This is a genomic window from Paenibacillus sp. FSL R10-2796 (genome assembly GCF_037965315.1).
GTDB lineage: Bacteria > Bacillota > Bacilli > Paenibacillales > Paenibacillaceae > Paenibacillus_AQ > Paenibacillus_AQ odorifer.
In genome coordinates this window covers 1-115343 of the sequence record NZ_CP150178.1, presented here as the reverse complement: position 1 = coordinate 115343, position 115343 = coordinate 1, and the positions used below count along the sequence as shown (strand labels likewise).

Sequence of the window (115343 nt, the reverse complement as noted above, 5' to 3'; positions counted from 1 at the left end):
GGCTTGCTCTTACTGCTAGTGTGCGGACTGACGGGTCTGTTCTGTCCCGGCCTGCCGGCACTTATAATACGGCAAATCTCACCACTACCTTCTACGCTCTTAAAAATGTGGGGAATCTCTGCACAATATCATCTATGGCGTAGCAAAGCATTTCCACAATAAATTAACCTTATTTGACATAATAAAAAGGTCCCAATTCCTGTATTCAGGAGCTGGGACTTTTTCTCATTACGGATAACTTAAGAGTATTTGCAAAATCATAAAAGCTCTGTTACAATAAGTCCTGTGCTATTAGTAACAATTTTGTAATCAATTGAAACGATTCCTACATAACTAAATGTATTTATCGTAAGTGTAACTGTCGAAACGTCATTCTCTTGGTGCTTAACACGCCTAATTCCTTTGCACCGGGAAGTGGGGGAACCATATTTTGGGTGAATTGATCTCGCTTTACAGGGATCATAGGGAATCTTCTACCGAACCCTTAAGCTAACCTCGCAGGCCTTGGAAGGAGTACATCTTTTGAAAAGACATAATTTAAGAAAAAAATGCGTCGCTGCGGCGCTAGGACTTGTAATGGCATTATCTATTGGTGGAGGAAGCGCCTTTGCCGACTCTAAGATGGACACTGTAATCTCAAAGACTATTGGAGTTGCCTATAAAACCGGAGGTACAAGCACTGCCGGATTTGATTGCTCTGGATTTACAAAATATGTATTCAAGAATGTGGGTCTTACTTTACCTCGTACATCAAAAGCTCAATATAGCGTTGGAACTGCTGTATCCAAAAGCAATCTGCGTTCTGGTGATCTAGTGTTCTTTAACACACTTGGCAATGGAGTATCCCATGTCGGCATTTATGTTGGAAACGGAAAATTCGCACAATCGTCCTCTTCGCGTGGAGTGACCATCACTTCACTCAGTCAGACCTACTGGGCCAATCGTTATGTTGGCGCTAAAAGAGTAATGAGTACTTCAGCTTATCAAGCTGTAGCCTTCGATTGAAACCTTCCTCACAACTATAACCTCATAATTACAACTATATGAACCTGAATCTGATTATTCCCGTAATCAAATTCGGGTTTTTCTTTTTTCCATAATATATTTTTACACTAATAGAGCCCAATTGAAACACGTTTATTTGATAAAAATTGCAATTATATTAAAAATTAGGTCATTATTAACGCTTACATATGCCTTTCTACCGTAAAAATGCCAATTTTTCTGCATTAATATGTTAAAAACGATTGCCAAGCGGCTTTCTGTTTGTTACAATTAGCGCAGTGAGATTTTAGTAACATTTTTGTAATCATTAAGTTGTTATTTACAAAGGTTTTGTCATGTATTGATTACAAGCTAATCCTAATCAACAGTATGAGCCGAGTTTCCTAACTATTAGGAAAACGGGGGAACCAACTTTGGGTGAATTGACCTCCATTATATAGAGGGGTCATAGGGGACCTTCAACCGAACCCTTAAGCTAACCTCGTAGGCATTTGGAAGGGGTATACACTTTTGAAGAAGAAGTTAGCAGCAGCAGTACTAAGCTTTTCCATCATCCTCACCATCGGAGCAGGAAGCGCTTTCGCAGATTCCAAAATGGATAAAGTGATTGACAAGGCCATCGGTACTAAATACGTATCCGGCGGTATATCCACTAACGGATTTGATTGCTCCGGATTTACAATGTATGTGTTTGATAAGATTGGCATTAACCTTCCACACCAATCAGGTTCCCAATATCAAATGGGCACAGCAATCTCCCGTGATGATATAAGAGCCGGAGATCTTGTATTCTTCAATACAAGTGGCAAAGGTGTCTCACATGTCGGCATTTATGTCGGTGAAGGTAAGTTCGCACACGCTTCTACCTCACGCGGTGTTACGATTAGCTCTCTGAGTGATAGCTACTACGTGAAACGCTACGTTGGTGCCAAGCGCATTATGAGCACAGACGCTTATCAATCGGTTGCTGCTGAATCGGAAGACAATGATGATGTGCAATAAGTAACGTACATAGGCTCTTTTCCAAGGTAACTCTTGGAGGAGAGCTTGTTTTTTTGTCTTATTACTTATTTACCCCTCTCATAATTTGTAAAACATTCCTCTCATATAAAGTTTCTGAGTCGAACCTCCCCCATTTTGTATATAATTAGTAATATAGCAATGTCCTCGTGAAAGGAGATCGTTGACTTTATGATAAATCCCTCGGTAACTTTTCATGTTGTTCCTATGGAGGCAATTCACGGAGAAGCTATTTGTAAGTGGAGCTATACGCCCCCATATAATATTTATGGCTGGATGCCGTGGGAGCAGATGCAGGCTCTTGGCATCGAGTTTGGTGATCCGCAGCTCCGGGAGGAACAATATATCTCCATATTAAATGAACAAGAGGTTTTGTGCGGATTCGCACAGTTGTTCCCGATGGAAGGAGTCGTCCGTTTAGGAGTTGGGATGCGCCCCGATCTATGCGGCCATGGTTTAGGCAAACTATTCGTAGATGCCATCGTCCAGACAGCCTTGAGTCGTTATCCTGATCGAGAGATAGATCTAGAAGTCCTGACCTGGAACCAACGCGCCATTCGAACTTATCAAAAATGTGGATTTACGATTACAGATACGTATGAACGCCGCACACCTACAGGAGACAAACCTTTTTATTGCATGGTCTATGACAAATGATATTAAATACCAGATATTTCATAAGAATGATTGTATTCTCGTTCATTTTTTTGTCACAAACCCTATGATAACGCTTCACCATAAGCTATAATGTAGGGAGCAGCTTACATAGAAGGGACGAATTGGGATGCAGAAATGGATCATGAGCGGTTTGTTTTTTGCCGCCTGTGCCTTTGCGGTAGTACTCATGTTTACACTTCCGGGTAAAGAAGAGGTAGCGGAAGAAAATAAGCCCACGATGCCGGTAGTTCAACTGGACGCAGCAAAGGCAGAAGCAACCGTGAAAGCCAGCTGTATCACCTGTCACGGCGATCAGCTTCAAGGTGGAGTTGGACCAAGTCTTCAGAATGAAGGCGGCCAGCATGACGCTGAGGAAATCTACAGCATCGTCACCAAAGGACGTGGTCAAATGCCTTCCTTTAAAGAGAAGCTAGCCCCTGAAGAGATCGCCAACGTCGCACTCTGGCTCTCAGAGAAAAAGTAACCCATCAAGCAACTAAAAACGCCCGTGTATGAGATAGGTGACTATCTATGCACGGGCGTTTATTTTATGATTTTGGCTAAACTAATGATTTTTTTCAAAGGCTTCATTAAATTCATGCGCCGCTCGAAGATCTAGAGCCGTAATCCCATCTTCTTCATTAGATTCAAGTCGCAGGGTAACTGTTTTATAATCAATCGTAATATGTGGATGATGATCGAAGGCTTCTGAAATCGTGGCTACTTCATCAACGAACGCAATGCCCTTCATATATTGGCTGAACATATATTTTCGCACCATAACATTATTATCCAGCTTCCATCCCTCCAGCTTGGTGATCTCCTCACGCAGTTCCTCTTCCGTAAATAACAATTCGTTTCCTCCCTTACAAAAAATTGCAGTAAAGTGCGCAGTTCCCTTTACATGACTTAGGCGTTAAACAAAACATCCCTTAGCTTCTGAGGTCCAAGGGATGTGCCAGGATAAAGGCGATATTTTCGATTTAATGTATTCACAAATCCCAGCGATTATAACTCGGCTTTATCAATTTTAACACGGGCTACTAACTACGGGCAAATTACGTCCAGACGTCTCCTCTGCCTAAATCAAAACCACTGAAGCCAAATCCTCTTCGCCAACTAAAATATTAATGCGATGCGTGTCCTTATCGTAAATAATTACGCCGCTCCCCACTTCAATCATAGGTTCATTACCCAGCGCGAAGAAAAGATCCTCAGCCAATGCTTCCCATACCTCCAGCTTTGATTCTTGGGGTAGTTCCTGCCACTCGTCCGGATCCATCTCAAAAAATAAATATCCATCGGAAATTCGTCCGACGGCTTCGGTCAAATCTGTTAGAATTTCACCGTAATCTCTACCATGCTTTACACCCACGTATATCACTCCGTTTTCTTCACAGATGAATAATTACTTACCTTATCCATTATAGCCGAAAAAATGACTTCACAAAAAACCGAATGATGTCGATAAATAAGAATATACGTTAATTCGGTTTCGCACAGAGTGCCCTGCCGCTGTTTCAAGGATGATATACGCGGCATTGTCGGAACACATCTTAAATCTCACGGACGAGGTGCAAAATGGAAATTTCAACAATAATTGGTTTAATTTTTGGTTTGGTTGCTGTAATCTGGGGCATGATCCTCAAGCACGCTCCACTTCATGCTTTGGCCACACCTGCTGCTTACGTTATTATCTTGGTGGGTACGGCAGCGTCTATTTTCATGGCCTTTCCTTTCAACGAGGTCAAAAAGATTCCAAGTCTGTTCAAAATGATTTTTATCAAAAAGAAATTAATCAGTAAACCCGAATTAATCACTATGTTCATGGAATGGGCTTCTATCACACGGCGTGAAGGTCTGTTGGCTCTAGAATCAAAGGTCGATGAAATAGAAGATAACTTCCTCAGGAATGGCATGCGGATGATCATTGATGGAAATGATCAGGATTTTGTCCGCGATGTCCTCATGGAGGATATCCACGCCACAGAGGATAGACATAAAGCAGGAGCGCTCATTTTCTCACAGGCAGGTATGTATGCTCCTACCCTTGGGGTGCTCGGGGCGGTTATCGGCCTCATCGCCGCTCTGGCTGATATGAGTGATATGAACAAATTGGCTGCGGCAATCGGGGCTGCCTTCATCGCCACTTTGCTTGGTATCTTTACAGGTTACGTATTATGGCATCCTATTGCTAATAAACTGAAACGTCTCTCCAAACAAGAAATCGAAGTTCGAATGATGATGGTCGAAGGTCTTTTGTCCATACAGTCCGGTGTATCTACTATTGCCATCAATCAGAAGCTTGCTGTATTCCTAACACCTTCGCAACGCGTTAAGTTAAATGAGAAGGACGGTGGATCAGGTGAGCAAAAAGACTAGACACGAAGAGCATGAAGAACATGCCGATGAATCGTGGCTGTTACCTTATTCCGACCTCATGACTCTTCTGGTGGCTCTGTTCATCGTTATGTATTCTATGAGCGCAACGGATGCCAAGAAATTTGAAGAGATGAGTCAAGCCTTCAGTTCCGCACTTAATGGCGGTACAGGTATTCTTGAAGAGCGGGCAGCAATGCCTAGTAAAACTCAAGAAGATCTGGGGAAAAATGATAAGATGGGTAGCTCTACCTCCAAGAAAGCTGAAGAAGCAGAAATGGCAAAGCTACGACAAAAGGAACAAGAGGATTTAGAGAAGCTTAAGAAACAATTCGATCAATATATTAAGAGCAACGGTCTAACTGATCTGCTCAGTACGAAGCTTAATCAATCTCAGCTAATGATTACGATCAGTGATAACGCATTGTTCGCCTCTGGCCAAGCCATTGTTAAGGATGATTCGCGGCAATTAGCTAAATCCATCTCAACGATGCTGCAGCAATTCCCGGATTATGATGTAGTAGTGCAAGGGCACACCGACGATATTCCAATTTCTAATAGCAACTATTCATCCAACTGGGATCTGAGTGCGGATCGGGCACTTCAGTTTATGAAGATTTTGCTGCAGAACACGAATCTAAATCCGCGCAAATTTAGTGCGATTGGATACGGCGAGTATCATCCTATTTCGGATAATGACACAGCTACCGGTCGAAGCAAGAATCGCCGGGTAGAGGTTTCCATTATTCGCAAATATCAAGAATCCAAAGAGTTTACAGGGATTGTTCCCTCTGCTGAATAAGTGATGTCGTAAGGTAATAAAAAGAGCTGTCCAAAGGTCTTAGACCCCGGACAGCTCTTTTTTGTTGCGAGTACTACATTCTATATGGACCTGTAACATTGTAATAACATTCCTACAGTAATTCGTAGTTCAGCGTAGCTCCAAGCTCTTTCTTCTCATCAGCAGACAGCTCCCGCCATTCTCCCGTTTGCAATGCCCCCAGGCGAATATTCATAATCCGAATGCGTTGCAGCTTTCGAACCTCATAGCCAAAAGCGCTGCACATACGACGAATCTGGCGATTTTTGCCCTCTGTCAAAATAATACGGAAGACACGCTCCGTAATACGCGTGACCTCACAGGGCAGCGTCTTCTCACCTAATATTTTCACACCGCTCGACATGCCGGTAATAAATGAAGGCGTAATGGGTCTGTCCACGGTAACCACATATTCTTTTTCATGCCGGCCTTCCGCCCGCAAAATTTTATTAACGATATCACCATCATTAGTAAGCAAGATTAATCCTTCCGAATCCTTATCGAGACGACCAATCGGGAATATACGCTCATGATGACCTACAAAATCGACAATATTCCCCTTGATATGCTGTTCTGTGGTTGATGTAATCCCAACCGGCTTGTTTAGAGCAATGTAGACCGTCTGGCTCGAGGTTTCAAGCGCTATACCATCTATTCGCACATCATCGCCCGGAACAGCCTGACTGCCCAGCACAGCAGGCTCTCCGTTGATCGTAACTCTGCCGGCATCCACAAGCTTGTCTGCTTCTCGGCGTGAACAGTACCCTGTCTCACTGATGAATTTATTAATTCTCACGTTGTTCTTCACTCCGTTCATCCTTAATGTTGAGCCAAGGTGTAACCCCTCCAGCTGCAGGCAGCTTAATCATAACGGTTGTCCCCCGGCCAACTTCACTTTGTATTTCCAAATGACCCTTATGAGCCTGAATAATACGCTGGCTAATCATTAACCCAAGACCAGTCCCCGATTCCTTATTCGTGAAGAACGGTTCACCCAGCTTAGGCAGCACGTCCTCTGGAATCCCTTCACCCTGATCTTTAATTACAATAAAGACGCAATCCACAGAGTTCCAAAGTTCCATCGAAATGACGCCACCCTCGGGCATAGCCTCAATTGCATTTTTAACAATATTAATAAATACCTGCTTCAGCTGGTTCTCTTCACAATGTACAGTAGCAGGTTGTTCAGAGAATTTCGTACTAAATTGAATATCATGTAGATGAGCCAGACTATCCAATAGAGAAACTACATCACCTAATATGTAGCGAAGATCTTTCTCCTGAAAATGAACGGCTTGTGGCTTAGCCAGAATTAAAAATTCACTGACGATAAGATTAATCCGCTCCAGCTCGGATAACATCAGCTCTATATGAAGCGGAACCAAGAGCTCCTTCTCCTGTTGAAGCTGTAGAAATCCTTTTAATGTGGTAAGAGGATTACGAATCTCATGAGCTACTCCTGCGGCCAATTGGCCGACTGTAGTTAGTTTCTCAGAGCGTCTAAGCAGCTCCTCCATTCGATTGCGTTCCGTCATATCACGAGAAACGTGAATAAAGGAATGGGGATAACCCTCTTCATCTCGAATTATCGAGGTACTAACGCTAACTTCAACTAATGATCCGTCCCGTTTAAGTCTCACTGTCTCGATCGGCGGCAGAACTGCACCATTTCTTAACGCGTCAAGCCGCTCTTCCTCTTGCTTAAGCGCTGTCGCGGGTACAAGATATGGCATATTGCCTATCACTTCTGTTGCACTCCATCCGTACAGCTCCTCAAAGGCTCTGTTAGTGCTAGTGATTCGTCCCTCCATATCCAACGTATGAATCGCATCCGACGTACCGTTAATTACGGATTCCAAATGCTCCTTAACCGCCCGGTTCTCTTCCAGCGTCTGCTTAAGACGATTGGTGCGTTGCATAAGATGAGAAGTCATAGCGTTAATCCGCAAGGCTAATTGACCTAGCTCATCACGAGAGGTTACGCTTAATGGAGGTTCGAACTTACCTCGCGCTACATCATTGACTTTAGCAAGTATAGCCTGAATTGGACGGGTAACAAAACCTGAAAGTATGTAACTACATAGCAAAAATAATGCCAGCAACAACAGAGACGTAGTCAAATAATTGGTTAATTGTTCATGAACTACGGATGAAATCACAGAATAATCCAAAACTACACCGATTACATAAGGTTCCATTTTAGCAGTCTGGATAGGAATGAAGCTTTTGAGTACTCTTTTCCCATGTACTCTCGTCTCCAGTGTAACTGGCTTCTGCTTCTGCTGAGCTAATAGAATGGCCGCTTTATCTTGCTCCACATTACCATAAGTATAGGTACCGAACTTAATTGGGCGGTTGCCAAGTTTCTTTTTAAATGCATCGCTTCCATCGCCCGCCATACTCGCTAAACCAAATGTTGTTGGATTAAATCCTGTAAGCTCTAAAATCCCAGGATTAACTTCTTTGGTTCGCTCTACAATTTGATCGGGATTGGTGATTTTGACATATTCACTAGCCGCAGTATTGAGAATAACAGGATTAATGATGTAGTTGCTTGCTTCATCATGATAATAACCCCACTTCTCAATGAAATCGGGATTGTAGGTTGAATATTCAAATGGGCCTGACCAAAAATGATCCAATGCCTGACCTTGCCCCACAGTGACTTCCTGATTATCAAATAACTCCAAAAGGGCAAGGTACCAGTACCCCCAACCTTGAGTGGACATTCCAATATCAATAGGATTTGATGCCCTTGTCACCACGATATCATTATCAGTCTTTACCAGAATTGAAATATTAGACACGCCCAACTTGGAAGTTAGAGCCTTTAGTTGAGCGTTGGTTATATTCTTATAATCCGGACCCAATTCCTTAGAGGCAAAAATGGCAGCCATTCTTAAGTTATGCGCAATTTGATATTCTACATAGTTAGAGCTATAGTTACTTTGTTCTACAGAAACAGCCATTTGCATAGCGGTGATCTGCATATTATTTACGTTTTCATTTCTTAGATTATTCTGAGCGGCATAAAGGTTAAATGTCAGGTTCAATGCTAAAATTAGCAGTACCGCTCCAAAAATAATAGCAGATAGTTTTGTCTTTATGGACAAACTGTTATTCACCTCTTATCCACTGGTAAATCCTTGCGGAGCCTATAATAAACATCATACCTTTTGCCCCCTCATTTGAAAAGGACATTTAAAACAAGCCTATTAATTCACGAAATATTGAAATTCAAAAGGTGTTTCTCTACAATATATAAGAAACCATCCACATCTTATGCACATATAAACAAATTATTAAAGTCCGATGTGTACAAAAATGTGTATAAGTAGGCTGTTATCCACAGAGTTATGCACATTTTGTTAAGAACGAATATTTGTTCGTTGTACAATGGTTACAGAAGAAGGGAAGATGATCTTGAATATTAAAGCCAATGAATCGCCAGAAGATATACAAGCGGTTCATGAATATTGGATGAGGCAGGCGATCGCAGAAGCACGTAAAGCTGAGGCATTAGGTGAGGTTCCTATTGGCGCTGTCATTGTTCGACATGGTGAAATTATAGGACGTGGATACAATTTACGAGAAACGACAATGGATTCGACAGCCCATGCAGAGATGGTAGCCATTCGCGAGGCCAGCAATGTCATGAATTCTTGGCGTCTGCTGGATTGCCAGCTGTACGTCACCCTAGAACCTTGTCCGATGTGTGCAGGAGCAATAGTGCAGTCCAGAGTGCCTCTCACGGTATATGGAACGCCTGACCCTAAAGCTGGATGTGCCGGGACCCTCATGAACTTGCTTGAAGAGCCGCGATTTAATCATAGAACTGAGGTAATACAGGATGTTTTACAAGAAGAATGTGCAGATCTACTCACCTCCTTCTTTCGCCGTTTACGTAAAAAGCCAATTAAACAAAAGGAGGACTCCTAAATGACCCTTACTCTATATCATACCTCTCAAGGGATCTATATTTCTCCACTTGAGCTTAAGGATGCACAGAGCCTGCTGGAGCTTCGTTTAAATAACCGGGTAACCCACGAACCGTTTGAGCCAAAACGTGATGAGCACTTCTTTACCCTGGAGAGTCAGCAACAGATCATCAATCAGCGTATTGAGGACGCCCTACAGGACAGAGCTTATATGTTCGGCATTTATCTGCTGGATGGACAGCTAATCGGTCAGATCACATTGTCCAACGTCTCACGAGGTGTAGCACAATATGCTGATTTAGGATATTTAATGGATCATCGGATGCAAGGACAAGGTTATATGACAGCAGCGGTCGGATTAGTCCTTGGCTATGCTTTCCGAGCCTTAGGTCTACATAGAGTTCAGGCAGCTATTTTATTGCATAATGAAGCTTCCCGAAGAGTCCTGGAGAAGAGTGGGTTTAAACCTGAAGGGGTTGCCCGTCAGTATCTTAAAATAAATGGACAGTGGCAGGATCACCAAACCTACGCAATCTTAACTGAAGATGTGCTGACAGAGGAACAGAAATAGGATTCTGCATTGTCGCAGGAATCAGTGCTACTTTTTTTCCTAAAAAAAGACCCGCATGGGCGTATAATATACGCCTCATGCGGGTCTTTATCTTGCGAACTGGGATTAATAAGTTCCCAAACCACCGAATTCTTCTCCAAGTTGATCCATTGTAATTACATCATCACCTTGAGGGATACCAATCTTGAATACCGGCTTTTCGTTGATCTTGCTGTATTGGCCCGTTCCATTTACTGAGAAGGCCACTTTTGTGCCATCTTCCGGATCATTTACTTTAACATCCATCAATAAATCCTGATACACAGCGTATCCGTCCTTATTGATCGCAGTATTATAGTGGAACTGGTTGATGGTAAGGTACTTATCAAGATCAGCTAAGCCCTTATCCAATTCAGTTCTAGCTTCACCTGATGTCAGTTCTTCTTTAGCCTTAGCTAGATCTGCATCTTTAATCTGCAGCATATCCTTGTATTCTTCCTTGCTTACGATATCAATGATTTTTGGCAGGGCATTATTCACCAAGATAGTGATTGCTTCTTTAACATTATCGTTAGTCACTTGGAACTGAACGACTTGTTTAGCTTCCACACCTTCTGGTAAATTAGCATCTTTGGGATCAATCTCGTTAAAATATTTTTCTTCGTCATATTCAGCTAGGACAGTGTCCACCACTTCATTAGACAGCTTCTGCATTTTTTGAGTATCCATCGTACTTGGGTTAAATTCTGCACCCTCCTGCTCTGCCAACGCCTTCAGATCAACCTCTACAAACTTATTGAGGATTGTCTCAGGAATCGGTACGAAAGGAATAGATGGAATCTTAACATACAACTTCTCAGCAGTCATTACCATAGGAACATTAAAGCTCATGCTCATATCGCCTTTCAGATTCAGAACCATAGTTAGTTCTGTCTGCATTGGCTCTGCTTGATATACCCCATCAATGGTAATATCAGCATTCTTAAGCATACTAAGTACCTGTGTAGTCATTGCAGCAGATTCAGCGTCAGAAGTCTCGATCGTAAGATCGTTGATCGTGAATTTACTCTTCATCTCATAAGATGACATTGTAGTCGCTTTAGTAGCGGCTGATTTTAAGGCCTCTTTTGGCGCCTCCTGTTTACTTGCACATCCCGGCAGAATTACTGCTGCTGTAAGCAGCAATGCAGCGGCCGACAAACCCCACTTTTTGTTCATTATTGTTCTCCTCTCCCATTGTAAAAGAAATCTCTCCCCCTCCTATGATAAACCATTTGTAAAAATCAAGAAACACTTCTTTAAAATTCTTAACGTTTTTATTTGTTAACCTTGTGGATTATGGTGGTCAACATGGTTCGCTTGTTTCACCTTTTTAGAACCTGAAAGCGGTTCTGGGCCTGATGGAGTATGGTCTTTTCTCCGCTCACCACTTGTTGGCTCTGCCCCAGGAACAGGGATACTTTTTGGTTTCGACATTTTCATTCCTCCTAAGGATTGGTCAAGTTCTGAAGAGCCTGAGCACATTCATGAATTTGCCGTGAGTATTGCTGTGCCAGCTGCTGTACGGCATCACTACGCTCATCAATATGGAGACCGCTCTGTTCCACATCCAGCAGATCCACTGCCACTTCTCTGCTATCTACATACTTGCAGCGAAAATCCAGCGAATAGCCTTGATGACCTGCCGCATTAAAATGAATCAGCAAGCTATTCGGATCCCCATTATCCGCCAGCACACTGAAACTATCCCCATCATCCATCAACGCCGGCAAGCGCTCCTGCCAGGCTGAGACAAGCTTATGCTGATCAACTTCTAATGATCTATCCATGATTATGATCATCCTCCTTCTCTAATACATTGCGGAGAAATGAAGCTTTTTATTCTCAATAGAACTGGGTCTACCAAACAAAACAAAAAACCGTCCCCCAGAGGGAACGGTTTCTATCTAATTATTCTTTAAATTCATAAAGGAATGGCGGAGAGGATGGGATTCGAACCCATGTGGGCTTGCACCCTAACGGTTTTCAAGACCGCCCCGTTATGACCGCTTCGGTACCTCTCCAAATGCATTTAAATTTCACATGCATTAGGATTGTACCATACAATGCAAAGAAAAAGCAACTATATCTTTAAATAGTTTTTGGTTGTATCGACTTTACATTGCGCATATAAGGTTGTAGGCATTCTGGAATCAGAACACTGCCATCCTCTTGCTGATAATTCTCAAGAATTGCAGCAACCGTACGTCCAACAGCCAAAGCAGAGCCGTTCAGCGTATGAACAAATTCAGGCTTCGATTTTGGATCCTTACGGAAACGAATATTTGCCCGGCGTGCTTGGAAGTCTTCTGTATTTGAGCAAGAGGAGATCTCACGGTACATCCCACTCTCAGGCAACCACACTTCCAAATCGTACGTCTTAGCCGATGTAAAGCCCATATCAGCCGTACATAACCCAAGTACACGATAAGGCAGTCCTAACAGCTGCAGCACACTTTCAGCGTCTGCTGTCATTTTTTCTAATTCCTCATAAGAGGATTCAGGGGTGGTGAGCTTCACCAACTCTACCTTGTTGAATTGATGCTGGCGAATCAAACCGCGAGTATCACGGCCCGCCGAGCCCGCCTCAGAACGGAAACAAGAGCTGTAAGCTACATGGTATTTAGGCAGGTCAGCTGCCGTCAAAATCTCTTCGCGATAGTAGTTCGTTACCGGTACTTCAGCTGTAGGAATCAAATAGTATTCGGTATCCCGCAGCTTGAACAGATCCTCTTCGAATTTAGGCAGTTGTCCTGTACCATACAAGCTGTCTTTGTTCACAATGTAAGGCGGCAGCATTTCCTCATAGTTATGCTCACCACTGTGAAGATCCATCATAAAGTTAATCAGCGCCCGTTCGAGACGTGCTCCGAGTCCTTTATAGAAAACAAACCGGGATCCTGTAACCTTTGCTGCAGCTTCAAAATCAATAATATCAAGCTGCTGCGCAAGCTCCCAATGTGATTTCGGAGTGAATCCGAACTCTTTGGGCTCCGACCAGCGGCGTAATTCAACGTTATCATCCTCAGACTTCCCTACTGGAACTGAATCATGAGGAATATTAGGGATATTCATAGTAAGATCAGCAATCTGAGCTTCCAGTTCACGTACTTCATCATCAAGCTCTTTAATTCGGTCAGATACTGTACGCATTTCTGTAATTAGATCATCTGCTGGTTCGCCGTTCTTTTTCTTTTTCGCTACTTCACCTGAAACTGTATTACGACGGTTCTTAAGACCTTCGGTTTCTTGCAGTAATTCACGTCGACGCAAATCAAGTTGTGGAAAATCAGCAATTAAGTCCAGTGATTTGCCCCGTTTTTCTAAAGCCTCTTCCACTCTTGCGTAATCACTACGTAGTATTTTCACATCTAACACAAAGTTTCCCTCCTGAAAACAGCCTAAACTCTTTCAAAATGCTGATTACAGCTTTGAAAGAGTCAGGATGTTCTTTATATGCGATTTTGTTGTTGGACTTCCCTATTCGCCTCTACCATATCGGCAAAATATTGGTGCAGTCTGAAATCATCGGTCAGTTCTGGATGAAAAGAAGACACCAGCAAGTTGCCTTCGCGCGCGGTTACAATCTCATCATTATAGACTGTAAGCACATCAACTCCCGGTCCTACCTCGTTGATAAGCGGTGCACGTATAAACACAGCACGAACCGGCTCATCAATGCCTTTAACCTCCAGATCACATTCAAAGCTTTCCCGTTGGCGGCCGAATGCATTCCGGGCTACGGTAATATCCATCAGCTCCAAATGCCCCGGTTCACCACCGGCAATTTTTTTGGCCAGCACGATCATACCCGCACATGTGCCAAAAATAGGCTTACCCTGATCAGAAAAATCACGGATGGCTTCTATGAAGCCATATTTCCGCATTAGCTTTCCAATCGTTGTACTTTCTCCGCCGGGGATAATCAGGCCTTCAACCTCTTCTAGCTGCTCCACACGCTTGATAGGCACGCCTTCTGCACCGGTCTTCTCTATACTAACAATATGCTCCGTAACAGCGCCTTGCAGCGCCAATACTCCTATCTTCATCCTACAACCTTCTCTCTATTAACGGCCACGCTCCGACATACGTTCAGCCGGGGTGAGAGTTGCAATATCAATCCCCTTCATTGGTGCACCAAGGTTCTTGGATACTTCAGCAATCAGTTTGTAATCAGTATAGTGTGTAGTGGCTTCAACAATCGCACGCGCAAATTTCTCAGGATTGTCCGATTTAAAAATACCCGAGCCTACGAATACACCATCAGCACCCAAATGCATCATAAGAGCAGCATCTGCAGGAGTAGCTACACCCCCAGCGGCAAAGTTAACAACCGGCAGTTTGCCAAGCTCATGTACTTCGAGCAACAGCTCGTAGGAAACTCCCAGGTTCTTTGCTTCATTATATAGCTCGTCCTTGGACAAATTCGTTACTTTACGGATTTGACTGTTGATAAAGCGCATGTGACGCACGGCCTCAACAATGTTGCCTGTTCCTGGTTCACCTTTTGTACGGATCATGGAGGCACCTTCGTTAATACGTCTCAGTGCTTCTCCCAGATCCTTCGCTCCACATACAAAAGGAACGGTGAACTCATGTTTATCAATATGGAATACTTCATCAGCAGGAGTAAGAACTTCACTCTCATCCAAGTAATCAACACCCAAAGATTCTAGAACTTTCGCTTCTACATAATGGCCGATACGAGCCTTAGCCATAACAGGGATACTTACCACCTTGAGAACCTCTTCTACAATTGTAGGATCGGCCATCCGTGCTACACCGCCAGCTGCACGAATGTCAGAAGGTACGCGTTCCAGAGCCATAACAGCAACTGCACCAGCAGCCTCAGCAATTTTTGCTTGCTCTGCATTCATGACGTCCATAATGACGCCGCCTTTTTGCATTTCTGCCATGCCTCTTTTAACTCGCGATGTACCTGTTTCCATGTCCTAACCCCCCGAATGATCTATCTTAATCTAACTTGTAATTTTACCCCAATGAAGGGAAATCTACAACCCATTTACTCGGATTTACTGCTGATTTCGACACCAAACTGCATTAGAACAAGTTCTTGATCCCTGAAAATAAATCACCGAAGAAATCGCCAATCGCTCTAAGGAACAACTTGAACCAGCCAGCCTTCTCAGCTTCCTCTACTGTGATCAGATTAACTGTTTTCTCCTGTGCTGCTTGCATGCCTTCAGCCTTGTAGGAATAGGTAACTTTACCTACTTTAGAGGATTGAGCTATAGGAGCAACCAAAGTTGCAGGGTCATTTGTTACAACAGTTGTAGTAACTTCAGGAGAAACCGTTCCCTTAGGAACAATGAAAGAAACTCCTTCATCAGTAACTATAGAAACATCTTTATTCTTTCCTTTCAGTACCGGAACTGTTTCCGTGCCAGCAATAACAGCCTTCGGAGCTACAACCTGTTTGATTTCAAAGTTGTTAAATCCGTAGTCGAGCACTTTTTTTGTTTCTGTGAATCGATGTGCCTCTGAGTTAGCACCCATAACAACACTGATTAGACGCATTCCATCACGCACAGCAGTACCGGTAAAGCAGTTACCTGCATTTGTGGTATGGCCAGTCTTCAGTCCATCTAGACCTGGATAAGCATATGCCTTAAAGTTGGGGATACTTTTGTTAGCTTCCAGCATCCAGTTGTAGTTAATGATCGGCGCTGTATCCCGATCACGGAATTTATAAGACTGAATCGTTGTAAATTCAGTGAAGTCCGGGTGGTCAGTAACTATAAATTTAGCAAGAGTAGCTGCATCTCTAGCTGACATTACAGTCTCTTTATCAAGATCAGGACGGAATTTCTTCGGCATGTCTGCCCGATCAAGTCCAGTTGAGTTAATAAAATAGGTATTTTTCATGCCCATCTTCTGTGCAGTCTGATTCATTAGTTCTACAAATTGTTCTTCTGAACCCGATACCAATTCTGCCAAAGCAACTGTGGCATCATTCGCCGATCCTACGGCCATCGCTATGTATAGCTCTTTAACCGTATGTTCATCTCCAGCTGCCAGAAAAATTCGTGATCCGACCTGTTTGGAAGCATTCTCTTGAATGATAACTTTCTGATCCCAAGAGATGTCTCCTTTTTTCACGGCATCAGATACAAGATATTCAGTCATCATCTTGGTCATACTCGCAGGTGGGAGTGGTGTATCTGGATTTAGAGCCATAAGTACTTGGCCTGTAGTTGGTTCTATTAGAATAGCAGAACTCAATTCCAAGTTAAGAGATTCCACAGAAGGGATCTTAACTGCGTTGGTCTTGGGTGCAGTTTCAGTAGTAGTTGCGGCACCCTCGGTTGTAGCCGGAGTTTTGCCCGCTTCAGCCAATGCTGGAATTACAGGGTTCATTAACATATTTAAAAGCAGACCTACAGTCGCTGTCTTAATTACAATTTGCTTACCATTAAATTTTCGTTTGTGCTTCAATGATTACGACTCTCCTTTAAATCTCATATCAATAGCTTGTTCTATTCTAACACAGGGGTACCCGCAAAAAAAGACAGACAGGACGAAATAGTCCTGTCTGTCCAAAAAATAATACGGTTAGTCCATTATACGGAATAGTTTGGTGCTTCTTTTGTAATTTGCACATCATGCGGGTGGCTTTCACGAAGTCCAGCACTTGTGATGCGAATGAAAGAAGTATCGTTACGCAGTTCTTCCAATGACTTCGTACCGCAATAGCCCATACCTGAGCGCAATCCGCCGATCAATTGATGAACAGTGTCAGAAAGAGGCCCTTTAAAAGCAATACGTCCCTCAATTCCTTCAGGAACGAGCTTTTTATCATCATCTTGGAAATAACGGTCTTTACTGCCTTGTTTCATGGCACTCATACTGCCCATACCACGATATACTTTAAATTTACGGCCTTGATAAAGCTCGGATTCCCCCGGGCTTTCTTCTGTACCTGCAAACATACTTCCCATCATTACAGCATGAGCACCAGCTGCGATAGCCTTAGTGATCTCCCCAGAATACTTAATACCGCCATCAGCGATAATAGGAATTCCGTACTCGCGAGCAACTGTCGCACAATCATAAATGGCTGTAACCTGAGGTACGCCGATACCAGCGATAACGCGTGTTGTACAGATCGATCCTGGTCCAATACCTACTTTAACTACAGATGCACCAGCTTCAATAAGTTCACGGGTTGCTTCGCCTGTAGCTACGTTACCAGCAACAATCGTAAGATCAGGATACAGCTCACGAATTTGGCGAACCGCTTCAATTATATTAATGTGGTGACCATGTGCAGAATCGACGACGATCAAGTCCACACCAGCTTTTACTAATGCTGCAGTACGTTCGAAGGTGTCTTTAGAGATACCAACAGCTGCTCCAACAAGTAGACGGCCATGTGCATCTTTGGCTCCGTTAGGGAATTGAATAGCTTTTTCAATATCCTTAATGGTGATGAGGCCCTTAAGAATATTATTCTCGTCCACAAGGGGAAGCTTCTCGATCTTATGACGTTGCAGGATACCTTCTGCTTCCTGAAGGGTTGTACCCACAGCAGCTGTTACAAGATTCTCATGTGTCATAACTTCTTTAATTTGAATATTGAAATCATGAATAAAGCGTAAGTCTCTATTAGTCAGAATACCGACAAGTTTATTGTCACTGTCTACAATCGGCACTCCGGAAATGCGATATTTACCCATTAAAAGCTCTGCATCAGATACCATGTGTTCTGCCGTAAGTGAGAATGGATTCGTAATAACTCCGCTCTCGGAACGCTTCACACGATCTACTTCTTCCGCTTGCTGCTCTACAGGCATATTCTTGTGTATAATCCCGATGCCACCCTCACGAGCAATTGCAATGGCCATGGCTGCTTCTGTGACTGTGTCCATACCTGCACTCATAAGTGGAATATTCAACTTCACATTCTTACTTAGAACTGTGGTCAAATCCACTTCTTTAGGCAGTACCTCAGATTTACGCGGAACCAGCAGCACATCATCAAAAGTTAGACCTTCTTTACCAAACTTATCTTTCCACACCTGGGTCATTCCTCCTCGGTTGTTTTAAATTATACCCGCCTACAAACTTTATGAAAGAAGAACCTTTGACTCCAGTCCATTCACGACAGACAATTCTGTACATCTGGGGGCTGAACAAGTGTAGATCTTCAATTAAGGTTTGAGATGCTTATCCAAAAATATATTATTGCCATCTTAGCAAAGGGCATTTGGACTGTCAAGAACATTACATCATCAGAGTAGGTATTCAAAAAACGGCCGCCGAGTAAGCGAATTATTGGACGTTAGTCCGTGCTGAGAGGACAATTTAGTGTGTTAAAAATTTACAGTTCGCCTCTGTTCACCTTTTAAACCACGCTTATCTCCATCTTAGTATCTCAAAATATAGCCCAATGAATTCTCTATTTACATAACAAAAAGACCACTGTCGATTACTCAACAGTGGTCTTGCGTGCTTGGCAACGTCCTACTCTCCCAGGACCCTTCGGTCCAAGTACCATCGGCGCTGGAGGGCTTAACGGTCGTGTTCGGGATGGGTACGCGTGGAACCCCTCCGCTATCGCCACCAAACATGCGTCTATGAAACAGACGCTGCCGCGTAAAATTCGGTTCATCACCAGAAGTGACAATGAATTTCTAAGCGTGTTACAGGCTTGATGCCTGAAAACTGAATCCGAAACGAATTTGCATTCTAAGTATAGGATAAGCCCTCGACCGATTAGTATTGGTCAGCTCCATGCATTGCTGCACTTCCACCTCCAACCTATCTACCTCGTCGTCTTCAAGGGGTCTTACTAATTGGGAAATCTCATCTTGAGGGGGGCTTCACGCTTAGATGCTTTCAGCGCTTATCCCGTCCGTACGTAGCTACCCAGCCATGCTCCTGGCGGAACAACTGGTGCACCAGCGGTACGTCCATCCCGGTCCTCTCGTACTAAGGACAGCTCCTCTCAAATTTCCTGCGCCCACGACAGATAGGGACCGAACTGTCTCACGACGTTCTGAACCCAGCTCGCGTACCGCTTTAATGGGCGAACAGCCCAACCCTTGGGACCTACTTCAGCCCCAGGATGCGATGAGCCGACATCGAGGTGCCAAACCTCCCCGTCGATGTGGACTCTTGGGGGAGATAAGCCTGTTATCCCCAGGGTAGCTTTTATCCGTTGAGCGATGGCCCTTCCATGCGGTACCACCGGATCACTAAGTCCGACTTTCGTCCCTGCTCGACTTGTAGGTCTCGCAGTCAAGCTCCCTTATGCCTTTGCACTCTGCGAATGATTTCCAACCATTCTGAGGGAACCTTGGAACGCCTCCGTTACTCTTTAGGAGGCGACCGCCCCAGTCAAACTGCCCGCCTGACACGGTCCCCGTACCCGGTAAGGGTACTAGGTTAGAACCTAGATACGATCAGGGTGGTATCCCAACGGCGCCTCCACCGAAGCTTGCGCTCCGATTTCTACGGCTCCCACCTATCCTGTACAGATCGTACCCAAATTCAATATCAAGCTGCAGTAAAGCTCCATGGGGTCTTTCCGTCTTGTCGCGGGTAACCTGCATCTTCACAGGTATTAAAATTTCACCGGATCTCTCGTTGAGACAGCGCCCAAGTCGTTACGCCATTCGTGCGGGTCAGAATTTACCTGACAAGGAATTTCGCTACCTTAGGACCGTTATAGTTACGGCCGCCGTTTACTGGGGCTTCGGTTCATAGCTTCGGGTTACCCCTAACCACTCCCCTTAACCTTCCAGCACCGGGCAGGCGTCAGCCCGTATACTTCGCCTTGCGGCTTCGCACAGACCTGTGTTTTTGCTAAACAGTCGCTTGGGCCTTTTCACTGCGGCCCCCTCGTGCTATTCACACTACCGGGGCACCCCTTCTCCCGAAGTTACGGGGTCATTTTGCCGAGTTCCTTAACGAGAGTTCTTCCGCGCGCCTTAGAATTCTCTTCTCGCCTACCTGTGTCGGTTTGCGGTACGGGCACCTTCTCCTGGCTAGAGGCTTTTCTTGGCAGTGTGAGATCATGACCTTCGCTACTACAATTTTCGCTCCCCATCACAGCCCAGCCTTAATGATGTGCGGATTTGCCTACACATCAGCCTCACTGCTTAGACGGACATCCATCAGTCCGCGTCACTACCCTCCTGCGTCACCCCATCGCTCATAGCGGATTACGGTGGTACAGTAATTTCAAACTGTTGTCCTTCGACTACGCCTTTCGGCCTCGCCTTAGGTCCCGACTTACCCTGAGCGGACGAGCCTTCCTCAGGAAACCTTGGGCTTTCGGCGGATCAGATTCTCACTGATCTTTTCGTTACTCATACCGGCATTCTCACTTGTGTAGTGTCCAGCGCTCTTTTCAGTACACCTTCAACCCCTACACAACGCTCCCCTACCCCAGATACATACGTATCTAGCCATAGCTTCGGTGGTGTGTTTAGCCCCGTTACATTTTCGGCGCAGAGTCACTCGACCAGTGAGCTATTACGCACTCTTTCAATGGTGGCTGCTTCTAAGCCAACATCCTGGTTGTCTGTGCAACTCCACATCCTTTCCCACTTAACACACACTTGGGGACCTTAGCTGATGGTCTGGGCTGTTTCCCTTTTGACAATGGATCTTAGCACTCACTGTCTGACTCCCGGCAATAAGTATATGGCATTCGGAGTTTGACTGAGCTTGGTAATCCTTGCGGACCCCGCACCCAATCAGTGCTCTACCTCCACTACTCTTATACCGAGGCTAGCCCTAAAGCTATTTCGGGGAGAACCAGCTATCTCCGAGTTCGATTGGAATTTCTCCGCTACCCCCACCTCATCCCCGCACTTTTCAACGTACGTGGGTTCGGGCCTCCAGTGCGTGTTACCGCACCTTCACCCTGGACAGGGGTAGATCACACGGTTTCGGGTCTACGTCCACATACTAATTCGCCCTATTCAGACTCGCTTTCGCTGCGGCTCCACCTTCTCGGCTTAACCTTGCATGTTAAACGTAACTCGCCGGTTCATTCTACAAAAGGCACGCCATCACCCATTAATAGGGCTCTGACTTTTTGTAAGCACACGGTTTCAGGTTCTATTTCACTCCCCTTCCGGGGTGCTTTTCACCTTTCCCTCACGGTACTGTTTCACTATCGGTCGCCAGGTAGTATTTAGCCTTAGCAGATGGTCCTGCTGGATTCATACGGGGTTTCACGTGCCCCGCACTACTCGGGATCCGTCTCGGAGAGAACACAGTTTAGGTTACAGGGCTTTTACCTCTATCGCGGGCCTTTCCAGACCTCTTCACCTACCATATTCCTTTGTAACTCCATGTGAGACGTCCCACAACCCCTAAGAGCAAGCTCTTAGGTTTAGGCTGTTCCGCGTTCGCTCGCCGCTACTGACGGAATCACTATTGTTTTCTCTTCCTCAGGGTACTTAGATGTTTCAGTTCCCCTGGTCTGCCTCTACATACCCTATGTATTCAGGTATGAGTAACTGCGAATTACCACAGCTGGGTTTCCCCATTCGGACACCCCCGGATCAAAGCTTGCTTACAGCTCCCCGAGGCAGTTTCGTTGTTCGCCACGTCCTTCGTCGGCTCCTGGCGCCTAGGCATCCTCCGTGTGCTCTTATTAGCTTAACCTTGATTCTTCCGCAGGAAAATATCATACGATGACATTCTCTTTGGAATCATCTCACTAATAACATTTACTTGTTTGCACAAGTTGCTAAAAGATGTTCTAAAACGCAAATTCGTTTCGGTATCCAGTTTTCAAGGATCAAGTCTTACTTGAGAGCTTAAACTCTCAAAACTGAGCAACGAGTGAGTAACAGGCCTAAACCTGAGTTTTGGAAGCTGAGCTTCCGATTTGAATGTCCTCATTGCAGAGAACGATTCTCCATAGAAAGGAGGTGATCCAGCCGCACCTTCCGATACGGCTACCTTGTTACGACTTCACCCCAATCATCTACCCCACCTTCGGCGGCTGGCTCCCTTGCGGGTTACCCCACCGACTTCGGGTGTTGTAAACTCTCGTGGTGTGACGGGCGGTGTGTACAAGACCCGGGAACGTATTCACCGCGGCATGCTGATCCGCGATTACTAGCAATTCCGACTTCATGCAGGCGAGTTGCAGCCTGCAATCCGAACTGAGACCGGCTTTGATGGGATTGGCTCCACCTCGCGGCTTCGCTTCCCGTTGTACCGGCCATTGTAGTACGTGTGTAGCCCAGGTCATAAGGGGCATGATGATTTGACGTCATCCCCACCTTCCTCCGGTTTGTCACCGGCAGTCACTCTAGAGTGCCCAACATTACTTGCTGGCAACTAAAGTTAAGGGTTGCGCTCGTTGCGGGACTTAACCCAACATCTCACGACACGAGCTGACGACAACCATGCACCACCTGTCTCCTCTGTCCCGAAGGCCGCTGCTATCTCTAGCAGATTCAGAGGGATGTCAAGACCTGGTAAGGTTCTTCGCGTTGCTTCGAATTAAACCACATACTCCACTGCTTGTGCGGGTCCCCGTCAATTCCTTTGAGTTTCAGTCTTGCGACCGTACTCCCCAGGCGGAGTGCTTACTGTGTTAACTTCGGCACCAAGGGTATCGAAACCCCTAACACCTAGCACTCATCGTTTACGGCGTGGACTACCAGGGTATCTAATCCTGTTTGCTCCCCACGCTTTCGCGCCTCAGCGTCAGTTACAGCCCAGAAAGTCGCCTTCGCCACTGGTGTTCCTCCACATATCTACGCATTTCACCGCTACACGTGGAATTCCACTTTCCTCTTCTGTACTCAAGCCACCCAGTTTCCAGTGCGACCTCAGGTTGAGCCCAAGGTTTAAACACCAGACTTAAATAGCCGCCTGCGCGCGCTTTACGCCCAATAATTCCGGACAACGCTTGCCCCCTACGTATTACCGCGGCTGCTGGCACGTAGTTAGCCGGGGCTTTCTTCTCAGGTACCGTCACTCCGGTAGCAGTTACTCTACCGGACGTTCTTCCCTGGCAACAGAGCTTTACGATCCGAAAACCTTCATCACTCACGCGGCGTTGCTCCGTCAGGCTTTCGCCCATTGCGGAAGATTCCCTACTGCTGCCTCCCGTAGGAGTCTGGGCCGTGTCTCAGTCCCAGTGTGGCCGTTCACCCTCTCAGGTCGGCTACGCATCGTCGCCTTGGTGGGCCGTTACCCCACCAACTAGCTAATGCGCCGCAGGCCCATCCCTCAGTGACAGATTGCTCCGTCTTTCATTCTTCTCTCAGGAGAAAAAAGAAATTATCCGGTATTAGCTACCGTTTCCGGTAGTTATCCCAGTCTGAAGGGCAGGTTGCCTACGTGTTACTCACCCGTCCGCCGCTAAGTTACTTTGAAAGCAAGCTTTCAAAGTAACTCCGCTCGACTTGCATGTATTAGGCACGCCGCCAGCGTTCGTCCTGAGCCAGGATCAAACTCTCCAATTAGTATTGAAAAGAGCGATATGCTCATTTTGAAACATCTGACGAGAAAATTAATTCTCTAATTTTGGATTTCACTTACGTGATTTCCTACTCACTCGTTGTTCAGTTTTCAAAGATCAAGTTCTCGTTGGCGCCGTTTAATGTCTCAGCAGCAACTCTTATACTATATCATGTTCGGCTATTTAATGTCAAGCTCTTTTTTCAACTTCTTTTTCGAGCTCGGCATGTGTACTTCTTGGCCGGACTTAGAATATATCATGTATGGAGATGCATTGCAAGAGTTTTTTTGAAACTAATATTAAATCTCTACATTCTATAGGAGCGATGAAGTGAAAGCACTGCTTCTAATCAACAGTAGCTGAGAGAACTGCCCTTAGACAGCTCCCTTAAGCCCTGTGTTCTATAGATACTATTCAGTACGGTTACGCATATGTGGAAACAGCAATACATCGCGAATCGATGCAGAATTGGTAAGCAGCATGATCAAACGGTCTACGCCGATTCCCAGTCCGCCAGTAGGCGGCATACCATATTCCAGGGCGCGGATGAAATCATCATCCATCTCATGAGCTTCGTCATTACCTTGCTCTTTCTCCTGGATCTGTGCCTCAAAGCGTTGACGTTGGTCAATCGGATCATTCAATTCACTAAATGCATTAGCGTGCTCACGACCCACAATAAACAGCTCAAAACGATCGGTAAAGCGTGGATCCTCATCGTTTTTCTTCGCAAGTGGTGAAATTTCAACAGGGTGTCCCATTACAAAGGTTGGCTGAATTAGAGTTTCCTCTACAAATTGCTCGAAGAAAGCGTTAAGGATATGACCGAACGTCATATGTTTCTCAACAGGCACACGATGTTCTTTTGCCAAAGCTTGTGCTTCGTCATCTGTCATGTGAACGCTGAAATCAACACCGGTTACTTCTTTAACAGCATCAACCATAGTTACACGACGCCATCCTGGAGACAGATTTACCTCTTTGCCTTGGTAATCCAGCAGTTGTGTACCTAATACCTCTTGGGCAATATGTGCAATCATATTCTCCGTGAGATTCATGATGTCCTTGTAGTCGGCATATGCTTCGTACAACTCAATCATAGTGAACTCTGGATTATGACGAGTCGACATTCCCTCGTTACGGTAGACACGGCCGATTTCATACACTTTTTCCAAACCACCAACGATAAGGCGTTTCAAGTGAAGCTCGATAGCAATCCGCATATACAGCTGCATTTCAAGTGTGTTGTGGTAAGTAATAAACGGACGCGCAGCTGCTCCGCCGGCGATCGTATGAAGTGTAGGTGTTTCAACTTCAAGATAACCAAGTGAATCCAAATAGCGACGCATCGATTGAATAATTCTTGAACGGGCAATAAAGGTCTGTTGAACTTCCGGATTAATAATCAAATCAACATAGCGCTGGCGATAACGCAGTTCTACATCTTTAAGACCATGATATTTTTCAGGAAGTGGCAGCAGGGACTTGGACAAGACTTCGAGATTATGCACTTTGATGGAGGTCTCGCCTGTTTTGGTTTTGAATACTGTTCCACGAACGCCGATAATATCTCCCAGATCGAGAACATTAAACGCCGTGTATTGAGTTTCAGGAATGCTGTCTTGACGAACATAAAGCTGAATTCTTCCGCTAAGGTCCTGGATATGCGCAAAGCTGGCTTTACCCATAACGCGTTTTGCCATAATACGCCCAGCAATGCTCACTTCAACAGAAAGCTCGTCCAATTCCTCTTTGGAAAGTCCATCATACTTAGCTACGATATCGCCAGCGTTAGCTGTGCGCTCGTATTTTTTGCCAAAAGGATCAATACCAAGTCCTCTTAGCTCGTCCAGTTTGGCACGGCGGATCTGCAAAAGCTCACTAAGTTCGTTCTCTGCATTGTCCACATTGTTCATTTCCTCGGTCATGCGATTCATCCCCTTATAACTCAGTAATATCATATACACAAGAAGAAACGGCTCCGTCTCCATAGTTAGAGGACAGTCCCGTTCCAGCTCAAAATATAAGCAGTTTGTTTTACCTATCGTTTCTGGATGATTTGAAAAAAGCTTCCCTAAGGAAGCTTTCCCAAACATGTTCCCTTATCTACCTATGTACAGTGAAATGACTAATACATATGGCAGCACATCTATTTACAGACATTAAGGTCTGTATATTACTTCATTCTGATATCGAGAATTTTATATTGAATAACTCCTGCAGGTGTAGAAACATCAACTACCGTACCTATTTTTTTTCCGATAATAGCTTTGCCTACCGGACTTTCGTTGGAAATCTTGTTATTCAGTGGATCAGATTCTGCTGTACCTACGATCGTATACTCCATAGTGTCCCCATATTCCAAATCCTCGACACTTACAGTAACACCAATACTTACTACGTCAGTAACGATCTCGTCGCTATTGATGATACGCGCGTTGCGAAGCATCTTCTCCAAAGTGAGAACGCGTCCTTCGATAAAAGCTTGCTCATTCTTCGCGTCTTCATACTCCGAGTTCTCACTGATATCTCCGTAGCCAATCGCTACCTTAATCCGTTCAGCAACCTCACGGCGTTTTACGGATTTGAGGGTCTCCAGCTCATCTTCCAGACGTTTTAGCCCGTCCGGCGTAAGGATGACTTCTTTATCGCTCATCTCAACCGATTCTCCTGTCGTATACAATTATTGAAAACACCATACTATATGCTAATCTAGAAGGATAAGAACCCTCCCTGCTGCATTGCTCTTACTGTAACGGCGATTTTATACTGTGAAATTATATTGGAACCGCTACAAAATGTCAATGACACCACATATAAAGTCAGATGTGTTCAAATATCAGCAGAAAAAAGGCGATTATACAGCAGAAGAAGACATTTCAATGCCCTTGCTCTCTTCTTCATGCTTTAATTGAACGACAAAATCATTCAATATCCTCACCATTCCATCGCGTTTTGTTTCTGTCATAAGGACATCCTTCACTCTAGCGGCAGCCTTCAAGCCTTTTAAATACCAAGCCATATGCTTACGCATCTCACGGACAGCTACAGCTTCTCCCTTAAGAGCTACCAGACGATCCATATGAAGAATAGCAACCTTAATCTTCTCATCCAAACCAGGTTCAGGCATAAGCTCGCCGGTGCTCAAATATTGAATGGTACGATACAACATCCAAGGATTACCGAGTGCTCCACGCCCGATCATTACACCATCGCAGCCAGTCTGATCCAACATAGCCCGAGCATCTTCAGGTGTATTAACATCCCCGTTGCCGATAACGGGAATTGAAACTGCTTCTTTTGCCATCTTGATATAGCTCCAGTCCGCATGGCCTGTGTAAAGCTGCTCGCGGGTACGACCGTGTACGCTGACAGCCTTACCCCCGGCACGTTCAACCGCACGCGCATTATCTTCGACAAAAATATGCTCGCTATCCCAGCCAATCCGCATTTTCACGGTTACCGGTTTATCGACAACATCGACAACCGCAGAGACCATTTCATAGATTTTGTCGGGATTCAAAAGCCAGCGGGCTCCCGCATCACATTTAGTCACTTTTGGCACTGGGCATCCCATATTGATATCGATAATATCAGCATTGGTTTCTTTATCAACGACTTTAGCTGCTTGCACCAGTGATGCTCTATCCCCGCCAAAAATCTGCAAACTAAGCGGTTTCTCCCGTTCATCTACAAACAACATTTCGCGAGTACGTGTATTTCCGTGAATAATGGCCTTATCGCTTACCATTTCCGCACAGACCAGACCTGTACCAAATTCCTTAGCGATCAGACGAAAAGCCGGATTGCACACGCCAGCCATAGGTGCCAGAACAACCTGATTTTTCATCTCAATATCGCCAATCTTCAGCATTCGTATCACTTCCTGCCTTTTAATTCTTGGAAATTATGAGTTGGGATCCACAAGCTCTTCTGTTGTAACCCCTAGAACATTCGCAATTTTATCTAAAATTTGATCTTCTAACCGTCTGTTACCCCTCTCGACTGCACCAAGCACAGCCAAGGAAATTCCGGCAAGATCCGCAAGATCCTGTTGAGTATACCCTTTTAGCTTACGGAATGCCCTGACCCTCCGTCCCAAACGCTTGTTGTCCACAACCGAATTCCTTCCTTCCCGTCTATGTCTTGAAGCGCTGCTGTAATCAGCTTGCGAAGTCCGGAAGATTGTTCATTCTGTGGAACGATGTCACTGAGCGGAAACAATACAAAAGCACGCTCTAACATGCGTGGATGCGGTAACGTTAAATGTGGTGTATCGAGCACCTGACCCTCAACCCACAACAAATCCAAATCTACCGTTCTCGGTCCATAGCGGATATCCCGGATACGACCCAACTGCGTTTCAATCCCCAACATCACTTCCAGCAAGGACTCGGGCGCAAGTGTCGTTCGCAAAGCTGCTGCCATATTGAGAAACTGCGGCTGATCTAAATAACCTACCGGCTCTGTCTCGTAAACTTTGGAGCAGCGGACCACCGATATTTCATCATGAGCGTCCAGTCTGTTCAAAGCCTCTGACAGTGTGCCCTCGCGGTCACCCAAATTAGCCCCTAAAGCAATATAAGCCTCTGATTCTTCAGAGGTGGAATGTATATTCATGGACCTTGTTCTCACTTTCTAGTTCTGCGCAGCTCTACAGTCACTCCCTGAAAATGAATGTCGAAAGGCGGATGAGGTTTAGTTACCTTAACCGTTACTGCATTGATAACAGTATAAGTGTCCAGTACGGAGGATGCAATATATTCTGCCAAAGCTTCAATCAACTTAAAAGACTTTATTTCGACAATATTTTTGACTAATTCATGAACTTCAGCATAATTCACAGTTTGATTCAAATCATCATTCAAGCCCGCACCCTGCAAATCAAGCTCAAGCTCTAAATCAATGTAAAAACGTTGTCCCAGCTTACGCTCTTCCTCAAATACACCGTGGTATCCGTAATATTCCATGCGATGCATTGTCATTTTATCCATGATTAATCCGCCCTTTTTCGTAAAATATAGCTATTCACGCACCACTGGAGGTGCAGCATACAACATCGCATCACACATCTTAACCGTTCGTTTAATTAGAGATACATCATGTACACGTACGATCTGGCAACCCTGAGCAATACCAAAAGCTACTGTAGCTGCAGTGCCTTCCACAACATCATCAGACGGCAAATCAAGTACCGTGCGGATGAATTTTTTGCGGGATGTCGCCAGTAACAACGGATAGCCTAACTCAGTCAACCCGTCTAAAAGCATCATTGCCTGCAGGTTTTCATTATAATCCTTAGCAAAGCCGATACCTGGATCCAATATGATATTGGCCGGCTTAACACCTGCGGCTAACGCAAGATCAATACTTTCCTTAAGATCAGCCGACATATCCGCACTCAGATTCGTATAATTACGGTCCTGCCGGTTATGCATCAAAATAATAGGACAGTCAGCAGCAGCGGCCACTGCCGCCATTTCCGGATCTTCCTTACAACCCCATATGTCATTAATGATATGAGCACCCGCAGCTAAAGCTTGGCGGGCTACCTCAGCTTTATAGGTATCGATGGATAACGGAAGATGAGGTGCCGCCTTATGAATACTCTCGATCACAGGCAATACACGGGCTAACTCCTCTTCAAGTCCCACCGGTTGATGACCAGGACGAGTAGATTCACCGCCGATATCAATAATATCAGCACCCTCTGCAGCCATACGCAGCGCATGCTCAACGGCTTTGTCCGGATGATCCCAAAGTCCTCCATCTGAAAAAGAATCAGGGGTAACATTAAGGATGCCCATAATCAATGTTCGATTTCCTAACTCCAAGTCTGTATTTCCACAACGGTATGTCCGCTTAAAGAGGACTGGTCTCATTTCGCAATCGCCGTCCTATCTCTATATAATGAAATCAAGCCAGCAGTAATTGTTCCACACTGGCCAGTACCTATAGTAAATCTTGCATCTCCGTGCCACACCCCGGTAACAGGAACAATTTCTTGTACGGAATTGGTAAGAAACACTTCATCAGCAGCTTTCAACTGCTCCCAGTGATATGTTCCTTCTTCAACACTAAGGCCTGCACTAAGAGCCAGCTCCAGCACCATTTCCCGGGTAATTCCCGGAAGAATGCCTGTGGTGAGATCTGGGGTATAGAGCCTGTTGTTTTTAATAAAAAAGATGTTGCTGACAATGCCCTCCGCAATAAATTCTTCTGCCGTCAGCATTAGTCCTTCAGCACCATTTTCCGCAGAAGCATACCCTCTAAGCTCACGCTTAGCCAGAATGTTATTCATATAATGCAGCGACTTGAATCGCACTGTTCCCTCAGGAGTATTACGGCGCAAGGACAACAGCTGCAGCTCTTTGCCTTCACTGTAAAGCTTATCTGGTACTTTCGGCAGCGCTTTGATGTACAACAAATGATTGGGCTTTTGATAATCACCAGCAGGTAATCCGAGAATATCCTCACCGGCTGTTACGGTATAGCGTATATAAGCTTCTTTTAATTCATTTTTGTCCATGACGCGCTTAATCCAGTCAAGTAGATGTGCCGCTTCTGCCTCAAATGGAATGCCCAGTTCCTTGCACCCCTCTGCCATACGCTTCAAATGACGCTCCAGCAAAAAGGGAACTCCCCCATAGGTCCGAAAGGTTTCGAACAAGCCAATGCCGTACAAAAAGCCGTGATCCAAGGCAGAAACCACGGCTTCTCGGGCGTCAATGACACCATTGTTGAATCCTATATATTTCATGCCGTTTCTCCGGCTCTCCGTTTCAAGAAATTACGCAGCATCGTATGACCATGATCCGTAATAATAGATTCCGGGTGGAACTGCACACCTTCAATAGGATATTCTTTATGGCGCAATGCCATAATCTCCCCCTCTTCAGTCTCAGCCGTAATCTCCAAGCAATCTGGGAGACTCTCCCGCTCTACAATCAGTGAATGATATCGGGTAGCTGTAAATGGAGACTCCAGACCTTCAAAAACTGAGGTCCCGTTATGGTAAATAGGCGATGTCTTCCCATGCATCAAACGCTCAGCACGGATGACATTGCCACCAAATGCTTGTCCAATCGCTTGATGTCCAAGGCATACGCCGAAGATCGGAATGATCCCCTTGAAATGATGCAACAATTCCAGACTAATTCCCGCTTCATTTGGTGTACATGGGCCTGGTGAAATCAGAATATGGTCAGGTGCCAGTTTTTCAATCTCTTCGATGGTAATTTCATCATTGCGGTGCACTTTAACCTCTTCCCCAAGCTCACCTAAATACTGTACGAGGTTATACGTAAAGGAATCATAATTATCGATGACCAAGATCACAGTGCTACTCCCCCTTCGGCTCCGCTGGTAGCTGGCAATTCCTGCTGCAGTTCACTACAGAGTACTGCCTTCACTACCGCTTTGGCTTTATTATGGCATTCACGGTATTCACGGTAGGGATCGGAATCGATCACTATGCCGGCACCTGTCTGAATATATCCGACCCCGTCTTTTACAGCCAGCGTTCTTATAATAATATTTAATTCCATATTGCCGTTATAGTCAATAAAACCCATCGAACCTGTATAGGGTCCACGTCGAACCGGCTCCAGTTCTTCGATAATCTCCATTGTCCTTACCTTGGGAGCCCCTGTGATGGTTCCCCCCGGGAATAAAGCTGCGATAACCGCATAAGCGTCTTTATCCGGCGCAATCTGGCCCTCTACCTGCGAAACGAGATGCATCACATGAGAGTAGCGCTCCACCGTCATCAGCTCCGGCACGCTGACGGAACCGTATGCAGCGACACGCCCGATGTCGTTGCGTTCCAGATCGACAAGCATGATATGCTCGGCGATCTCTTTTTCGCTCCCGCGAAGCTCCGCCTCCATGGCGGCATCCTCCGCGGGAGTGAGTCCCCGGCGCCGGGTGCCGGCGATGGGCCGGGCGCTCACTTTGTCCCCATGCAGCTTGACGAGCAGCTCCGGTGAAGCGCTAGACAGCGCGAAGCCGGGCGACCGCAAGAGCCCCATGTACGGGGACGGGTTGAGCTTGCGCAGCCACTCGTAAACATCCTCCGGCGAGGACTTCAGCTGCGCCTCCTGGCGCAGCGAGAGGTTCACTTGGAAGACATCGCCTTGGCGGATGTATTCCTGAACGTCCAGCACTGCCTGCTGAAACTTCTCAGGCGAGAAAGCCGAGGCCATGCCCGGCCACTCTCCTGATGAAACTGTAAGGGCCTCAATGCTGCCCACGGCCTCATCATCCAATCCTGCAGCTGAAGATATCAGCTGCCACTGCTCTACCATTTGTCCAGCCTGTTCTATACTGCCAAGATAGAGATTTTGCAGATCCTCCAGCCCACAGTCTGCTGGAACTGGAACGTGGACAGCACAATACAGCACATGCTCTTCGTGATCATAAATCCATATCTCGTCAAACCTCATAAAAAGATAATCAGGAAAACCAGGATCATCTTGGGCAAAAGAAGGCAACCGTTCCAAAGAACGAACCACATCATAACCAAGGAATCCAATACATCCACCAGAGAAAGGAGGAACATCTTCATCCTTTAACTTAGGCGACGTAAAATCCGACATCCATTGCTGCAGTAGCTCCAGCGGTTGTCCATGCAGTGTTGTTGCCTCAGGTGTCCTCTCCTCGTTCACTGATGCTGATTCCAAAGATTCAGTAGGGAAGCTAAATACTTCCGCGTTATCCTCCTTGCCTTTCAATATCGAAACAGGATTTAAGCCCAAGTACGTATAACGGCCACCCTTACCACTTTCTAAAACTACAGAATACTGGGAAGCTAACTCCCAGGCTTTCTCCCAGGACGCGGGTAATTCGTTGGTGCACCGGGGGGATTTTATAATCAAGGGAAACATGCTCCAGTCTTCAGCAGCCCATTGTTCCCACTCGTTCCAGGTTGTTATGATTTCCAAAGCCATCCTCCTAAAAGTTTTATGAAGCCATTACTTCGTAGACATCACTTCGCAATAAAACTCGCTTCGTAAGCATTTGCTTAGTTTTGTCCAATCGTCAGTAGTATATTGCCTGTCAGTATACTGTACTTAAGGCATTATTGAAAAGCCCTCAGCGATAGGAAATTATTATGATTTTTTCGTTTTCTGCAAAAACCAGAGCTTTTTTCAACAATAATAAAATTACCACGTCTAGCCTGCCATATATGCAAAGTACCAAATGCCTTTTAAATCAACGAAAAGAGTCTCCATCACCACCAAAAAAGTGGTATGAAGACTCTTATAGATTTACGTTATTGCAAACAATTACGCTTCGAAATTGTAAAGTGGTGTGCTCAGGTAACGTTCGCCGTTACTTGGGATAATGACTACTACTTTTTTGCCAGGGCCTAAATCTTTAGCTACTTTAAGAGCGGCAAATACAGCAGCACCTGAAGAAATACCAGACAAGACGCCTTCTTCTTTAGCTACACGACGTGCAGTTTCGAAAGCTTCATCATTCTCAACGTGGATGATTTCATCATAGATATCTTGGTTCAGAATCTCAGGGATGAAGTTAGCTCCGATACCCTGGATTTTGTGTGGACCTGGTTTGCCTCCAGCCAAGATTGGGGAAGCAGCAGGTTCTACAGCATAGATCTTAATATCAGGATATTGGCTTTTCAGCACTTCACCCGCACCAGTGATCGTTCCGCCTGTTCCGATACCTGCAATAAAAGCATCCAAAGGACCGCCGATGGATTCAATAGCGTCAATGATTTCAGGTCCAGTAGTCTCACGGTGAATCTTCACGTTCGCTTTATTCTTGAATTGCTCGGATGGGAAATAGCTTGGGTTTTCTTTCAGAATTTCGTCTGCTTTCTTAACCGCACCATTCATACCTTCCGATCCTGGGGTCAGCACCAATTCCGCTCCATATGCGCGAAGGAGATTACGGCGCTCCAAGCTCATTGTTTCCGGCATTACGATAACTGCTTTATAACCTTTAGCAGCAGCTACAAGTGCCAGGCCGATACCAGTGTTACCACTAGTAGCTTCTACAATCGTACCTCCCGGTTTCAGTAGACCTTCACGCTCAGCTTCTTCCACGATGCTGATTGCAATCCGGTCTTTTACGCTTGATCCCGGGTTCTGATATTCCAATTTCAAATAAATATCTGCGGAGCCTTCCTGTGCCAGACGATTCAAACGAACGAGCGGAGTACCTCCGATCAATTCTGTTACGTTGTTAACGACTTTAGCCATGAGCAAAAACCTCCTTAGAATGATAAATGCGATATAAGAACGTAAATTATGACTTTATGCTTCTGTGTATGGAGTTTAAATTGTTGACCACCGTCAGTTATTTCCGACTAAAACGGTAGGGTTTACGTTAATATCATATTATCAATCTTGCAGGCTGTTGTCAATATTTATTGATACCTCATATTTATTGCGTAAATCGCTTTCCACCTGCTGCAAGGGTGGGGCTTGCTCCAAAGCCAGCTCTTGACGTACAAGCGCCCGAATTTCTTTCTGATCCGGCATTTCTGGAGAGTGAATACTCTCCAAGCGGATAATGGCGAAGTCTTCTCCTGTCTCGATCGGACCGGCTATATCACCCACATCCAATCCAGCGGCAGTCTTTAACATTCCCTCTGGCCAAAAAGGGTCGTCTTCCTCTACTTTACCTAAGCTGCCTCCGTGCTGCCGACTCTCATCATCAATAGACACTTCCCTAGCCAAATCAGCGAAATCCTCACCCTGTTCCAAGCGATCCATTACCTGCTGGCCTTCCTCATAGGATGAGACCTTGATCATAGAAAGCTGCATTTCCTTTTTTGGAATGAAGCGCTCGGCATTTTGCTCTAAATAAGCATCTATATCGGCATCACTGATTGTAATGCCCACCGTGGCTATCGCTTGTAAGGACAGACGATAAGCTGTCTCTGCGAACACTTCCTGACGAGATAATCCGAGCTGAGATTGCATTTGAGCATAATATTGCGCTTCTGATTCGTACCCAACTATAGTGCGTGCCAGTTCCTGCTTAACCTCATCGTCTGTCACGGTAATTCCTAATGCCTTAGCTTCCATGTTCACGACAATATGGTTAAGCATACTGATTAACACTTCTTCTCCATGCTTTCTTTTGAGCTCATCCATCCACTGCTGATCCGTTATCGGTTGTCCGCCTGCAGTCGCTACATCCGGTGATTCATTGTCTGTTGTATCTCCTTTAAGAAGGGCCATGGCGCGTAAACTCCAGAATAATAGACCCCCGAGCATTAAAGTTGCAACAGCTAGAATAATAACCGTATTGCGAAGTGCACGTTCCTGTCTCGTCATCATCCCAATGCCCTACGAATTCGCTTGTTCTAAAATGACCTGTAAATCGTCCTTATTGAAAACATAAGCCTCATTGCAAAAATGGCATACGACTTCAGCCTGTTCATCTTCTGCAATTAATCTCTCCAGTTCATCCCGCCCTAAGCTAACCAATGTCTGCTCTACCCGCTCACGCGAACACTGACAAGCAAAGTTAATATCCAGTTCATCCATAACCACAGCATCCGGCAACAGGTAGCGCAGCATTTCTTCTGGCTCCAGCCCCTGATCGAGAAGCGCCGTTACTGAAGGCATTGCCCCTACAGCTTTTTCAATCTCTGTGATCTCCGCATCAGTCAGACCAGGAAGAAGCTGAACAATAAAGCCTCCAGCCACAATTACTGACTCATCGGTATCTACCAGTACACCTAGGCCAACCGCAGCTGGAGTTTGCTCAGAAACCGCAAAATAATAAGTAAAATCATCGCCAAGCTCCCCCGAGATAATAGGAATACTACCGCGGTATGGCTCTTTCATACCTAAATCTTTTATAACATCAATGAACCCTTCAGTTCCCACCGCTCCAGCTACATCCAGCTTCCCCATGCTATTGCTCGGTAAATGAATGTGAGGATTATGCACATAACCACGCACTTCTCCCAATGCATTGGATTCTGCAACGATTTGTCCGATCGGTCCATTCCCTTTAACCATAATACTCAGCTTCTCACTACCCTTGAGCATAGCGCCCATCATGGCTGCAGCGGTAACTGTACGTCCCATTGCGGCTGTAGCCGTTGGATACGTATCGTGTCTGCGTCTCAGTTCTTCAACCAATTCAGTTGTGCGGACAGCAAACGCTCTCACTTTACCATTAAGAGCCGTGCCGCGGATTAGTCGATCCTTCTTTTTTTCCATTGGGTGCATAGCCCTCCTATCTCTTCGCCTTTTAGGCTTCTTTATCTTTATTGGTTACGATCGTAAATAATTCTTAATCCTTCTAGCGTTAACATAGGATTTACTTCATCGATACAGTCCGTTTCACCCGCAATTAGCGAGGCGAGGCCTCCGGTCGAAATAACCTTCAGTTCGGGAGCGTTCATCTCGACTTTAATTCGTTTAACAATGCCCTCAACCTGACCCGCATAACCAAAAATAATCCCGGCCTGCATCGCGTGCACCGTATTACGTCCGATGACCTTTTTAGGCTTTTCCAATTCAATTCGCGGCAGCTTAGATGCCCGCTGGTATAATGCCTCTGTTGAAATGCCTAGGCCGGGGACAATCGCCCCACCAAGATAATTAGCACCTGCATCAATGCAATCAAAAGTCGTAGCCGTACCAAAATCAACAACGACAAGTGGACATTTGTATTGTTCAATCGCAGCAACTGCATTAACAATCCGGTCTGCGCCAATTTCACGCGGATTCTCATAACGTAAGTTAAGCCCCGTCTTAATCCCTGGTCCAACAATCAATGGGTCTTTCCCTATATATTTAATACACATATCCTCAATAGTCTTAACCAGTGGCGGAACAACCGAAGATATAATTACACCTTCAACGTCTTTGACAGATACACCTGACATGTGAAAAAGATTGTGTATCATTACTCCATATTCATCCACGGTCGATTGACGCGCAGTACTTAGCCGAAAATGATGCAGCAATTCGCGTTTTCTATATACACCGAGAACAATATTGGTATTACCGATATCGACAGCAAGCATCATGACAAAGACCCTTCCTTCTTGGCATTAAGGTCTAGACTGATATCCAGACTGGAGAAGGAGTACGTAAGGCGCCCGACAGAAATCACATCCACACCCGTTTCAGCAATCCCGCGTAAGGTTTCTAACGATACATTGCCAGAAGCCTCTGTCTTAACATGCGGAGCTTTCGATTTAATCCTAGCCACGGCTTGCTTCATCATATTGTTAGACATGTTATCGAGCATTATAATATCAGCACCTGCTGCCAGCGCCTCTTCGACTTGCTCTAAATTCTCGGTCTCCACTTCGATGCTCATCGTATGCGGGATGTTCTTCCGGGCACGACCTACAGCCTGCCGAATACCACCTGCGCCTTTGATATGATTATCCTTGATCATAACTGCATCATATAACCCAAAACGGTGATTAAAGCCTCCACCAATACGAACAGCATATTTCTCCAGCATCCGGTGACCTGGTGTTGTCTTACGTGTGTCCACTAGACGAGTTGGTAATCCCTCCAACACCTGCACGAAAGAAGCTGTACGTGATGCCACACCCGAAAGACGCTGCATCAAGTTAAGCGCAAGCCGCTCACCTGTTAGAATCGCATGTGTGCTGCCCTCAACCTCAATAATTACTGTCCCTTTAGTTACAGCTTGGCCTTCTTCGACAAGGGCTGTAAAACTAAGCGTCGGATCCACAATTTCAAAAACCAGCTCTGCAATTGGGATGCCACAAATTATCCCGTCTTCCTTGGCATGAATAATCCCTTTGGACTCATGGCCCACTGGAATCGTCATCTGCGTGGTTACATCTCCGGAACCAACATCTTCCCGCAACCAAGCCTTGATAGATTGTACTAGTTCTTCATTGTAACCATTAAACATCATCGCTTAATTCCTCCACTATTCCCAGTTCGCGAATTTGAAGCAGGTGCTTACGCCACTGATCATCATCCCGCTGCGGATAATCCTCACGGTAATGCGCCCCACGGCTCTCTTCCCGTGCCAGAGCAGACTCTGTCACAAGCAAACAGCAGGTCAGCATATTAGCAAATTCATATTCCTCACGTTTGGACAATGCTGATCCAAAGATTGGCAGCTGTCGTTTTAATTCATCTAGTCCTTTAAGTAACATCTCTTCGTTACGACGCAGTCCAGCATATCGAACCATAATCTTCTGTAGCTTCAAACGACGTTCCACAATGGCTTGAGTTGGCGAATCTACACGTCCCTCGTTACTGTTAACCGATAAAACATCACGGTCCAGCGGGGAAAGCTCATGAATCCGATCAATAATACGCTGTCCGAATACAATGGCCTCAGATAATGAATTACTAGCTAAACGGTTAGCGCCATGCAGGCCTGTGGAGGAAACCTCTCCGCAAGCAAACAGACGTGGGATGGTGCTCTCTCCATTCAGATCGGTCTTAATCCCCCCCATCATATAATGCGCAGCGGGAGCCACTGGGATCCAATCACTTGTAATATCCAGTCCATAGCCCATACATGTCTCATATATTGTGGGAAACCGATGCTTCACCATCTCTGGAGATTCATGTGTAATATCCAAATAAACGAACGTTGATTTAGTATGTTCCATTTCACTTACAATAGCTCGTGCTACAATATCCCGCGGAGCCAGCTCAAGCAGGTCATGATAACGTTCCATGAACCGTTCTCCATTAATATTGCGCAAGACTGCTCCTTCCCCACGCACAGCTTCGGAGATTAAAAATCTAGGAGCTCCCGGGTAACTAAGTGCTGTAGGATGAAATTGAATAAATTCCATATCTCGTATATGAGCCCCAGCGCGATAGGCGATTGCTACTCCATCTCCTGTAGCTACTTCTGGGTTGGTAGTGTATCGATATAATTGTCCTGCTCCACCAGAGCACAGAATGGTCGCATCCCCTTGCAGGAACAACCTTCCACCACCGGGCCGTTGCAATAATGCGCCTACACATTCTCCACCTTCAGTGATGAGATCGATAACATAATGATCATCCCAGACCTCAATATTCTCATGTTCGGCTACCTGTTCCGCCAATGCACGAACAATCTCATAACCTGTAGCATCCCCATTAGCATGCAAAATACGGCGGTGGCTGTGCGCACCTTCCTGAGTCAAAGCCAGTACCCCATCTTCCTTATCAAACAGAGTTCCTAAGCGAATTAACTCATGAACGCCTTCCGGCCCTTCATTAACAAGTGCATCGACAGCTGTTGAGGAGCAAAGACCTGCTCCGGCCATTAAGGTATCCTGCCGGTGGTAAGCAGGGGAATCATCCTCAGCTATAACAGCTGCGATCCCCCCCTGTGCATAGCGAGTATTACTTTCCATTACTGATTTCTTTGTGATCATTATGACACGCCGATCTTCACTGGCTTTAATAGCTGTGAATAACCCGGCAATCCCTGAACCAATAACAATACAATCTGTCTTTACCGTAGGAATATCCCGAAGATCAAAATCAACCAAATATTGTGGAATCATGACCGCTTTTCACCTGTTTCAACGAAAGAGTAGCGCATGCTACCGGACTTGTAGCATGCGCTCTAGGGATGTTCTGGCTTTGTCGGCGACAGCAGGCGGTACATAGATTTGTGGCTTCATCGTCTCCAGGCATTTCACCAGTTTTTTTAGATTATTAACTTTCATATTAGGACAAACAAGAAATTTGGTAGCAAAATGGAATTCTTTATCTGGACTATCCTTACGAAGCTGATATCCGGTACCATCTTCCGTTCCAACGATAAATTGCTTACGATCCGATTTCCGGCAATACTCCAGAATTGATGTAGTGCTGCCTACATAGTCACCCATGGCGACTACTTCAGGACGACACTCTGGATGAACTACAAATTCCGCATCTGGATATTTTGCTCTCATTTCTACTACATCTTTGACGGTCAACATGTCGTGAGTGTTGCAATAGCCTTCCCAAATAATCAGCTTCTTGCCCGTCTGATCTTGTACATATTGACCAAGATTCTTATCTGGGACCCAAATAATCTCTTCGGCGTCAAGGGATTCGATTACTTTCACAGCATTAGCAGAGGTACAACAAATATCGGTTTCTGCTTTAATCTCGGCGGACGAGTTGATATAAGTGACTACTTTAGCATTTGGATGTTGAGCTTTTAGCTTACGCAAACCGTCTACATTGACCATATCTGCCATTGGACAGCCTGCACGTTCATCAGGAATAAGGACGGTTTTGTTCGGGGCTAGAATTTTTGCACTTTCCCCCATGAAATGAACACCGCAGAATACAATAACTTCTGCATCTGTCTCTGCAGCCTTCTGAGCGAGTAAAAAAGAGTCGCCCCGGAAATCGGCAACCTCCTGAATTTCATCACGTTGATAATAATGAGCTAAAATGATTGCGTTTCGTTCCTTTTTAAGCTGTTCAAGACGTATACGAAGTTCTCGATTCTGTTCCTGCTTGCGCTCAAGCGCCAGAGCTTCCACCGATTGTTCTCCCCCTTAAATCCTCGCGGCTTTTCGCCGACATGATGTTATCAAATGGCATGCGCCATCATGGTGAAAAAATGAACATGCTGATATAAATAGTAAGTAATATTAATCACTAATGTACACAACGTTCCAGCCTCTGTCAATGTAACTGGACAGGCTTTAAGGCATAGAATCCCTTAAAAATTAAAATAAAAAATCCGGAGAACAGTTACGTTCTCCGGATAAATTTACATCATATGAATGGTGGACCCAATTAGGTAAGGCTAGTGCCCCCACCTTTGTTGTCATCACCGGAACCGTCATTACCCTCAGAATCAGGGTTATTCGGGATATCCTTCGACAGGTCAGGAAGTGTGGACTGTTCATCCTCAGGCTTGCCTTGAATGCGAACTCGCACATCACCGATATTGTCGATGACAGGCTCGCCAACTTCATGGGCAACACCTTCGCCACCCTCTGGTTTACCATCCTCGGAAAGGAATCCTTGTTCAATCAGTTGTGTGATCTGATCAAGCTCAAGTGTTTCTTTCTCAAGTAATGTATTGGCAATCAAGTGCATTTCTTTGGAGTGTTTGATCAACAGATCTTTACAACGTTCGTAACTCGAAGTAATAAAGTTCTGCATTTCCTGATCAATCTCATAAGCAATGGAGTCACTGTAATTCTGTTCATGCCCAATATCACGACCCAAGAATACTTGACCTTGAGAAGATCCGAACTGCATAGGTCCAAGCTTATCGCTCATACCATACTCCATAATCATGGCACGCACGATGCGCGTAGCCTGTTGGAAGTCACTGTATGCACCCGTACCGATCTCACCAATAAACAATTCTTCAGCAACACGTCCACCAAGTAATCCAGTAACCTTATCCAAAAGCTCCTGCTTGGTAACGATCATCCGATCTTCCTTCGGAAGCATAATAACATATCCGCCTGCACGTCCGCGTGGGATAATAGTAACTTTATGCACCATATCGGCGTGCTCAAGGAAGTAACCAGCAATAGTATGGCCTGCTTCATGATAAGCTACAATACGTTTCTCGCGGTCACTGATCACACGGCTGCGTTTCTCAGTACCTACGATAACACGGTCAATAGCTTCATCCACTTCAATCATGGAAATATCTTTACGGTTACGACGTGCAGCTAGCAAAGCTGCCTCATTCAGCAGATTCTCCAGATCAGCACCTGTGAATCCGGTTGTGCGTTTAGCAACAACATCCAGTCTTACATCTTTCGTAAGCGGTTTGTTACGAGCGTGAACCTTAAGTACAGCTTCACGGCCTTTCACATCAGGACGGTCAACCGTAATTTGACGGTCAAAACGTCCTGGACGAAGCAATGCCGGATCAAGTATATCAGCGCGGTTAGTCGCCGCTACAATAATAATGCCTTCGTTACCACCGAATCCATCCATCTCAACCAGCAATTGGTTAAGCGTCTGTTCACGCTCGTCATGTCCGCCACCAAGACCGGCACCACGCTGACGACCCACAGCATCAATTTCATCAATGAAGATAATACATGGAGCATTCTTCTTAGCATTCTCGAACAAATCACGTACCCGAGAAGCACCGACACCCACGAACATTTCCACAAAGTCAGAACCGGAAATACTAAAGAAAGGTACGCCAGCTTCACCTGCTACCGCACGGGCAAGCAATGTTTTACCTGTTCCCGGAGGACCTACAAGCAATACGCCCTTAGGAATACGTGCGCCGACAGCTGCAAATTTGCGTGGATCTTTTAGGAACTCAACGACTTCGACAAGCTCTTGCTTCTCTTCGTCCGCCCCTGCAACATCCTCAAAGCTGATTTTCTTCTTCTCTTCATTATATAACCTAGCCTTGCTCTTGCCGAAATTCATGACTTTACCGCCGCCACCTTGCGCCTGGTTAAACAGGAAGAAGAACAAGATGAACATAATTACCAGCGGGATAATTGAAGAAAGGAATGTCAGCCAAATGCTGGTACCTTCCATTTTCTTCTGAGTTAATTCAATCCCATTAACATCACTGGCTTGAATCAGTTCATTGATAGCGGCATCTGTAGGAGGAATATATGTGGAGAAGCTTTTCGATTTAGTATCGGCAGGCAGCTCTCTATACTCGCCTGTGACCAGAAAGGCATTACCCTCAAACTGAACCGTCAAATCCTTCACATTGTTGTTCTTGATCTCCTGCCGTAACTCGTCGTATCTAGGGAAATCGGCGGCTTCATTTCCATTGCTCACAAACTGGACAATACCCACCACGACTAAAAATAAAATCAAATAAAAACCAGAATTCCGGATGAACCGATTCATCCCCTACCTCCTCTCACAACACTCAAGTTATTGTACCATAGCCTCTTGGGACACCTCAAATAAAGGAAGTTGTGGGTATCCGATCCGTATGATCGAGGCAGTCCTTAGTTCAATTGGAATAAATCTCAGGTTTCAGTACTCCAACATATGGGAGGTTCCGATACCGCTCGGCATAATCCAATCCGTAGCCTACTACAAATTCGTCAGGTAACACGAAGCCTGTGTAGCTGGCTTCAAGATTAACAGTGCGGCCTGATGGTTTATCAAACAAGGTAACCACAGAGATAGTAGCAGCATTCCGGTTGCGGAGCAACTCAATTAAATAGCTGAGTGTAAGACCACTGTCAATAATATCTTCAACGATCAAGATATCGCGGCCTTCTACCGATACATCCAAATCCTTAATAATTTTGACTACTCCAGAGGACTTGGTGGATGCTCCATAGCTGGACACTGCCATGAAATCCATCTCAACAGGTACTGTAATGGCTTTAACCAAATCTGCCATAAATATAAACGCACCTTTTAGTACACAAATTACTAAAGGGGTACGACCTGCGTATTCTTCGCTCAGTGTTCGACCGAGCTCCTTAATTTTCTGCTGAAGTTCCTCTTCGGTGATCAATACTTCTTGAATATCGTTTTGCAACTTGCGAAACCTCCTAAGTTATACTATGAAAGACTTACTTCGACCATTACGTGACTTCGTGGTCATCCAGCTCTGCCAGAGACAATAGAAGTACGGAGGTCGTGTGCCGCCCTACTGCGGCATGCATCGAGCGTCTTACGCCCGGAATCCAGACGATATTGCCCAAACCATCACAAACGAGGGGAATCAATGACCGTTCGGAAGCAGGTATTTTATCATCAATATAAATATCTTTTACCTTTTTGCTTCCGTTTAATCCCATGATCCTTATGGTATCTCCAGGCAATCGGGATCGTATCGTCAGTGGAAAGACCAGTTCATCACGGTCAAACCAAGCCGACATCTTCCCATAATCCTCCCCCTGTACAAAAAAGTTTTCTCTCTCCAGTACCGCCATCGACATCACCTTACCTATTTCCTCCAATTTAAGCTCAGAGTCCGGTAAAAACAGACGATATGTATAGCTTGCCTGTGGCGTCGTGGGCTTGGACGAGAACAAGATACTATCATATTGCCGCACACAAGTCAGGCCTCCACCCAAATCCAAGCTCCAGGTGGTGGGATAGCTCTGCAGCGTTCCCCGACGTACAGCTTCAATCTTGGGGAAATCAAGGGCAGATAAATCCGCCGACAGATAATTTAATATTAGTTTAATCAAACGCCGTTGTAAAGCGGAGGGTATGGCAGCAAATGAAGCTCTGTTAAAGGTGTATTTCCCATCCCCTTCCGAAACTAGCTCTTCAAAGCATTTTGCCGCAGACGCTTCCATATACTCATCTTCAGCTCCCGCAATTTCCGCAAGCTGTACGAGGGATTGCCTCACTCTGCCATTATACTTTTCCAGAAAAGGAAGAACTTCCAAACGAATGGCATTCCGCTTATATTTCGTCAGCAGATTGGTGGCATCCTCAGCATAAGTGAAACCTTCATTTTGGCATAACCCTAAAAGTGCTGTTTTGTTAATACGTAGGAATGGGCGAATGAGTTCCACCTTTTTTTCTGTTCTTTTCCACTTGATACCCGACAGTCCAGATAAGCCACTTCCGCGTAATAGACGCATAATTACAGTTTCTGCCTGATCATCAGCATGATGAGCCAGAGCAACAGAACGCGCCCCATATCGGTGCGCCGTATCAATCAGAAATTCGTACCGCTTCTCACGTGCAGTACCCTCAGGACCAAGTCCACTCTCTTTAGCCAAGGAGGGAATATCGAATTCCGCAAACTCAAAGGGCAGTCCCAATTCTTCAGCCATACCACGTACGAGCTCTGCCTCTTCCTTCGACTCCGGCCTAAATCCATGATTCACATGAGCACATATTAAGGTAAGCGGTATAAATTTTAAAGATATTTCATGTAAAACATGCAAAAGAGCCACAGAATCCGGGCCGCCGGAAACTGCGACTACAATGGTGTCATGGGGCGCCCACAGCTCATGCTCGGCTGCTGACTCCAATACAGACTCCACCAGTCCATTCATTTGCTCCATATGCGCCCCCCTCTCTCTCCAACTATATGTATGAGTTCAAAAACGGAATACCCAATAAATCGTAAAGGCGAGCAAAAACAAAGACAATGCGAATGCATTTTTTAACCACCGAGGGGTGTCCATACTATCCGGGCGCTTTCTGCGCGAGTTATAAATATGGTTTCGCCAGACCTCAGTAGCATCCGCAGAGCCTGAGAACCCCCCTTTTAACGCCATACAAATCCAGGAGGATAGTTTCTTATTGGGTAAATTTCTAGCCAGCTTAAATAATTCGTCCACACTTCTCGTCTGCGGCAGCTGTAAGGCTGCCTTTTTGAGCCCTTCTTCATTGAGCAAACGAAGACACAGCACAGCAAATGCGAAAAGATCGTAACCCTCATCGCTGATTCGACTGCCCGCATTCCAGAAACCACGATCATGCCATTCGGTAAACTGCTTCACGCTACGACCAATAGGGCTTGTGCCCCCAAAGTCGATCAGTTCCACTTCACCGTATTTAGATACCATGACGTTCTCGGGCTTCAAATCACCGAACACAAATCCACATTCATGCAGTGTGCGCAGCTTTTCAAGCAGACCAAGACCTACCAGGCCTAACCAATCGGGACCGTTTTTCGATAAAAAATGATGCAGCGGTTTGCCTTCAACATACCTCATCACATAGAAGGGGATATTATCCCCATTCGCAAAATCATCCGCTTCCAAAAAATAAGAAGACAATGGATTCTCACGACGAGCCCGATGTTCATTCCGCTTTCGTCGCGATTGCAGCGAGGTCAGTACATTGATCTCCGATTGAAGTTCAAGTGTATCGTATCCGATTTTTAGCGCGTACCTTTCCCGTCTGCCTTCTCTTTGCACAAGATATACGGTTCCGTTCGCGCCCCTTCCCAGCATCCGCTCAACGACATAACGGTTACCCCGCCATTTGCCGTTAATTAAGGTACCAGTAGGATAGGACGGATTAGACGACATACCCACCAATCATCCCTTCTCTTTCGTCGTGGTCATCGCTTAGTCGGCGTCCACGATGTTCATCCAGTGTATCATAACGATAATGTTCAAGCACCTTGAAAATAGCTGGGCCAGTCGGTGTTGCGCCTCTCATGTGTAATTTAGAGAATAGCGTACGAATACCTGACATGTCATGCGTCCAATCCAGATCAAGCTTGGCATCTTCACTGCTGTTATTTCCGGGAAAATGAAACACAGCGATCTCACTCTTGCCTTCCCGTGCTTCTAAACTGAGTGCCAAATCGCGGATTGCATCTTCCACAGCACCCAGTTTAGGCTTCATACTGGCACTGGCATCGATAAGAAGTGCAATGCGCAGCGGCGTTGTTTCTGTCAGTTCATCTACAACTGTAACAACCTGTGAACGTTGAACAGGAGGCAGCTGATCCAGTGAGCCGTCGCCTAGTATCTTTTTTACCTCTTTATTAACCGCCTGCTGGATCGTCTGAACCACGGTCTTGCGTGTCATCATCTGAATCGTCTGCGCCAGTTGTGGTGTTCCGACTATTCGGCTAAGGCCTCCCCCGGCCTTGGCAATGTCAGCAATCTCCCGGCTGCCGATTTCACCGATCGTACCATAATCAACTACACCGACCACATTTACGGTGATTCCCTCCTGCAGGGCATGCGCCGCTGCCAACACCGGACTTTCTCCTACATTCGAACAACCGTCAGTAATGAGCATAATTTGCTTCATAACCCTCAACTCCCCCTTTGTTTGAACCTCTGTTTCTAGCATATCCAGAAATGAGAGATTTCAAACGGTCGATATTAAGTGGGGGAATTTCGATCAAATAGGGGGGGTAGTGAATAGTGGAACTGCGAGAAATGTTTGGGCTTTCGATCGCTGTTGTCCTCAGATTCCTTGATTAGAACCGCCTCACGCGGTTGGAATCCGAGGACAAAGGCGAACGCTCCGCTTCTACAGCTCCAAACTTTCTCTCCGTTCCATACCTTCACTAGTAAACAGTTTAGATCTACAGATTCCGCCCCAAGTCAACCGACCATTGAAACGAGAATAGTAGAGGCCGGCGAGTTACACATCACGGACTCGCCTCGACTGCCTCCATTAGCACGACGCCTTACGCGTGCTACAAACTCACAAGCAACACGACGCTTCGCGCGTGCCCCCAAGCAGCACGATATCTTGCACGTGCTTTAAACTATACAAGCAACACGGTGCTTCGCGCGTGCCCCCCCAAGCAGCACGATATCTTGCACGTGCCTTAAACTATACAAGCAATACGACGCTTCGCGCGTACCCAACATTAAAACCTACTAAACCTAAAATAACTAACTTACCGTACGCGGACGCTCCATACGGCCGATGCCCGGCATATGCAGGCTGGACCATTCCGGATGGAAATGATCAAGACGGCTGACGACAATAGTCATGTCATCAAGGATCTCATTGCCCTGATAACGGATCACTTTCTCCAACAGGCTGTCCGCTAAATCCTGAGGATCATCACCCTCAAGCTCTTGGATCATCCGTTTCATCCATATCTCCTTATTAACGGCATATCCAGGCGCATCATAAATACCATCAGTCATCATAATTAAAATATCGCCGGGGCGAAGCTGCATACTGATTAAATCCACATCAATATCTTTAATGATTCCTATCGGCAGATTGCTAGAGGTTATTGGAATGACCTCACTCCCCCTCCGGATGAAGCTTGGTGCTGAAGCAATCTTCATAAACGTTGTCTGCGCAGAATATTGATCGATTAAAGCCATGTCCACAGTAGCATAGAATTCATCAGGGGAGCGTAATAAAAGAATTGAGTTGACCGACTTTACAGCCAGCTTCTCATCCATTCCGGATTGCAGCAGCTTTTCTAACATGCCGAGTGCGGCACTGCTCTCCATCCTTGCCCGCTCACCATTCCCCATACCATCACTAATGGATACTGCAAAGGTGCCATTTCCAAGCTCTACGGTGCTGAAACTATCGCCAGATAGCATATCTCCACCTTTAGAAACAACTGCCACACCCGTGTTTACCTCAAAGGCTTTGGCTGAACCAAAGGTAACCATCGAGAGTCCTTCCCGGGGATGAACCGCCGTCTCACTCATGACAGCAATATTCTCATCCAGAATGTCGGAGAGGAGTGGGGCAATCATTTTACGGCATTCATCAAAACCGCGATTATAAGCGTGCACTACTTCTATTTCTACGCGTCCTGGGTCCAGACTTAAAATTTCAATGCCATGAATAGACAGTCCTAATTTCTCAAGAGCCTCGCGGATTTGCGCTTCCTGCCGATACATGGCCTGTCCTTCACGCTTAATTTCCTTGGCCAAGTCTTCCATAACCTGTGACACGCCTGACAGCTGCTCGGCAACAAATTGGCGACTATCGTATATTTGTCTTTTCCACCGCATATCATGTTGGTAGAGATCATATTGTCCCTTCATGACCTCAAGCACTTCTCCGGTTTTGCCACAAATACGGCTCCATTCCGGTGGCAGCTGAGCAGCCGTAATATCAGGGCATTCCTCAACAGTTGTCATCATATCTGTCATGTATCTATATGTCTGATAGAATTTTGCATCCCAGCAGTGGGTACGGCGAATGCATCCAGCACAGGCGCCTTCTGTGACCGTATTCATAAAATCTTCCATTTCACGATCCGATTTGCCCACTTCTCCGGCACGTGGAATCTGACCAAAGCTACTGGAGAGCTGTTGGAATACCTGTGAGAATTGAGTGACCCGTTCTGCAGTCAGATCCCTGACCCTGCGGGCATATTCATGTTGAGATCGGCTATGATCTGACGTGCCCGGTACATATTTTGCAATCGCCGATATCATCGCCTTAGGCGTTATTAGAAACAGCACTATTGCTGCGCAGGTCTCCCATGTTGAGGCCATCATATCACCCGGACCCGTAAAATAGACGGAAAGGATCGTTGATCCTAGCAACATGCCAATAGATACCGCACCCTTTCGCCCACCCTGCATCATTCCCGCTAGCATTCCGGAAAAAGCAAGCAGACTCATCTGATAGATAGCACTGATATCGGCCAGGCTGAGGATCAACCCCGTCACCACCCCAACAGCTGCACCGAGCGGAGCGCCCCCCGCCATGGCAAAGAGCAGAATTAAATAACGAGACAATATATGCTCTAATGACCAACCATTAAGGGTCCAGCCCACAAGGCCTGTCATTACGGAGGCTAACAGAATAATAAGGCATAAAACCTCCTCGTTCCTCAGCGATCTGCTCTTTTGTTTGTAAGTTAGTAGAGGAAGTGCCTGAATGAACACAAGGGTAAGAACAAACCCAAGTAAAGCATCCAGAGTTGTCATCATAAAGGGGTACCAGGAAAGAGACGGTCCGAGAACAATCTTGAACAGGCCAACCATAAACGAGGATACGAATACCATAAGGGGTGCATAAGACAAATCTATTCGTTCGAAACTTTCAAGCCCTCTATAAACAAGAAAAAATATAATTAGTTCAGCCGTAGTAACCAAGGCACCCGGAAACGGAGTGAAGAGACTTCCAGCTATAATAGCACCTGCTACAGGTAACATAGAGTCTCGACGCATAAACACAATGACGGCAAAATATGCGACAGCAAAAGGGGACAGCTCGTCCAGAATCATAGCTCTACCTAGCAGAAACCCCATAAAGCTTAACAGAAGCATCCACTTCTTCGCTGTAATAAGCTGAATATATCGCTGCTTCTGACCCCAAGCTATAATACGCGTGCCTAAGGCTTGTCTCTGCTTCTTATCTTCGCTTCCCACTCTTGTCCACTCTGGCAAATTCACCACATTGCTTTTACTCATTTCCCTACACCACCCGTTTAAGAATTTATGGTTCTCATTATATAGCGGGTCATTTGAGAAAGTTTGTCAGAAATGGAGGGACAGTCATAAGAAATTTCCGACAAAAAAGCCTTTGTTCATTATTCCTAAAAAAATAGATCGATCCCTTGCGGCGCAGTAGGTTGCTTCTCCTTAAGCTTGTTTCCAGTGCAGTTTTAGGCGCAAGCCTGGCGGTCATTCGCCAGCGATTGCCCTAGAGTTATGTGAGAATGACATGGATGCTGTCGGCAAGTTTATATGACACGACAAAAAAACCGCAAGGGCGAAATGCCCTTGCGGTTATTTATGATGTACAGGTATTGGATTATACGCGTTTGGCTCCACGGCCTCCGCGCTTTCCTTCTGTGTTCTTCTTAATCGAAGATATCCGTTCTTCGCTGTCTTTCAGGAATCGCGACATTTTATCCTCGAATGAAGGTTTACCGGCTGCAGGCTTAAATGGACGCCCACCCCGTTCACGATTGAATCCACCGCCGCCTCCACCACTGCCGCCACCGCCGCCGAAACGGTCTCCGCCGCTAGGACGTTCTGGTCTTGGAGCTCTAGGCGGACGTACTTCCGATGCTGGCTTGTCAACAGCCTGCTTAATGGAAAGTCCGATCTTGCCGTCCTTATCGACGTTGATCACCTTGACGGTTACTACATCACTAATCTTCAGATGATCGTTAACATCCTTGACGTAATTATCGGCGATTTCCGAGATGTGAACGAGACCTGTGACACCTCCTGACAGATCCACAAATGCTCCGAAATGCGTGATGCCTGTCACTTTGCCTTCTAACTTGGTGCCCACTTCAATTGCCATAGAATAAAATGATCCTCCCTTAAAAATATACAGACGAATATTAAGGTCATCCTGTCTGCGGTGATTTGATTATACAGTAAAGAGCAAAGCAAGGCAACAGAGTAAAAGCCTCTTTTAGCCAGTATTATTGCTCTGATTGCTCTGTTCGAATAGGAGTTTCCCCTTGAGGATAGATATTGTACCATTTACGCGCTAATTGGCCAATATACTCATCATCATTAAGTCTGGACACTTCATATTTCAGTTGATTCAAAGATGCTGTGACACTCTCACTAGTCTTTTGTTTCTTGGCGAGTTGCTCGCCCTTGTCCGTAATTGCCGCACTTTGATTGAAGTAAGTATAACCCGCCCAGCCAAAAAATACTGCCACAAAGAGAATCCACATGACTCTTCTTCTCTTCGCGCCTGCGGCCGAATTTTTGCTGGGATTACTTTTCTCTTCCGCAGTGAATCTGTTCATGCAGCGTACCCCCTAATTCAAAGGTCAGCGTTTCCGCCATTTGGTAATCCATCCAGTAATCTTCACGATCCAGGCGTTACGCTTAAGCCGAGATAACCATGGAGAAATCCACCTTACTGGTAATACCCAAATTGGCTTCGTTAGACGCAGCAGAAGCTTAAGGATGAATAATAGAATACGACCTAGCAGCACTAGCAACCCTATAATAAGGCGCCAAAGCCAGCGAAGAGGTTTACCTATTAGAATCTCCACAAGTCTCCATAGCAATCTGCACATATACTGAACCGATTGAATTAACATTAACACAAAACGCCGCACCGTAACACTGAAGATCAAAAAATAGATCCATATTCCTAGAAATAAACCTAAAAAGACATAAAATCGCAATTGCCCCTGATTTCCGGCATAGAGCATTCTAAAAACAAACAAAGCAGCACAAAGCCAATACAGCAGGTCAAGCATGGCATTCAGCCATTTGGGAAAATTGAACTTGAGCGACAGCACCCGGTAGCTGTCATAGGCCAGTCCCATTGTCACCCCGGCCAATATCATGTAGAACAGCGTCAGCCACTGAACTGCAGGATTCATTTAAATAGCTTACCGAGTAGACCTTTATTTTTGCCCTGCGATCCGGGATCTAGATAAATCAGGGAATGTACATTGCCCTCCAAGGACAACAGTCCATTCTCCAGACTTAAATTTTTGATATGTAAATGATTCCCGCGAATGGTGAGATGGCCGAGTTCTGTACGAAGCAAAAATTCCTCGCTATCAAAGCTCTCCACATTTTGCACGCCCGTCAACTCTAGCTGTTTACGACTGCGCATGTGCAGATCATGCTGTTTATTTACCTTTCCTGGCTCGATCATAGCATGTACCCCTCCTTCTTACCTCTAATCTATGGCAGTAGAAGAAGTTATAGAACATTCCAATCCACTAAAATAAGAGAGATAAAAAAAGAAAAAAGAAGGCACAACTCTACAATATGTAAAGTTGTGCCTTCTTTTTTACTATTAACTATGTTACTCCTACCAGTCCAAGCCGGTGCTTTTGGCAACAGGCTCTTCCCGAAGTAGAGTATACATACCAGCGGCTTCGTCCTTGCGAGTCGTTTCGACTAGCTTTTCGACTTTGACCGTTACAAGCTTTTGTCCAAATTGCACAGTAATCTCGTCACCGATCTTAACTGCACTACTTGGCTTAGATTCCCGCCCGTTAATCAGCACCCGGCCTTGTTCGGACACATCCTTGGCCACTGTACGGCGCTTGATTAATCGGGACACTTTCAGGAATTTGTCAAGACGCATTAGTTAACGGCTTCTTTAAGCTTGTTACCAGCTTTAAATGCCGGTACAGTTGATTCTGGAATTTCAATCGTTGTGCCCGTTTGCGGGTTGCGACCAGTACGTCCTGCACGTTTACGAGTTTCGAATGTACCGAAACCGATCAGTTGAACTTTATCGCCTTTTGCCAAAGCTTCTGTGATCTCACCCAAGAATCCGTTCAATACTGCTTCTACATCTTTTTTTGCCAATCCGTTTTTCTCGGAAATGTTGTTTACCAAATCTGTCTTGTTCATAATTTAAAGTTCCTCCTAGGATACGAAAAAATAAATGAAACGAGATTCACCGCCATATTATGGGGCAAGTCGTCATTTCGTCTTTATGATATTCTTGATGTCATCTTAAAATCCTGCCACGAATCGTCGTTTTTTTAAAAAAGAAACAGTTATTTCTCAGAAATCGTCGCAGAATCTATTCTATAGCACTATTAAACTACTCGCCATAATCTAAATCAGAGATGAATGCTACTTTCACAGCATTGCCTCATCTTAAGGTCCGTATACCGTACATAGTCTGAGAAAATCACTATACTTTTCGTTCCTCAGTCTTTGCCTCCTGCCACAACTCTTCCATCTCTTCCAAGCTGCTATCCTCTACACTCATACCCTTGGCTCGCAGACTCTGCTCGATATACTGAAACCGACGCACAAATTTGCGGTTGGTCCGGGTTAAAGCTTCTTCCGGATCTGCGCCAATAAATCGGGCAACATTGGTAACAGCAAATAATAGATCGCCCAGCTCCAGGATTTGATCCTCGGCGGCTGCATCCGTATCGATGGCTTCTTGCAGCTCTTCTATTTCTTCACGAACCTTAGCTAAGCAATCCGTAGCGTTGTCCCAATCAAAGCCCACCTTGGATGCTTTTTTCTGAAGCTTGTACGCCTTCATAAGTGCAGGCAAATCACGCGGAACCCCACTGAGGGCGGATAATTCCTCTGGCTTCACGCCTTTACGCCGCTTCTCCTCTGCCTTCATGCCCTCCCAATTGATCAGAGCTTCTTCAGCATCATTCGCATTCTTGTCACCAAATACATGGGGATGGCGGAAGATAAGCTTATCATTCAGTCCTTCTATGACGTCAAATACGTTAAACGTGCCCAGCTCCTCTTCCATTTGGGAGTGCAGCATGATCTGCAGCAAAAGATCGCCCAGCTCCTCTTTCATATGGTCTGGGTCATCCTCATCAATCGTCTCAAGCACTTCGTAGGTTTCTTCGATTAGATTTTTACGCAAAGATTCATGAGTCTGCTCCCGATCCCACGGACAACCGTCCGGACTGCGCAAAATATCAACAATCTCATGCAAGCGAGCGAAAGTACGATTTCTTAGCTTCTCCTCACGATTCGCAGGTACATAGACCAGAGACAAATTGCCATAACCCTCAAGCCGGTCCAATTCGTATAGAGGAACAGTCACAATGTTTTCTTCGTTCTCCACGCCAAGGGCATGACCCACCACCACTTCATATTCGGGTGGATACAGCTCCATCAGACATAACTTTGTCTCCGAAGCTGTAAAGCTGTCATAAACCTGGCCAATCAGAGTATGCAATTCAGGTTGAAGCTGAGCGCTGCGAATGCCTGAAGCATCTAATAACTGGAAGCCTTCAATAGGGTCGAACCCCAGTCGCACAAACGCCTCGTCCAGAAAACTCTCCCCGCCTAATATTTGCAGTTCTATTCCTTCTTCCGGGCAACGCTGACGCAGCTGTGAAACAGCTGACTCTGCAACCATGGGGTGCCCCGGAACCGCATAGACAATATCTGTACCGTCTGCGGCGGAGCGAGCCTCTTCAATCAATTTTGAAGTAATTGCGGCATAGACCTCAGGAAACGAAGCTAATGTTTCATACAGTCCATCAAAGGATTGCGTGGCGATTTCAAGCTCGGTGAGAGCAGCCATAACTGGATGCTCTTGGGTACGAACGTAGACAACGGATGCTGCCTTCAGTTTTTTTATAATTCCTAGTGTCAGCCGATCAGGATTACCTGACCCGAGACCAACAACTGTTAATGTTGCACTCATATCTGTTCCTCCTTTTAAGCGAGTTAATTATGGAAATAAACGCAGCTTCTTGAACTTGTCCGCCAGAGACGGGCCGATGCCCGGAAGCTGGCGAAGCTCGCTTTCGCTGAGCAGCCGCAGCACCACCGCACCTACGGCAAAGACAACGCAGCCTGCGAGTACCCCGAGCAGGCTCTGCGCCAAGCTGGCAGTGCGTCCGCCGCCGATGCCAGCGGCCGTAGCCGCGGCGCCAGTGCCCCAGCTGGCAGCTGCGGCGGCAAGAGCCAGGCCCGCTGTGAGCAGCGCGGGCCGTGCCAGGGCATCTGCGAGGCGAAGCCGCAGATGGCCCTGGCGGTACAGCAGCAGCACGTTAAGCGCTGCTGCGAACGAATGCGCGGCCACGCCAGCGATGGCCGCGCCGGTAATGCCCTGCTGCGGAACCAGCAGCAGGTTCAGGGCCGCCTTGAGCAGCGCGGCGGCCAAAAGGTGCAGGGCCGGGGCGCGCACGTAGCCGAGGCCCTGCAGGAGCGCAGCAGAGATGATGCTGACTGTACCGCCAACAGCGGTAAAAGCCAGCCAAGTCATTGTGCTGCTGCCAGCGGTATCGCCGTAAAGAGCCATATTAATCGGCTCAGCAAGCACTGCAAGGCCCGCTGAGGCCGCTAGACCTAACAGCCAGAACCAACGCAGCGACAAGCTGCAGCGGGTCTCAATCAGCTTCATATCTCCCTTGTACTTCGCTTCCGCCAAAGCTGGAATGAACACAACAGACAGTGAGGTGGCAATCATCGTTATAATCTGCACAAGTGGCAAACCCCGATTGTACACACCAAACTGGGCCATCGCAGCTACTTCACTTCCGTCAGACGACAGCAGTCGAGGCACAGTGAATACATCTACAAGACCGATAAGAGGCATAGCCAGTGCACCTAGCATTACGGGAATTCCATAAGCCAGCAGTGTACCTGCTTTAATGCCCATAAACCCTTGTTTGGAACCTAGTCCATGTCCTGCATCCAGCGCTCTTACACGCTGACTTTCGACAGCAGCAGCTACTTCAGCAGCAGCTTCCTGTTTTACCCTCCGGCGGTGACGTCTCAAGTACAGCAGCATAATTACAAGCCCTGCGGCTCCCCCTCCGGCAGAACCAAGCAGCGCGCCAGCAGCGATACTCTCGGCTCCTGCTCCCTGCGAAGTGAGATATAACAGAAGAATAATCATCACTGTAACCCGTACAGACTGCTCTACAATCTGTGACACGGCTGTAGGAACCATATTATGCAGCCCCTGAAAGTACCCGCGTATGGCCGACATGACAGGGACAACAGCCAGACCCCAGGCGCTTGTCCGCAAGGCAGGCATTACATGTGAGTTACCTACCCATTCGGCAATGATGGGTGCACCTGCATAGGTGATGGCGCCGATAATCAAGCCGCTGATGCCTGTAATTAGCGCGGATAATAGTAGAATCCGGCGGCCTTCTTCATCGCGTCTCCCAGCCGAAGCTTCGGCGACAAATTTGGAGATCGCCGCAGGCAGACCTAGCATAGCTACCGTTAACAGCATTGTATACAAGGGATACACTGTGTTGTATATACCAAATACAGCATCTCCGCCTAGATTTTGCAGCGGAATTTTTTGAAGTGTGCCAATAAGCTTTGAGATAATGGCCGCGGCACTAAGGATAAATGCGCCTTGCAGCAATCGTGATGTTTGTGTATTAGATTTCATATAATACCTGCTTCTACAACTTTGATGGGATGAATTTCTATATTATAACGTATGTATGCCCACAAGTAGAAACGGTTTTGTGTAAACGACAAAACCCCGTTTGCCCTTTGTATATCTTACCAAAAGGAAAGCGGGGTCTAAATTAAGATTACTGCTCCATTTGTTTGCCCAGGAAAGCGGCAGCCGTTTCGGCCATTTTTATTTCCATTTGCGCCATCTTCGCCGAATCATCCTTGCTCACCATCACTACACAACCAATAGGATCTCCACCGGAAATGATCGGTGAGGCTACATATGAGGACACCAAATCCGGATGATCTTTAGCAATTTCATAACTGCCTTCATTGGTTTCTAACACAGTCTTACGGCTGTCCATGACTTTCTCCAGCAGCACTCCTACCTGTTTCTCCAAATAATCTTTTTTGGAGCCGCCTGCAAGGGCAATGAAGGTGTCACGATCAGCAATCATCGTAATGTGTCCAGTACCTTCGAACAATGACTCCGCGTACTCTTTTGCAAAGTCACCCAACTCACCAATCGGAGAATATTTCTTGAGAATGACTTCACCGTCCCGATCGACGAATATTTCCAGTGGGTCTCCTTCTCTAATACGAAGAGTACGTCTAATTTCTTTGGGAATAACCACGCGTCCGAGGTCATCAATACGGCGAACAATTCCAGTAGCTTTCATTTCACATGTGCCCCGCTTTCTTAAGAAGTATGGTCTTACTACTGTCCATTATGGGAAAGGATAATCCCAGTGATTTATCGTAATATCTGACCATAGTATTCATCTCTTCCCAGATCCTTATACATAAGCTGACATGTATTAATATCTGCATCAAGATAAAGGTAGTTCTACAACCGTTTCTGCGAAATAAAAAGCCATCTTCACTTTAAGTGAAGATGGCTTTTCTAAGGTAAGCTTGTCCATATTTACCGATGTTTATTCAGCCGCATCTGAAGCACTTGGGGATGCGCTTGGAGCTGTAGTGGCTTCTGTTCCACTATTTGTTCCGGTTTCATCTGCGGCAGCAGAGCTTTTTGGCAGATTGATGTTCTCAATAATGGCTTCCAGATCCTTTTCCATGAACGTTTCTAGGTTCTTGGATACAATTGAGCTCTTAATGCCTTCTTTTTGCTCATCCGTTAACTGGTCGAAAGTCTTGTCTGTACGGGACTCCACCTTGATGATGTGGTAACCGTAAGAAGTTTCTACAGGATCACTGATGGTATTTAGAGGCAAGGTCTGTGCAGCCTTCTTAAACTCCTCCACATAAGTGCCTACAGCTTTATCTTTATATTCTCCGCCTGCCTCTTTAGAGCCAGTATCGTCAGAATATTCCTTAGCGATGGCTGCGAAATCAGCACCGCCATCCAGCTTCGCCTTAACTTCTTTCGCTATTTTAAGCGCTTCTTCGCTGGTACGCTCTTTGTTGTCTGCATCTGTCAGACCAATTAGCACATGACGCAGTGTGGCAACCGTAAAGTCGCCTTTAGTCGCTTCGAATTCTTTGACAACTTGATCATCAGTCACTTTAAGCAGCATATCCTGATAAACTGTCAGCACACGCTCCATATAAGTACGAATATCTTTCTCCGTAACGTCAGCATCTTTCAATGTCTTCTTATAGGTATCGCCCAATTGTTCCTTAATGCTTGCAATTTGAGTATCGGCTTCTTTCTCCGCTTGCTTTTTCGCTTCATCCGTTGCTTGGGAAGCCAAATATTCAAAGCCCACTTCTTGCTTCAGAATGGACTCCTTAAACGCATCAATCTCTAAGTATTGCGCTTGTTGTGGAGAGAGGAATTTCATGATTTTTTGATCCATTGCAAATTCCTTTTGTGTAATCGTTCCACCTTTATAAGTGGCTACAGCTTGATTATCATCCGCACTATTTCCACATGCTGCTAGCATAGAAAAGGAAACTGCCGCTGCCAATGAAACGAGCAGCACTTTCCATGATTTTGTTTTATTTAACGACATTGTGTAGTTCTCCCTTCGATTTAAAAGACTGTTTAGCTTCCTTAAGAAACTGTTCAAGCAAGTCAAGCAGCTGTTTATCACTTAAATCTTTCGATTTGACCCGGATACTGGCTTTCGCATCCCTATCAAATTGTACACGTCTTTCGAAGCTATTTCCAACTTTGGCGAGTTTCGCTGTGTCTAAAGCGCCGAGACTTCCCTCATAGAAATTCAAGGTAACATCATCTCCGCGTCTAATCATGGAATCAATGCCATACATTTTTCCATACACTTTCAAACGAGCGACCGATAGTAGATTCACCACGGCTTCAGGTAACTCACCGAACCGATCCAAGAGCTCATCTTCAAGCTCGGAAGCATCATCGAAGGAGGTTACTGCCGCCACTTTTTTATAAATTTCAATTTTTTGGATACTGTCGTAAATATACTCTGACGGCAGATACGCGTCAATCGACAAATCAATGACTGTATTGCCCTCTTTCAGGGATGTATCTTCCTCCCCAAGCACAGTAACCTTACGCTTACGAATTTCCTCCGCCAGCATTTGTGAGTACAGATCAAACCCCACGGATGCGATAAAGCCATGCTGCTCTGCACCCAGCAAGTTACCTGCACCGCGAATAGACAGATCTCGCATCGCTATTTTGAAACCAGAGCCCAGCTCCGTAAATTCCTTAATAGACTGCAGACGTTTCTCTGCAACCTCTGTCAGCACCTTGTCCCGTTGATACGTGAAATAAGCGTAAGCGATCCGATTGGACCGGCCTACACGTCCACGCAGCTGATAGAGCTGAGACAAGCCCATTTTATCCGCATCATGCACAATAAGTGTATTAACGTTCGGAATATCTACGCCCGTCTCAATAATACTTGTGCTGACGAGCACATCGTATTCTCCGTCAAGGAAATCGAGAATGGTCTTCTCCAGCTCAGATTCCGACATTTGACCATGTCCGATGCCAACTCTAGCCTCAGGAACAAGCATAGAGATTTGAGCGGCCATTTCTTGAATGCCCTGCACACGATTATAGAGATAATAGACTTGACCACCGCGGGCTAATTCCCGCTCTACAGCTTCCCGCGTAAGGGTCTGGCTATGCTCCACTACATACGTTTGCACAGGGAATCTGTTCTCTGGCGGGGTCTCAATGACAGACAAATCCCGCACTCCGAGCATCGACATATGTAGCGTACGAGGAATTGGAGTTGCAGTCAGCGTAAGAACGTCTACATTCGTTTTCAGTTTTTTCAGCTTTTCTTTATGAGTCACGCCGAAACGCTGTTCTTCATCCACAATTAATAACCCCAGATCCTTGAATACAAGGTCCTGAGATAACAGACGATGTGTACCGATAACTACATCGACAGTTCCTGCCCTAACGCCTTTAATCGTCTCGTTCTGCTCTTTACGGCTGCGGAAACGACTTAAGACCTGAATATTAAGCGGGTAATTAGCGAAACGTTCCCGGAAGGTCTCATAATGCTGCTGAGCCAAAATCGTTGTCGGGACTAGCACCGCCACCTGTTTACCTTCAATCGCTGATTTAAAAGCCGCCCGAATAGCCACTTCAGTCTTACCATACCCAACATCACCGCAAAGCAATCGGTCCATTGGCCGGTTTTGTTCCATATCCTTCTTAATCTCTTCGATAGCCCGAAGCTGATCTCGGGTCTCCTCGTAAGGGAACATTTCTTCAAATTCATGCTGTTCCTGTGTATCCTTTTCAAAACCATATCCTGCGGCACTTTGGCGCTCAGCATATAGCTTTATCAAATCATCAGCAATATTCTGAACGGAGGAACGAACCTTATTGGTCACTCGTGTCCATTCATTGCCGCCTAGCTTATATACTTTCGGCTCTTTATCTTCGGAACCGACATATTTCTGAATCAGGTCAATCTGCTCAATCGGAACTGAGAGCTTATCGCCGCCAGCATACAGAATATGCATGTAATCACGGTGAATACCGCTGACCTCAAGCGTGCCGATTCCCATATATTTTCCGATACCATGGTTCTGATGGACGACATAATCACCGATTTTCAGCTCTGTGTAACTCTTGATCCGTTCTGCATTATCTATTCCTTTGGAGATCTTCCGTGCCTTCCGCTGCTTCTGAGAGAACATTTCTCCCTCAGTTATAACAGCTAGATGAATAGAGGGCAGCTCAAAACCAGAACCCAGATTTCCTTGTACAATCATCGGCTCGTTAATGCCGTAATCATAAAGAACTCTGCGCACTCGTTCAATCCGTTCCTCACTGCTCGCAAGCATCATTACCTTAACACCGGACTTCTGCCAACGCTCCATTTCCGATTTCAGCACATTCATCTGGCCATGGAAATCCTGCATTCCACGACTGATAAACCCAAGAATGTTCTGAGGCTGAATATGCGGAACCTGACGTAAAAAGATTGACATAAACAGGCTTTGGAACGGGCGCTGATACATAACAACATCCGTATCGACAGAGAGATCTAGATCCGGCAATGATTTGCCGTTTTGCAGCAAATGCAGATTCCATTCCGATTCATCCCGTTCAAGCTGTCTCGCCGTTTCGAGCAGTCTTGTCGGCTCATCTAGAATAAGAATGGTATCCTGGGCCATGTAATCAAATAAATGAGAGCGTTCAGGATATAAAAGACTGATATATTTATAGATCTCCGGGAAATAAGTACCTTCCCGCAGCATTTCCAGCTCACGTCCAATTTCTTCCCGCAGCCTGAGCTTCGCCTGGCGATCCGCCATCTTCTCCAACTGTCGCTCCATCATAGCTGAGGCTTCAGCAGAAGCAGATTCCTGGCGCAATCTACTAGCTATAATCTCTTTAGCCGGTGTAATCTTCACACTACGTACCTTATCAATAGAACGCTGATCCACTGGATCAAAAGTTCTTATGGAATCAACCTCATCGTCAAATAACTCAACCCGATAAGCAAAAGGAGATGTCATTGGATAAAAATCAATTATTCCACCCCGTACGCTCAGTTCACCACGATTCTCAACCCGCTCTACTCTTTCATAGCCCATTTCAATCATGGACATCAAAAATTCATCCAGAGCAAGCGTTCCATCTTGGGAAACGGTGACTTGTGCCTCTGCCATAACCTCTGGGGCTGGCAGCAATCTACGCACTCCTGAGTAAGGAACTACAACAATACCACGGAAGCCCTGAGCGCATTTGGTCAGCACATCTATACGCTGAGCCAGTGTCTCTGGGCTTGATACAGCCGCTTCTGCAGCCACTAGTTCATTGGCGGGATAGAGCAGAACCCGGTCAGGGGAAAGCGCTTCCTGCAAATCATCGGCCATCTTCTGGGCCGAAAACATATTATGAGTCACTACAAGTAAGGGACGAGTTGTCTCTTCATGTAATGCTGCAAGCATAATCTGTCTAGCAGAACCTGTAAGCCCCGAAATGAGCTGCTCTTTCATACCTGCAGCAACACCATGGGTGATAGACTGGAAATCGGGATCCTTGGAAAAAGCTTCTATAAGACCTTGTAACAACAGGCGCACCTCTCTTACTAAACAGGCTAACGGTGGCATAGCCACCGTCACCTATTATGATTGGAATCGAAAAGAAGCCTCAGCTGTAACGCCAAGGCTTGCGGATGACGATAGAGACAGGCGCTTCCACCTTACTGAAGCGGACTTGTCAGCAGGCTAAGCTCCGGATTGTTCTCTAAAGCCTCCTTGCAATAGTCGCAAGTAACCTTTACCGTGATTTCACCTTCTGAATTATACGCTATTATATCTCTGCGCTCCGCAGGGGTCAAGGAATGAAGGCCCAACTGCATTTCTGTAACATCACTTCTATTAATACTGCCTAGAGATGTCTTACAGTGCCTACAAACATAGTTTATTGCCATCTATATGCCTCCTGAAGGTACTATATACCTTCAGTATGTCCGGGCAGCTTCATCTTTAGCCTTAAAAACAACAGGGTTTACAGATTAACCATTGAACTTAGCCATCGTCTGCTCGAATGAATGCTGTAAGCTGTATTCCAGTGCATCACAAGTATTAAGGATCATTTGCTTAAGCGGATCGCTTTCCTTCTTAGGAAAAGTAGAAAGAACATAATCGACAATAGCAAAACCTGGCTCAGGACGAGAAATACCCATTCGTACCCGATTGAAATTCTGTGTTCCTACATGCTGTATGATGGATTTAATTCCATTATGTCCACCAGCGCTTCCTTGATAACGCAAGCGGATTTTTCCGATTTCTGTATCCAAATCATCATAAACGACGATCATATCTTCAAGTTGAACTTTGTAATAATCCATATAAGCGCGAACGGCCTCACCGGACAAGTTCATAAAGGTCATGGGCTTAATCAATACGGTTTTGACGCCACCAATGACCCCTTCACCGATGACGGATTTACATTTGCTCTGGTTGAAGGCAATTCCGTTCTGGGCAGCAAGCTCATCCAAAGCCATAAAGCCAACATTATGCCTTGTTTTCGCGTACTGTGTTCCGGGATTTCCCAATCCGACAATCCATTTCATTATCGAACCTTTCCTTTCCGTTCGGGCTCTCCGGCAAGAGGAGTCCGTTTTTGGTACAATAGATCTAATCTACATATCTCTGTGCAACCAGAGCGAAATTATACTCCGAAGACAGGTGATAACCCATGCCGCACAAAGGCGAATTATTGACACATCAACGCCATTTTCAGTACCACATCCAATATGCAGTACCCGTGGAAATATACAAGGGCGACGTGCATATTGATATCGGTGTATTAACAGCGGTAGACGAAGCTTTCGTGGAGCTACAAGGGACACTATATAACCGCAGTTTATTCACCTTTGTCTCCCGTCCCGGATATTAAATCCAGTAGTTCTACCTGTAGCACGCCGATAAGGGTTACATCTCCGAGAACGGAGGTGTAACCCTTTTGTACTATTCATTCGTTATATTTATTCAATCTCGAACAATTTACTAATCGACAACTCTTCATGAACGCGGATAATTGCCTCACCCATAAGTGGAGCCACGGACAACACCTTGAGCTTAGAGGTTGGATTCGCGCTGCGAATTGGAATGGTATCCGTCACGATAATTTCTTTGATTGGAGAATTCTCCAGACGCTCGTGTGCAGGACCAGACAATACTGGGTGTGTACAGCATGCGTATACTTCCTTCACGCCGCCTTCCATCAAAGCATTAGCACCAAGTACGATCGTTCCAGCGGTATCGATGATATCATCGATCAGGATGGCTGTTTTGCCTTCGATATTACCGATGATGTTCATAACTTCGCTGACGTTAGGTTCTGGACGACGCTTGTCTATAATAGCCAGTGGAGCGTTCAGGAAATCAGCAAGCTTTCTTGCACGTACTACACCGCCATGGTCCGGCGATACGACAACTGGATTCTCGATTTGCTTGGAACGGAAATACTGAGCCAGAATCGGTACACCAAGCAAGTGATCCACTGGAATATCGAAGAATCCTTGAATCTGCATGGCATGAAGATCCATCGTGATTACACGGTGAGCGCCAGCCTTTTCAATTAGATTCGCTACCAGCTTAGCGGTAATGGGGTCACGGGAACGGGCTTTACGATCTTGACGGGCATATCCGTAGTAAGGGATAACCACGTTGATGCTTTTTGCGGAGGCACGTTTAAGCGCATCTACCATAACCAAAAGCTCCATCAGGTTATCATTTACAGGGCCACAAGTGGATTGAACAATATAAACATGGCATCCCCGAACGCTTTCTGACAGCTTGACCTGAATTTCTCCATCGCTGAAACTTGTGGTGTGTGATTCACCCATCGGAATCCCGATGTAATCAGCAATTTGACTAGCTAGCTTAGGATTGGAGTTACAGGTGAAAATCTTTAACTTGGAATCACAATAAGTCATAAAATATAAACCCTCCGTGACGGAATTTAGCTTTCCAAAGGCGCCGGCGCGGAAATATAAGTCCGTCCGGCGCTTCTTAGCAACGCTTTACGATGGACTCGAGTGGTCTTTCTTCGCTTTTGCACGGGAACGGATCTTCTCTGCATATCCCGGTTTGTTCTCTTGTCTTACTCTAGCTACAGCCAGATCGTTCTCGGAAACGGAACGTGTAATTGTCGAACCTGCTACAACAAAAGCCCCTTTGCCCACAGTAACTGGAGCAATAAGGTTAACATTACTGCCAATAAAGGCATCGTCTGCGATTGTTGTCTTGAATTTATTATACCCGTCGTAGTTAACGGTAATCGCACCGCACCCGACGTTTACATTCTTACCTACAGATGCGTCGCCGACATAACTAAGATGTGACACTTTTGAACCGTCACCAATCGTAGCATTCTTGATCTCGACGAAATCTCCAACCTTAACTTCTTCTCCAAGCACAGAGCCTGGACGCAAATAGGCAAAAGGCCCAACGGTTGTCCGTGCGCCGACTTGAGCTTGATTCAATACGGACTGCTTAATCGTTGCATCATCCATAATCTGACAGTCTTCGATTTCACTAGCCGGTCCGATCACACAATTGTCCCCGATTACAGTCTTCCCTTTCAGGATGGTTCCTGGATAAAGCGTAGTATCTGATCCGATAACTACATCTGCTCCGATATAAGTGGAGGCTGGATCAATGATGGTCACACCGCCCAGCATGTGTTTACGATTAATACGTTGACGCATAAAGGCTTCCGCTTCGGACAAAGCTAAACGATCATTAACGCCGATAGACTCAGCTGCGTCATGGGTCTGATATCCTAGTACGGTATCCCCTTGTGAACGAAGAATCCCAATCACATCAGTCAAATAATACTCCTGCTGGTTATTACTGTTCGTTACCTTCTCTAGTGCAGCAAATAATTTAGCATTATCAAAACAATAAGTGCCTGTATTGATTTCTTGAACGGCATCTTCTTCAGTAGTGCAATCCTTCTGCTCTACAATCTTCAGAACGCCGCCATCTTCACCACGAATAATTCTTCCGTAGCCTGTAGGCTTTTCCATAACAGCTGTCAATACGGTTGCAGCCGCATTACGCTGTTCATGAAGCGCCATGAGTCCTTCCAGGGTCTCCGTGGTTACGAGTGGTGTGTCTCCACAAATAACTATAGTTGTTCCTTCTTCGCCAGCAAGTAAATCCTTTGCTTGTTTGACAGCATGGCCAGTGCCGAGCTGAGTTTCCTGCAGAACGTATTCCGCTCCTTCACCTACATAGGCCTTAACTTTCTCTGCGCCATGCCCAACAACAACAACGGTGCGCTGGCATCCGGTCGCTTTTACTGTATCAAGCACGTGCCCTACCATCGGCTTACCGCAAACGGGGTGCAGCACCTTATATAATTTAGATTTCATTCGCTTGCCTTGACCTGCGGCAAGTACTACAGCCATTCTTTTCAAGAATGCCAACCTCCTACTCTTGAACTCACTACTGAATATATCTCATTCCGGGCAAAAAGAAAAGAGAACCATGAAGTCATGGTTCTCTTTTCTATAAACCCCAAGTTAGAAAAGCATTTATCGCTGCCTTTCGAAGATGTCGTCAAATCCTTCACCAGCAATAGCTTTTCTTGCAAGATCAGGCTGCTAATTCATGAAGTGTATGTCGGTGTGATCTTATCAAAAACGGCGGATCCTACGCCACCCAAAAGGTAGCCGTCTTCCGAGGAAGCCTAAGCTCCCTCTTCAATAACTTCTTCTTCTTCCGTAGCGGCGCGATCGTACTCGGCCAGAACCGCGGATTGAATCTTCTCGCGTGTTCCCGAAGAGATCGGGTGCGCGATATCGCGGAATTCGCCGTCCGGTGTACGCTTGCTGGGCATTGCAACAAACATCCCATTATTGCCATCGATGACGCGAATGTCATGAACAACAAACTCGTTATCGATGGTAATGGATGCGATTGCTTTCATTCTCCCCTCAGAGTTAACGCGGCGGAGTCTGACATCCGTAATTTGCATGTGTGTGTTCACCACCTTTTTCCATCAGAGACTTGGTGTATAATTCCACACAGCAAAGCGAATTCCTTCTTTTTGATTCCATAAAATACCTAAAAAAGAAATATATTTTTTGGGATATGTTGTTTTCGACATACATCGAGTAGTTTTCTTAATATTCCTTACGTTTTCGACAATTTCCACGCTTTTTGAAAATGTAAGAGAATGGCTAATCAAGAGGAAAAGTAGTTGCCCGGATGCGCCGAAATTCTCCGCTCTTTCGAGTCTACTTCACTTAGTTTTACCAAGGACACGTAATCGTGCAACAGACGCTCTTCCGTCTCTACAGCGCCTGATTCCACTAAAACGCCTACCCCAGCAACCTCGGCATTAAATTCACCGAGCAGATCGACCATACCACGTACAGTCCCTCCCGCCTTCATGAAGTCATCTACGATAAGTACTCGCGATTTCTCCTTGAGTGCACGTCTGGAGAGAGACATTGTGTGTATGCTTTTATGAGATCCTGATACGTAGTTAATACTTACTGCTGATCCCTCTGTAACCTGATGGTCACGTCGCACAAGCACTACCGGCAAGCCTAGCTGTGCTGCTGTTGCATAGGCTAGTGGAATGCCTTTCGTTTCAACGGTCATCACCACATCGATTTCCGATCCGTAAAAGGCCGTTGCGATGATCTTACCCGCCTGTTCCATCAAAGACGGCAACCCAAGTAGATCCGACATATACAAATAACCGCCAGGCAATATCCGGTCAGTCTGCTCTAGCTGCACACATAAGCGCTGCACAAAGGTAAGCGCCATATCTTTAGGCATAACCGGGATATAACGTACTCCACCCGCTGCACCAGCTAAAGTCTGCAGCTCTCCGATGCCTTCACCTTCAAATACTTCTTTTATGATTGCCAAATCTTCACTAATGGAGGACTTAGCCGCTCCATAGCGATCGGCAAATATAGACAGCGGCAGTAGTTCATGCGGCCGCTCAAGTAAAAACTGAGTCATGTCTACCAAACGTTGGCTTCTTTTTAATTTCTTCACGGAATGCTCCTCGCCAAAACCGAATATTTTAGAAAAATATATCACTTTTGTACGGGTTTACACAAGAGAAGCAGACTAATTCAGTGATCTCACTGCGTAGACTTCCTTGCAGAACCCTCGCAGTCCGTTGTAAATCCTTGCTACTTTAGACTGCTTGGACACTAACCCGAATACGGTAGGTCCGCTGCCTGACATCAGTACGCCATCTGCTCCAAGCTTTATCATCGCTTCCTTGAGCTGCTGAACCTCTGGATGCAGCTTTAAGGTAACATCCTCAAGCACGTTGCCCAGATGGTTGCACACGCCCCCAAAGTCTCCAGCTTCTATCGCTTGCTGCATCTTTCGAGCAGAAGGATGAACCGCTATATTATTGCTCCGAACGCGTCCATACACTTCTGCAGTCGATACATTGATCGGTGGTTTTGCCAACACAACCCAGCATTGTGGCGGGTTATTGATTGGTGTCAGCTTTTCGCCTCGTCCTGTAGCCAAGGCTGTGCCGCCTGTGACGCAGAAAGGTACATCAGAACCCAACTCAGCGCCAAGCTCCTGTAGCTCCTGCGCAGGAATACCCAGACGCCACAGACGGTTTAGACCGCGTAGCGTAGCTGCGGCATCACTGCTGCCGCCAGCCAGGCCAGCCGCAACCGGAATTCTTTTATCCAGATGGATATGTACCCCACTCTTCACGTTATAACGGTCTTTAATAAGCCTTGCCGCCTGGAAAGCTAAATTTTTCTCATCCAGGGGAATATAACCAGCCTGACTTGATATTATAATAGTATCCCTTGGCAGCTCAGACAGCTCTAAGCGGTCTGCTAAATCTACCATGGTCATAATCATTTCCACCTCATGAAAACCGTCAGCACGTTTGTGCAGCACATCCAGCATCAAATTAATTTTAGCTGGTGCCTTTTCATACATTTTCAAGGCGTTCACCCACCTTCAGCTTTTCCCGTAAAAACAACTTAACATATTATATGAGAAACTTCTAATGAAGTCCAATAATAAAAGGGTGTCGCCATTTAGACGCACCCTTTTTCAGTAATATTCACTTTATAGCCTAAAATTTAAGATTTCCGCGCAGCCTGTTCAGCAAGCTGTATCGCTTTTTTCACCATGTTGCCAGCGTCTTGAGTTGTAATTCCACCCCAGCCCTCACGTTCCACGGTTTCATAAAAACCCAGCTCCTTGGCTAACTCTGTCTTCAGTTCCTCCGACATCATGCCTCGTTTTCTGCGGCTCATTACGGAATTCCTCCCTTATGAAAATAAATGATTAACCCGTTGCCCAATTAGTATGCTTGCTTAGCACACGGATCATGCACCAAATATTTGTCCCAAAAAACGCAAACAAAAAACAGCCTCCAAGGGAGACTGTTCGTGAAACATTAAGCTTTAATATACATAATCCGCATCTGCCCATCGTCTTCACAAACTGTGATTTCCACAGATTCAGTAAGTATATCGGCATAGCTATAGGAGACTCGCTTAAAAGTTTGCTGCTCCTGATCCAGTTTGACAATAAATACAGAAGGGTACGTTTCTTCCAGGACACCTGTGCGTTCAACGGTTTTACGACGACCTCCGTTTGCACGCAATGTGATCTTATGACCGACGTGAGCTTCAAGACTGCGTTTGATTTCCAACAGCGCGTTATTAGCCATTACCTGACGACCACCTCTTTTCTTGTCCATTATACAACTTTTTCAGAACAATGTCAAAGCAAATAAATAATTAATTATAGTTGATGCATATTTCGTTGTCAACGGAATTTTTTTGCGAGAAATCAGCGCCGGACTAATATCCTTGTTATCTGTAATATAGGCATTACAAAGAAAAAAAGAAAGGGTTAAGCTCAGCGCTCACCCTTTCTTTCGGATATTCTATTCAGCCGATTCAAATTACCTATATTCCTGACACCATAGACCTATCTCTGCCGCTTAAATGGCTGATGGTGTCACTTTTAGCGCCGACAGATTCTGCAGTCGCGGCATTCCGATGCGGAAGCTGCCACGGGTCTCAACACCACCAATACCCTGATTGCCGCTGATGGTATTATTCAGAACATCGCTAAGATTTACAGTATCTCTGATGGAAGTAAAGGATGATTTTGCTGCCACATACACCGGATCCAGAGCATGAATCAAAATTCGACCAGGTGAACTGGCAAAATTAGCTCCAGCTCCAAGTAAGGCCTCGAAATGAGATTGACAAGCACCGGCAACAATAGTCAACGCATCAAAATTCCGCTCATACTCCCTAGCTACCCTAATAGCAGCTATAAAGTTTTGCGAATTTTTATAGCTATTCAGACTATACAGATCGTAAGTATGCTGTTGCTTCAGTACCCCATCATGACCAGTGATCACTACAATATCTGGGCGTACACGGGGCAACAGCCGGTATAACGTATCAGCCATTGCAGATTCATGAACATGATGCCCTTCAGCGGGAATCCGCAGCTGCTCGTATAAGCTAAGGCTCTTATTCAAATATGCCGGATCGCCATCCAGATGCAGTACTTTACCTGGCACTTCAAAATAAGGAGCTTCCTTGGACGGTGGAGCCCATGTCCCCTCTGTTAGGGTTCCCCCGCTCCGCTGACTTTGCTCCTGACGGTCCTTCCGTAGCTGTGTCAGTGATTCCTTCGCTTTGATCTGTGCTTGCTGTCCCCGTTCCGTTATTCGGGTAGGAGGCACTTGAACCAGGTCATCCAGAGGAGAATCCGCCAACAGGCGGAAATCTGTGCCTTTAATGACGGCTCTATCCTGCACTATATTATCTACACGAAATGTTAAATCACCGCCATAAGATTTGCGAACGACCAAGTCTCCTAAATTCATTACAACCACCACCTCTACCCCATCGTATGGGCAAAGGCCTCAGTTGGTTCATAACTCAACATATTTTTAAAATATAAGAATGTATAATGCTCCACCAGAATAACATCCTTATATTTCTACGAGAAACGGTTGTTGTCCTTAAGACAACAACCGTTTCCTATTGCTTATTCAATTCCAGCGGCTAGCAAAACACCGCTTAAGCGGGCGTATTCTTCAAGACTGAGTGTTTCTCCGCGACGGGTCGGTTCAATACCCGCTTCTGCGAGTAAAGCCTCCAGCTGCTCACGTCCTTGTTCAGGGAAGTAGCGAGCCTTCAGATTGTTAGCAATCGTCTTGCGGCGCTGTGTGAAAGAAGCGTGAACCACTTCAAAGAAATGCTTCTCACTCTCCACCTTTACCGGAGGATGCTCTCTAACCTTCAGACGGATAACAGCAGACTCCACATTAGGTTGAGGGATGAATACCGTACGTGGCACGATACAGACGAGCTCAGGCTCGCTGTAGTACTGCACGGCAATGCTAAGACTTCCGTATTCCTTTCCACCTGGAGATGCAGCCATACGCTCCGCAACCTCCTTCTGAATCATTACAACGATGTTATCAAGGGGAAGCTTCTCTTCGAGCAGCTTCATCAGAATCGGAGTAGTCACATAATAAGGCAGGTTAGCAACCACACTGACCTTGTTCACAGTGGTGAAATCTTCCTTGAACATTTCCTGCAAGTTCACATTGAGGACATCATCGTTACGAACCTTAACATGGGGATAGGGGGAAAGTACGTCTTTTAATATTGGAATCAGTCTACGGTCAATCTCTACGGCAGTTACAGCACCCGCTGTTAGTGCCAGACGCTCCGTCAGCGCTCCAATTCCCGGCCCGATCTCCAGCGCCCCAGAATCGCTATCTAGTCCAGCAGCGTCTACAATCTTGTCCAAAATATTTTGATCAATCAAAAAATTCTGTCCCAGGCTTTTCTTGAACTTGAATCCATAACGTTGAATAATCTCTTTGGTCCGTTTTGGAGTCGAAATTTCCTCTCTACCACTCATGAAGTAATGCCTCCCTGATCAATTTGGGCGAGAGCCCCGGCAAATTCCTCCCGCGTAATCCCAAACATCGCCAGCCGCTTGTACAGCTGTTTGCCGTTACAATATCCGATTCCAAGCAAATTACCAAGCGCCATACGTCTTTCAGCAGCCCGAGGGTGTACAAGCATTCCAGCGGCCATAAGATCATCAATACCAATCAAAGCAGGTGCTCCTTCAAAAGAGGTATGTACATTACGCAGCGCATGACGAATCGCCTCTGGCGATGCATTCTCTACACCGATATCCCCTTTTCGAGTTGCGTCCTTCTCTGGAATAAAAGCATGCTTGCAGCCCGGCACCTTCGCTGAAACGATTTTACGAATTCGCTCCCCAGCATGGTCCGGGTCCGTAAGAATAATAACCCCTCTACGTTCCATAGCAAGCGCGATCTTAGCAATTACAGTCCGGTTTACAGCAGAGCCGCCTGTCTCAATGGTATCCGCTTCTACAGCACGCTTAATGGCTACGGTATCGCTTTTGCCTTCAACGACGATTAATTCCTTAATCATATTTCTTGACTCCTTCCAAAAAAAGCAAAAAGAAGAGGATTCGCTCCTCTTCTTTTGGTTAAAGAATGTATAAGTGATGAGCGGTTGCTCTGCGATCAACGAAATGATCATCCAGCGTTCCTTAACGGTTATCATCACTATAGCTTATCAAAGGATTTTTTGCAAAAGCTTCAGTTCTAGTTAAGCTCTGGTTTCACAGGTCCAATCACATAAACGGTACGTGATTTACGGCCGAAATTACGAGCATGGCTCAGGGAATCATAATAGACATCCACTTTATTGCCTTTAATGGCACCGCCAGTATCCTCTGCACGGCGGAATCCAAGCCCATCGATATAAACCCACCAGCCAATAGGAATTACATTCGGATCTACTGCAATTGTACGACCTTCCGTTACGCGTGTTCCGGAGGCAGTTTTAGTACCTATCCCTGGCTCTTCTGACGAATAAGCTGTCATGGAGACGTTCTTAATCATCTTCTTGTACTCAAAGTCTACGCCAGCCTTGCTTGTGACGTTCTTAGTCTTAGCGCTAACTTTAGTCGTTTTGGAGGTAGTGCTTGATTTGGAAGTTGTTGTAGCTTTAGCAACTACAGTAGGCTTAGGAAGTGCTTTAGTACCAACGGCAATGATCTTATCTTTTGTTACCGTTTGTACTTCCTTGCCGATCATGCGCATAGAGGCCAGTTCTCCGTCTTGATAGATCTTTTCAATATGCTGAACCATGACGCCTGGTTTGCCTGCCTGTGCCACTCTAACTGTTCCCACAGTAAGGGAGGGATCTGCTGTCTTAATAACACGGAAAGGTAAGTTAGTTGTTCGCTGTACCGTTTGCTTGTTGATACGAACGATCTTAATCTCCATGTCAGCAGAGATGGTGGTGTCTAACGAAGGAAAAATCTTATCATAGCCTTCTAGGTTGATACCCAGTTTGTCAATCGCTTGACCGATAGTGTCTTCGGTCGTATATAACGTTTTTGTTGCTCCGTCCGCAGTAAGGCTAAATTTCTGCGCACGATTGATAACGACACGGTCACCGTCTTTTATTTCATCACTCAGACCTAAAGATAATTCATCATGCGGCTGCAGCGAAATTTGCTCTTTCTCCAACACATCACCAAGAAGTGCTTCTCGCGTTTCAAGTGTCTGTGTTTGCCCGTCTATTACTAAAACTAATTGTTTATTACTTTGACCGTGTACGTACAGCAGAATTAACAGCGCGATTGCGATTGAAATCACACCTGCAAGTAAAAGTACGCGAGTATTTACTTGCTCCCACCGTAATGCGAAAGACCTGCTGGATGACTGCGAATCATGGGATACCTCTGGTTGGAATAAGCCCATTCTCTCCATCCTCCTTACATAGCCTCGTCGTCAATTTGTATATCATGAGGACTGAATTTCTTTGACGAAACTATTTGAGATTGTCACAGGATACGCACGTATTAACTTAGCGTCTCCTGCTCATGGATCGCCTGCTCGGCACAGCTACTCCCACACCTGTTATATAACAGTATGCGGGCAACATTCAGTTTATTCAAAAATAAAGAAGCCTAAAAAGAGTTCTCTTGAGGACTCTTTCGTGGCTTCTCCGATGTCAGAATACGCGGGAATGTTTGTGCACGAGGTTGCCTCTCTTACTTGCGCTTACGGGGTTAGCTGTCGGGTTCGGACGAAAGAGAGACGCCCTATTTCAGGTCACCCGCTCACGGCGGTTGCCCTTAAATTCACCCCAAAGACCACGTGAAGAAATCAAATATTGTTCTGCGGCAATTCCTAGTCGTATTCAAGATACAGGCATGCGGCAGTTCAATATTGGTTCCCCCGTTCTCCATACGGAGACTCAGCGAGACGATCCATGAATCAATGGCTGTCACAATAACAACAGCTCACATCACTGAAAAGATGATATCCTGTTTTGATGCATGTTGTAAAGGACGATTCAACCACGTTTACGCAAATATATGGTTAAAATATTGTAATAATCAGCCGTTTTTATATTAAAAAAGTTTAATATATCGGCCATTCTCTATTTTTCACCCGTTTTACTCCTGTTTTCAGACAATCCCAAATCGTTCCAGTGCGTTCGTATACGTAATTTTAGCCAATTCTTCCCATGTTAACCCTTTAATTTCAGCCGCAGCCTCTGCTACTAACTTCACATGAGCACTCTCATTTCGCTTGCCTCGGAAGGGGTGTGGAGTCAAATATGGAGCGTCTGTTTCGATCAATAATCGGTCCAATGGCGTCTGTGCAAGCACCTCTTTAGGCACTCTGGCATTTTTGAACGTGATCGGTCCTCCAAATGACAAATGAAATCCTAGATCTAGACACATTTTTGCGGTTTCCCAGCTGCCTGAGAAAGAATGCATTACGCCACCAATTTCATTTGCTTTTTCCTCCCGTAAAATCCGTACGACATCTTCATGGGCATCACGGTCATGTATGCAGATTGGCATTTTTAGTTCACGGGCTAGTCCAATTTGTTTGCGGAAGACCTCCTGCTGCACATCCTTGGGAGAGGTATCCCAATAATAATCCAACCCAATCTCTCCGATGGCCACCACTTTCTCATGGCTGCAAAGAGAGGCGATCCAATCGAGGTCCCCCTCTTTCATATCAATCGCATCCTGTGGATGCCAGCCCACCGCTGCATAAATATAATCATAAGATTCAGCCAGCTTCATCGTTGAAGGGATCGTTTCCCGATTAAATCCAATATTGATCATCTTGCTAACTCCGGCCTCTACTGCACGAGCTATAACTTCCTCGCGATCCTCGTCGAATTGAGGCGCATCTAAATGTGTATGAGTGTCGAACAGATACATTTTAAAGCTCACTCCTTGTTGTTTTTATCAATAGTTCCATAAATATTTGTATTATTTTGCAAAAATCTCTGCTACAGAAGAGGGCAACCGTGTAAGGGCTTTTTTCAGCTTATCCTGTGGGAAATATAGGTGATATCTGCCACGATGAATCCCGCTTATTGAGCGCACAATATCCGATACCTCTGAAATTTCCCGCAATTGCTCATTCCGATCAAGCAGTAAAATTTGATTATTGTCGAAGGCTGCTCCTGGACGGAACACATCATAAGGCAAATCTGTCGGATAATCAATCTCTAAGTCATATTCTGGGTTAAGTCCCGCTCCCGCAAAACTGCTGCGGATTTCCGTAATCATATCTGTATCCAAATTCTCGATCTCTACATATTTATACAGTTTACGATGAATAAAACGGGTACACAAGTCGCTTAATAACTCATCTTCTTCAAGGGTCCATTGCATAAAAGCAGTCTGTACCAGTGCCTCATCAAGCATTAAATATTGCTTCACTGTTACTTCTCCTCGAAAGAGATCTTCCAGCGGAGCGATCATAAAGCGAAATTTGTACCCCTCTTGGAACAACTCTTTAGCTCTACGGAAGATTTGACGCAAAATAATTTCAGAGCTGCGCGTCACCGGATGAAAATATACCTGCCAGTACATTTGATAACGCGACATTAAATAATCTTCAATGGCATGCATACCTGATTCTTTTACTACAATCCGCCCATTATAAGGACGAAGCATTCTCAAAATCCGATCAATATCGATGGTTCCATAGTTTACACCTGTATAGTACGCATCACGCAGCAAATAATCCATACGATCAGCATCCAGCGGACTAGAAACCAAATTGACAACAATTTCATGCTCATATGTCTTAGAGATAACTGAGGCTACTTTACGAGGAAAATCTTCCTCCACATCACGCAATATTTCGGTGATCTCCGTGTCCTCCAAAATAATTCGGCAGGTCCAATCCTCATGGTTCATTTCAAAAGCTTCTTCTATAGAATGTGAAAATGGACCATGCCCTAAATCATGCAGCAAAGCCGCACACAAAGTAAGCAAACTTTCTTCAGGAATCCAATCCTTATACCCGCTGCGCTCAAATTGCGAAATGATTCTGCGTGTAATTTCATATACTCCTAAAGAATGAGAAAAACGACTATGCTCTGCACCATGAAAAGTGAGATATGAGGTACCTAACTGGCGAATCCGGCGTAAACGCTGAAATTCTTTTGTATTAATTAGTCGCCAAATAATCGTATCCTGTACGTGAATATAATTATGAACGGGATCCTTGAAAACTTTTTCTTCCGTGAGCGGCTGCTTCATGAGATCAACTCCTTCTAATAATTTAATATGATTTTAACTAATATCAGTATATAATAAGTAATTATGTCGTACTTTGTCGAAAAGTATCATTTTTGGTCTTGGTAAATCGACAAAATGCTTTCAGGGTAATTCTTAATTTTTATAGGGACATTCAAAGTTCTTATGGAAATTTTCTTATTCAGCCTATGAAAAAAGGTTGACTGATTTGGGAATCGTTGGTATTATAAGTATCATAAAACAGTGAACAATGTCGAATAATGACGTTTTTGGAACATTGAGAGGAGTAACGATTGTTATGATGAAATCAACAGGAATTGTAAGAAAAGTAGACGAACTTGGACGGGTTGTTATTCCTATTGAATTACGCCGTACACTTGGCATTGGCGAAAAGGACGCACTGGAAATTTACGTTGATGGCGAACGGATTATGCTTAAAAAGTATGAGCCTGCCTGCATTTTCTGTGGCAACGCTGAGAACGTAACTTACTTTAAAGGAAAAATAGTTTGTCATGAATGCATATCTTCCATCCCTACCCCTGTGACAAACTAAATTAAATAGTATATAATAGAACTAATCAAATTGTTAATTCTAACCTTTTCATATCTCCTTGACCTCCCGTGACCGCGGGAGGTATTTTTTATGTCTGGGTTTGCCCTCCTGGTTATCCCCTCCCTAAGGGCAATGTGCTTCAAGACGGAACTAGTAATACTTAGTTGTATTTCTTACAGTTATTTTAAATGCTTTTTACCATTAAACGAATTAATTGTATTTTGTACACTTATATTTCCTATATCTCCGTGAAATCAATCCTTTCCACCTTTATAACTGTATGAAGTACAACTAAACGAACAAATACATAAAAAAATTCAAAAATAACTGTACAAATTACATTTAACCCACAGATAAATCACTCAAGCTCGAAACGGCTCCGAGAATCCTTAGTTATTCTAGGAATTCGTCTATAACACTTACTCTTCTGCTCTATCAAGCAACGCATTATAAATATCCCGTTTGGCTACACCCCGGTCTGATGCCGCTTTTTTCATAGCCTCTTTCCGTGGTACATCCTGTGCTTCGTAATGAGCTACATGATCTTCAATGCTTAACTGACGCCACCACGCCGATTCTGCGATTTCTGCATCTTCCTTGCTCTCCCCTTCTACGACAATAACATATTCGCCTAGCGGAGGATGTTCAGCCAGCCATAGTGTACATTCCTCAATCGAACCGCGTAGAAACTCCTCATATCTTTTCGTTAATTCACGTGCCAACACAATCTGGCGATTACCGAATGCTTCTTGAAGATGAGCAAGTGTCTTAACTACGCGATGGGGAGATTCGTAGAACAACAAAGTGCCTTGGGCCGAGCGAAGTGGACTTAATACTGCTCGGATGTCCTTACGCTCTCGGGGAAGAAAGCCGATAAAGGTGAACGTATTCGTAGATAGACCAGAAGCGATCAAAGCTGACAACGCTGCGTTAGCTCCAGGGATAGGAATCACCGGAATTCCATGACTTATAGCAAGGGCTACAAGATCCGCTCCAGGGTCAGAAATCGCTGGTAAACCGGCATCGCTGACGAGTGCCAAATTTTTTCCTTCTATTATATAGCGTACAAGCTCAGGTCCACTGGCGGCCTTATTATGCTCATGATAACTAAACAACATCGAAGGTGAAATCTCAAAGTGGCTGAGTAATTTTCGGGTCTGTCTCGTATCTTCCGCGGCAATAATATCACATTCCTGTAATGTGCGGACTGCACGATAGGTCATATCCTCCAGATTACCGATAGGTGTAGCCACCAGAAAAAGCGATCCTGTTGTCTCCTGAGTACTGGTATTAGTCTTGTTTTGAAAACTGCTTTGGCATGATATCGTCATGATTTACCCTCTTTAGCACCATAGTAGATGTCCATAATCTCTGGACAGTATTGATTGTCCTCATTATATACGATGAGCGGTGGTTGTAAACGAACCTCAGGCTTTCCATCACGTGCGGCTTCGATTAATACCATATTTGCCTCCAGATGGGCACGTGGATGTACAAACCGAATAATCTTTGGCTCGAGTCTATATTGTCTCATGAGACTGATAATATCAACCAACCGTTGTGGTTTATGAACCATACTTACCTTTCCGCCCGTCCGAACCAATCGCACACAAGCCTGAATGACCTCCTCCAGTGTACAGCCTATCTCATGACGAGCCATAGCTTGATGGTTGTTCAGCTTCAGATCACTGCCATTAAGCGGCATATAAGGAGGGTTCACCGTTATTGCATCATACACACCATGTCCTGCGGTAGTATATAACTCGCGCAAATCACCTTCATGAATTACAACCTGATCCTGAAGGCCATTTAGAGCCACGCTACGACGAGCCATATCGGCTAAACGAGGTTGTATTTCAATACCTTCTATAGAAGCTTTTGTCCGGGTAGTCATTAAAATCGGTATTACACCATTTCCCGTACAAAGATCTAGAACTCTTCCACGTGGCGGAACACTGGCGAAACGAGCAAGCAATACAGCATCCATAGAAAAGCTAAATACTTCATCACTTTGAATAATGCGCAGATCATGTGTTAGTAAATCATCCACCCGCTCCGTCGGTAACAAGGGGACAGATATATCATTAAAAGAATTCGTCATGTAATAATCTCCTAAAGGTTTTGTTGAGAAAAACTTGCTTCAAAGCCATATGCCTATGGGCTAAAATTCAAAAAAAACCGTAGGATTAATCTCCTACGGCTGGATATCCTCATTTATTAAGAAAAGAAAGACAGAACAGACAGTCACCTTCCGTGCGTAAATGTCCAAAATAAACATTACAGATGTGAAAGCCTTCGTGGTAAAGCCGAGCCAAGTTGTCATAACCTTCCCCGACAACCTCTTCTGTTCCCTCTCCGGTAGCTAAAAGAGCTTCCGCCTCCGCAGAATCTACGGTAGGATCCAAAGGTGCATCCCGCTTTAAAATTTTGCGAAGCTGTTCATTCTCCAGAGTTAACCTCTGGTTAGCTTCCATCAGTTCTTTTACCGTCTGTTTCCATTCTCCAAGATTGGCGCGCATCGTTTCCATCTGCGCTTCCATATCCTGCATGTGTGCAAATATATTTTTCTTCTCCAAGTTTCCACCCCGAAAGTAACCTTATATGGTTTACTTGACGACAACATCATCCATTGGAAGTTCCTTAACTTTGCCCACTTCAAACAACTGTACATGAACCGTACGGTTTCCGGCATTGATTCCTACTACTTTGCCATCCCCCAATGAGGTCACGACAATCTTGCCGACCGCTGGCATTTCTTCCTTCACACTCTCATAATTGTCATGCTCAAATTTCAAACAACACATCAGACGTCCACAAAGTCCGGAAATCTTCGTCGGATTAAGTGAAAGGTTCTGATCCTTGGCCATTTTTATGGATACGGGTTCAAAATCCCCTAACCAAGAGGAGCAGCAAAGCACTCGTCCACAAGGTCCAAGTCCACCTAGCATCTTAGCTTCATCACGTACCCCAATTTGCCGCAGCTCAATGCGGGTCCGAAAAATACTTGCCAGATCCTTAACCAATTCTCTAAAGTCAACGCGTCCTTCAGCCGTAAAGTAAAATATAATCTTATTACGGTCAAAAGTAAACTCTACATCTACGAGCTTCATTTTGAGACCGTGGTCGCGTATTTTATTTAAACAGGTGGTAAAAGCCTCCTTAGCGGCGCTTTTGTTCTCCTCAACAACGCGTGCGTCGGTTTCTCCGGCAATACGCATCACTTTTTTGAGGGGTAGTACAACATCGGACTCCTCCACCTCTTTTTTGCCTACGACAACCTTACCGTATTCCACCCCACGTGCTGTCTCAACAATAACACATTGATCTCGTTCAATCGGAAAATCAAGTGGATCAAAATAATATATTTTACCCGCTTTTTTAAAACGGACACCTACTACGCTGTACAAAAATTAACCCCCTTGTTTGCCGGTAAAAGGAACCTATGGGCATGTCCGCTCCCTGATGATCCATGCTTGTCCTTCCTCGTCTGTTAAAACGATACTTCCAGGTAAAGCGACATCCGGAGGATATATCATTGCTAATCCTTTAACTTTCCAGTCGGATTAAGAACTGCTCCAGACACAACTGGGCATTGGCATTGGAACGCAGCTTCTTAGTACTCTCTGCAGCATATCCCATATAAGCCACCCATTGTTCCGCACTGCGCCCACGGGCATGCCTGGAAATAAAGTCTAACTGATCTATAAAAACGATACTTTCGTGCTTGCGGTACAGGAAGTAGAGCATATCTTTAAACCATAGATGGAACATGCTGAAAAGGATATCCAAATGTTCAGCGAGCCCAGTCTTGAACAGCTTCTGCCCGGCAGTTGCTACCGTGGAGCTGCCCTTGCTTAAGGACTCCTTAGCTAATTGTAACACTAGATTTCTCATTTCTGCAAACCAATTCTGTTCCAAAAGTTCCCTGCAACCATCAAGTCCCGAACTGAGTGATACTGCACATCGAGCTAAGGGGATCGGCACACCCTCACTTGCTAGCGCTTGAAGCATAATATCCGGATTTAACGGACTAAATGGGATCCGCTGAGTCCGTGACTGAATCGTCGGCAATAAAGAACGACTATTATCAGATATTAGGATTCCCACTGCCGGAGCTGGCGGTTCTTCCAGAAACTTCAACAAACTATTGGCAGCTTGTACCGTCATTTTGTCTGCCCCATCTATAATATAAACCTTTGGATTCACACCCTCAGATCGATAGGAAAAGACACGCTGCAGCTCACGGATCTGGTCTATTTTTATGCTTGCACCGTCGGGCTGCAGCAATGACAAATCAGGATGGTTTCCATGCTCAACCTTTCGGCACTCTAGACATTCGCCACAGGCGTCATCCTTGCTTTCCGTGCAAAAAATTGCTTGGGCAAACATCAGCGCCGTCTTCATTTGTCCACTGCCTGCTGGTCCTGTAAATAAATAAGCATGGCTCACAGCATCCTTGCGCAAGGCATTTTGGAGTAGCCGTTTAGCATGCTCCTGGCCTACTATATCATGAAAAGGCATAATTTCCTCCCAAAACTTTAAAAAGAAAGGTTGATTAACAACCCACGAATTTCTCCAACACGTCCCAACAGATCTATTCGGCCCTGCTCACTATTCAGCAGATCGTCTGCCATAGATAGCAAAGCCGCATCAATTTCCTCAAGCAGCTTGTAACGCTTACCCCGCCCACGTCTATCCCATCCACGTGTCTCTTTCAGTATAACGCCTCTACGAGCGGTTTCTTCCAGAAACCTTTTGATCATCATCCGGTAAATGGTGAGTTCACGAATGGTCATAGACTTAGATAAACGGTCGCCTTGTGACTGTATTTCTTTGATCTGGCGGTTTAGTTCATCTTTGGTTTTCTGTTCACCTTGCTGCTGAAAAACGTCAGAGAACGATTTCTGCTGAACAGGCTTATTAGCCCCTTCTGCATTTGGAAGCTCACTCTTTAAGGGCCTATATCCCGGATTGATCTTCAAAGGTTATCTACCGCCCCTTTTTTGTAAATGACTTGCTCATTTATATTATACTTAATAATGTTCGAAACGATCTACAGGAAGCACGAATACAGTAGCGCCACCGACCTGTACTTCAACAGGGAGCGGTAAATAGGAATCGGTCGTGCCACTCATCGGAGTTACTGGAGTGACTAGTTGTTCACGCACTTTACAGCTGTTACGGATAACATTCAACACAGCTTCGATCTGACTGTCCTCTACCCCAATCATAAATGTCGTATTTCCCGCCCGCAGAAATCCACCTGTACTTGCGAGTTTGGTAGCACGGAAATTGGCTTTTACTAGCTCACTGGATAACCGGTTACTGTCTTTATCCTGGATAATTGCAATGATCAACTTCATCTTCGCATTCCCTCCCAAAAAAGTTTTATGGAGTATTACTACTTAATGTGTTCTTAGTAGTAACCTCACTTCATAAGCAAACGCTTAGTTATATGCCACTTCTCTTATTATATTAGACAAAACACCCTAAAAACCCTTTAATACTCTCTCTTCAAGAGTTCTCACGATATCTTGTTCTACCAGATGAATAGGGCGGTTTGCATCAAGAACTACTATTCTCTCCGGATTCGCCTTAATTAATAAATGATAACCTTCACGAACCTTCTGATGAAAGGCAAGACTCTCCATATCCAGACGATTGACTTCGCGATCTTGATTGGCCGCAATCCGTGATAATCCAATCTCAGGGTCTACATCCAGATAAAAGGTTAGATCGGGCATGCGATTTCCAATAGCAAAACGGTTAATACTCCACACCTCTTCCATACCTAATCCTCTTGCATGTCCTTGATAAACGAGACTGCTGTCTACAAAGCGGTCACAGAGGACTGTAAGCCCTTCTCTAAGAGCCGGCTCTACTACTTCAGCGAGATGTTGGCTTCTTGATGCAGCGTACAGCAATGCCTCTGTACGTGCATCCATTGCAGTATGGGCAGGATCCAGAATAATAGAGCGAATTTTTTCGGCGATTTCTATGCCTCCAGGTTCACGTGTAATTCGATAGGGCATGGACCGATTCTGCAAATATGCTGCTACTCTGCCCAGAACCGTTGTTTTTCCGGAGCCTTCGCCCCCTTCTAATGTTATAAAGAAACCTTCTTTGCCCACTTATACTTCTCCGCCCTTCTGAATGTTGTATACCTTAATACGCTGTAAGACCGGATCAGCACAAGCCTGGAACTTCGCGCCTCCATAAGCTAAACCAGTCAGTCTTTGCTGTATCTGATCTGTGATGACCTCACCCGGATATAATAATGGAATGCCTGGTGGATAGGGAATTACCATTTCTGCAGCTACTCTCCCCACGCTGTGTTCAAGATTAATACTTTCTACCTCATTGGCTGACACCGGCTTCAAAGAGAAGGGAACAGGTGCTGAGATTTGTAAAACATTCAAATTGTTCCACGTGGAAATATTTTGAGATTCTGAAATGCCAGCGGTGTGCGGTGATTCGGATGTAACCTCCGAATCTATTTCCCGCAGCGCCTGCAATAACCTTGCTGCATCTTCAGCCTTCGAACCGAGGCTGAACAGCAGCACTACGTGCCGGTCGTCACTCATCTCCGGCACACAGCCCTTAGCCTCGAGCCTGCGCTGCAGCTCGAAACCGCCTAGGACCCCGGTGGCGTCATAAATGACGACTTTGAAGGGGTCCTGCGTCTCGTACGCCGCCTTATGCAGCGGCGTGCCGTCGTGCAGCGGCTCTGCCGGCTGCACCAATCCATAGCGCGGCAGCTCGGCAAGGCCGCGCCGCAGGACATCCACGGCGGCCAGCCCCGCCGTGAATGCATCGCTGCCCCGGCTGTGCAGCAGCCGCCGGGCAAGATCAAGCGACGCCATCATAGGATATGATGGGCTGGAGCTCTGCACCATGGCGAGCCGCTGCGAGAGCAGGGCACGGTCGAGCCGCTGCCCTTGAACATGCAGCATAGCGCCCATGGTCATCGCAGTGAGCATCTTGTGCGTGGACTGCACTACGCCGTCCGCGCCACAAGCAAGCGCCCCGGCAGGCAGTGCCGGGTGCTGCCCGTAATGCGCCCCATGCGCTTCATCGACAAGCAGCGGTACACCGCTGTCGTGGCAAATACGCGCGAGGGGCGCAAGGTCACTGCCCATGCCGTAGTAATTGGGCATGGTGACAAATACAGCGGCGGCTTCCGGATAGGCTGCAAGTGCAGCCTCAACAGCTTCTGCCGCCGGCGCTACTGCCAAGCCGCTGAGTGGATCAATTAGCGGCTCGACGAAAACAGCCCTCACTCCAGCTAACATAAGACCATGAATCACTGATTTATGCACATTTCGTTGAAGAATCAGAATCATTCCTGGCTCGGGGCAAGCCGTTAGAATCAGCGCCAGGTTACCCGCCGTACTTCCGCCAACTAGAAAAAAACTCTCCTCTGCTCCAAAGCAATCCGCAGCCAACTCCTGTGCTTCCTTAATGACTCCCTCAGGATGATGAAGATCATCCGTACCGGTAATCTCCGTAACATCGTACTTCATGACCTCATCTAGAAACCCAGCGCCTTCTACGCCGTCATATGCCGCTCCATTTTTATGTCCCGGCACATGATAAGATATATTACCCACAATTCTATATTGCTCCAGCATTTCGTATACAGGTGCCCTACATCGTTGTAATTTATTCATATTAAATTCCTTCCCATAGGGTTCCTTCTATTTTAACGTAAATATTCAGAAACTCCTATGTTTCCTCATAAAAGCATCTGACTGAACAGCAAAACGGCTCCCCCCGCTTAAACAACGAGGAAGCCGTATATGAATATCTCTAATGCAGCCCTTATATCTTTCATCCAGACTGCTCTCTTATCCGCATCAATTAACAGAGTTACTCTACTTAAGCGTTCTTTTGCAATCCGATCTTCTTCATCTGGCCAATAAAAAAACGGTACTTAGCATCTTCTGCCTCGGTACGGATCATTTCTGCCTCACAATCCTCACAAATAAAATGCGAGACAATCACAATACCTTCTTCTTTTTCCTGCCCACAAATGATACAAGCTTGCCCGGTTTGCTGTTCCATAACCATCCCACCTTGACTCTTTTAAGAACAGTATGATACACCTTCTATCATTTTAAACCTTTTCATAGTTTTTTCATATCCTTCGTTTCGTGTATTATATATATTCCGCTGCCCCTATATCGGTGAATATTCGCCCATAGTTTAATAAAATGCTTTCATTCGCCGATATTAAGAACATATGAATCTGTGAGGAGGTTAGTCTATTTTATATGGAACCCAACACCAAAGGCGCTGCTACATTCTATCAATATAAATTAATCAAAAAAATTAATCTAACGGCACCTCTGCTGCGTGTTTATATTTTGCTCCCTCTTTTGGTCCTTGTGCTCGAGACAGTCTTTCTTTCTTGGTGGAGTATTCTCTACTTAATTATAGCTGCTCCGGTTATGTTCTGGGTTCAATATGTTATTTCACGCTCAGTACTTCTAATCTCCGGGCATCCTATTTCAAAAAGATGGTCCATCTCATTTAAAATCCCGTGGCTTGGCTTCATGCCAGATCAACACATTAGTTACCGCATTTTCCGTAAAGTACAGTTACATAATTTTTATATTGGTCTTTGTATTGCAGCTCTCTTTATTTTTTGGTCTCCACCGGCATTTACAGTATCCCTGATTATTTGCCACTTGTGGCTTTTACTGCCCCGTCTCTATACACTGTTCAAAATAAATCAACGCAACAAGGAAGGCATGCTGAAGTTTAATCCATCCGATGCCTCCTATTACTCTCAATAGAGTACAGTTAACCTATGTTCGCATATAAATAAATAATCGCCATCCATAAAGGACGGCGATTATTTATTTTGTCTTAAGACCTTTAATTAAGGCCTTCTTTTCTTTAGGAATCATAACTATAAAATAATCATCATGCACTGTTAAATGAACCGTTACTCCATCCTTCTGAAAAACACCAGATGAATCGGTATTCTCCTCTTCCTGTTCAACCCATCCCCAGGCCTTAATAGTATCCATATACTCCTCTGGGATGCCGTTCTTCTCCTTTAATCCAGGTAAAGAATAACGCACATAATCCATAGCAACGTTTGTCGTAGTCTGGTCTGGTGAGTACGCCTCTTGGGGCACAGGGAAATTTTTCTCGTTTAGCGCACCCTCAAAAGCATCCCAGCTGGGCGCTTTCGTACCGCAGCCTGCCAGTATTAAAGCTACTATACACGAAAAAATTAATATCTTAATAATTCTTGTTTGTTTCATGCCTTAAATCCTCCTTACCTCCACAATGCATCTAAAGACACAAGAAAATTCAAAGTTAGAATTTATGAGTAGTTCCTTCGTATTAGAGATGTTGCTTATTATTTGCACTTATCTATTATACTTGTATCGACCTCAGCGTCGGTAACAAAAATGTCACTCAATTACAGCCCCTTCAGATGTTGTACTCCCCTTCAAATAACACTCTTGTCCAAAAAAAAACAAAAAAGCCACTGCTGATAAATCAACAATGGCTTAATGTGCTTGGCAACGTCCTACTCTCCCAGGACCCTTCGGTCCAAGTACCATCGGCGCTGGAGGGCTTAACGGTCGTGTTCGGGATGGGTACGCGTGGAACCCCTCCGCTATCGCCACCAAACATGCATCTGTGAAACAGACGCTGCCGCGTGAAATTCGGTTCTTCACCAGAAGTGAGAATGAATTTCTAAGCGTGTTACAGGCTTGATGCCTGAAAACTGAATCCGAAACGAATTTGCATCCTAAGTATAGGATAAGCCCTCGACCGATTAGTATTGGTCAGCTCCATGCATTGCTGCACTTCCACCTCCAACCTATCTACCTCGTCGTCTTCAAGGGGTCTTACTAATTGGGAAATCTCATCTTGAGGGGGCTTCACGCTTAGATGCTTTCAGCGCTTATCCCGTCCGTACGTAGCTACCCAGCCATGCTCCTGGCGGAACAACTGGTGCACCAGCGGTACGTCCATCCCGGTCCTCTCGTACTAAGGACAGCTCCTCTCAAATTTCCTGCGCCCACGACAGATAGGGACCGAACTGTCTCACGACGTTCTGAACCCAGCTCGCGTACCGCTTTAATGGGCGAACAGCCCAACCCTTGGGACCTACTTCAGCCCCAGGATGCGATGAGCCGACATCGAGGTGCCAAACCTCCCCGTCGATGTGGACTCTTGGGGGAGATAAGCCTGTTATCCCCAGGGTAGCTTTTATCCGTTGAGCGATGGCCCTTCCATGCGGTACCACCGGATCACTAAGTCCGACTTTCGTCCCTGCTCGACTTGTAGGTCTCGCAGTCAAGCTCCCTTATGCCTTTGCACTCTGCGAATGATTTCCAACCATTCTGAGGGAACCTTGGAACGCCTCCGTTACTCTTTAGGAGGCGACCGCCCCAGTCAAACTGCCCGCCTGACACGGTCCCCGTACCCGATAAGGGTACTAGGTTAGAACCTAGATACGATCAGGGTGGTATCCCAACGGCGCCTCCACCGAAGCTTGCGCTCCGATTTCTACGGCTCCCACCTATCCTGTACAGATCGTACCCAAATTCAATATCAAGCTGCAGTAAAGCTCCATGGGGTCTTTCCGTCTTGTCGCGGGTAACCTGCATCTTCACAGGTATTAAAATTTCACCGGATCTCTCGTTGAGACAGCGCCCAAGTCGTTACGCCATTCGTGCGGGTCAGAATTTACCTGACAAGGAATTTCGCTACCTTAGGACCGTTATAGTTACGGCCGCCGTTTACTGGGGCTTCGGTTTAGCTTCGGGTTACCCCTAACCACTCCCCTTAACCTTCCAGCACCGGGCAGGCGTCAGCCCGTATACTTCGCCTTGCGGCTTCGCACAGACCTGTGTTTTTGCTAAACAGTCGCTTGGGCCTTTTCACTGCGGCCCCCTCGTGCTATTCACACTACCGGGGCACCCCTTCTCCCGAAGTTACGGGGTCATTTTGCCGAGTTCCTTAACGAGAGTTCTTCCGCGCGCCTTAGAATTCTCTTCTCGCCTACCTGTGTCGGTTTGCGGTACGGGCACCTTCTCCTGGCTAGAGGCTTTTCTTGGCAGTGTGAGATCATGACCTTCGCTACTACAATTTTCGCTCCCCATCACAGCCCAGCCTTATCGATGTGCGGATTTGCCTACACATCAGCCTCACTGCTTAGACGGACATCCATCAGTCCGCGTCACTACCCTCCTGCGTCACCCCATCGCTCATAGCGGATTACGGTGGTACAGTAATTTCAAACTGTTGTCCTTCGACTACGCCTTTCGGCCTCGCCTTAGGTCCCGACTTACCCTGAGCGGACGAGCCTTCCTCAGGAAACCTTGGGCTTTCGGCGGATCAGATTCTCACTGATCTTTTCGTTACTCATACCGGCATTCTCACTTGTGTAGTGTCCAGCGCTCTTTTCAGTACACCTTCAACCCCTACACAACGCTCCCCTACCCCAGATACATACGTATCTAGCCATAGCTTCGGTGGTGTGTTTAGCCCCGTTACATTTTCGGCGCAGAGTCACTCGACCAGTGAGCTATTACGCACTCTTTCAATGGTGGCTGCTTCTAAGCCAACATCCTGGTTGTCTGTGCAACTCCACATCCTTTCCCACTTAACACACACTTGGGGACCTTAGCTGATGGTCTGGGCTGTTTCCCTTTTGACAATGGATCTTAGCACTCACTGTCTGACTCCCGGCAATAAGTATATGGCATTCGGAGTTTGACTGAGCTTGGTAATCCTTGCGGACCCCGCACCCAATCAGTGCTCTACCTCCACTACTCTTATACCGAGGCTAGCCCTAAAGCTATTTCGGGGAGAACCAGCTATCTCCGAGTTCGATTGGAATTTCTCCGCTACCCCCACCTCATCCCCGCACTTTTCAACGTACGTGGGTTCGGGCCTCCAGTGCGTGTTACCGCACCTTCACCCTGGACAGGGGTAGATCACACGGTTTCGGGTCTACGTCCACATACTAATTCGCCCTATTCAGACTCGCTTTCGCTGCGGCTCCACCTTCTCGGCTTAACCTTGCATGTTAAACGTAACTCGCCGGTTCATTCTACAAAAGGCACGCCATCACCCATTAATAGGGCTCTGACTTTTTGTAAGCACACGGTTTCAGGTTCTATTTCACTCCCCTTCCGGGGTGCTTTTCACCTTTCCCTCACGGTACTGTTTCACTATCGGTCGCCAGGTAGTATTTAGCCTTAGCAGATGGTCCTGCTGGATTCATACGGGGTTTCACGTGCCCCGCACTACTCGGGATCCGTCTCGGAGAGAATACAGTTTAGGTTACAGGGCTTTTACCTCTATCGCGGGCCTTTCCAGACCTCTTCGCCTACCATATTCCTTTGTAACTCCATGTGAGACGTCCCACAACCCCTAAGAGCAAGCTCTTAGGTTTAGGCTGTTCCGCGTTCGCTCGCCGCTACTGACGGAATCACTATTGTTTTCTCTTCCTCAGGGTACTTAGATGTTTCAGTTCCCCTGGTCTGCCTCTACACACCCTATGTATTCAGGTATGAGTAACTGCGAATTACCACAGCTGGGTTTCCCCATTCGGACACCCCCGGATCAAAGCTTGCTTACAGCTCCCCGAGGCAGTTTCGTTGTTCGCCACGTCCTTCGTCGGCTCCTGGCGCCTAGGCATCCTCCGTGTGCTCTTATTAGCTTAACCTTGATTCTTCCGCAGGAAAATATCATACGATGACATTCTCTTTGGAATCATCTCACTAATAACATTTACTTGTTTGCACAAGTTGCTAAAAGATGTTCTAAAACGCAAATTCGTTTCGGTATCCAGTTTTCAAGGATCAAGTCTTACTTGAGAGCTTAAACTCTCAAAACTGAGCAACGAGTGAGTAACAGGCCTAAACCTGAGTTTTGGAAGCTGAGCTTCCGATTTGAATGTTCTCATTGCAGAGAACGATTCTCCATAGAAAGGAGGTGATCCAGCCGCACCTTCCGATACGGCTACCTTGTTACGACTTCACCCCAATCATCTACCCCACCTTCGGCGGCTGGCTCCCTTGCGGGTTACCCCACCGACTTCGGGTGTTGTAAACTCTCGTGGTGTGACGGGCGGTGTGTACAAGACCCGGGAACGTATTCACCGCGGCATGCTGATCCGCGATTACTAGCAATTCCGACTTCATGCAGGCGAGTTGCAGCCTGCAATCCGAACTGAGACCGGCTTTGATGGGATTGGCTCCACCTCGCGGCTTCGCTTCCCGTTGTACCGGCCATTGTAGTACGTGTGTAGCCCAGGTCATAAGGGGCATGATGATTTGACGTCATCCCCACCTTCCTCCGGTTTGTCACCGGCAGTCACTCTAGAGTGCCCAACATTACTTGCTGGCAACTAAAGTTAAGGGTTGCGCTCGTTGCGGGACTTAACCCAACATCTCACGACACGAGCTGACGACAACCATGCACCACCTGTCTCCTCTGTCCCGAAGGCCGCCACTATCTCTAGTGGATTCAGAGGGATGTCAAGACCTGGTAAGGTTCTTCGCGTTGCTTCGAATTAAACCACATACTCCACTGCTTGTGCGGGTCCCCGTCAATTCCTTTGAGTTTCAGTCTTGCGACCGTACTCCCCAGGCGGAGTGCTTACTGTGTTAACTTCGGCACCAAGGGTATCGAAACCCCTAACACCTAGCACTCATCGTTTACGGCGTGGACTACCAGGGTATCTAATCCTGTTTGCTCCCCACGCTTTCGCGCCTCAGCGTCAGTTACAGCCCAGAAAGTCGCCTTCGCCACTGGTGTTCCTCCACATATCTACGCATTTCACCGCTACACGTGGAATTCCACTTTCCTCTTCTGTACTCAAGCCACCCAGTTTCCAGTGCGACCTCAGGTTGAGCCCAAGGTTTAAACACCAGACTTAAATAGCCGCCTGCGCGCGCTTTACGCCCAATAATTCCGGACAACGCTTGCCCCCTACGTATTACCGCGGCTGCTGGCACGTAGTTAGCCGGGGCTTTCTTCTCAGGTACCGTCACTCCGGTAGCAGTTACTCTACCGGACGTTCTTCCCTGGCAACAGAGCTTTACGATCCGAAAACCTTCATCACTCACGCGGCGTTGCTCCGTCAGGCTTTCGCCCATTGCGGAAGATTCCCTACTGCTGCCTCCCGTAGGAGTCTGGGCCGTGTCTCAGTCCCAGTGTGGCCGTTCACCCTCTCAGGTCGGCTACGCATCGTCGCCTTGGTGGGCCGTTACCCCACCAACTAGCTAATGCGCCGCAGGCCCATCCCTCAGTGACAGATTGCTCCGTCTTTCATTCTTCTCTCAGGAGAAAAAAAGAAATTATCCGGTATTAGCTACCGTTTCCGGTAGTTATCCCAGTCTGAAGGGCAGGTTGCCTACGTGTTACTCACCCGTCCGCCGCTAAGTCATTTTGAAAGCAAGCTTTCAAAATGACTCCGCTCGACTTGCATGTATTAGGCACGCCGCCAGCGTTCGTCCTGAGCCAGGATCAAACTCTCCAATTAGTATTGAAAAGAGCGATATGCTCATTTTGAAACATCTGACGAGAAAATTAATTCTCTAATTTTGGATTTCACTTACGTGATTTCCTACTCACTCGTTGTTCAGTTTTCAAAGATCAAGTTCTCGTTGGCGCCGTTTAATGTCTCAGCAGCAACTCTTATACTATATCATGTTCGGCTATTTAATGTCAAGCTCTTTTTTTAACTTCTTTTTCGAGCTCGGCATGTGTACTTCTTGGCCGGACTTAGAATATATCATGTATGGAGATGCATTGCAAGAGTTTTTTTATATAAAATCAAAAGCATAAAACATCATCTATGTATATCGTATTATAATAACTACCTCCACTTATCATCTAATTATCTAGAAAGTAAAAAAACAACTGCAGAAGATAACAGTTGTATTTTAGAAGAAGCTTAGACGATTTTAGATTAATTCCGCTTCCTTCGCTCCAGTAATTACGGCAATGATATTGCTTCGAAGTGCCTCCGCATTGTGCGCTTCATATGGATCCACTTTGAAAACAACAGCATCTGCAATAAAACCTTCTGCAATTTGTCCCAGCTCGTTACCGCTCCCCAGAATATCAGCAGCACTTTTAGTCGCAGCCTGCCACGCTTCTCTCCGAGTTAAGCCATAATCAATCAATGTATCCAGTTCTTGAAGGTTATAGCCATGTAGTGCAGGTGTGGCATAATCTGTACCGAATCCAATACGAGCGCCTTCTCTTTTTGCATAATGAATGGCCTTGGAATGACATTCGGCAGCGCGGGCAGCTCGGTCGCAAATGATCGGGTTCAACGCTAGAACGCCTTTTGGGTCTGCAGCAATACGATAAATTGATGTGGTGGGCACAAACGCTACCCTCGAGTTAGCAAGTCTTCCTGCCTGATCGTCAGTTAGAAACATCCCATGCTCTATTGATTCCACGCCGGCCTGGATGGACCAGTCTATCGTCACTCCGCCCCAGGTATGAACCAGTACCTTCTTATCATGGGCATGTGCATTACGAACAATGAACGAGAACTCTTCTTCGGAAAAGATCGGGTCAACAACTTTCTCGGTAGGTGCTCCAAGCCCGCCTGTGGCCATGATTTTTATCCAACCCGCTCCTGTAGCAAAGATTTCCGCCATGCGTTGTTCTAAATGCTTGAGACCACGGGCATCTGCTGCTCCAATCATATCGCTACTGGTCTGCACTCTTAATGGATGCTGATATTGCTGAACAAGATGCTGCACTGTGCTCGGCAGAATCCCACCTGCATCACGGGCAGTCGTTACACCCGTTCTAAGAGTAGCTTCAAAAGCTTGTGCCTGCATAATTTCGATCTCGTTGGCATCGCGCTTCAATTGATCAGAGTGGTCAAAATCTGTCCAAGCTAAATGCGTATGCAGATCAATAATACCCGGACTTAGCCACAGATCTGTTCCTGCAAGATTTGACTCTACTTGATGCGGCTCCGCTTCAGTAATGGATGAAAAACGACCATCCTTTATCACGACATCAAAACGTCTGCCTTCGATACCTGCTATAAAAATATCATTGAACGTCTGCAGCTCTGGATGCTTATGAATCATCCTCATTCCCCCCATGCCAGCCGAACAGCTGCTAATGCCTGAACTGGGTCTTGTTTCAACAGTTCGGCAAGCGTGGATATAGCCTTCTCCACACTTTGCCGCTCAGCATTCGTTCCAAAATGGTTGATCCGTAAAAGATGGCCAAATAATTCTCCGTCTCCGGGAGCCACAATGCCTATAGGCTGCTCAATCCGCAACTCTTGCTTTCCAGAAATCCGCACCGTTGTAGTCAGCGTAGAATAATGTCTGCTGTCCTTTTGCCAAGGCTCAAGCCCCAAGGATTTAATACCAGCTACAGCAGCTGCTGCGGCTCGCTCATGGCGTTTGATTACTTGATCCAATCCTTCTTCTTCAATTCGTGTCAAAGCTTGAGTCAAGGCTCTAGCCTCCAGCGTAGGAATGTTTGGGGCAACCCGAAATGGCGCGGCGTCTCCCAGTGATGGTTTCAGATCCAGCAAGGATAAAATAGAATTGCGTGGAGCATTTTCATTCGACTCAAGAAATTCCCAGCCACGTGGAGAAATACTTACGGCACTAACACCGTTGGGTCCAGCTAAGGCTTTTTGCGCACCTATAACTGCAAAATCAACGAACCATTCATCCACCAGCAGGGCCTCTCCCCCAACCGCAGATACGGAGTCAGACACAGTAATAAGATTGAATTCTTTTGCAATTTCAAATATTTCTTTAGCAGGATTAGAGCCTCCAGTAACCACTTCAGCTTGAACAAAAGAAAGGGCACAAGGTTTAAACTCCTTAATCGCGGAAGCAACTTGGTCGCTAGTGACCACTTCATCAAAAGGAACCTTTACTTCAACAACCGTTGCTCCACCCCGCTCAAGCCATTTTCCAAATAAACTTCCATAAGGACCTGTTACTATATTTACAATGGTTCGACCGGGTGCAGCTATTCCGGCGGCTACCGCCTCGATTCCAAGGATTGCCTCAGCCGGAATAATAACTGGAGGGTGCTCAGTAAACAAGACTTTGGAAATTAAATGTGTTAGCTTATTGTACTCAGCCAGTGAAAGTGGCACGTATCCTTTATGTTCTCGGTTCATAAAAAAACCTCCTGATGTACTTTATTTTGGCATTTTCGGAACCGCCGACAACAGCTCATAACTGTATTCATGTTTAGGACGGATGAAGAATTGGTCCCGCGGACTCTGCTCCACGAGCTTTCCTTGCCGCATAACTGCTACCGTATCGCTAATTGCATTGATTACTCCTAGATCATGAGAAATAAAAAGCATGGTGAGATTAAGCTCAGCCTTCAGCGTATTGAACAGTTCGAGCACACTAAGCTGCACAGATACATCCAACGCACTTGTAGGTTCATCCGCGATCAGGATGTTTGGCTCAACACTTAATGCACGAGCGATCGCTATCCGTTGACGCTGGCCGCCGGAAAATTCATGCGGGAATTTGTCTAACGCCTTTTGTTCTAAATGAACTTGATTCAAAAGCTCTTTGCATCTTTGTTCAACATCTGTACGCCCCACTATTTTATGAAACAATAAGGGCTCGGAAAGAATTTGCCTAATCGAATGTTTAGGATTTAGCGAAGCATCTGGATTTTGGAAAATCATCTGGATTGTTTTGTGCTGCTCACGGCTTCTTTTCTTTTTTAATTCTTGGGTTCCCAACAGAATCTGTCCCTCATTTGGGGCAATCAGTCCAGCAATTACCCGCGCCAGCGTAGATTTCCCTGATCCGGATTCTCCAACAAGCCCAAGGGTGGTGTGCTGCTCAAGATTCAGATTGATATGATCCAGTGCAGTAAAGCCGCCATAATGAACAGTTAAATCTTTTATTTGTAAGACTAATTCCATGAGTCTCTACTCCCTTCAAGCTCTGGCAAAGGAAGCACCGAATCAATCAGCATCTGTGTGTAAGGGTCTTTCGGATTTCGCAAAATATCAAGGGTATTGCCCCGCTCAACAATCTGTCCCTGTTTCATTACACATAGCCGTGAACACAAGTTTGCTGCAATCGCTAGGTTATGCGTAACAAATACCATGGCAAAACTGAGCTCATGCTGGAGGCTCGTGATCGTCTCAATAATTTGCCGTTGAACCGTGACGTCCAGTGCCGTTGTCGGCTCATCACAGAGAAGTATGCCTGGCTTGCACGCCAGTGCCAGAGCGATGACTACCCGTTGACACTGACCGCCTGAAAGCTGACTCGGATACCGGTCCTTTTTCTTCAAAGAATCGGGGAGACCAAGCCTTTCGAGCAGTTCCAGTGCAATTACCCGCGAGGTCTTACGGCTTACTCTCTGTCTGTAATACACAACTTCAGCCAGTTGTTTGACAACCGTACAGAGCGGATCAAGCGCACCTCTTGGATCTTGAAATACCATTGCACTGCTTACCTCACTTTTAATGGTGCCACCAGTCTGTTCAACACCATTTGGAAGCAAGCCTAAAATTGCACGCAGCGTAAGCGATTTTCCTGATCCCGATTCACCTACTAATCCCAGACTCTCCCCTTTACCCAGCGAAAAACTAACATTATTGACCAATCTCTCATTTGACTTAGCTGCCAGCGATAGCGCCTCTATTTCTAAAATGGGTTGTATAGACATTATTTTTTCCTCCATATGTCTGCCAAACCATCACCTAGGAGCGACAAAGCTATCCCCGTATACACCACTGCAAATCCCGGAACGGCCGAGAGCCACCAAGCTGTAGTGATGAAGGGCTGTCCATCTGAAATCATTGTCCCCCAGTCAGGAGTTGGCGGTGTAATGCCGATACCAAGATACCCGAGTGTAACAATGGCAACAAGCAATCCAATCATATCTGTCATAAGGACGACCACGGCTTGCGGAAGTACATTCGGCAGGAGATGACGCAAAATAATTTTCACTCCTGGTAGCCCTAAGGTTTGAGCGGACGCCACCCATTCCTGATTACGAAAAGAAGCACTAAGACCTCTGACGACACGGGCAAAGACAATCCATCCTACAAAGATAAAAGTAATATAAATGCCTCGTTCTCCTGCTCCACTGGCAAAAGCCACGATAATAACGATCAGATAAAAAGGAAAGGCGATGAATGTATCTGACAACAGCGTAATAACTGTATCGATCCATTTGCCGTAATATCCTGCCAGCATTCCTAGAAATACACCTGTGCAAAAGGGAATGATTTCTGCCAAGACCATGATTTTCAAATCAGTCCTCGCTGCATAGATCAGTCTAGTAAACAAATCACGCCCTAATTGATCAGTTCCCAACCAATGCTCGGCTGACGGAGGCTGTAAAAAGGCACTCAAATTTTGCTCAGAGGGGTCATAAGGACTTATATAAGGTATAAACACAGTCAAGAGAATAAGAGCTGCAAACATAATAATTCCCACTAGAAGTGATGGGGTATTCCATATTCGCTGTAAGCCGCTTGTTATCTTACCGTCTTCATACAATCGCGAGTCTAGTCTTATAGTTTTCATTGTTTTCCTTTCGTTCTGGGATCAAGCCACCAGGAAATGATTTCAATCAAGAGACTGATGATCACAACAGATAGCGCACAGTAAAGTGCTATTCCTTGAATAACCGGAAAGTCCCGTTTCGAAATTGAAGTGAACAATAAGCTGCCAATTCCCTTAATTCCAAATACCTGCTCAACGACCAAGGTGCCTCCGATTAAATAAGAAATATTCACACCCAGCAGCATTAACGTAGGAAGAGCAGAGTTGCGCAGCACATGTTTAAATAAAATAACCCTGTTTGGTATGCCCGCAGCCTTAAGGGTGACTACAAAATCCGATTCTAACACTTCAAGCATCTGCGCTCTTAATGAACGAACAAGCGTAGGAACCTGTGAAAAAGCAACAGTGATTGCTGGAAGTGCAAGACTATGCAAGGTTCCGACCCACCCTTCACTTACTCCCCCAACAGGGAACCAGCCAAGCCGGACACTAAAGAGCAAAATTAAAAGTAAGCCAACCCAGAAGATTGGCATACCTAGAGTAATTGTAGGAAAAATACGTATCAAATGGTCCAGCAGTTTATCCTTATGCGTAGCGGCTACCGTAGCGAGCAGAAGGGATACGAAAATCGCCAACACACAAGCCATCACGATGAGCAGCAAAGTAACAGGGGCCCGTTGTGTAATCAACTCTCTTGTTGATGTCCCTATAATAATGGAGTCTCCAGTATCTCCTTGAGTAAACAGCGTCTTCACAAATCGGATGAATTGCTCCCATAAAGGGAGGTCCAGCCCAAGAGTATGATGCATACTCTTGAGCGCCTCAGGGGTGCTGTATTCTCCCAAAATCATTTTTGCTGGATCTCCCGGCACGATTCGTATGATGAAAAAGACTGCTATCATTACGCAGAAGATCACTGCCAATGCTTTTATAAGAGATATCACAAGCCAGTTGTAAGAACCCTTGCTTCCTTTCGGTTGATTTAACACCTGCTTAAGATTCATCATTGGCTGATGCGGACATCTTCGAAACGGGCACTGCCGTTTGGTAGAACAACGAGACCGTCAACTGAAGAACGAATACCTTTTAAAACATCTGGATAGTAAAGCGGAATATAAGGAACTTCATCAGCAAGGGTCTGCAGCAGCTTAGTATAGATTTGTGCACGTTCATCTCCATCCGCAGTTTTTTGTCCCTCATATAGAAGCTTCGTTACTTCATCATTTGTATAATGCGTCCAATATGATTTGCTGAAGCCTTCCGGATCGGTCTGGAAAGCAATAATTGAGTTCGCTTCAGGGGAATCCGCTTGGCCGCTGTTCAGCATTGCCGCAAAATCATATGCGAAGAAACGTTCACGGAAAGTGGCAAGTTCAATCGATTCAATCTCAATCTTAATCCCGATCGTTTGGCCCGCTGCCTGAATAATTTGTGCCTCTTGAGCTCTTGTGCTATTACCGGATGCTACAAGTAATTTGGTAGTGAAGCCATTAGGGAAGGCAGATTTGGCAAGCTCCTCCTTGGCTGCTTCGATATTAAAGTTCAGTGCTTTGATTGTATCATTTGCGTTATAAGGAATCGTTGTTGGCAGCAATGAGTTTGCTGTTTGTGCATAACCAAAGGTTAGCGCCTTGGTCAAGCCCTCACGATCAAGCGCCAGCGCCAGAGCGCGACGGACATGCACATCAGAAAAATGTTCATCCAACGTATTAAAGAACAATTGCTCTGTCACCCAACTACCGTTAGTAACTACTTTAGTGTCAGCCCCATCTTTAATCTCATTGGCATTTTGCAGGGCCAAAGATTCAATAGCATTAACTTCTCCAGCCTTCAGCTGGTTAATCGCTTGACTGTCATCTTCAATCAGTTTATAAACGAGCTTATCAATATAGGGTTTACCTTCTTGCCAGTAGAATGTATTCTTAGTGAAGGTCAGATCACCTGCAGTGTCCCATGTTTCAACAACAAAAGGTCCCGTACCGATTGGTTTCTTGAAGAATTCTTCTTCGGATAATCCACCGAAATTGTTAGGAAGGATACCATTTGAGAAATTAGATAGCTCCGAGATAAATGGTGTATAAGGCTCTTTAAGTGTAATAACAAGCGTTTTGTTATCTTGCGCTTTGATTGTGTCGACTTTTGCGGATATTGCCAGCGGGCCGCCTACCTTCAAGTGCCGCTCAAGAGAGAATACAGCATCTTCTGCGGTCACATCCGTACCATTGGAAAACTTCAACCCATCACGAAGCTCGAATGTATACGTCAGACCATCTTCACTGATATTATGTGACTTAGCAAGCCAATCTACAATTTCACCTTTGCTGTCAAAAGCGACTAATGATTCAAAAACTTTGTCGATTGCAAAAGCATTGTTGGACGTAATCTGATTATGCAAATCCAGCGAAGTTACAGAAGCAGGTCGTCCATAGACGAAAGTCCCTCCCGTTGCAGGTTCTGCAGTTTGAGGACTTTGAGTTGCCGGACTCGCACTTTCCTGTGCCTCTTTATTTGAATCAGCCTTATTATTAGACCCCGAGCACCCTGCAATTAACATCAATAGCAAAACTGCTATTGCCCCCAACAGAATCGGTTTCTTAATAGATACACTAAAGTACGACATAATTCGCTCCCCCTATAATTCTTATATGTTTAGTATGAATTGTATTATGGGTTAAACACTCTAGTCTGTCAAACATAATTTAATTTGCAACAATCCTTAAGTAAATATACATAACAAAAAGACCACTGTCGATTACTCAACAGTGGTCTTGTGTGCTTGGCAACGTCCTACTCTCCCAGGACCCTTCGGTCCAAGTACCATCGGCGCTGGAGGGCTTAACGGTCGTGTTCGGGATGGGTACGCGTGGAACCCCTCCGCTATCGCCACCAAACATGCGTCTGTGAAACAGACGCTGCCGCGTGAAATTCGGTTCATCACCAGAAGTGAGAATGAATTTCTAAGCGTGTTACAGGCTTGATGCCTGAAAACTGAATCCGAAACAAATTTGCATTCTACGTATAGGATAAGCCCTCGACCGATTAGTATTGGTCAGCTCCATGCATTACTGCACTTCCACCTCCAACCTATCTACCTCGTCGTCTTCAAGGGGTCTTACTAATTGGGAAATCTCATCTTGAGGGGGGCTTCACGCTTAGATGCTTTCAGCGCTTATCCCGTCCGTACGTAGCTACCCAGCCATGCTCCTGGCGGAACAACTGGTGCACCAGCGGTACGTCCATCCCGGTCCTCTCGTACTAAGGACAGCTCCTCTCAAATTTCCTGCGCCCACGACAGATAGGGACCGAACTGTCTCACGACGTTCTGAACCCAGCTCGCGTACCGCTTTAATGGGCGAACAGCCCAACCCTTGGGACCTACTTCAGCCCCAGGATGCGATGAGCCGACATCGAGGTGCCAAACCTCCCCGTCGATGTGGACTCTTGGGGGAGATAAGCCTGTTATCCCCAGGGTAGCTTTTATCCGTTGAGCGATGGCCCTTCCATGCGGTACCACCGGATCACTAAGTCCGACTTTCGTCCCTGCTCGACTTGTAGGTCTCGCAGTCAAGCTCCCTTATGCCTTTGCACTCTGCGAATGATTTCCAACCATTCTGAGGGAACCTTGGAACGCCTCCGTTACTCTTTAGGAGGCGACCGCCCCAGTCAAACTGCCCGCCTGACACGGTCCCCGTACCCGATAAGGGTACTAGGTTAGAACCTAGATACGATCAGGGTGGTATCCCAACGGCGCCTCCACCGAAGCTTGCGCTCCGATTTCTACGGCTCCCACCTATCCTGTACAGATCGTACCCAAATTCAATATCAAGCTGCAGTAAAGCTCCATGGGGTCTTTCCGTCTTGTCGCGGGTAACCTGCATCTTCACAGGTATTAAAATTTCACCGGATCTCTCGTTGAGACAGCGCCCAAGTCGTTACGCCATTCGTGCGGGTCAGAATTTACCTGACAAGGAATTTCGCTACCTTAGGACCGTTATAGTTACGGCCGCCGTTTACTGGGGCTTCGGTTCATAGCTTCGGGTTACCCCTAACCACTCCCCTTAACCTTCCAGCACCGGGCAGGCGTCAGCCCGTATACTTCGCCTTGCGGCTTCGCACAGACCTGTGTTTTTGCTAAACAGTCGCTTGGGCCTTTTCACTGCGGCCCCCTCGTGCTATTCACACTACCGGGGCACCCCTTCTCCCGAAGTTACGGGGTCATTTTGCCGAGTTCCTTAACGAGAGTTCTTCCGCGCGCCTTAGAATTCTCTTCTCGCCTACCTGTGTCGGTTTGCGGTACGGGCACCTTCTCCTGGCTAGAGGCTTTTCTTGGCAGTGTGAGATCATGACCTTCGCTACTACAATTTTCGCTCCCCATCACAGCCCAGCCTTATCGATGTGCGGATTTGCCTACACATCAGCCTCACTGCTTAGACGGACATCCATCAGTCCGCGTCACTACCCTCCTGCGTCACCCCATCGCTCATAGCGGATTACGGTGGTACAGTAATTTCAAACTGTTGTCCTTCGACTACGCCTTTCGGCCTCGCCTTAGGTCCCGACTTACCCTGAGCGGACGAGCCTTCCTCAGGAAACCTTGGGCTTTCGGCGGATCAGATTCTCACTGATCTTTTCGTTACTCATACCGGCATTCTCACTTGTGTAGTGTCCAGCGCTCTTTTCAGTACACCTTCAACCCCTACACAACGCTCCCCTACCCCAGATACATACGTATCTAGCCATAGCTTCGGTGGTGTGTTTAGCCCCGTTACATTTTCGGCGCAGAGTCACTCGACCAGTGAGCTATTACGCACTCTTTCAATGGTGGCTGCTTCTAAGCCAACATCCTGGTTGTCTGTGCAACTCCACATCCTTTCCCACTTAACACACACTTGGGGACCTTAGCTGATGGTCTGGGCTGTTTCCCTTTTGACAATGGATCTTAGCACTCACTGTCTGACTCCCGGCAATAAGTATATGGCATTCGGAGTTTGACTGAGCTTGGTAATCCTTGCGGACCCCGCACCCAATCAGTGCTCTACCTCCACTACTCTTATACCGAGGCTAGCCCTAAAGCTATTTCGGGGAGAACCAGCTATCTCCGAGTTCGATTGGAATTTCTCCGCTACCCCCACCTCATCCCCGCACTTTTCAACGTACGTGGGTTCGGGCCTCCAGTGCGTGTTACCGCACCTTCACCCTGGACAGGGGTAGATCACACGGTTTCGGGTCTATGTCCACATACTAATTCGCCCTATTCAGACTCGCTTTCGCTGCGGCTCCACCTTCTCGGCTTAACCTTGCATGTTAAACGTAACTCGCCGGTTCATTCTACAAAAGGCACGCCATCACCCATTAATAGGGCTCTGACTTTTTGTAAGCACACGGTTTCAGGTTCTATTTCACTCCCCTTCCGGGGTGCTTTTCACCTTTCCCTCACGGTACTGTTTCACTATCGGTCGCCAGGTAGTATTTAGCCTTAGCAGATGGTCCTGCTGGATTCATACGGGGTTTCACGTGCCCCGCACTACTCGGGATCCGTCTCGGAGAGAACACAGTTTAGGTTACAGGGCTTTTACCTCTATCGCGGGCCTTTCCAGACCTCTTCGCCTACCATATTCCTTTGTAACTCCATGTGAGACGTCCCACAACCCCTAAGAGCAAGCTCTTAGGTTTAGGCTGTTCCGCGTTCGCTCGCCGCTACTGACGGAATCACTATTGTTTTCTCTTCCTCAGGGTACTTAGATGTTTCAGTTCCCCTGGTCTGCCTCTACATTTCCTATGTATTCAGAAATGAGTAACTGCGAATTACCACAGCTGGGTTTCCCCATTCGGACACCCCCGGATCAAAGCTTGCTTACAGCTCCCCGAGGCAGTTTCGTTGTTCGCCACGTCCTTCGTCGGCTCCTGGCGCCTAGGCATCCTCCGTGTGCTCTTATTAGCTTAACCTTGATTTTTCCGCAGGAAAATATCATACGATGACATTCTCTTTGGAATCATCTCACTAATAACATTTACTTGCTTACACAAGTTGCTAAAAGATGTTCTAAAACGCAAATTCGTTTCGGTATCCAGTTTTCAAGGATCAAGTCTTACTTGAGAGCTTAAACTCTCAAAACTGAGCAACGAGTGAGTAACAGGCCTAAACCTGAGTTTTGGAAGCTGAGCTTCCGATTTGAATGTTCTCATTGCAGAGAACGATTCTCCATAGAAAGGAGGTGATCCAGCCGCACCTTCCGATACGGCTACCTTGTTACGACTTCACCCCAATCATCTACCCCACCTTCGGCGGCTGGCTCCCTTGCGGGTTACCCCACCGACTTCGGGTGTTGTAAACTCTCGTGGTGTGACGGGCGGTGTGTACAAGACCCGGGAACGTATTCACCGCGGCATGCTGATCCGCGATTACTAGCAATTCCGACTTCATGCAGGCGAGTTGCAGCCTGCAATCCGAACTGAGACCGGCTTTGATGGGATTGGCTCCACCTCGCGGCTTCGCTTCCCGTTGTACCGGCCATTGTAGTACGTGTGTAGCCCAGGTCATAAGGGGCATGATGATTTGACGTCATCCCCACCTTCCTCCGGTTTGTCACCGGCAGTCACTCTAGAGTGCCCAACATTACTTGCTGGCAACTAAAGTTAAGGGTTGCGCTCGTTGCGGGACTTAACCCAACATCTCACGACACGAGCTGACGACAACCATGCACCACCTGTCTCCTCTGTCCCGAAGGCCGCTGCTATCTCTAGCAGATTCAGAGGGATGTCAAGACCTGGTAAGGTTCTTCGCGTTGCTTCGAATTAAACCACATACTCCACTGCTTGTGCGGGTCCCCGTCAATTCCTTTGAGTTTCAGTCTTGCGACCGTACTCCCCAGGCGGAGTGCTTACTGTGTTAACTTCGGCACCAAGGGTATCGAAACCCCTAACACCTAGCACTCATCGTTTACGGCGTGGACTACCAGGGTATCTAATCCTGTTTGCTCCCCACGCTTTCGCGCCTCAGCGTCAGTTACAGCCCAGAAAGTCGCCTTCGCCACTGGTGTTCCTCCACATATCTACGCATTTCACCGCTACACGTGGAATTCCACTTTCCTCTTCTGTACTCAAGCCACCCAGTTTCCAGTGCGACCTCAGGTTGAGCCCAAGGTTTAAACACCAGACTTAAATAGCCGCCTGCGCGCGCTTTACGCCCAATAATTCCGGACAACGCTTGCCCCCTACGTATTACCGCGGCTGCTGGCACGTAGTTAGCCGGGGCTTTCTTCTCAGGTACCGTCACTCCGATAGCAGTTACTCTACCGGACGTTCTTCCCTGGCAACAGAGCTTTACGATCCGAAAACCTTCATCACTCACGCGGCGTTGCTCCGTCAGGCTTTCGCCCATTGCGGAAGATTCCCTACTGCTGCCTCCCGTAGGAGTCTGGGCCGTGTCTCAGTCCCAGTGTGGCCGTTCACCCTCTCAGGTCGGCTACGCATCGTCGCCTTGGTGGGCCGTTACCCCACCAACTAGCTAATGCGCCGCAGGCCCATCCCTCAGTGACAGATTGCTCCGTCTTTCATTCTTCTCTCAGGAGAAAAAAGAAATTATCCGGTATTAGCTACCGTTTCCGGTAGTTATCCCAGTCTGAAGGGCAGGTTGCCTACGTGTTACTCACCCGTCCGCCGCTAAGTTGTTTTGAAAGCAAGCTTTCAAAACAACTCCGCTCGACTTGCATGTATTAGGCACGCCGCCAGCGTTCGTCCTGAGCCAGGATCAAACTCTCCAATTAGTATTGAAAAGAGCGATATGCTCATTTTGAAACATCTGACGAGAAAATTAATTCTCTAATTTTGGATTTCACTTGCGTGATTTCCTACTCACTCGTTGTTCAGTTTTCAAAGATCAAGTTCTCGTTGGCGCCGTTTAATGTCTCAGCAGCAACTCTTATACTATATCATGTTCGGCTATTTAATGTCAAGCTCTTTTTTTAACTTCTTTTTCGAGCTCGGCATGTGTACTTCTTGGCCGGACTTAGAATATATCATGTATGGAGTTGCATTGCAAGAGTTTTTTTGAAATATACTAGATAAATGAGAGACTGTGCTGCCAAAAGCCTCAATACTGCAATATATAATGGCTAGCACAGCCTTATTCCTTTGTACCTACGCCCTAAGCAATGATTTCTTGAATATACAATTCACGTTCCAACATCAAATTAACTATTGTTTCCTCTATCTTAACCATCGGACGTGTAGGGTTTGCGCGATCTGTGAAGATAATCTCCCCATGACGGCCATCACTTAATTTGATTCTAGTGCCATTAAAGAGATCAGTACTCTTCTGTATAAACGTCTGCACAATCACTGGGTCAAGCTTACCGAAGCTTTCTGTCAGAATCTGCTCTAGTACCAAATAAGGAGACTGTGCTCTTCTGTAGGCTCTTTCTAAGGTCATAGCATGGAATATATCTGCTACTGCGACTACTTTAGCGTAGAAATGAATCTGACTGCCGTCCAGCTTCAATGGATAACCAGAGCCATCAATCTTCTCATGATGCTGCAAGGCGGCAAGTCTTACCCCTTCATTAATCGCTGTAACATTGCGTAATAATTGATAACCATATGTAGTGTGTCGGCGAACCTCTTCTATTTCACTATTGTTAAGTGACTCCGGTTTCTGTAAAAGTGAGCTGTCTACTTTTGCATTGCCGATATCATGTAATAATCCTGCAAAAGCAATCTGCATCCAATCCTTTTGTGGGTACCCACACCACTGAGCGATTTTATAGGAGGTCAACGCGGACAACACAGCATTGTGATAGTTGTAATCCTCATATTTTAAAGTGCGCGGTGTAAACTTCAAGACATGATAATCCTTCAAATAACCTATTAATGTCTCTAACTGACTGCGAAGCTCAAAAATAGGAAGTGAAGCTGCCGTTACCGATCGATAGCTGTTCTTAATAAGAGTGAGCATTTTATCGTATTCATCATGTAGAGGAGAATTAGTCTTGGCCAACATCGATTCGTTGATAATGGCTCCAGCTTTAGGGGAGGCTTGCTTAGCTGTTGTTTTGGCTCCATCCGAACTCGCCTCACCTTGGTCACCTTCGATTTCCACTTGCCCAATCAAAAAAGCCTGTAAAATATCTAGATCACGAGGGAGCAATATTTTTCCCTTAGTGAATAAAGTCCCCCCTAAAGGTGTAATTACATCCTTTATTATCTTTGAGCCTGCTTTAACTTCTCCAACCAATATATTTGGCATATACTCAGCCCCTTAATTTCTATAAGCCGTACACCCAGCATTACCTCACATTGATAAGACAGATAATTTCTGAGAAATTAGTACTTTATAGGATTCTATTGGCTAATTATAGTACGGATAAATGGAAGACACTAGTGCAGTGAAAACTATTCTTTCAAAATATTTATTTTATTTTTTGAAGCATCGGTCATTCAAAAAGCAACAAAAAGAGCAAGAACTTCTGTAATAGAAGCCCTTGCTCTTTTTTGAATTCAACCTATTCTAAGTCAGTGTCTTCGTCCTCAGTCAGGATCTCAGGCTGATCAATATCGCCAGATTCCTCGACTGTATCTTGCCCATCCAGGCCTTCTTGCCCTTCCAAGCCTTCCAGACCTTCCACTTCCTCAGATTCATCCTCTTCGTTCTTGTCAGCTCTACACAGAGTAGCTACTGCGTCATCCTCACGGATGTTAATCAGCTTAACCCCTTGAGCATAACGGCCCATAGTAGAAATTCCATCCATGCTGGTACGAATCAGGGTACCGCTAGTCGTAATGATCATTAAGTCTTCATCCTTCTTAACGACCTTAAGACCCACTACAGGACCATTCTTATCGGTGAGATTAATGGTCTTGATCCCTTTACCGCCACGAGTCTGGGAACGATAATCACCAGCTGGTGTCCGTTTACCATAGCCCTTGGTAGTAACAATCAGAACCTCAAGCTCCTTATCGACACAGTCCATACCAATGACATGGTCATTACCGTCAAGCGTAATACCCTTAACGCCAGTCGCGCTACGTCCCATAGAACGCACATCATTCTCTGAGAACGTAATCGACATTCCGCGAGCTGTACCGATAATGAGATTTTGCTGTCCATCAGTCAGCTTAACCTCGATCAGGGAATCTTCTTCACGAAGATTAATAGCAATAAGACCGCCTTTACGGATGTTGTTATAATCCCCAAGAGGCGTCTTCTTCACGATACCCTCGCGGGTAGCAAAGAATAAATATTTATCGCTATCGCCATCTTCCACTTGGATTACTGCACTAATCTTCTCACCTTGTTCGATTTGAATCAGGTTGATGATTGGCGTCCCCCGGGCTGTACGGCCCAATTCTGGGATCTCATAAGCTTTAATCCGGTAAACTTTACCCTTATCGGTAAAGAACATCAGATAGTTATGAGAGTTACTCACGAAGAGATGCTCCACAAAATCCTGGTCCTTGGTGTCCATCCCCATGACTCCGCGACCTCCGCGCTTCTGACTGCGGTAGGTGCTGACAGGTAGACGTTTGATATATCCTGTATGTGTAATAGTGATAACAACCTCTTCACGTGGAATAAGGTCTTCATCCAGGATACTTTCTTCACCAACCGTGATCTCTGTCCGGCGTTCATCAGAATATCTATCACGGATATCCTGCAGCTCGTTGCTGATGATTTCCAGTACAAGATGCTCGTTAGCCAGAATTTCACGGTACTCTGCAATTTTAACGATCAATTCGTTATATTCATTCTCGATCTTTTCCCGTTCCAGACCGGTCAGACGTTGCATCCGCATATCGAGGATAGCCTGAGCCTGCTCTAAACTGAGGCTAAAGGTGCTCATTAAGCCTTCGCGGGCTATATCAGTTGTCCGTGAAGCACGGATTAACGCAATCACCTCATCCAGATGATCAAGCGCAATGCGCAGACCTTCTAAGATATGAGCGCGTGCTTCAGCTTTTTTAAGATCAAATATAGTACGACGACGAATAACTTCAATCTGGTGCTGCAAATAATGATAAAGTACATCACGCAGATTAAGAATTTTCGGCTCGTTATTTACGATGGCAAGCATGTTGATCCCAAATGTGGATTGCATAGAAGTATGTTTATATAGATTGTTTAATACTACATTTGGATTAACATCGCGTCTCATCTCAACAACTACACGCATACCGTTACGGTCAGACTCATCTCGAAGATCCGTTATACCTTCGATCCGTTTCTCACGTACTAATTCTGCGATTTTCTCAACCAATCTTGCTTTGTTAACCTGGTATGGAAGCTCATGCACAATGATGCGAGCCTTGCCGTTGTTCTCTTCGATCGTTGCCTTCGCACGCATGGTCACTGAACCACGTCCCGTACGATAAGCCTGACGAATGCCCTCACGACCCAAAATATATCCAGCCGTAGGGAAATCCGGACCTTGGATAAACTCCATCAATTCCATTGGCGTGATATCAGGATTCTTAATCATCGCCTGCACACCATCGATAACTTCACCAAGGTTATGCGGTGGAATATTAGTAGCCATACCTACAGCAATACCAGATACCCCATTTACGAGCAGATTCGGATAACGGGCTGGCAATACAACCGGCTCATTCTCTTCACCATCATAGTTGGGTGCGAAGTCAACTGTCTCTTTGTTCAAATCACGAAGCATTTCGCCTGCAATCTTGGAGAGACGGGCTTCTGTGTACCGCATCGCCGCGGCCATATCACCATCGATCGAACCAAAGTTCCCGTGACCGTCTACAAGCATATAGCGCATCGAGAAATCCTGAGCCATCCGTACCATTGTTTCATAGACAGCTGAGTCACCGTGAGGGTGGTACTTACCGATAACCTCACCGACGATTCTTGCAGATTTCTTATGAGGCTTATCCGCAGACATTCCAAGCTCCGACATCGCAAACAAAATGCGTCGGTGAACCGGCTTGAGTCCGTCCCGCACATCTGGCAAAGCCCGGCTAACAATGATGCTCATTGCGTAATCCATAAAGGATTCACGCATTTCCACGCCAATGTCCCGATCTTTGACTTGTGGGTTATTTTGTTCAGCCATGAGTTGCTGGACCTCCTTCAGTTAAAAAACCGCTACCCTTAATTATATTACTTTCACAAAAGTAGCACAATTAAACATGATAGCCTTTTATCTTCTAATATTGATTTCTTTTTGCGCTTATCAGGGTATTTGCCCTTTCCGCAAATATCTTTACTACATAGACTGTAAAGACAAGAAACACGGTTTTATTATCCTAATATCGTTCGATAAGGCATAACCCCATATCCTTATATTATACCATTGTTTAGGTAGCTTGTCCTGATTTTCAGCTGTCAAAGATTATGCTGCCACTGCATTTTTTACAACAAGGAACCCAAAGGACCTATTCCTGCACAAAACTCATAAGGAGGAAGATAATGAAGATTCAACGCGTCCCAAGCAAATGGGCTAAAACGAAAGTCATCCTTCAAAATCACTCTCTATTGCAATATGTGCCTGATACCCGTAAATTCGATGTCAATGCTCTTAAGGAGATGCTTGCGTTATATACAATGGTCTATATTAAGCCAGATCGAGGAAGTTATGGTATCGGTGTAATGAGAGCTGAGCAGCGTACTGTAACTCTTAGCACTAGCAAACAGAAAGCTGAACACGGTACCGACCTCGATAACGTTAATAAAGAAGAGCCCGAAGAACAGATCTTGTATATTTTAAGATATGGGAAGACTGCGGAAGTGTTTTTCTCACCAGAAGAGCTGTATGAGAACTTACAGAAACGAATTCAGAATCGAACCTATTTGATTCAAAAAGGGATTGACCTTCTGCGTCATCAAGACCGCCCTTTTGATCTTCGGGTTCTTACCCAAAAGACTCCATCAGGAGTATGGGAAACAACAGGAATGCTTGGAAGAGTAGCTGCCCCTCAAAAAATCGTCACCAATTATCACAGTGGAGGCAGTATCCTTTCCGTAAGTACTCTACTAAAAAATTATATGCCGCCCTCTGAAGTCCTAGTTACGATCAATCACTTAAAAGCTTTGGGTATACAAATCGCGACACAGCTTCAATCTGCCTATCCAGGAATCAAAGAGATTGGTCTGGATATTGCCATGGATCAACATCTGGATATGTGGCTGCTGGAAGTCAACACTCTTCCGTCCATTGCTGTATTCAAATTATTTCCTGATAAATCAATCTATCGTAAAATACATCGCTATGCCGTAGCCTATGGACGTGTAAAAGCAAGAAAATCCCCTTATTCGACCCGCAATAAACAATCTACAAGAGCCTAAAAAGAAGCTTGAAATCAAAGAACCTCCAGCGTTCTCATTCCGTTAGGAATAGAAGCCGGAGGTTGTATTAAATATTGTTCTTACACATCAAGGTATCTAACGTTCTTGGCATGCTCATGGATAAAGTCACGTCTTGGTTCAACATTGTCACCCATAAGTGTATCAAAAATACTATCTGCCAGCATCGCATCTTCAATCGTAACCTGGAGCATCATACGGGTCTCAGGGTCCATCGTTGTGTCCCAAAGTTGGGTTGCATTCATCTCTCCCAAACCTTTGTAACGTTGGACGTTAACCTTAGCATTTTCTCCAAAAGAAGCGATAATATCATCGCGTTCCTTCTCGCTGCCTGCGTAGCGGATAACCTTATTGCGCTCAATCTTAAAGAGAGGAGGCTGTGCAATATAGATATAACCCGCGTCTACTAGCTTCCGCATGTAACGATAGAAGAACGTTAATAATAGCGTTCTAATATGGGCTCCATCGACGTCGGCATCGGTCATAATAACGACTTTATGATAGCGAGCCTTCGATAAGTCAAAGTCATCGCTGATCCCTGTGCCCAAAGCCGTAATGATGGCGCGGATCTCGGCGTTAGATAAAATACGGTCAAGGCGAGCTTTTTCAACGTTTAGGATCTTACCACGCAACGGTAGAATCGCTTGAAAATGGCGATCCCGGCCTTGCTTAGCCGATCCACCCGCTGAGTCACCTTCGACGATGTATAGTTCGCTGATCGAGGCATCCTTGGATGAACAGTCGGCGAGTTTACCAGGCAGAGCACTGACTTCAAGCGCACTCTTCCGACGGGTTAACTCACGTGCCTTACGGGCAGCTTCTCGTGCGCGCGACGCGGAAAGTGACTTCTCAAGAACGCGACGTGATACTGCTGGGTTTTCTTCCAGGAACTCTTGTAATTTCTCTCCGAACAGTGATTCTACGATACCCCGCACTTCACTATTTCCGAGCTTAGTTTTCGTTTGACCTTCGAATTGTGGATCTGGAATTTTGACAGAAATAATGGCTGTCAATCCTTCACGCACGTCATCACCAGTCAGATTCGAATTGCTATCCTTCAATACTCCCGCTTTACGAGCATAATCGTTGATGATACGGGTCAGCGCACTTTTAAAGCCGGATTCATGCGTTCCGCCCTCATGCGTATTAATATTATTCGCAAAAGAGTAGATGTTCTCAGTATACGAATCGTTATATTGGAGAGCCACTTCAACTTGGATCATATCGCGTGAGCCTTCCACGTAGATCGGATCCTCATGTAGTGCTTCTTTTTTCTCATTCAAATATTTCACATATTCAACGATACCACCCTCGTATTTGAACACGTTGGTGACATCCGTCCGCTCATCATGAAGTGAAAGCTCGATTCCTTTGTTAAGAAAAGCCAGCTCCCGAATACGAGTAAGCAGTGTCGAATATTCAAAAACTGTGGTTTCCGTAAATATTTCAGGATCCGGATGAAAGGTTGTAGTCGTTCCTGTCTCATCTGAATCGCCAACGATTTTGATGTCATACTGCGGTGCACCACGTCTATATTCCTGTTGGTAGATATGACCGTCACGTTTGACCTTAACAAGGACCTTTTCAGACAAGGCATTCACTACAGAGATACCCACACCATGCAAACCACCGGAAACTTTATATCCGCCACCGCCGAATTTACCGCCTGCATGCAGCACGGTCATTACGACTTCAAGCGTCGACTTCTTAAGCTTTACATTCTCACCTACAGGTATGCCACGTCCATTATCGATAACAGTGATCGCGTTATCCTCATGTATAATCACTTGAATCCGGTCACAATAACCTGCGAGTGCCTCATCGATACTATTATCGACGACCTCCCATACCAAGTGATGGAGACCTTTAGAACTAGTCGAACCAATATACATGCCCGGACGTTTCCGAACCGCTTCCAGCCCTTCCAGTACCTGAATCTGGCTCTCATCATATGTCGGTTGATTCATTGACATGCCTTCACCTACTTCTTTCTGATTATCTCTTTGTTACCCAATGCAAGTTATATTTCGAGCAAAATTTTGGCTCTTTTTTTAAGAGTGGAGGAGGAAATGGGGGAGTAATACACGATATTTTTAGTTACGACAATAGATTTTGCTTCCTCTTCGCCAATCCGCTCAAGCTTCTTATCCTGCTCAGAGTGAATAACGAATTGCTTAGATACCTTGGAAGATTTCTCAATCGAAATATCAAATATAGCAATTAACTCCGAAGACCTAATGATCTTCTCCCCGCCCAAATGAATATACATGATCGTCCTCCGCTCTTTTATAACTCAACTTTTCCATCATGAACATGAAATAGGCTGGCGCCCTTTAATTTATCGGCATTCAGACCCTCAATTCCGGTAGCGGTAATGAATGTCTGTACCTTGCTTTGAAAGGTTTCAATAAGCTGGGTCTGGCGGTAAGGATCAAGCTCGGATAAAACATCATCAAGAAGCAGCACAGGATATTCTCCGATTTCCTCATGGATCAGCTCGATTTCCGCCAGCTTAAGCGATAAAGCCGTGGTACGCTGCTGTCCTTGAGAACCGTAGACCTGAGCTTCCCTTCCGTTGATAAAAAAGGACAGGTCATCCCGATGGGGACCCGTCAGCGTCATGCCGCGCCTGATTTCTTGTTCTCTCGTTTGTGATAACTTTAACATAAAATTGTCTAATAAGACAGCTTCATCTTCCTCATCCCGATCGCCGAAAGAGGGGACATAGAGCAATTTCAGTTCTTCTCCGCCGTTCGTAATCCCCCGGTGAATGCTTTCAGCCCATATTTGCAGCTTCTTTATGAATTGTTTCCTTTTTTTGACGATTTTAACACCATGCTCTACAAGTTGAGCATCCCAGATTTCCAGAAGCTCTTTCCCTGCAGCCTCTTTTCCCCATAATTGCTTTAAGAGATTACCTCTTTGCAAGAGAACTTTTTGATACTGCTGTAGGTGAAATAGATAACTAGGCTGGACTTGGCCGATCTCCATATCAAGAAAACGCCGTCTGATACCAGGGGTCCCTTTTACAATCTCTAAATCTTCCGGTGCAAACATGACCACATTCAGAGATCCAACAAACTCACTAAGGCGCCGCTGCTCCAAACCATTGATCTTGGCTTTTTTACCTTTGGCAGATAGGGTGAGCTCCAGCTTGAGATCGCCATACTTGCGTTCCACCTCGGCAACGATCTGAGCTGCATCTCCGGGGGCATCGAAGGAGATAAGTTCGCGGTCCTTAGAGGTGCGGTGGCTTTTGGTCATCGCCAGGACGAACAATGCCTCCATGAGGTTTGTTTTGCCTTGGGCGTTCTGACCCAGAATCAGATTCACATCGCCCAGGCTCTCCAGACGCAGCAGCCCGTAATTCCGATAATGCTGCAGACCGATATTTTTAACAAACACGAAATGGTTCCTCCCCTAGCGTACTACTCTTTTACTCCTCCGCCTTCAACCTCAAAGGTACCGTTATCCTGCACTTCGATTTTGTCACCCGGATAAAGTTTTCTGCCGCGCCGTTCCTCTACCTCTCCGTTGACCAATACGTGACCTTCCTGCAATAAAGCTTTGGCCATTCCACCTGTGGATACACAATCTGCGAGTTTCAGAAATTGGTCCAGCTTAATGTATCCACTGTGGATAAGTATTTTTTTCATGGTTTTTATCCTTTCAGCCACTTATCCACATGTTCATGAATGTTGGCATTAATTTGTTGTACGGTAAGGCAAAATGATATACAAGCTATTGGTTTGGTCAAGTGGTTTCAAAATGATCGGACTCATCATCCCTGTAAATGCAATAACGAGCTGCTCACTCTCTATGACCTTTAATACATCAAGCATATATTTCGAGTTGAAAGATATTTTGAGAGGTTCACCTTTGAAATCAATGACTTCAAGTTCCTCGCGAACCTTACCCAGCTCTGATGAGCTTGAAGAAATTTCAATACCGCCTTGATCAAGCGTCTGCATACGAACAATATTTGTTTTTTCTTCCCGGGACAGCAAATAAGCACGATCAATCGATTCGCTTAATTTTTTTGTATCTAAAGTTAGTTCTGTTTTGTAGGTTGTTGGAATAATTCTAGAAGTATCAGGATAAATCCCATCTAGGATCCGTGAATAAAACAGTACTTTGTCGATTTTGAAGAGTACTTGATTATCCGCAACGACAATATCAACCAGCATATTTTGGTCAGGGATAATTTTGCTGAGCTCATTAAGGGTTTTACCGGCAATAACAATATTTCCGAAATTGACATTTTCCGTGCCTTCAAGTTTAGCAGCTCTTGTTGCCAAGCGGTGACGGTCAGTCGCTGTAAACTTAAACTCATTGTCACTCAGATTCCATAGTATACCCGTTAATATCGGAGTTGTCTCTTGGGTAGAAATAGAAAAGGCTGTTTGTTTAATCATATTTTTCAGCAAATCACCTGGTAGAGAGATCGTGTCATTCTCTTCAATGCTCGGTAACACTGGGAATTCTTCAGGGTCTAAACCTACCATCTGAATCTCAGTGGATCCGGAAGAAATGTACGTTTGGAATCCTTCTTTTACTTCCATGTGGATTTCTTTGGAGGGCAGCTTCTTAATAATCTCGACGAAAAATTTAGCGGGAAGGACAACACTTCCTGGCTGATCTATCTTCACGATGGTGTGGCTGTCATTCTCTGCTGGAATAAACGATTGAATAGAAATATCGGTATCACTTGCAGTTAATGTGACGCCTTGATGGCTAACTTCCAGTTTAATACCGGTCAAAATAGGGATTGTTGTTCTGCTGGATATAGCTTTGGATACGTGTTGAATGGATTCGTTGAGCTCATTTTTAAGAATGCTTATTTTCATGATTTCACTCCTAGCTGAAAAATTGGGAATTTCGATGGATTTGAGTCTGTTAATTACGCGTCTTTACATGATGAATTATTATAGTTATTTAATAGTATTAGTAGTAGGGGCGACGAATATGTGGATAACCCCACCAAACAGCATAAAATTAAGCCTACCCACATGTGTATAGATTGTGTATAGGCTCTTTGTTCCTCTTAGGAAGGATTTTTAATTTTCTCCGCAAGATTATTTACCACTTTGTACAACTCCTGATCGACCTTTAATGCCTGTGTAATTTTATCGTGCGCATGAATTACGGTCGTATGGTCACGTCCTCCGAAAGCCTCACCAATCTTAGGCAGCGAATAATCCGTTAGTTCACGGGATAGATACATTGCGATTTGACGTGGAAACGCTACGGCTTTGGTTCTTTTGCGTGCTTTGAAGTCTTCAAGGCGCAAATTGTAGTATTCTCCGACTTTTTGCTGAATATCAGCGATGGTGATCATCTTGGGACGACTGGAAGGAATAATATCCTTGAGCGCTTCAGCTGCCAAATGAGTGGTTACATCCTGGTTGGTAAGCGAAGAATAAGCAACTACCCGGATTAATGCACCCTCAAGCTCACGAATATTGGTGTCAATCTGGTTGGCAATATACATCATGGCCTCATTAGGGATATCAAGGTTCTCTGCCTTAGCCTTTTTGCGTAAAATCGCAATCCGGGTCTCCAGATCTGGTGGTTGAATATCCGTAATCAAGCCCCATTCGAACCGGGAACGCAGCCGTTCTTCCAGTGTGGGAATTTCCTTTGGTGGTCGGTCGCTGGAGATGATAATTTGCTTGCGTTCTTCGTGGAGCGCATTGAAAGTATGGAAAAACTCCTCCTGTGTAGACTCTTTTCCAGCGAGGAATTGAATGTCGTCGATAAGCAAAATGTCAACATTACGATACTTGTTACGGAAGCTTTCACCGCGGTTATCACGGATCGAATTGATAAATTCATTCGTGAATTTCTCAGACGAGATGTAAATTACCTTGTTATTTGGGTTATGTTCCAGGACATAGTGCCCAATTGCGTGCATCAAATGGGTTTTGCCCAGACCTACACCACCGTATAAAAACAAGGGATTGTATGCTTTGGCTGGTGCTTCGGCCACTGCCAGTGAGGCTGCATGAGCAAAGCGGTTCCCAGAGCCGATTACAAAGGTGTCAAAAGTGTACTTTGGATTGAGCAGATGCGTTTGTGCTTCTTCTCTTGATACTACGGGAGTCGGAGCGGATTGTTGAACCACAAGCTCAGGCGGCTTGCTTTCTTCAATCACGAATTTTACATCCACTTGTTTCCCTGTGACTTCGTAGACGGTTGCTCCTACCAGTTTGGTGTAACGACTTTCCAGCCATTCTACTGCAAACGTTGTAGGTGCCGAGATAATGAGAACCTGGGAGTTGAAGGTTATCGCTTTAGTAGCCTTAAACCAGGTATCAAAGCTCGGCTTGCTTAATTTGGTTTGAATAATCGATAAAATTTGCTGCCATAATTCGGAAGTATGGCTGTCCAC

General features: G+C 45.8%; 100 protein-coding genes, 1 tRNA gene, 9 rRNA genes and 3 riboswitches (1 of these 113 running past the window's edge). Of the genes, 13 read left to right on the top strand and 97 right to left on the bottom strand.

Annotated features, from left to right (window positions below; translation table 11 throughout):
- The 5 genes from NST58_RS00550 to NST58_RS00530 form a co-directional block, all read left to right on the top strand.
- Positions 1-162: the final stretch of a hypothetical protein gene (locus NST58_RS00550; protein ID WP_076280421.1), read on the top strand. It extends 669 nt beyond the left edge of the window; 162 of the gene's 831 nt are visible here — the last part of the coding sequence; its start codon lies beyond the left edge, outside the window; the stop codon is at positions 160-162.
- Positions 163-380: 218 nt separating this feature from the next.
- Positions 381-519: riboswitch (cyclic di-AMP (ydaO/yuaA leader) on the top strand.
- 57 nt (positions 520-576) lie between these two features.
- Positions 577-1005 carry a C40 family peptidase gene (locus tag NST58_RS00545; RefSeq protein WP_339248746.1) on the top strand — a complete coding sequence of 143 codons (429 nt, stop codon included), beginning with the start codon at positions 577-579 and terminating at the stop codon, positions 1003-1005.
- Positions 1006-1367: 362 nt separating this feature from the next.
- A riboswitch (cyclic di-AMP (ydaO/yuaA leader) is annotated at positions 1368-1510 on the top strand.
- 44 nt (positions 1511-1554) lie between these two features.
- Entirely contained in the window at positions 1555-2007 is a 453-nt protein-coding gene (locus NST58_RS00540) for a C40 family peptidase (RefSeq protein WP_232061490.1), read from the top strand.
- A gap of 189 nt (positions 2008-2196) precedes the next feature.
- Positions 2197-2682 (top strand): GNAT family N-acetyltransferase, encoded by a 486-nt coding sequence (locus NST58_RS00535; protein ID WP_076280416.1) that lies wholly within the window; start codon positions 2197-2199, stop codon positions 2680-2682.
- Between the two features lie 127 nt (positions 2683-2809).
- Positions 2810-3166, top strand: a complete 357-nt coding sequence (locus NST58_RS00530; RefSeq protein ID WP_036679962.1) for a cytochrome c — start codon at positions 2810-2812, stop codon at positions 3164-3166.
- An 81-nt stretch (positions 3167-3247) separates the two neighbouring features.
- Here the strand turns inward: NST58_RS00530 and NST58_RS00525 are convergent, their stop codons facing one another.
- Positions 3248-3535, bottom strand: a complete 288-nt coding sequence (locus NST58_RS00525) for a 4a-hydroxytetrahydrobiopterin dehydratase (protein WP_076130383.1) — start codon at positions 3533-3535, stop codon at positions 3248-3250.
- A 228-nt stretch (positions 3536-3763) separates the two neighbouring features.
- Entirely contained in the window at positions 3764-4057 is a 294-nt protein-coding gene (locus tag NST58_RS00520) for a hypothetical protein (RefSeq protein WP_036679966.1), read from the bottom strand.
- A gap of 206 nt (positions 4058-4263) precedes the next feature.
- On the opposite strand from NST58_RS00520, the gene motA reads away from it, so the two are divergent.
- The gene (gene motA / locus NST58_RS00515; protein WP_036679967.1) at positions 4264-5064 is read left to right on the top strand and encodes a flagellar motor stator protein MotA; all 801 of its coding nucleotides are present in this window, start codon (positions 4264-4266) and stop codon (positions 5062-5064) included.
- The gene (gene motB / locus NST58_RS00510; RefSeq protein WP_076130384.1) at positions 5048-5863 is read left to right on the top strand and encodes a flagellar motor protein MotB; all 816 of its coding nucleotides are present in this window, start codon (positions 5048-5050) and stop codon (positions 5861-5863) included. Before motA ends, motB begins: the two co-directional genes overlap by 17 nt.
- 112 nt (positions 5864-5975) lie before the next feature.
- Here the strand turns inward: motB and rluF are convergent, their stop codons facing one another.
- Entirely contained in the window at positions 5976-6677 is a 702-nt protein-coding gene (gene rluF, locus NST58_RS00505; RefSeq protein WP_036679985.1) for a 23S rRNA pseudouridine(2604) synthase RluF, read from the bottom strand.
- The gene (locus NST58_RS00500) at positions 6667-8994 is read right to left on the bottom strand and encodes a sensor histidine kinase (RefSeq protein ID WP_248549731.1); all 2328 of its coding nucleotides are present in this window, start codon (positions 8992-8994) and stop codon (positions 6667-6669) included. Before NST58_RS00500 ends, rluF begins: the two co-directional genes overlap by 11 nt.
- A 304-nt stretch (positions 8995-9298) precedes the next feature.
- Here NST58_RS00500 and tadA point away from each other — a divergent pair, with 304 nt between their 5' ends.
- Positions 9299-9820: a tRNA adenosine(34) deaminase TadA gene (gene tadA, locus NST58_RS00495; protein ID WP_076130386.1), complete on the top strand. Its 522-nt coding sequence runs from the start codon at positions 9299-9301 to the stop codon at positions 9818-9820.
- Positions 9821-10390, top strand: a complete 570-nt coding sequence (locus tag NST58_RS00490) for a GNAT family protein (RefSeq protein WP_076187218.1) — start codon at positions 9821-9823, stop codon at positions 10388-10390.
- A gap of 105 nt (positions 10391-10495) precedes the next feature.
- Here NST58_RS00490 and NST58_RS00485 read toward each other — a convergent pair whose 3' ends face one another.
- From NST58_RS00485 to pth, 48 genes are all read right to left on the bottom strand, one after another.
- Positions 10496-11587, bottom strand: a complete 1092-nt coding sequence (locus NST58_RS00485) for a hypothetical protein (RefSeq protein WP_076130388.1) — start codon at positions 11585-11587, stop codon at positions 10496-10498.
- A gap of 105 nt (positions 11588-11692) precedes the next feature.
- Positions 11693-11845 (bottom strand): small acid-soluble spore protein P, encoded by a 153-nt coding sequence (locus tag NST58_RS00480; RefSeq protein WP_076138623.1) that lies wholly within the window; start codon positions 11843-11845, stop codon positions 11693-11695.
- 11 nt (positions 11846-11856) lie between these two features.
- Positions 11857-12198 (bottom strand): hypothetical protein, encoded by a 342-nt coding sequence (locus NST58_RS00475; protein WP_036679977.1) that lies wholly within the window; start codon positions 12196-12198, stop codon positions 11857-11859.
- A 145-nt stretch (positions 12199-12343) separates the two neighbouring features.
- Positions 12344-12432, bottom strand: a tRNA-Ser gene (locus tag NST58_RS00470).
- Between the two features lie 67 nt (positions 12433-12499).
- Positions 12500-13786 carry a serine--tRNA ligase gene (gene serS, locus NST58_RS00465; RefSeq protein ID WP_038568043.1) on the bottom strand — a complete coding sequence of 429 codons (1287 nt, stop codon included), beginning with the start codon at positions 13784-13786 and terminating at the stop codon, positions 12500-12502.
- A gap of 74 nt (positions 13787-13860) precedes the next feature.
- Positions 13861-14457, bottom strand: coding sequence for a pyridoxal 5'-phosphate synthase glutaminase subunit PdxT (pdxT, locus tag NST58_RS00460; protein WP_076130391.1), 597 nt, complete (start codon positions 14455-14457; stop codon positions 13861-13863).
- Between the two features lie 18 nt (positions 14458-14475).
- A complete protein-coding gene (gene pdxS / locus NST58_RS00455) occupies positions 14476-15357 on the bottom strand; it encodes a pyridoxal 5'-phosphate synthase lyase subunit PdxS (RefSeq protein ID WP_036679980.1) in 882 nt (293 codons plus the stop codon).
- Positions 15358-15469: 112 nt separating this feature from the next.
- Positions 15470-16864: a D-alanyl-D-alanine carboxypeptidase family protein gene (locus NST58_RS00450; protein WP_076130392.1), complete on the bottom strand. Its 1395-nt coding sequence runs from the start codon at positions 16862-16864 to the stop codon at positions 15470-15472.
- Positions 16865-16989: 125 nt separating this feature from the next.
- Positions 16990-18447, bottom strand: coding sequence for an IMP dehydrogenase (gene guaB / locus NST58_RS00445; protein ID WP_036679982.1), 1458 nt, complete (start codon positions 18445-18447; stop codon positions 16990-16992).
- A gap of 432 nt (positions 18448-18879) precedes the next feature.
- Positions 18880-18996 (bottom strand): 5S ribosomal RNA (rrf, locus tag NST58_RS00440).
- A 128-nt stretch (positions 18997-19124) separates the two neighbouring features.
- Positions 19125-22051: ribosomal RNA gene (locus tag NST58_RS00435) — 23S ribosomal RNA — on the bottom strand.
- A 262-nt stretch (positions 22052-22313) separates the two neighbouring features.
- A 16S ribosomal RNA gene (locus NST58_RS00430) occupies positions 22314-23871 on the bottom strand.
- The 16S, 23S and 5S rRNA genes sit together here, the layout of an rRNA operon.
- A 406-nt stretch (positions 23872-24277) precedes the next feature.
- Positions 24278-25795, bottom strand: coding sequence for a lysine--tRNA ligase (gene lysS / locus NST58_RS00425; RefSeq protein ID WP_076277918.1), 1518 nt, complete (start codon positions 25793-25795; stop codon positions 24278-24280).
- Between the two features lie 248 nt (positions 25796-26043).
- Complete coding sequence (gene greA / locus NST58_RS00420) at positions 26044-26523, bottom strand: transcription elongation factor GreA (protein ID WP_036678719.1); 480 nt, start codon at positions 26521-26523, stop codon at positions 26044-26046.
- Positions 26524-26724: 201 nt separating this feature from the next.
- Positions 26725-27741, bottom strand: coding sequence for a tRNA dihydrouridine synthase DusB (gene dusB, locus NST58_RS00415; protein ID WP_339245623.1), 1017 nt, complete (start codon positions 27739-27741; stop codon positions 26725-26727).
- Positions 27742-27774: 33 nt separating this feature from the next.
- Positions 27775-27984, bottom strand: coding sequence for a helix-turn-helix transcriptional regulator (locus NST58_RS00410; RefSeq protein WP_076099929.1), 210 nt, complete (start codon positions 27982-27984; stop codon positions 27775-27777).
- Complete coding sequence (gene folK / locus NST58_RS00405; protein WP_036678725.1) at positions 27936-28487, bottom strand: 2-amino-4-hydroxy-6-hydroxymethyldihydropteridine diphosphokinase; 552 nt, start codon at positions 28485-28487, stop codon at positions 27936-27938. Before folK ends, NST58_RS00410 begins: the two co-directional genes overlap by 49 nt.
- Positions 28488-28498: 11 nt before the next feature.
- Positions 28499-28861, bottom strand: a complete 363-nt coding sequence (gene folB / locus NST58_RS00400) for a dihydroneopterin aldolase (RefSeq protein ID WP_076138480.1) — start codon at positions 28859-28861, stop codon at positions 28499-28501.
- Between the two features lie 30 nt (positions 28862-28891).
- On the bottom strand, positions 28892-29749 hold the full coding sequence (folP, locus tag NST58_RS00395; RefSeq protein WP_076305368.1) for a dihydropteroate synthase: 858 nt from the start codon (positions 29747-29749) through the stop codon (positions 28892-28894).
- Complete coding sequence (locus NST58_RS00390; protein ID WP_339245620.1) at positions 29746-30627, bottom strand: aminotransferase class IV; 882 nt, start codon at positions 30625-30627, stop codon at positions 29746-29748. Before NST58_RS00390 ends, folP begins: the two co-directional genes overlap by 4 nt.
- Positions 30624-31205 carry an aminodeoxychorismate/anthranilate synthase component II gene (gene pabA, locus NST58_RS00385; protein ID WP_036678733.1) on the bottom strand — a complete coding sequence of 194 codons (582 nt, stop codon included), beginning with the start codon at positions 31203-31205 and terminating at the stop codon, positions 30624-30626. Before pabA ends, NST58_RS00390 begins: the two co-directional genes overlap by 4 nt.
- Complete coding sequence (locus NST58_RS00380; RefSeq protein WP_076305369.1) at positions 31202-32815, bottom strand: anthranilate synthase component I family protein; 1614 nt, start codon at positions 32813-32815, stop codon at positions 31202-31204. Before NST58_RS00380 ends, pabA begins: the two co-directional genes overlap by 4 nt.
- 339 nt (positions 32816-33154) lie before the next feature.
- Positions 33155-34093, bottom strand: coding sequence for a cysteine synthase A (gene cysK, locus NST58_RS00375; RefSeq protein ID WP_036678737.1), 939 nt, complete (start codon positions 34091-34093; stop codon positions 33155-33157).
- 141 nt (positions 34094-34234) lie between these two features.
- On the bottom strand, positions 34235-35179 hold the full coding sequence (locus tag NST58_RS00370; protein WP_081386466.1) for a peptidylprolyl isomerase: 945 nt from the start codon (positions 35177-35179) through the stop codon (positions 34235-34237).
- A gap of 9 nt (positions 35180-35188) precedes the next feature.
- A complete protein-coding gene (gene hslO / locus NST58_RS00365) occupies positions 35189-36073 on the bottom strand; it encodes an Hsp33 family molecular chaperone HslO (protein WP_036678742.1) in 885 nt (294 codons plus the stop codon).
- Positions 36074-36120: 47 nt separating this feature from the next.
- Positions 36121-36888, bottom strand: coding sequence for a type III pantothenate kinase (locus NST58_RS00360; RefSeq protein WP_076186821.1), 768 nt, complete (start codon positions 36886-36888; stop codon positions 36121-36123).
- Entirely contained in the window at positions 36885-37760 is an 876-nt protein-coding gene (nadC, locus tag NST58_RS00355) for a carboxylating nicotinate-nucleotide diphosphorylase (protein ID WP_339245613.1), read from the bottom strand. The genes NST58_RS00360 and nadC overlap by 4 nt, the downstream gene beginning before the upstream one ends.
- Positions 37750-39366 carry an L-aspartate oxidase gene (gene nadB, locus NST58_RS00350; protein WP_076305371.1) on the bottom strand — a complete coding sequence of 539 codons (1617 nt, stop codon included), beginning with the start codon at positions 39364-39366 and terminating at the stop codon, positions 37750-37752. Before nadB ends, nadC begins: the two co-directional genes overlap by 11 nt.
- 39 nt (positions 39367-39405) lie before the next feature.
- A complete protein-coding gene (gene nadA / locus NST58_RS00345; RefSeq protein ID WP_036678753.1) occupies positions 39406-40344 on the bottom strand; it encodes a quinolinate synthase NadA in 939 nt (312 codons plus the stop codon).
- A gap of 259 nt (positions 40345-40603) precedes the next feature.
- Positions 40604-42658: an ATP-dependent zinc metalloprotease FtsH gene (gene ftsH, locus NST58_RS00340; protein WP_036678755.1), complete on the bottom strand. Its 2055-nt coding sequence runs from the start codon at positions 42656-42658 to the stop codon at positions 40604-40606.
- A gap of 109 nt (positions 42659-42767) precedes the next feature.
- Positions 42768-43307, bottom strand: a complete 540-nt coding sequence (gene hpt, locus NST58_RS00335) for a hypoxanthine phosphoribosyltransferase (protein WP_036678757.1) — start codon at positions 43305-43307, stop codon at positions 42768-42770.
- A gap of 46 nt (positions 43308-43353) precedes the next feature.
- Complete coding sequence (tilS, locus tag NST58_RS00330) at positions 43354-44796, bottom strand: tRNA lysidine(34) synthetase TilS (protein ID WP_076130077.1); 1443 nt, start codon at positions 44794-44796, stop codon at positions 43354-43356.
- A 36-nt stretch (positions 44797-44832) separates the two neighbouring features.
- Positions 44833-45777 carry a serine/threonine protein kinase gene (locus tag NST58_RS00325; RefSeq protein ID WP_094902328.1) on the bottom strand — a complete coding sequence of 315 codons (945 nt, stop codon included), beginning with the start codon at positions 45775-45777 and terminating at the stop codon, positions 44833-44835.
- The gene (locus NST58_RS00320) at positions 45761-46507 is read right to left on the bottom strand and encodes a VWA domain-containing protein (protein ID WP_038568031.1); all 747 of its coding nucleotides are present in this window, start codon (positions 46505-46507) and stop codon (positions 45761-45763) included. Before NST58_RS00320 ends, NST58_RS00325 begins: the two co-directional genes overlap by 17 nt.
- 596 nt (positions 46508-47103) lie before the next feature.
- On the bottom strand, positions 47104-49611 hold the full coding sequence (gene spoIIE / locus NST58_RS00315; RefSeq protein WP_076130076.1) for a stage II sporulation protein E: 2508 nt from the start codon (positions 49609-49611) through the stop codon (positions 47104-47106).
- A gap of 343 nt (positions 49612-49954) precedes the next feature.
- On the bottom strand, positions 49955-50455 hold the full coding sequence (locus NST58_RS00310) for a S1 domain-containing RNA-binding protein (RefSeq protein WP_036678766.1): 501 nt from the start codon (positions 50453-50455) through the stop codon (positions 49955-49957).
- 124 nt (positions 50456-50579) lie between these two features.
- The gene (locus NST58_RS00305; RefSeq protein ID WP_076130075.1) at positions 50580-50915 is read right to left on the bottom strand and encodes a septum formation initiator family protein; all 336 of its coding nucleotides are present in this window, start codon (positions 50913-50915) and stop codon (positions 50580-50582) included.
- Positions 50916-50939: 24 nt separating this feature from the next.
- The gene (yabQ, locus tag NST58_RS00300; protein ID WP_339245607.1) at positions 50940-51503 is read right to left on the bottom strand and encodes a spore cortex biosynthesis protein YabQ; all 564 of its coding nucleotides are present in this window, start codon (positions 51501-51503) and stop codon (positions 50940-50942) included.
- Positions 51500-51784 carry a sporulation protein YabP gene (yabP, locus tag NST58_RS00295; RefSeq protein WP_036678773.1) on the bottom strand — a complete coding sequence of 95 codons (285 nt, stop codon included), beginning with the start codon at positions 51782-51784 and terminating at the stop codon, positions 51500-51502. Before yabP ends, yabQ begins: the two co-directional genes overlap by 4 nt.
- A 159-nt stretch (positions 51785-51943) precedes the next feature.
- Complete coding sequence (locus NST58_RS00290) at positions 51944-52222, bottom strand: RNA-binding S4 domain-containing protein (protein WP_076130073.1); 279 nt, start codon at positions 52220-52222, stop codon at positions 51944-51946.
- Positions 52222-52494 (bottom strand): HU family DNA-binding protein, encoded by a 273-nt coding sequence (locus NST58_RS00285; protein ID WP_036678778.1) that lies wholly within the window; start codon positions 52492-52494, stop codon positions 52222-52224. The genes NST58_RS00290 and NST58_RS00285 overlap by 1 nt, the downstream gene beginning before the upstream one ends.
- A 289-nt stretch (positions 52495-52783) precedes the next feature.
- Complete coding sequence (gene mazG, locus NST58_RS00280) at positions 52784-54283, bottom strand: nucleoside triphosphate pyrophosphohydrolase (RefSeq protein WP_280753819.1); 1500 nt, start codon at positions 54281-54283, stop codon at positions 52784-52786.
- A 27-nt stretch (positions 54284-54310) separates the two neighbouring features.
- Complete coding sequence (locus NST58_RS00275; protein WP_076130071.1) at positions 54311-55993, bottom strand: polysaccharide biosynthesis protein; 1683 nt, start codon at positions 55991-55993, stop codon at positions 54311-54313.
- Between the two features lie 148 nt (positions 55994-56141).
- Positions 56142-56684: a stage V sporulation protein T gene (spoVT, locus tag NST58_RS00270; RefSeq protein ID WP_036678783.1), complete on the bottom strand. Its 543-nt coding sequence runs from the start codon at positions 56682-56684 to the stop codon at positions 56142-56144.
- Positions 56685-56939: 255 nt separating this feature from the next.
- A complete protein-coding gene (locus tag NST58_RS00265; protein WP_339245603.1) occupies positions 56940-57980 on the bottom strand; it encodes a peptidylprolyl isomerase in 1041 nt (346 codons plus the stop codon).
- A complete protein-coding gene (mfd, locus tag NST58_RS00260) occupies positions 57967-61491 on the bottom strand; it encodes a transcription-repair coupling factor (protein WP_076186834.1) in 3525 nt (1174 codons plus the stop codon). The genes NST58_RS00265 and mfd overlap by 14 nt, the downstream gene beginning before the upstream one ends.
- Before the next feature lie 131 nt (positions 61492-61622).
- The gene (locus NST58_RS00255; protein WP_036678789.1) at positions 61623-61853 is read right to left on the bottom strand and encodes an anti-sigma-F factor Fin family protein; all 231 of its coding nucleotides are present in this window, start codon (positions 61851-61853) and stop codon (positions 61623-61625) included.
- An 84-nt stretch (positions 61854-61937) separates the two neighbouring features.
- Complete coding sequence (gene pth, locus NST58_RS00250; RefSeq protein ID WP_036678864.1) at positions 61938-62498, bottom strand: aminoacyl-tRNA hydrolase; 561 nt, start codon at positions 62496-62498, stop codon at positions 61938-61940.
- A 125-nt stretch (positions 62499-62623) separates the two neighbouring features.
- Here pth and NST58_RS00245 point away from each other — a divergent pair, with 125 nt between their 5' ends.
- A complete protein-coding gene (locus NST58_RS00245) occupies positions 62624-62824 on the top strand; it encodes a hypothetical protein (protein ID WP_036678792.1) in 201 nt (66 codons plus the stop codon).
- A gap of 88 nt (positions 62825-62912) precedes the next feature.
- On the opposite strand, the gene NST58_RS00240 is transcribed toward NST58_RS00245, so the two are convergent.
- The 13 genes from NST58_RS00240 to NST58_RS00180 all read right to left on the bottom strand — a co-directional run bounded on the left by NST58_RS00240 (position 62913) and on the right by NST58_RS00180 (position 75555).
- Complete coding sequence (locus NST58_RS00240) at positions 62913-63866, bottom strand: ribose-phosphate diphosphokinase (protein ID WP_036678796.1); 954 nt, start codon at positions 63864-63866, stop codon at positions 62913-62915.
- A gap of 87 nt (positions 63867-63953) precedes the next feature.
- The gene (gene glmU, locus NST58_RS00235; RefSeq protein WP_076138495.1) at positions 63954-65354 is read right to left on the bottom strand and encodes a bifunctional UDP-N-acetylglucosamine diphosphorylase/glucosamine-1-phosphate N-acetyltransferase GlmU; all 1401 of its coding nucleotides are present in this window, start codon (positions 65352-65354) and stop codon (positions 63954-63956) included.
- A gap of 272 nt (positions 65355-65626) precedes the next feature.
- Positions 65627-65914, bottom strand: a complete 288-nt coding sequence (spoVG, locus tag NST58_RS00230) for a septation regulator SpoVG (RefSeq protein ID WP_020425826.1) — start codon at positions 65912-65914, stop codon at positions 65627-65629.
- A 209-nt stretch (positions 65915-66123) separates the two neighbouring features.
- Positions 66124-66951 (bottom strand): pur operon repressor, encoded by an 828-nt coding sequence (purR, locus tag NST58_RS00225; RefSeq protein ID WP_036678807.1) that lies wholly within the window; start codon positions 66949-66951, stop codon positions 66124-66126.
- A 75-nt stretch (positions 66952-67026) separates the two neighbouring features.
- Positions 67027-67881: a 4-(cytidine 5'-diphospho)-2-C-methyl-D-erythritol kinase gene (ispE, locus tag NST58_RS00220; protein WP_076138497.1), complete on the bottom strand. Its 855-nt coding sequence runs from the start codon at positions 67879-67881 to the stop codon at positions 67027-67029.
- A 140-nt stretch (positions 67882-68021) separates the two neighbouring features.
- Entirely contained in the window at positions 68022-68198 is a 177-nt protein-coding gene (locus tag NST58_RS00215) for a small, acid-soluble spore protein, alpha/beta type (protein ID WP_036678812.1), read from the bottom strand.
- A 143-nt stretch (positions 68199-68341) separates the two neighbouring features.
- Positions 68342-68617, bottom strand: coding sequence for a Veg family protein (locus NST58_RS00210; protein WP_019914493.1), 276 nt, complete (start codon positions 68615-68617; stop codon positions 68342-68344).
- Between the two features lie 276 nt (positions 68618-68893).
- Positions 68894-69796 carry a sporulation peptidase YabG gene (gene yabG / locus NST58_RS00205; RefSeq protein ID WP_036678813.1) on the bottom strand — a complete coding sequence of 301 codons (903 nt, stop codon included), beginning with the start codon at positions 69794-69796 and terminating at the stop codon, positions 68894-68896.
- A 164-nt stretch (positions 69797-69960) separates the two neighbouring features.
- Positions 69961-70845: a 16S rRNA (adenine(1518)-N(6)/adenine(1519)-N(6))-dimethyltransferase RsmA gene (rsmA, locus tag NST58_RS00200; protein WP_036678815.1), complete on the bottom strand. Its 885-nt coding sequence runs from the start codon at positions 70843-70845 to the stop codon at positions 69961-69963.
- Positions 70842-71393, bottom strand: a complete 552-nt coding sequence (gene rnmV / locus NST58_RS00195) for a ribonuclease M5 (RefSeq protein WP_036678817.1) — start codon at positions 71391-71393, stop codon at positions 70842-70844. The genes rsmA and rnmV overlap by 4 nt, the downstream gene beginning before the upstream one ends.
- A 176-nt stretch (positions 71394-71569) precedes the next feature.
- Positions 71570-72736 (bottom strand): 3D domain-containing protein, encoded by a 1167-nt coding sequence (locus tag NST58_RS00190; protein WP_076105834.1) that lies wholly within the window; start codon positions 72734-72736, stop codon positions 71570-71572.
- A 285-nt stretch (positions 72737-73021) separates the two neighbouring features.
- A riboswitch (cyclic di-AMP (ydaO/yuaA leader) is annotated at positions 73022-73251 on the bottom strand.
- A gap of 198 nt (positions 73252-73449) precedes the next feature.
- Positions 73450-74220 carry a TatD family hydrolase gene (locus NST58_RS00185; RefSeq protein ID WP_076179633.1) on the bottom strand — a complete coding sequence of 257 codons (771 nt, stop codon included), beginning with the start codon at positions 74218-74220 and terminating at the stop codon, positions 73450-73452.
- A gap of 51 nt (positions 74221-74271) precedes the next feature.
- The gene (locus NST58_RS00180; RefSeq protein ID WP_076186801.1) at positions 74272-75555 is read right to left on the bottom strand and encodes an HD domain-containing protein; all 1284 of its coding nucleotides are present in this window, start codon (positions 75553-75555) and stop codon (positions 74272-74274) included.
- A 295-nt stretch (positions 75556-75850) separates the two neighbouring features.
- On the opposite strand from NST58_RS00180, the gene NST58_RS00175 reads away from it, so the two are divergent.
- Positions 75851-76105, top strand: coding sequence for an AbrB/MazE/SpoVT family DNA-binding domain-containing protein (locus NST58_RS00175; protein WP_036678829.1), 255 nt, complete (start codon positions 75851-75853; stop codon positions 76103-76105).
- 419 nt (positions 76106-76524) lie between these two features.
- Here the strand turns inward: NST58_RS00175 and rsmI are convergent, their stop codons facing one another.
- The 10 genes from rsmI to NST58_RS00125 all read right to left on the bottom strand — a co-directional run bounded on the left by rsmI (position 76525) and on the right by NST58_RS00125 (position 84169).
- Entirely contained in the window at positions 76525-77436 is a 912-nt protein-coding gene (gene rsmI / locus NST58_RS00170; RefSeq protein WP_036678832.1) for a 16S rRNA (cytidine(1402)-2'-O)-methyltransferase, read from the bottom strand.
- On the bottom strand, positions 77433-78206 hold the full coding sequence (locus NST58_RS00165; RefSeq protein WP_036678833.1) for a tRNA1(Val) (adenine(37)-N6)-methyltransferase: 774 nt from the start codon (positions 78204-78206) through the stop codon (positions 77433-77435). The genes rsmI and NST58_RS00165 overlap by 4 nt, the downstream gene beginning before the upstream one ends.
- A 109-nt stretch (positions 78207-78315) precedes the next feature.
- Positions 78316-78681, bottom strand: coding sequence for a DNA replication initiation control protein YabA (yabA, locus tag NST58_RS00160; RefSeq protein ID WP_036678835.1), 366 nt, complete (start codon positions 78679-78681; stop codon positions 78316-78318).
- Between the two features lie 30 nt (positions 78682-78711).
- Entirely contained in the window at positions 78712-79512 is an 801-nt protein-coding gene (locus NST58_RS00155) for a stage 0 sporulation family protein (RefSeq protein WP_036678838.1), read from the bottom strand.
- A 139-nt stretch (positions 79513-79651) separates the two neighbouring features.
- The gene (gene holB, locus NST58_RS00150; RefSeq protein ID WP_076099912.1) at positions 79652-80626 is read right to left on the bottom strand and encodes a DNA polymerase III subunit delta'; all 975 of its coding nucleotides are present in this window, start codon (positions 80624-80626) and stop codon (positions 79652-79654) included.
- Between the two features lie 17 nt (positions 80627-80643).
- On the bottom strand, positions 80644-81087 hold the full coding sequence (locus NST58_RS00145; RefSeq protein ID WP_036678842.1) for a YaaR family protein: 444 nt from the start codon (positions 81085-81087) through the stop codon (positions 80644-80646).
- 51 nt (positions 81088-81138) lie between these two features.
- Complete coding sequence (locus NST58_RS00140) at positions 81139-81468, bottom strand: cyclic-di-AMP receptor (protein WP_036678844.1); 330 nt, start codon at positions 81466-81468, stop codon at positions 81139-81141.
- A gap of 126 nt (positions 81469-81594) precedes the next feature.
- Complete coding sequence (gene tmk / locus NST58_RS00135) at positions 81595-82236, bottom strand: dTMP kinase (protein WP_036678846.1); 642 nt, start codon at positions 82234-82236, stop codon at positions 81595-81597.
- Entirely contained in the window at positions 82237-83775 is a 1539-nt protein-coding gene (locus NST58_RS00130) for an aminotransferase class I/II-fold pyridoxal phosphate-dependent enzyme (RefSeq protein ID WP_339245598.1), read from the bottom strand.
- A 208-nt stretch (positions 83776-83983) separates the two neighbouring features.
- Positions 83984-84169, bottom strand: coding sequence for a sigma factor G inhibitor Gin (locus NST58_RS00125; RefSeq protein ID WP_036678851.1), 186 nt, complete (start codon positions 84167-84169; stop codon positions 83984-83986).
- A 209-nt stretch (positions 84170-84378) separates the two neighbouring features.
- Between NST58_RS00125 and NST58_RS00120 the strand changes: the two genes are divergently transcribed.
- A complete protein-coding gene (locus NST58_RS00120; RefSeq protein WP_076194944.1) occupies positions 84379-84903 on the top strand; it encodes a hypothetical protein in 525 nt (174 codons plus the stop codon).
- Between the two features lie 63 nt (positions 84904-84966).
- Here NST58_RS00120 and NST58_RS00115 read toward each other — a convergent pair whose 3' ends face one another.
- From NST58_RS00115 to gyrA, 16 genes are all read right to left on the bottom strand, one after another.
- Positions 84967-85380: a hypothetical protein gene (locus NST58_RS00115; RefSeq protein WP_036678856.1), complete on the bottom strand. Its 414-nt coding sequence runs from the start codon at positions 85378-85380 to the stop codon at positions 84967-84969.
- A 259-nt stretch (positions 85381-85639) separates the two neighbouring features.
- Positions 85640-85756, bottom strand: a 5S ribosomal RNA gene (gene rrf / locus NST58_RS00110).
- A gap of 128 nt (positions 85757-85884) precedes the next feature.
- Positions 85885-88808, bottom strand: a 23S ribosomal RNA gene (locus NST58_RS00105).
- Between the two features lie 262 nt (positions 88809-89070).
- Positions 89071-90629, bottom strand: a 16S ribosomal RNA gene (locus NST58_RS00100).
- 424 nt (positions 90630-91053) lie between these two features.
- The gene (locus NST58_RS00095; protein WP_076278192.1) at positions 91054-92205 is read right to left on the bottom strand and encodes an amidohydrolase family protein; all 1152 of its coding nucleotides are present in this window, start codon (positions 92203-92205) and stop codon (positions 91054-91056) included.
- 2 nt (positions 92206-92207) lie between these two features.
- Positions 92208-93266, bottom strand: coding sequence for an aminotransferase class V-fold PLP-dependent enzyme (locus NST58_RS00090; protein ID WP_339245594.1), 1059 nt, complete (start codon positions 93264-93266; stop codon positions 92208-92210).
- 21 nt (positions 93267-93287) lie between these two features.
- On the bottom strand, positions 93288-94037 hold the full coding sequence (locus tag NST58_RS00085) for an ATP-binding cassette domain-containing protein (RefSeq protein WP_076220663.1): 750 nt from the start codon (positions 94035-94037) through the stop codon (positions 93288-93290).
- Positions 94028-94792, bottom strand: a complete 765-nt coding sequence (locus NST58_RS00080; protein ID WP_076278190.1) for an ABC transporter ATP-binding protein — start codon at positions 94790-94792, stop codon at positions 94028-94030. Before NST58_RS00080 ends, NST58_RS00085 begins: the two co-directional genes overlap by 10 nt.
- Positions 94792-95658 (bottom strand): ABC transporter permease, encoded by an 867-nt coding sequence (locus NST58_RS00075; protein ID WP_143762006.1) that lies wholly within the window; start codon positions 95656-95658, stop codon positions 94792-94794. Before NST58_RS00075 ends, NST58_RS00080 begins: the two co-directional genes overlap by 1 nt.
- Positions 95655-96644 (bottom strand): ABC transporter permease, encoded by a 990-nt coding sequence (locus NST58_RS00070; protein ID WP_339245589.1) that lies wholly within the window; start codon positions 96642-96644, stop codon positions 95655-95657. Before NST58_RS00070 ends, NST58_RS00075 begins: the two co-directional genes overlap by 4 nt.
- Entirely contained in the window at positions 96641-98257 is a 1617-nt protein-coding gene (locus NST58_RS00065) for an ABC transporter substrate-binding protein (RefSeq protein ID WP_076278188.1), read from the bottom strand. The genes NST58_RS00070 and NST58_RS00065 overlap by 4 nt, the downstream gene beginning before the upstream one ends.
- Positions 98258-98411: 154 nt before the next feature.
- Positions 98412-98528 (bottom strand): 5S ribosomal RNA (gene rrf / locus NST58_RS00060).
- 128 nt (positions 98529-98656) lie between these two features.
- Positions 98657-101583: ribosomal RNA gene (locus NST58_RS00055) — 23S ribosomal RNA — on the bottom strand.
- A 262-nt stretch (positions 101584-101845) separates the two neighbouring features.
- Positions 101846-103403: ribosomal RNA gene (locus tag NST58_RS00050) — 16S ribosomal RNA — on the bottom strand.
- 380 nt (positions 103404-103783) lie between these two features.
- Complete coding sequence (locus NST58_RS00045; protein WP_076124333.1) at positions 103784-104881, bottom strand: HD-GYP domain-containing protein; 1098 nt, start codon at positions 104879-104881, stop codon at positions 103784-103786.
- A 256-nt stretch (positions 104882-105137) separates the two neighbouring features.
- Positions 105138-107702 (bottom strand): DNA gyrase subunit A, encoded by a 2565-nt coding sequence (gene gyrA / locus NST58_RS00040; RefSeq protein ID WP_036677722.1) that lies wholly within the window; start codon positions 107700-107702, stop codon positions 105138-105140.
- A 356-nt stretch (positions 107703-108058) separates the two neighbouring features.
- On the opposite strand from gyrA, the gene NST58_RS00035 reads away from it, so the two are divergent.
- Positions 108059-108934, top strand: coding sequence for a YheC/YheD family protein (locus NST58_RS00035; RefSeq protein ID WP_076282221.1), 876 nt, complete (start codon positions 108059-108061; stop codon positions 108932-108934).
- Positions 108935-109014: 80 nt separating this feature from the next.
- On the opposite strand, the gene gyrB is transcribed toward NST58_RS00035, so the two are convergent.
- The 6 genes from gyrB to dnaA form a co-directional block, all read right to left on the bottom strand.
- Entirely contained in the window at positions 109015-110925 is a 1911-nt protein-coding gene (gene gyrB, locus NST58_RS00030; RefSeq protein WP_036677726.1) for a DNA topoisomerase (ATP-hydrolyzing) subunit B, read from the bottom strand.
- A 47-nt stretch (positions 110926-110972) separates the two neighbouring features.
- A complete protein-coding gene (locus NST58_RS00025) occupies positions 110973-111221 on the bottom strand; it encodes an extracellular matrix/biofilm biosynthesis regulator RemA family protein (protein ID WP_036677731.1) in 249 nt (82 codons plus the stop codon).
- A 17-nt stretch (positions 111222-111238) separates the two neighbouring features.
- A complete protein-coding gene (recF, locus tag NST58_RS00020; RefSeq protein WP_248548866.1) occupies positions 111239-112357 on the bottom strand; it encodes a DNA replication/repair protein RecF in 1119 nt (372 codons plus the stop codon).
- Positions 112358-112380: 23 nt separating this feature from the next.
- A complete protein-coding gene (yaaA, locus tag NST58_RS00015; RefSeq protein ID WP_036677736.1) occupies positions 112381-112608 on the bottom strand; it encodes a S4 domain-containing protein YaaA in 228 nt (75 codons plus the stop codon).
- 48 nt (positions 112609-112656) lie between these two features.
- Positions 112657-113799: a DNA polymerase III subunit beta gene (gene dnaN, locus NST58_RS00010; RefSeq protein ID WP_036677739.1), complete on the bottom strand. Its 1143-nt coding sequence runs from the start codon at positions 113797-113799 to the stop codon at positions 112657-112659.
- 197 nt (positions 113800-113996) lie between these two features.
- A complete protein-coding gene (dnaA, locus tag NST58_RS00005) occupies positions 113997-115343 on the bottom strand; it encodes a chromosomal replication initiator protein DnaA (protein WP_036677741.1) in 1347 nt (448 codons plus the stop codon).

What these genes read in the sequence shown, in the direction of transcription:
- NST58_RS00305 (WP_076130075.1), bottom strand. Translation starts at nt 50,915, where the DNA reads ATGAACAGATTCACTGCGGAAGAGAAAAGTAATCCCAGCAAAAATTCG.
- NST58_RS00535 (WP_076280416.1), top strand. Translation starts at nt 2,197, where the DNA reads ATGATAAATCCCTCGGTAACTTTTCATGTTGTTCCTATGGAGGCAATT.
- tadA (WP_076130386.1), top strand. Translation starts at nt 9,299, where the DNA reads ATGATCTTGAATATTAAAGCCAATGAATCGCCAGAAGATATACAAGCG.
- NST58_RS00185 (WP_076179633.1), bottom strand. Translation starts at nt 74,220, where the DNA reads ATGTATCTGTTCGACACTCATACACATTTAGATGCGCCTCAATTCGAC.
- NST58_RS00075 (WP_143762006.1), bottom strand. Translation starts at nt 95,658, where the DNA reads ATGAAAACTATAAGACTAGACTCGCGATTGTATGAAGACGGTAAGATA.
- motA (WP_036679967.1), top strand. Translation starts at nt 4,264, where the DNA reads ATGGAAATTTCAACAATAATTGGTTTAATTTTTGGTTTGGTTGCTGTA.
- NST58_RS00140 (WP_036678844.1), bottom strand. Translation starts at nt 81,468, where the DNA reads ATGAAGTTGATCATTGCAATTATCCAGGATAAAGACAGTAACCGGTTA.
- spoVG (WP_020425826.1), bottom strand. Translation starts at nt 65,914, where the DNA reads ATGCAAATTACGGATGTCAGACTCCGCCGCGTTAACTCTGAGGGGAGA.
- nadB (WP_076305371.1), bottom strand. Translation starts at nt 39,366, where the DNA reads ATGATTCCACAATATTTGGTTGATTTTGATCTTCGGGATATTCCTACG.
- NST58_RS00025 (WP_036677731.1), bottom strand. Translation starts at nt 111,221, where the DNA reads ATGTATATTCATTTGGGCGGGGAGAAGATCATTAGGTCTTCGGAGTTA.
- yabP (WP_036678773.1), bottom strand. Translation starts at nt 51,784, where the DNA reads ATGATCGAGCCAGGAAAGGTAAATAAACAGCATGATCTGCACATGCGC.
- mazG (WP_280753819.1), bottom strand. Translation starts at nt 54,283, where the DNA reads ATGAGTGCAACATTAACAGTTGTTGGTCTCGGGTCAGGTAATCCTGAT.
- rnmV (WP_036678817.1), bottom strand. Translation starts at nt 71,393, where the DNA reads ATGATTAAGGAATTAATCGTCGTTGAAGGCAAAAGCGATACCGTAGCC.
- NST58_RS00180 (WP_076186801.1), bottom strand. Translation starts at nt 75,555, where the DNA reads ATGAAGCAGCCGCTCACGGAAGAAAAAGTTTTCAAGGATCCCGTTCAT.
- pdxS (WP_036679980.1), bottom strand. Translation starts at nt 15,357, where the DNA reads ATGGAAACAGGTACATCGCGAGTTAAAAGAGGCATGGCAGAAATGCAA.
- NST58_RS00310 (WP_036678766.1), bottom strand. Translation starts at nt 50,455, where the DNA reads ATGGCAATTGAAGTGGGCACCAAGTTAGAAGGCAAAGTGACAGGCATC.
- NST58_RS00085 (WP_076220663.1), bottom strand. Translation starts at nt 94,037, where the DNA reads ATGGAATTAGTCTTACAAATAAAAGATTTAACTGTTCATTATGGCGGC.
- NST58_RS00370 (WP_081386466.1), bottom strand. Translation starts at nt 35,179, where the DNA reads ATGATGACGAGACAGGAACGTGCACTTCGCAATACGGTTATTATTCTA.
- NST58_RS00245 (WP_036678792.1), top strand. Translation starts at nt 62,624, where the DNA reads ATGCCGCACAAAGGCGAATTATTGACACATCAACGCCATTTTCAGTAC.
- NST58_RS00115 (WP_036678856.1), bottom strand. Translation starts at nt 85,380, where the DNA reads ATGAAACAAACAAGAATTATTAAGATATTAATTTTTTCGTGTATAGTA.
- NST58_RS00490 (WP_076187218.1), top strand. Translation starts at nt 9,821, where the DNA reads ATGACCCTTACTCTATATCATACCTCTCAAGGGATCTATATTTCTCCA.
- NST58_RS00125 (WP_036678851.1), bottom strand. Translation starts at nt 84,169, where the DNA reads ATGGAACAGCAAACCGGGCAAGCTTGTATCATTTGTGGGCAGGAAAAA.
- NST58_RS00190 (WP_076105834.1), bottom strand. Translation starts at nt 72,736, where the DNA reads ATGGGCTTATTCCAACCAGAGGTATCCCATGATTCGCAGTCATCCAGC.
- NST58_RS00175 (WP_036678829.1), top strand. Translation starts at nt 75,851, where the DNA reads ATGATGAAATCAACAGGAATTGTAAGAAAAGTAGACGAACTTGGACGG.
- NST58_RS00545 (WP_339248746.1), top strand. Translation starts at nt 577, where the DNA reads ATGGCATTATCTATTGGTGGAGGAAGCGCCTTTGCCGACTCTAAGATG.
- gyrB (WP_036677726.1), bottom strand. Translation starts at nt 110,925, where the DNA reads ATGTCAATGAATCAACCGACATATGATGAGAGCCAGATTCAGGTACTG.
- greA (WP_036678719.1), bottom strand. Translation starts at nt 26,523, where the DNA reads ATGAGCGATAAAGAAGTCATCCTTACGCCGGACGGGCTAAAACGTCTG.
- NST58_RS00045 (WP_076124333.1), bottom strand. Translation starts at nt 104,881, where the DNA reads ATGCCAAATATATTGGTTGGAGAAGTTAAAGCAGGCTCAAAGATAATA.
- dusB (WP_339245623.1), bottom strand. Translation starts at nt 27,741, where the DNA reads ATGCTGAAGATTGGCGATATTGAGATGAAAAATCAGGTTGTTCTGGCA.
- NST58_RS00255 (WP_036678789.1), bottom strand. Translation starts at nt 61,853, where the DNA reads ATGGCAATAAACTATGTTTGTAGGCACTGTAAGACATCTCTAGGCAGT.
- gyrA (WP_036677722.1), bottom strand. Translation starts at nt 107,702, where the DNA reads ATGGCTGAACAAAATAACCCACAAGTCAAAGATCGGGACATTGGCGTG.
- nadC (WP_339245613.1), bottom strand. Translation starts at nt 37,760, where the DNA reads ATGATGTTTAATGGTTACAATGAAGAACTAGTACAATCTATCAAGGCT.
- NST58_RS00380 (WP_076305369.1), bottom strand. Translation starts at nt 32,815, where the DNA reads ATGGCTTTGGAAATCATAACAACCTGGAACGAGTGGGAACAATGGGCT.
- NST58_RS00035 (WP_076282221.1), top strand. Translation starts at nt 108,059, where the DNA reads ATGAAGATTCAACGCGTCCCAAGCAAATGGGCTAAAACGAAAGTCATC.
- NST58_RS00095 (WP_076278192.1), bottom strand. Translation starts at nt 92,205, where the DNA reads ATGATTCATAAGCATCCAGAGCTGCAGACGTTCAATGATATTTTTATA.
- NST58_RS00485 (WP_076130388.1), bottom strand. Translation starts at nt 11,587, where the DNA reads ATGAACAAAAAGTGGGGTTTGTCGGCCGCTGCATTGCTGCTTACAGCA.
- rsmI (WP_036678832.1), bottom strand. Translation starts at nt 77,436, where the DNA reads ATGACGATATCATGCCAAAGCAGTTTTCAAAACAAGACTAATACCAGT.
- NST58_RS00265 (WP_339245603.1), bottom strand. Translation starts at nt 57,980, where the DNA reads ATGTCGTTAAATAAAACAAAATCATGGAAAGTGCTGCTCGTTTCATTG.
- NST58_RS00065 (WP_076278188.1), bottom strand. Translation starts at nt 98,257, where the DNA reads ATGTCGTACTTTAGTGTATCTATTAAGAAACCGATTCTGTTGGGGGCA.
- folB (WP_076138480.1), bottom strand. Translation starts at nt 28,861, where the DNA reads ATGGATAAAATGACAATGCATCGCATGGAATATTACGGATACCACGGT.
- yabG (WP_036678813.1), bottom strand. Translation starts at nt 69,796, where the DNA reads ATGAATTTAGGAGACTTGGTCGTTCGCAAATCTTATGGCGGTGATTTA.
- spoVT (WP_036678783.1), bottom strand. Translation starts at nt 56,684, where the DNA reads ATGAAAGCTACTGGAATTGTTCGCCGTATTGATGACCTCGGACGCGTG.
- cysK (WP_036678737.1), bottom strand. Translation starts at nt 34,093, where the DNA reads ATGGCTAAAGTCGTTAACAACGTAACAGAATTGATCGGAGGTACTCCG.
- NST58_RS00210 (WP_019914493.1), bottom strand. Translation starts at nt 68,617, where the DNA reads ATGGCTAATAACGCGCTGTTGGAAATCAAACGCAGTCTTGAAGCTCAC.
- NST58_RS00240 (WP_036678796.1), bottom strand. Translation starts at nt 63,866, where the DNA reads ATGACTTATTGTGATTCCAAGTTAAAGATTTTCACCTGTAACTCCAAT.
- NST58_RS00130 (WP_339245598.1), bottom strand. Translation starts at nt 83,775, where the DNA reads ATGAATAAATTACAACGATGTAGGGCACCTGTATACGAAATGCTGGAG.
- NST58_RS00475 (WP_036679977.1), bottom strand. Translation starts at nt 12,198, where the DNA reads ATGGATAGATCATTAGAAGTTGATCAGCATAAGCTTGTCTCAGCCTGG.
- hslO (WP_036678742.1), bottom strand. Translation starts at nt 36,073, where the DNA reads ATGGAAAAAAAGAAGGATCGACTAATCCGCGGCACGGCTCTTAATGGT.
- NST58_RS00070 (WP_339245589.1), bottom strand. Translation starts at nt 96,644, where the DNA reads ATGATGAATCTTAAGCAGGTGTTAAATCAACCGAAAGGAAGCAAGGGT.
- ftsH (WP_036678755.1), bottom strand. Translation starts at nt 42,658, where the DNA reads ATGAATCGGTTCATCCGGAATTCTGGTTTTTATTTGATTTTATTTTTA.
- NST58_RS00080 (WP_076278190.1), bottom strand. Translation starts at nt 94,792, where the DNA reads ATGTCTATACAACCCATTTTAGAAATAGAGGCGCTATCGCTGGCAGCT.
- spoIIE (WP_076130076.1), bottom strand. Translation starts at nt 49,611, where the DNA reads ATGAGTAAAAGCAATGTGGTGAATTTGCCAGAGTGGACAAGAGTGGGA.
- yaaA (WP_036677736.1), bottom strand. Translation starts at nt 112,608, where the DNA reads ATGAAAAAAATACTTATCCACAGTGGATACATTAAGCTGGACCAATTT.
- lysS (WP_076277918.1), bottom strand. Translation starts at nt 25,795, where the DNA reads ATGACCGAGGAAATGAACAATGTGGACAATGCAGAGAACGAACTTAGT.
- NST58_RS00530 (WP_036679962.1), top strand. Translation starts at nt 2,810, where the DNA reads ATGCAGAAATGGATCATGAGCGGTTTGTTTTTTGCCGCCTGTGCCTTT.
- pdxT (WP_076130391.1), bottom strand. Translation starts at nt 14,457, where the DNA reads ATGAAGATAGGAGTATTGGCGCTGCAAGGCGCTGTTACGGAGCATATT.
- NST58_RS00320 (WP_038568031.1), bottom strand. Translation starts at nt 46,507, where the DNA reads ATGAAGCAAATTATGCTCATTACTGACGGTTGTTCGAATGTAGGAGAA.
- dnaN (WP_036677739.1), bottom strand. Translation starts at nt 113,799, where the DNA reads ATGAAAATAAGCATTCTTAAAAATGAGCTCAACGAATCCATTCAACAC.
- pth (WP_036678864.1), bottom strand. Translation starts at nt 62,498, where the DNA reads ATGAAATGGATTGTCGGATTGGGAAATCCCGGAACACAGTACGCGAAA.
- folK (WP_036678725.1), bottom strand. Translation starts at nt 28,487, where the DNA reads ATGAATATACATTCCACCTCTGAAGAATCAGAGGCTTATATTGCTTTA.
- rsmA (WP_036678815.1), bottom strand. Translation starts at nt 70,845, where the DNA reads ATGAGTGGTAGAGAGGAAATTTCGACTCCAAAACGGACCAAAGAGATT.
- NST58_RS00285 (WP_036678778.1), bottom strand. Translation starts at nt 52,494, where the DNA reads ATGAACAAGACAGATTTGGTAAACAACATTTCCGAGAAAAACGGATTG.
- NST58_RS00290 (WP_076130073.1), bottom strand. Translation starts at nt 52,222, where the DNA reads ATGCGTCTTGACAAATTCCTGAAAGTGTCCCGATTAATCAAGCGCCGT.
- holB (WP_076099912.1), bottom strand. Translation starts at nt 80,626, where the DNA reads ATGCCTTTTCATGATATAGTAGGCCAGGAGCATGCTAAACGGCTACTC.
- NST58_RS00120 (WP_076194944.1), top strand. Translation starts at nt 84,379, where the DNA reads ATGGAACCCAACACCAAAGGCGCTGCTACATTCTATCAATATAAATTA.
- NST58_RS00090 (WP_339245594.1), bottom strand. Translation starts at nt 93,266, where the DNA reads ATGAACCGAGAACATAAAGGATACGTGCCACTTTCACTGGCTGAGTAC.
- yabQ (WP_339245607.1), bottom strand. Translation starts at nt 51,503, where the DNA reads ATGAATCCTGCAGTTCAGTGGCTGACGCTGTTCTACATGATATTGGCC.
- NST58_RS00390 (WP_339245620.1), bottom strand. Translation starts at nt 30,627, where the DNA reads ATGAAATATATAGGATTCAACAATGGTGTCATTGACGCCCGAGAAGCC.
- tilS (WP_076130077.1), bottom strand. Translation starts at nt 44,796, where the DNA reads ATGGAGCAAATGAATGGACTGGTGGAGTCTGTATTGGAGTCAGCAGCC.
- NST58_RS00215 (WP_036678812.1), bottom strand. Translation starts at nt 68,198, where the DNA reads ATGAGCCGCAGAAAACGAGGCATGATGTCGGAGGAACTGAAGACAGAG.
- NST58_RS00360 (WP_076186821.1), bottom strand. Translation starts at nt 36,888, where the DNA reads ATGATGCTTGCTGTCGATATCGGTAATACCAATATTGTTCTCGGTGTA.
- NST58_RS00275 (WP_076130071.1), bottom strand. Translation starts at nt 55,993, where the DNA reads ATGAAATCTAATACACAAACATCACGATTGCTGCAAGGCGCATTTATC.
- NST58_RS00480 (WP_076138623.1), bottom strand. Translation starts at nt 11,845, where the DNA reads ATGTCGAAACCAAAAAGTATCCCTGTTCCTGGGGCAGAGCCAACAAGT.
- folP (WP_076305368.1), bottom strand. Translation starts at nt 29,749, where the DNA reads ATGAGACCAGTCCTCTTTAAGCGGACATACCGTTGTGGAAATACAGAC.
- NST58_RS00165 (WP_036678833.1), bottom strand. Translation starts at nt 78,206, where the DNA reads ATGACGAATTCTTTTAATGATATATCTGTCCCCTTGTTACCGACGGAG.